Annotated in this window: 105 protein-coding genes, 7 tRNA genes and 1 pseudogene (2 of these 113 only partly in view); 49 read left to right on the top strand and 64 right to left on the bottom strand. The window is 55.6% G+C overall.

What is annotated here, in order from left to right; translation table 11 throughout:
• Positions 1-49: the beginning of a DNA-binding transcriptional repressor CitR gene (citR, locus tag FFS28_RS06595; protein ID WP_137849090.1), read on the bottom strand. It extends 851 nt beyond the left edge of the window; only the first 49 of its 900 coding nucleotides appear in the window; its start codon is at positions 47-49; its stop codon lies beyond the left edge, outside the window.
• Between the two features lie 667 nt (positions 50-716).
• Here citR and ahpC point away from each other — a divergent pair.
• The 6 genes from ahpC (at position 717) to FFS28_RS06565 (ending at position 7,451) form a co-directional block, all read left to right on the top strand.
• Positions 717-1,280: an alkyl hydroperoxide reductase subunit C gene (ahpC, locus tag FFS28_RS06590; protein ID WP_006177103.1), complete on the top strand. Its 564-nt coding sequence runs from the start codon at positions 717-719 to the stop codon at positions 1,278-1,280.
• A gap of 241 nt (positions 1,281-1,521) precedes the next feature.
• Positions 1,522-3,087 (top strand): alkyl hydroperoxide reductase subunit F, encoded by a 1,566-nt coding sequence (gene ahpF / locus FFS28_RS06585; RefSeq protein WP_137849089.1) that lies wholly within the window; start codon positions 1,522-1,524, stop codon positions 3,085-3,087.
• A gap of 293 nt (positions 3,088-3,380) precedes the next feature.
• On the top strand, positions 3,381-3,857 hold the full coding sequence (locus FFS28_RS06580) for a TorD/DmsD family molecular chaperone (protein WP_249357427.1): 477 nt from the start codon (positions 3,381-3,383) through the stop codon (positions 3,855-3,857).
• A complete protein-coding gene (locus tag FFS28_RS06575; protein WP_137849087.1) occupies positions 3,854-6,130 on the top strand; it encodes a molybdopterin-dependent oxidoreductase in 2,277 nt (758 codons plus the stop codon). The genes FFS28_RS06580 and FFS28_RS06575 overlap by 4 nt, the downstream gene beginning before the upstream one ends.
• The gene (locus tag FFS28_RS06570; RefSeq protein WP_042320954.1) at positions 6,127-6,684 is read left to right on the top strand and encodes a 4Fe-4S dicluster domain-containing protein; all 558 of its coding nucleotides are present in this window, start codon (positions 6,127-6,129) and stop codon (positions 6,682-6,684) included. The genes FFS28_RS06575 and FFS28_RS06570 overlap by 4 nt, the downstream gene beginning before the upstream one ends.
• Positions 6,684-7,451 carry a dimethyl sulfoxide reductase anchor subunit family protein gene (locus FFS28_RS06565; RefSeq protein ID WP_137849086.1) on the top strand — a complete coding sequence of 256 codons (768 nt, stop codon included), beginning with the start codon at positions 6,684-6,686 and terminating at the stop codon, positions 7,449-7,451. The genes FFS28_RS06570 and FFS28_RS06565 overlap by 1 nt, the downstream gene beginning before the upstream one ends.
• A gap of 39 nt (positions 7,452-7,490) precedes the next feature.
• Here FFS28_RS06565 and uspG read toward each other — a convergent pair whose 3' ends face one another.
• The gene (gene uspG, locus FFS28_RS06560) at positions 7,491-7,919 is read right to left on the bottom strand and encodes a universal stress protein UspG (protein WP_088207699.1); all 429 of its coding nucleotides are present in this window, start codon (positions 7,917-7,919) and stop codon (positions 7,491-7,493) included.
• A 181-nt stretch (positions 7,920-8,100) separates the two neighbouring features.
• Here uspG and FFS28_RS06555 point away from each other — a divergent pair, with 181 nt between their 5' ends.
• The gene (locus FFS28_RS06555; protein ID WP_006177110.1) at positions 8,101-9,339 is read left to right on the top strand and encodes a zinc-dependent alcohol dehydrogenase; all 1,239 of its coding nucleotides are present in this window, start codon (positions 8,101-8,103) and stop codon (positions 9,337-9,339) included.
• A gap of 10 nt (positions 9,340-9,349) precedes the next feature.
• Here FFS28_RS06555 and yldA read toward each other — a convergent pair whose 3' ends face one another.
• Complete coding sequence (gene yldA, locus FFS28_RS21945; RefSeq protein WP_502704963.1) at positions 9,350-9,439, bottom strand: small membrane protein YldA; 90 nt, start codon at positions 9,437-9,439, stop codon at positions 9,350-9,352.
• Positions 9,440-9,585: 146 nt separating this feature from the next.
• Complete coding sequence (gene rnk / locus FFS28_RS06550; RefSeq protein ID WP_137849085.1) at positions 9,586-9,996, bottom strand: nucleoside diphosphate kinase regulator; 411 nt, start codon at positions 9,994-9,996, stop codon at positions 9,586-9,588.
• Positions 9,997-10,250: 254 nt separating this feature from the next.
• On the opposite strand from rnk, the gene FFS28_RS06545 reads away from it, so the two are divergent.
• The 3 genes from FFS28_RS06545 (at position 10,251) to FFS28_RS06535 (ending at position 12,629) form a co-directional block, all read left to right on the top strand.
• A complete protein-coding gene (locus tag FFS28_RS06545) occupies positions 10,251-11,081 on the top strand; it encodes an alpha/beta fold hydrolase (protein WP_088207697.1) in 831 nt (276 codons plus the stop codon).
• 89 nt (positions 11,082-11,170) lie between these two features.
• The gene (locus FFS28_RS06540; protein ID WP_006177115.1) at positions 11,171-11,785 is read left to right on the top strand and encodes a flavin reductase family protein; all 615 of its coding nucleotides are present in this window, start codon (positions 11,171-11,173) and stop codon (positions 11,783-11,785) included.
• Positions 11,775-12,629, top strand: a complete 855-nt coding sequence (locus FFS28_RS06535; protein WP_058610648.1) for an AraC family transcriptional regulator — start codon at positions 11,775-11,777, stop codon at positions 12,627-12,629. The genes FFS28_RS06540 and FFS28_RS06535 overlap by 11 nt, the downstream gene beginning before the upstream one ends.
• Positions 12,630-12,632: 3 nt before the next feature.
• Here FFS28_RS06535 and ptsP read toward each other — a convergent pair whose 3' ends face one another.
• The 7 genes from ptsP to dcuC all read right to left on the bottom strand — a co-directional run bounded on the left by ptsP (position 12,633) and on the right by dcuC (position 21,328).
• On the bottom strand, positions 12,633-15,128 hold the full coding sequence (gene ptsP, locus FFS28_RS06530) for a phosphoenolpyruvate--protein phosphotransferase (protein ID WP_137849084.1): 2,496 nt from the start codon (positions 15,126-15,128) through the stop codon (positions 12,633-12,635).
• A gap of 22 nt (positions 15,129-15,150) precedes the next feature.
• Entirely contained in the window at positions 15,151-16,191 is a 1,041-nt protein-coding gene (ypdE, locus tag FFS28_RS06525) for an aminopeptidase (RefSeq protein ID WP_137271771.1), read from the bottom strand.
• Positions 16,191-17,276 carry an aminopeptidase gene (gene ypdF, locus FFS28_RS06520; RefSeq protein ID WP_137849083.1) on the bottom strand — a complete coding sequence of 362 codons (1,086 nt, stop codon included), beginning with the start codon at positions 17,274-17,276 and terminating at the stop codon, positions 16,191-16,193. The genes ypdE and ypdF overlap by 1 nt, the downstream gene beginning before the upstream one ends.
• A 12-nt stretch (positions 17,277-17,288) precedes the next feature.
• On the bottom strand, positions 17,289-18,533 hold the full coding sequence (locus FFS28_RS06515; protein ID WP_137849082.1) for a PTS fructose transporter subunit IIC: 1,245 nt from the start codon (positions 18,531-18,533) through the stop codon (positions 17,289-17,291).
• A 24-nt stretch (positions 18,534-18,557) separates the two neighbouring features.
• Entirely contained in the window at positions 18,558-18,884 is a 327-nt protein-coding gene (locus tag FFS28_RS06510) for a PTS fructose transporter subunit IIB (protein WP_137849081.1), read from the bottom strand.
• 173 nt (positions 18,885-19,057) lie between these two features.
• Positions 19,058-19,867, bottom strand: coding sequence for a ribonuclease I (rna, locus tag FFS28_RS06505; RefSeq protein WP_137849080.1), 810 nt, complete (start codon positions 19,865-19,867; stop codon positions 19,058-19,060).
• A 93-nt stretch (positions 19,868-19,960) separates the two neighbouring features.
• On the bottom strand, positions 19,961-21,328 hold the full coding sequence (dcuC, locus tag FFS28_RS06500; protein WP_137849079.1) for an anaerobic C4-dicarboxylate transporter DcuC: 1,368 nt from the start codon (positions 21,326-21,328) through the stop codon (positions 19,961-19,963).
• A gap of 738 nt (positions 21,329-22,066) precedes the next feature.
• Between dcuC and pagP the strand changes: the two genes are divergently transcribed.
• Together pagP and cspE are read left to right on the top strand one after the other, a co-directional pair.
• Complete coding sequence (gene pagP / locus FFS28_RS06495; protein WP_171007387.1) at positions 22,067-22,684, top strand: lipid IV(A) palmitoyltransferase PagP; 618 nt, start codon at positions 22,067-22,069, stop codon at positions 22,682-22,684.
• A 190-nt stretch (positions 22,685-22,874) separates the two neighbouring features.
• Positions 22,875-23,084 carry a transcription antiterminator/RNA stability regulator CspE gene (gene cspE / locus FFS28_RS06490; protein ID WP_006177128.1) on the top strand — a complete coding sequence of 70 codons (210 nt, stop codon included), beginning with the start codon at positions 22,875-22,877 and terminating at the stop codon, positions 23,082-23,084.
• Between the two features lie 216 nt (positions 23,085-23,300).
• On the opposite strand, the gene crcB is transcribed toward cspE, so the two are convergent.
• A complete protein-coding gene (gene crcB, locus FFS28_RS06485) occupies positions 23,301-23,687 on the bottom strand; it encodes a fluoride efflux transporter CrcB (RefSeq protein WP_137849077.1) in 387 nt (128 codons plus the stop codon).
• A gap of 67 nt (positions 23,688-23,754) precedes the next feature.
• Between crcB and FFS28_RS06480 the strand changes: the two genes are divergently transcribed.
• The 3 genes from FFS28_RS06480 to FFS28_RS06470 all read left to right on the top strand — a co-directional run bounded on the left by FFS28_RS06480 (position 23,755) and on the right by FFS28_RS06470 (position 26,325).
• Positions 23,755-24,543 carry a deaminated glutathione amidase gene (locus tag FFS28_RS06480; RefSeq protein WP_137849076.1) on the top strand — a complete coding sequence of 263 codons (789 nt, stop codon included), beginning with the start codon at positions 23,755-23,757 and terminating at the stop codon, positions 24,541-24,543.
• A gap of 128 nt (positions 24,544-24,671) precedes the next feature.
• Positions 24,672-24,875 (top strand): twin-arginine translocase subunit TatE, encoded by a 204-nt coding sequence (gene tatE / locus FFS28_RS06475; protein WP_006177131.1) that lies wholly within the window; start codon positions 24,672-24,674, stop codon positions 24,873-24,875.
• 127 nt (positions 24,876-25,002) lie between these two features.
• Entirely contained in the window at positions 25,003-26,325 is a 1,323-nt protein-coding gene (locus FFS28_RS06470; RefSeq protein ID WP_137849075.1) for an IS4 family transposase, read from the top strand.
• Between the two features lie 57 nt (positions 26,326-26,382).
• On the opposite strand, the gene lipA is transcribed toward FFS28_RS06470, so the two are convergent.
• The 14 genes from lipA to leuS form a co-directional block, all read right to left on the bottom strand.
• On the bottom strand, positions 26,383-27,348 hold the full coding sequence (lipA, locus tag FFS28_RS06465) for a lipoyl synthase (RefSeq protein WP_006177132.1): 966 nt from the start codon (positions 27,346-27,348) through the stop codon (positions 26,383-26,385).
• A 195-nt stretch (positions 27,349-27,543) separates the two neighbouring features.
• Positions 27,544-28,497, bottom strand: coding sequence for a YbeF family transcriptional regulator (locus FFS28_RS06460; RefSeq protein ID WP_058610656.1), 954 nt, complete (start codon positions 28,495-28,497; stop codon positions 27,544-27,546).
• 290 nt (positions 28,498-28,787) lie between these two features.
• Positions 28,788-29,429, bottom strand: a complete 642-nt coding sequence (lipB, locus tag FFS28_RS06455; protein WP_137849074.1) for a lipoyl(octanoyl) transferase LipB — start codon at positions 29,427-29,429, stop codon at positions 28,788-28,790.
• A 94-nt stretch (positions 29,430-29,523) separates the two neighbouring features.
• Positions 29,524-29,787: a DUF493 family protein YbeD gene (ybeD, locus tag FFS28_RS06450; protein ID WP_006177135.1), complete on the bottom strand. Its 264-nt coding sequence runs from the start codon at positions 29,785-29,787 to the stop codon at positions 29,524-29,526.
• A 106-nt stretch (positions 29,788-29,893) separates the two neighbouring features.
• Positions 29,894-31,105 (bottom strand): D-alanyl-D-alanine carboxypeptidase DacA, encoded by a 1,212-nt coding sequence (gene dacA, locus FFS28_RS06445; protein ID WP_006177136.1) that lies wholly within the window; start codon positions 31,103-31,105, stop codon positions 29,894-29,896.
• Positions 31,106-31,244: 139 nt separating this feature from the next.
• The gene (rlpA, locus tag FFS28_RS06440; protein ID WP_137849073.1) at positions 31,245-32,384 is read right to left on the bottom strand and encodes an endolytic peptidoglycan transglycosylase RlpA; all 1,140 of its coding nucleotides are present in this window, start codon (positions 32,382-32,384) and stop codon (positions 31,245-31,247) included.
• 16 nt (positions 32,385-32,400) lie between these two features.
• Entirely contained in the window at positions 32,401-33,513 is a 1,113-nt protein-coding gene (mrdB, locus tag FFS28_RS06435; RefSeq protein ID WP_006177138.1) for a peptidoglycan glycosyltransferase MrdB, read from the bottom strand.
• A gap of 3 nt (positions 33,514-33,516) precedes the next feature.
• The gene (mrdA, locus tag FFS28_RS06430) at positions 33,517-35,418 is read right to left on the bottom strand and encodes a peptidoglycan DD-transpeptidase MrdA (RefSeq protein WP_006177140.1); all 1,902 of its coding nucleotides are present in this window, start codon (positions 35,416-35,418) and stop codon (positions 33,517-33,519) included.
• A 28-nt stretch (positions 35,419-35,446) separates the two neighbouring features.
• The gene (gene rlmH, locus FFS28_RS06425) at positions 35,447-35,914 is read right to left on the bottom strand and encodes a 23S rRNA (pseudouridine(1915)-N(3))-methyltransferase RlmH (RefSeq protein WP_003858701.1); all 468 of its coding nucleotides are present in this window, start codon (positions 35,912-35,914) and stop codon (positions 35,447-35,449) included.
• 3 nt (positions 35,915-35,917) lie between these two features.
• Complete coding sequence (gene rsfS / locus FFS28_RS06420; RefSeq protein ID WP_006177142.1) at positions 35,918-36,235, bottom strand: ribosome silencing factor; 318 nt, start codon at positions 36,233-36,235, stop codon at positions 35,918-35,920.
• A gap of 269 nt (positions 36,236-36,504) precedes the next feature.
• A complete protein-coding gene (nadD, locus tag FFS28_RS06415) occupies positions 36,505-37,170 on the bottom strand; it encodes a nicotinate-nucleotide adenylyltransferase (protein WP_137849072.1) in 666 nt (221 codons plus the stop codon).
• Positions 37,163-38,194: a DNA polymerase III subunit delta gene (holA, locus tag FFS28_RS06410; protein ID WP_137849071.1), complete on the bottom strand. Its 1,032-nt coding sequence runs from the start codon at positions 38,192-38,194 to the stop codon at positions 37,163-37,165. The genes nadD and holA overlap by 8 nt, the downstream gene beginning before the upstream one ends.
• Positions 38,194-38,763 (bottom strand): LPS assembly lipoprotein LptE, encoded by a 570-nt coding sequence (gene lptE, locus FFS28_RS06405; protein ID WP_058610659.1) that lies wholly within the window; start codon positions 38,761-38,763, stop codon positions 38,194-38,196. Before lptE ends, holA begins: the two co-directional genes overlap by 1 nt.
• A gap of 14 nt (positions 38,764-38,777) precedes the next feature.
• A complete protein-coding gene (gene leuS, locus FFS28_RS06400) occupies positions 38,778-41,360 on the bottom strand; it encodes a leucine--tRNA ligase (RefSeq protein ID WP_171007386.1) in 2,583 nt (860 codons plus the stop codon).
• 214 nt (positions 41,361-41,574) lie between these two features.
• On the opposite strand from leuS, the gene FFS28_RS06395 reads away from it, so the two are divergent.
• Positions 41,575-42,057 (top strand): zinc ribbon-containing protein, encoded by a 483-nt coding sequence (locus tag FFS28_RS06395; protein WP_006177147.1) that lies wholly within the window; start codon positions 41,575-41,577, stop codon positions 42,055-42,057.
• Positions 42,058-42,109: 52 nt separating this feature from the next.
• Here the strand turns inward: FFS28_RS06395 and rihA are convergent, their stop codons facing one another.
• The 10 genes from rihA to miaB all read right to left on the bottom strand — a co-directional run bounded on the left by rihA (position 42,110) and on the right by miaB (position 52,381).
• On the bottom strand, positions 42,110-43,045 hold the full coding sequence (gene rihA, locus FFS28_RS06390; RefSeq protein ID WP_042320981.1) for a pyrimidine-specific ribonucleoside hydrolase RihA: 936 nt from the start codon (positions 43,043-43,045) through the stop codon (positions 42,110-42,112).
• Positions 43,046-43,164: 119 nt separating this feature from the next.
• Positions 43,165-43,890, bottom strand: coding sequence for an amino acid ABC transporter ATP-binding protein (locus tag FFS28_RS06385; RefSeq protein ID WP_006177149.1), 726 nt, complete (start codon positions 43,888-43,890; stop codon positions 43,165-43,167).
• Entirely contained in the window at positions 43,890-44,564 is a 675-nt protein-coding gene (gene gltK / locus FFS28_RS06380) for a glutamate/aspartate ABC transporter permease GltK (protein WP_006177150.1), read from the bottom strand. The genes FFS28_RS06385 and gltK overlap by 1 nt, the downstream gene beginning before the upstream one ends.
• Complete coding sequence (gene gltJ / locus FFS28_RS06375) at positions 44,564-45,304, bottom strand: glutamate/aspartate ABC transporter permease GltJ (RefSeq protein WP_058610663.1); 741 nt, start codon at positions 45,302-45,304, stop codon at positions 44,564-44,566. The genes gltK and gltJ overlap by 1 nt, the downstream gene beginning before the upstream one ends.
• A 156-nt stretch (positions 45,305-45,460) precedes the next feature.
• A complete protein-coding gene (locus tag FFS28_RS06370; RefSeq protein ID WP_137849069.1) occupies positions 45,461-46,366 on the bottom strand; it encodes an amino acid ABC transporter substrate-binding protein in 906 nt (301 codons plus the stop codon).
• Between the two features lie 396 nt (positions 46,367-46,762).
• Positions 46,763-48,301, bottom strand: coding sequence for an apolipoprotein N-acyltransferase (gene lnt / locus FFS28_RS06365; protein ID WP_058610664.1), 1,539 nt, complete (start codon positions 48,299-48,301; stop codon positions 46,763-46,765).
• A gap of 5 nt (positions 48,302-48,306) precedes the next feature.
• A complete protein-coding gene (corC, locus tag FFS28_RS06360; protein ID WP_006177155.1) occupies positions 48,307-49,185 on the bottom strand; it encodes a CNNM family magnesium/cobalt transport protein CorC in 879 nt (292 codons plus the stop codon).
• Positions 49,186-49,274: 89 nt separating this feature from the next.
• Positions 49,275-49,742: an rRNA maturation RNase YbeY gene (gene ybeY, locus FFS28_RS06355; RefSeq protein ID WP_006177156.1), complete on the bottom strand. Its 468-nt coding sequence runs from the start codon at positions 49,740-49,742 to the stop codon at positions 49,275-49,277.
• The gene (locus tag FFS28_RS06350) at positions 49,739-50,785 is read right to left on the bottom strand and encodes a PhoH family protein (protein WP_058610666.1); all 1,047 of its coding nucleotides are present in this window, start codon (positions 50,783-50,785) and stop codon (positions 49,739-49,741) included. Before FFS28_RS06350 ends, ybeY begins: the two co-directional genes overlap by 4 nt.
• A 171-nt stretch (positions 50,786-50,956) precedes the next feature.
• Positions 50,957-52,381 carry a tRNA (N6-isopentenyl adenosine(37)-C2)-methylthiotransferase MiaB gene (miaB, locus tag FFS28_RS06345; RefSeq protein WP_006177158.1) on the bottom strand — a complete coding sequence of 475 codons (1,425 nt, stop codon included), beginning with the start codon at positions 52,379-52,381 and terminating at the stop codon, positions 50,957-50,959.
• A gap of 135 nt (positions 52,382-52,516) precedes the next feature.
• On the opposite strand from miaB, the gene ubiF reads away from it, so the two are divergent.
• The gene (gene ubiF, locus FFS28_RS06340) at positions 52,517-53,692 is read left to right on the top strand and encodes a 3-demethoxyubiquinol 3-hydroxylase (protein ID WP_137849068.1); all 1,176 of its coding nucleotides are present in this window, start codon (positions 52,517-52,519) and stop codon (positions 53,690-53,692) included.
• 91 nt (positions 53,693-53,783) lie between these two features.
• Here ubiF and FFS28_RS06335 read toward each other — a convergent pair.
• The 12 genes from FFS28_RS06335 to nagB all read right to left on the bottom strand — a co-directional run bounded on the left by FFS28_RS06335 (position 53,784) and on the right by nagB (position 60,654).
• Positions 53,784-53,858, bottom strand: a tRNA-Gln gene (locus FFS28_RS06335).
• Between the two features lie 36 nt (positions 53,859-53,894).
• Positions 53,895-53,969, bottom strand: a tRNA-Gln gene (locus tag FFS28_RS06330).
• Positions 53,970-54,013: 44 nt separating this feature from the next.
• A tRNA-Met gene (locus FFS28_RS06325) sits at positions 54,014-54,090 on the bottom strand.
• 17 nt (positions 54,091-54,107) lie between these two features.
• Positions 54,108-54,182 (bottom strand) — tRNA-Gln (locus FFS28_RS06320).
• Positions 54,183-54,215: 33 nt separating this feature from the next.
• Positions 54,216-54,290, bottom strand: a tRNA-Gln gene (locus tag FFS28_RS06315).
• Positions 54,291-54,313: 23 nt separating this feature from the next.
• A tRNA-Leu gene (locus FFS28_RS06310) sits at positions 54,314-54,398 on the bottom strand.
• Between the two features lie 9 nt (positions 54,399-54,407).
• Positions 54,408-54,484 (bottom strand) — tRNA-Met (locus FFS28_RS06305).
• A 223-nt stretch (positions 54,485-54,707) separates the two neighbouring features.
• On the bottom strand, positions 54,708-56,372 hold the full coding sequence (gene asnB, locus FFS28_RS06295; RefSeq protein ID WP_137849067.1) for an asparagine synthase B: 1,665 nt from the start codon (positions 56,370-56,372) through the stop codon (positions 54,708-54,710).
• Positions 56,373-56,621: 249 nt separating this feature from the next.
• Positions 56,622-57,374 (bottom strand): ribonucleotide monophosphatase NagD, encoded by a 753-nt coding sequence (gene nagD / locus FFS28_RS06290; RefSeq protein WP_006177161.1) that lies wholly within the window; start codon positions 57,372-57,374, stop codon positions 56,622-56,624.
• A gap of 46 nt (positions 57,375-57,420) precedes the next feature.
• The gene (gene nagC, locus FFS28_RS06285; RefSeq protein ID WP_006177162.1) at positions 57,421-58,641 is read right to left on the bottom strand and encodes a DNA-binding transcriptional regulator NagC; all 1,221 of its coding nucleotides are present in this window, start codon (positions 58,639-58,641) and stop codon (positions 57,421-57,423) included.
• 8 nt (positions 58,642-58,649) lie between these two features.
• Positions 58,650-59,798 carry an N-acetylglucosamine-6-phosphate deacetylase gene (nagA, locus tag FFS28_RS06280; RefSeq protein WP_006177163.1) on the bottom strand — a complete coding sequence of 383 codons (1,149 nt, stop codon included), beginning with the start codon at positions 59,796-59,798 and terminating at the stop codon, positions 58,650-58,652.
• A gap of 55 nt (positions 59,799-59,853) precedes the next feature.
• On the bottom strand, positions 59,854-60,654 hold the full coding sequence (gene nagB, locus FFS28_RS06275; protein ID WP_006177164.1) for a glucosamine-6-phosphate deaminase: 801 nt from the start codon (positions 60,652-60,654) through the stop codon (positions 59,854-59,856).
• Positions 60,655-60,981: 327 nt separating this feature from the next.
• On the opposite strand from nagB, the gene nagE reads away from it, so the two are divergent.
• The 4 genes from nagE to chiQ all read left to right on the top strand — a co-directional run bounded on the left by nagE (position 60,982) and on the right by chiQ (position 66,993).
• Positions 60,982-62,931: a PTS N-acetyl glucosamine transporter subunit IIABC gene (gene nagE / locus FFS28_RS06270; RefSeq protein WP_006177165.1), complete on the top strand. Its 1,950-nt coding sequence runs from the start codon at positions 60,982-60,984 to the stop codon at positions 62,929-62,931.
• A 173-nt stretch (positions 62,932-63,104) separates the two neighbouring features.
• On the top strand, positions 63,105-64,772 hold the full coding sequence (gene glnS, locus FFS28_RS06265; protein WP_137849066.1) for a glutamine--tRNA ligase: 1,668 nt from the start codon (positions 63,105-63,107) through the stop codon (positions 64,770-64,772).
• Positions 64,773-65,219: 447 nt separating this feature from the next.
• The gene (gene chiP / locus FFS28_RS06255; RefSeq protein ID WP_137849065.1) at positions 65,220-66,617 is read left to right on the top strand and encodes a chitoporin ChiP; all 1,398 of its coding nucleotides are present in this window, start codon (positions 65,220-65,222) and stop codon (positions 66,615-66,617) included.
• A gap of 43 nt (positions 66,618-66,660) precedes the next feature.
• The gene (chiQ, locus tag FFS28_RS06250; protein ID WP_058610537.1) at positions 66,661-66,993 is read left to right on the top strand and encodes a ChiQ/YbfN family lipoprotein; all 333 of its coding nucleotides are present in this window, start codon (positions 66,661-66,663) and stop codon (positions 66,991-66,993) included.
• Positions 66,994-67,136: 143 nt separating this feature from the next.
• On the opposite strand, the gene fur is transcribed toward chiQ, so the two are convergent.
• From fur to ybfF, 4 genes are all read right to left on the bottom strand, one after another.
• The gene (gene fur, locus FFS28_RS06245; RefSeq protein WP_137849064.1) at positions 67,137-67,583 is read right to left on the bottom strand and encodes a ferric iron uptake transcriptional regulator; all 447 of its coding nucleotides are present in this window, start codon (positions 67,581-67,583) and stop codon (positions 67,137-67,139) included.
• Between the two features lie 291 nt (positions 67,584-67,874).
• Positions 67,875-68,405, bottom strand: coding sequence for a flavodoxin FldA (gene fldA / locus FFS28_RS06240; RefSeq protein WP_003858653.1), 531 nt, complete (start codon positions 68,403-68,405; stop codon positions 67,875-67,877).
• Between the two features lie 155 nt (positions 68,406-68,560).
• A complete protein-coding gene (gene ybfE / locus FFS28_RS06235; RefSeq protein ID WP_101738051.1) occupies positions 68,561-68,848 on the bottom strand; it encodes a LexA regulated protein in 288 nt (95 codons plus the stop codon).
• A 129-nt stretch (positions 68,849-68,977) separates the two neighbouring features.
• The gene (gene ybfF / locus FFS28_RS06230; protein ID WP_088207682.1) at positions 68,978-69,751 is read right to left on the bottom strand and encodes an esterase; all 774 of its coding nucleotides are present in this window, start codon (positions 69,749-69,751) and stop codon (positions 68,978-68,980) included.
• A gap of 183 nt (positions 69,752-69,934) precedes the next feature.
• On the opposite strand from ybfF, the gene seqA reads away from it, so the two are divergent.
• Together seqA and pgm are read left to right on the top strand one after the other, a co-directional pair.
• The gene (gene seqA / locus FFS28_RS06225) at positions 69,935-70,483 is read left to right on the top strand and encodes a replication initiation negative regulator SeqA (protein WP_006177173.1); all 549 of its coding nucleotides are present in this window, start codon (positions 69,935-69,937) and stop codon (positions 70,481-70,483) included.
• A 24-nt stretch (positions 70,484-70,507) separates the two neighbouring features.
• Positions 70,508-72,148 carry a phosphoglucomutase (alpha-D-glucose-1,6-bisphosphate-dependent) gene (gene pgm, locus FFS28_RS06220; RefSeq protein WP_006177174.1) on the top strand — a complete coding sequence of 547 codons (1,641 nt, stop codon included), beginning with the start codon at positions 70,508-70,510 and terminating at the stop codon, positions 72,146-72,148.
• 144 nt (positions 72,149-72,292) lie between these two features.
• Here pgm and potE read toward each other — a convergent pair whose 3' ends face one another.
• The 9 genes from potE to kdpF all read right to left on the bottom strand — a co-directional run bounded on the left by potE (position 72,293) and on the right by kdpF (position 84,222).
• The gene (gene potE / locus FFS28_RS06215) at positions 72,293-73,606 is read right to left on the bottom strand and encodes a putrescine-ornithine antiporter (RefSeq protein ID WP_137849063.1); all 1,314 of its coding nucleotides are present in this window, start codon (positions 73,604-73,606) and stop codon (positions 72,293-72,295) included.
• Positions 73,603-75,801 (bottom strand): ornithine decarboxylase SpeF, encoded by a 2,199-nt coding sequence (speF, locus tag FFS28_RS06210; RefSeq protein WP_137849062.1) that lies wholly within the window; start codon positions 75,799-75,801, stop codon positions 73,603-73,605. The genes potE and speF overlap by 4 nt, the downstream gene beginning before the upstream one ends.
• Positions 75,802-76,055: 254 nt before the next feature.
• Positions 76,056-76,160: a leader peptide SpeFL gene (gene speFL / locus FFS28_RS06205; protein ID WP_003858645.1), complete on the bottom strand. Its 105-nt coding sequence runs from the start codon at positions 76,158-76,160 to the stop codon at positions 76,056-76,058.
• Between the two features lie 278 nt (positions 76,161-76,438).
• The gene (gene kdpE, locus FFS28_RS06200; RefSeq protein ID WP_058610540.1) at positions 76,439-77,116 is read right to left on the bottom strand and encodes a two-component system response regulator KdpE; all 678 of its coding nucleotides are present in this window, start codon (positions 77,114-77,116) and stop codon (positions 76,439-76,441) included.
• A complete protein-coding gene (kdpD, locus tag FFS28_RS06195) occupies positions 77,113-79,800 on the bottom strand; it encodes a two-component system sensor histidine kinase KdpD (RefSeq protein WP_137849061.1) in 2,688 nt (895 codons plus the stop codon). Before kdpD ends, kdpE begins: the two co-directional genes overlap by 4 nt.
• Entirely contained in the window at positions 79,801-80,376 is a 576-nt protein-coding gene (gene kdpC / locus FFS28_RS06190) for a potassium-transporting ATPase subunit KdpC (protein WP_137849060.1), read from the bottom strand.
• 12 nt (positions 80,377-80,388) lie between these two features.
• On the bottom strand, positions 80,389-82,437 hold the full coding sequence (gene kdpB, locus FFS28_RS06185; RefSeq protein ID WP_137849059.1) for a potassium-transporting ATPase subunit KdpB: 2,049 nt from the start codon (positions 82,435-82,437) through the stop codon (positions 80,389-80,391).
• 16 nt (positions 82,438-82,453) lie between these two features.
• The gene (gene kdpA / locus FFS28_RS06180; protein ID WP_137849058.1) at positions 82,454-84,133 is read right to left on the bottom strand and encodes a potassium-transporting ATPase subunit KdpA; all 1,680 of its coding nucleotides are present in this window, start codon (positions 84,131-84,133) and stop codon (positions 82,454-82,456) included.
• On the bottom strand, positions 84,133-84,222 hold the full coding sequence (kdpF, locus tag FFS28_RS06175) for a K(+)-transporting ATPase subunit F (protein ID WP_015386886.1): 90 nt from the start codon (positions 84,220-84,222) through the stop codon (positions 84,133-84,135). Before kdpF ends, kdpA begins: the two co-directional genes overlap by 1 nt.
• A 308-nt stretch (positions 84,223-84,530) precedes the next feature.
• On the opposite strand from kdpF, the gene FFS28_RS06170 reads away from it, so the two are divergent.
• The 7 genes from FFS28_RS06170 to nei all read left to right on the top strand — a co-directional run bounded on the left by FFS28_RS06170 (position 84,531) and on the right by nei (position 90,647).
• On the top strand, positions 84,531-84,737 hold the full coding sequence (locus FFS28_RS06170) for a YbfA family protein (RefSeq protein WP_014069366.1): 207 nt from the start codon (positions 84,531-84,533) through the stop codon (positions 84,735-84,737).
• A gap of 609 nt (positions 84,738-85,346) precedes the next feature.
• Entirely contained in the window at positions 85,347-86,759 is a 1,413-nt protein-coding gene (phrB, locus tag FFS28_RS06165; protein WP_058610543.1) for a deoxyribodipyrimidine photo-lyase, read from the top strand.
• A 10-nt stretch (positions 86,760-86,769) separates the two neighbouring features.
• Complete coding sequence (locus tag FFS28_RS06160; protein WP_137849264.1) at positions 86,770-87,513, top strand: type 2 GTP cyclohydrolase I; 744 nt, start codon at positions 86,770-86,772, stop codon at positions 87,511-87,513.
• 14 nt (positions 87,514-87,527) lie between these two features.
• Positions 87,528-88,184, top strand: coding sequence for a 5-oxoprolinase subunit PxpB (gene pxpB, locus FFS28_RS06155; RefSeq protein WP_042321000.1), 657 nt, complete (start codon positions 87,528-87,530; stop codon positions 88,182-88,184).
• Positions 88,178-89,110, top strand: a complete 933-nt coding sequence (pxpC, locus tag FFS28_RS06150) for a 5-oxoprolinase subunit PxpC (protein ID WP_137849057.1) — start codon at positions 88,178-88,180, stop codon at positions 89,108-89,110. Before pxpB ends, pxpC begins: the two co-directional genes overlap by 7 nt.
• On the top strand, positions 89,097-89,834 hold the full coding sequence (pxpA, locus tag FFS28_RS06145) for a 5-oxoprolinase subunit PxpA (RefSeq protein ID WP_137849056.1): 738 nt from the start codon (positions 89,097-89,099) through the stop codon (positions 89,832-89,834). The genes pxpC and pxpA overlap by 14 nt, the downstream gene beginning before the upstream one ends.
• 21 nt (positions 89,835-89,855) lie before the next feature.
• Positions 89,856-90,647 (top strand): endonuclease VIII, encoded by a 792-nt coding sequence (gene nei, locus FFS28_RS06140; RefSeq protein ID WP_137849055.1) that lies wholly within the window; start codon positions 89,856-89,858, stop codon positions 90,645-90,647.
• Between the two features lie 96 nt (positions 90,648-90,743).
• Here nei and FFS28_RS06135 read toward each other — a convergent pair whose 3' ends face one another.
• Entirely contained in the window at positions 90,744-92,027 is a 1,284-nt protein-coding gene (locus FFS28_RS06135; protein WP_006177190.1) for a citrate synthase, read from the bottom strand.
• A gap of 204 nt (positions 92,028-92,231) precedes the next feature.
• Positions 92,232-92,294, bottom strand: a pseudogene (locus tag FFS28_RS21940) (hypothetical protein); the annotation flags it as partial.
• 372 nt (positions 92,295-92,666) lie between these two features.
• Here FFS28_RS21940 and sdhC point away from each other — a divergent pair.
• The 8 genes from sdhC (at position 92,667) to sucD (ending at position 102,369) form a co-directional block, all read left to right on the top strand.
• Entirely contained in the window at positions 92,667-93,071 is a 405-nt protein-coding gene (gene sdhC / locus FFS28_RS06130) for a succinate dehydrogenase cytochrome b556 subunit (RefSeq protein ID WP_006177191.1), read from the top strand.
• Positions 93,065-93,412: a succinate dehydrogenase membrane anchor subunit gene (sdhD, locus tag FFS28_RS06125; RefSeq protein ID WP_008501088.1), complete on the top strand. Its 348-nt coding sequence runs from the start codon at positions 93,065-93,067 to the stop codon at positions 93,410-93,412. Before sdhC ends, sdhD begins: the two co-directional genes overlap by 7 nt.
• The gene (sdhA, locus tag FFS28_RS06120) at positions 93,412-95,178 is read left to right on the top strand and encodes a succinate dehydrogenase flavoprotein subunit (protein WP_006177193.1); all 1,767 of its coding nucleotides are present in this window, start codon (positions 93,412-93,414) and stop codon (positions 95,176-95,178) included. Before sdhD ends, sdhA begins: the two co-directional genes overlap by 1 nt.
• 15 nt (positions 95,179-95,193) lie before the next feature.
• Positions 95,194-95,910 (top strand): succinate dehydrogenase iron-sulfur subunit SdhB, encoded by a 717-nt coding sequence (sdhB, locus tag FFS28_RS06115; RefSeq protein ID WP_010428707.1) that lies wholly within the window; start codon positions 95,194-95,196, stop codon positions 95,908-95,910.
• 260 nt (positions 95,911-96,170) lie between these two features.
• Positions 96,171-98,978 (top strand): 2-oxoglutarate dehydrogenase E1 component, encoded by a 2,808-nt coding sequence (gene sucA / locus FFS28_RS06110; protein ID WP_137849054.1) that lies wholly within the window; start codon positions 96,171-96,173, stop codon positions 98,976-98,978.
• Between the two features lie 14 nt (positions 98,979-98,992).
• The gene (gene odhB, locus FFS28_RS06105) at positions 98,993-100,219 is read left to right on the top strand and encodes a 2-oxoglutarate dehydrogenase complex dihydrolipoyllysine-residue succinyltransferase (protein ID WP_006177196.1); all 1,227 of its coding nucleotides are present in this window, start codon (positions 98,993-98,995) and stop codon (positions 100,217-100,219) included.
• A 114-nt stretch (positions 100,220-100,333) separates the two neighbouring features.
• Positions 100,334-101,500, top strand: coding sequence for an ADP-forming succinate--CoA ligase subunit beta (gene sucC, locus FFS28_RS06100; protein WP_058610549.1), 1,167 nt, complete (start codon positions 100,334-100,336; stop codon positions 101,498-101,500).
• A complete protein-coding gene (sucD, locus tag FFS28_RS06095; protein WP_006177198.1) occupies positions 101,500-102,369 on the top strand; it encodes a succinate--CoA ligase subunit alpha in 870 nt (289 codons plus the stop codon). Before sucC ends, sucD begins: the two co-directional genes overlap by 1 nt.
• Positions 102,370-102,451: 82 nt before the next feature.
• Here sucD and FFS28_RS06090 read toward each other — a convergent pair whose 3' ends face one another.
• On the bottom strand, positions 102,452-103,168 hold the full coding sequence (locus FFS28_RS06090; protein WP_137849053.1) for a GntR family transcriptional regulator: 717 nt from the start codon (positions 103,166-103,168) through the stop codon (positions 102,452-102,454).
• Positions 103,169-103,340: 172 nt separating this feature from the next.
• On the opposite strand from FFS28_RS06090, the gene mngA reads away from it, so the two are divergent.
• The 11 genes from mngA to tolB form a co-directional block, all read left to right on the top strand.
• Positions 103,341-105,248, top strand: coding sequence for a PTS 2-O-a-mannosyl-D-glycerate transporter subunit IIABC (gene mngA / locus FFS28_RS06085; RefSeq protein ID WP_137849052.1), 1,908 nt, complete (start codon positions 103,341-103,343; stop codon positions 105,246-105,248).
• Between the two features lie 23 nt (positions 105,249-105,271).
• Positions 105,272-107,905: a mannosylglycerate hydrolase gene (gene mngB / locus FFS28_RS06080; RefSeq protein WP_137849051.1), complete on the top strand. Its 2,634-nt coding sequence runs from the start codon at positions 105,272-105,274 to the stop codon at positions 107,903-107,905.
• 683 nt (positions 107,906-108,588) lie between these two features.
• Entirely contained in the window at positions 108,589-110,157 is a 1,569-nt protein-coding gene (gene cydA / locus FFS28_RS06075) for a cytochrome ubiquinol oxidase subunit I (protein ID WP_042321014.1), read from the top strand.
• A 15-nt stretch (positions 110,158-110,172) separates the two neighbouring features.
• Positions 110,173-111,312, top strand: coding sequence for a cytochrome d ubiquinol oxidase subunit II (cydB, locus tag FFS28_RS06070; RefSeq protein ID WP_137849050.1), 1,140 nt, complete (start codon positions 110,173-110,175; stop codon positions 111,310-111,312).
• Between the two features lie 14 nt (positions 111,313-111,326).
• Complete coding sequence (cydX, locus tag FFS28_RS06065; protein ID WP_006177208.1) at positions 111,327-111,440, top strand: cytochrome bd-I oxidase subunit CydX; 114 nt, start codon at positions 111,327-111,329, stop codon at positions 111,438-111,440.
• On the top strand, positions 111,440-111,730 hold the full coding sequence (gene ybgE / locus FFS28_RS06060) for a cyd operon protein YbgE (protein WP_006177209.1): 291 nt from the start codon (positions 111,440-111,442) through the stop codon (positions 111,728-111,730). Before cydX ends, ybgE begins: the two co-directional genes overlap by 1 nt.
• 149 nt (positions 111,731-111,879) lie before the next feature.
• Positions 111,880-112,284: a tol-pal system-associated acyl-CoA thioesterase gene (ybgC, locus tag FFS28_RS06055; RefSeq protein WP_042321018.1), complete on the top strand. Its 405-nt coding sequence runs from the start codon at positions 111,880-111,882 to the stop codon at positions 112,282-112,284.
• Positions 112,281-112,973, top strand: a complete 693-nt coding sequence (tolQ, locus tag FFS28_RS06050; RefSeq protein WP_137849049.1) for a Tol-Pal system protein TolQ — start codon at positions 112,281-112,283, stop codon at positions 112,971-112,973. Before ybgC ends, tolQ begins: the two co-directional genes overlap by 4 nt.
• Positions 112,974-112,976: 3 nt before the next feature.
• The gene (tolR, locus tag FFS28_RS06045) at positions 112,977-113,405 is read left to right on the top strand and encodes a colicin uptake protein TolR (protein ID WP_003858589.1); all 429 of its coding nucleotides are present in this window, start codon (positions 112,977-112,979) and stop codon (positions 113,403-113,405) included.
• A gap of 28 nt (positions 113,406-113,433) precedes the next feature.
• Positions 113,434-114,684: a cell envelope integrity protein TolA gene (tolA, locus tag FFS28_RS06040; protein ID WP_137849048.1), complete on the top strand. Its 1,251-nt coding sequence runs from the start codon at positions 113,434-113,436 to the stop codon at positions 114,682-114,684.
• Positions 114,685-114,813: 129 nt separating this feature from the next.
• Positions 114,814-115,343, top strand: the 5' end (the start) of a protein-coding gene (gene tolB / locus FFS28_RS06035) for a Tol-Pal system beta propeller repeat protein TolB (RefSeq protein WP_137849047.1). Its footprint extends 763 nt past the window's final position; 530 of the gene's 1,293 nt are visible here — the first part of the coding sequence; the start codon lies at positions 114,814-114,816; the stop codon falls past the right edge of the window.

The following is a 115,343-nucleotide window of genomic DNA, read 5'->3' as shown; positions in this document are numbered from 1 at the left end:
TAACTAAAAGATTTAAATCAAACTTTTTGAGATCGTAGAGATTAGCCATGTTTCATCCTGATGTTGCTTCGTTGTCATGTTGTTAGTGCATTTGTATTAACTATAGATTGAAGCGAACCATTTACAATCCTTGTGGTTAACTTACTTAATGCCACATTAAAACGTACTTAATATATCACGCCATCAGATAAATGAAATAGTTCTGAAACGGAAGTTAAGATATTATTATCTTTGAAAGGTTGACGTTTCGATTTAAAAAAGCTTGAACTATTTTTTTTACGCCTTCAACGTTTTTATTTGTTAAATTTCATGGGTGAAAATAGTAAACATTATTCACGCCATAAATAAAACTAACCGTCTCCTATTCGTTATTCGATCAAACCTATCGCAGCCATAGGCAGTAACGCGGCCAGACCGATTGCCCTCAGCAGGGGCGGGTGCTTTAATCACGTTGCTGTTACGACCTTGATATTACGGTTTGTAAAGCGCAACGCAACGCCAGCGTCTGCTGGCACTGAAAGTTCCTGTGGGAAGTTCAGGTATCAGGGCCGCCCAATGGGCGGCCTTTTTACTTTCAGGCTTAGCTTCTTTCAGGTCACTACGCTTTGAAGTGCGTTTGTAAGGTATCGCTGATTGATTTGATAAAGTAAACGCATTAGCCCCTTCAGCGAAAGTTCGATACCTTACATCTCAACGAAAACACGGAGGAAGTACAGATGTCCTTGATTAACACCAAAATTAAACCTTTCAAAAACCAGGCGTTCAAAAACGGCGAATTCGTAGAAATCACCGAGAAAGACACCGAAGGCCGCTGGAGCGTGTTCTTCTTCTATCCGGCTGACTTTACCTTCGTTTGCCCAACCGAACTGGGTGACGTGGCAGATCATTACGACGAACTGCAGAAGCTGGGCGTAGACGTTTACTCTGTTTCTACTGACACCCACTTCACCCACAAAGCGTGGCACGGCAGCTCTGAAACCATCGCAAAAATCAAATATGCGATGATCGGCGACCCAACCGGCGCCCTGACCCGTAACTTCGACAACATGCGTGAAGATGAAGGCCTGGCCGATCGTGCCACCTTCGTTGTTGACCCGCAGGGCATTATTCAGGCCATCGAAGTGACCGCTGAAGGCATCGGCCGCGACGCATCTGACCTGCTGCGTAAAGTGAAAGCAGCCCAGTACGTTGCTTCTCACCCAGGCGAAGTGTGCCCGGCGAAATGGAAAGAAGGCGAAGCGACCTTAGCGCCATCTTTGGATCTGGTCGGTAAAATCTAAATTTCCGTCGTCTTTCACGCCATTGCTGCGTTGGCGTCGCCTGCTCACCCCGGTCACTTACTTCAGTAAGCTCCCGGGGATTCACAGGCTAGCCGCCTTGCTCTGACGCGAAATACTTTGGAAATTGTTTCAGTTATGGGCGCACCCGCGCCCATTTTATCCCAGCACCATGATGCAAGTTGCATTCAGGTTGCCCGTTTAAGGCAATTTGCATGATGACGTTTTAAGAGAGGGAAGAACAATGCTCGACACCACAATGAAAAGCCAGCTCAAGGCGTACCTTGAGAAATTAACGAAGCCTGTTGAGCTGATTGCCACGCTGGACGACAGCGCAAAATCGGCAGAAATCAAAGAATTGCTGACTGAGATCGCTGAACTGTCGCCAAAGGTGACCTTCAGAGAAGATAACGCGCTGCCCGTTCGCAAGCCGTCATTCCTGATCGCTAACCCAGGCTCTGACCAGGGGCCGCGCTTTGCCGGTTCTCCGCTGGGGCACGAATTTACCTCACTGGTGCTGGCCCTGCTGTGGACCGGTGGTCATCCGTCGAAAGAGGCGCAGGCGCTGCTGGAGCAGATCCGCGATATCGACGGTGATTTTGAGTTTGAAACCTACTACTCGCTCTCCTGCCACAACTGCCCGGACGTGGTGCAGGCGCTGAACCTGATGGCAGTGCTGAACCCGCGCATTAAACACACGGCGATTGACGGTGGCACCTATCAGAACGAAATCACCGAACGTAACGTGATGGGCGTTCCGGCGGTCTTTATGAACGGTAAAGAGTTCGGTCAGGGCCGCATGACGCTGACGGAAATCGTTGCCAAAGTGGACACCGGTGCGGAAAAACGTGCGGCAGACGCGCTGAACAAACGCGATGCGTACGACGTGCTGATCGTCGGCTCCGGCCCTGCGGGCGCGGCGGCGGCGGTGTACTCCGCACGTAAAGGCATTCGTACCGGTCTGATAGGCGAACGTTTCGGCGGCCAGGTGCTGGATACGGTAGACATCGAAAACTATATCTCTGTGCCGAAAACCGAAGGCCAGAAGCTGGCCGGCGCACTGAAGGCGCACGTTAGCGATTACGACGTGGACGTCATCGACAGCCAGAGCGCCAGCAAGCTGGTCCCTGCGGCAGTGGAAGGCGGTTTACACCAGATTGAAACGGCCTCCGGCGCGGTACTGAAAGCGCGCAGCATTATCATTGCCACCGGCGCAAAATGGCGCAACATGAACGTGCCGGGTGAAGATCAGTACCGTACTAAGGGTGTGACCTACTGCCCGCACTGCGACGGCCCGCTGTTTAAGGGGAAACGCGTGGCGGTGATCGGTGGCGGTAACTCCGGTGTGGAAGCGGCTATTGACCTGGCGGGTATCGTTGAACACGTTACGCTGCTGGAGTTTGCCCCGGAAATGAAGGCCGACCAGGTGCTGCAGGACAAAGTGCGTAGCCTGAACAACGTGGACATTGTGCTGAACGCGCAGACGACGGAAGTGAAAGGCGACGGCAGCAAAGTGACGGGCCTGGAATACCGCGACCGCGTAAGCGGGGATGTGCACAGCGTTCCGCTTTCCGGGATCTTCGTTCAGATTGGTCTGCTGCCAAACACCACCTGGCTGGACGGGGCGATTGAGCGCAACCGCATGGGCGAAATCATCATCAATGCGAAATGCGAAACCAGCGTGAAGGGCGTGTTTGCGGCGGGCGACTGCACCACCGTTCCGTACAAACAGATCATCATCGCCACGGGCGAAGGTGCCAAAGCGTCGCTGAGTTCCTTCGACTACCTGATCCGCACCAAAACAGCATAATAAAAGAAAGTAAGACTACACCTGCATACCGCCTCATCACGAGGCGGTTTTTTTATTTCCACGCTTTTTTAAAATTATTTTCCGCGCAAAATATTTTGCATCCCGAAGCGACAGCCTGCCTTGATCAAAGAAATTGCCGAATATATTGATAATATCTGCCAGATTTTTATTGCAGATAATTATTTATATTTCCTATGAAAGATAAAAATACATTCGCAAATTCAATATATGACAATCTGTCATTATTTGAATTAACCGGGTTAGCCTTACGCGATTTTTTTAGCGCCTCAGAAATGACGGCACGACAGCGGGCGTTGCGTCAGCTTTATCCGCAGTGTAAAGCTTGGGACGACAGCGCCTGGCTGGAGATGGAGTACGATTTCAGCGCGCTGTTTGTCGGGCCGATGGCGCCGCTGGCCGCGCCCTACGCCTCGGTCTGGCTTGACGAGGAGCCGCTGGTTATGGGGCCGACAACCCTTAACGTACGCGAATTCTTAGACAGCGTGGGGCTGGTGGTGGGGGAGGACAGCGCGGCACCGGATGACCATATCAGCATTGAGCTGGAGCTGGTGGTTATGCTCTGTGTCCACGCTCGTCATTTACCGCAATATCATGACGCCCTGACCCGCTTTATAACGGGCCACCTGGCGCTGTGGCTGCCTGCGTTTATCGACAACATCAAAAACAATGCGAAAACATCTGCAATAAGAGAAGTCGCCCTGCAACTTACTAATTGGTTAGATGAATTAAAAACGAGAGTAATATTATGAGCATTGATAAAGGACAGCTAAACCGGCGCTCCTTTTTAAAAGGCCTGATTGCATTAGGTACCGTTGCGGCACTGCCTGGCGGGTTATTATCTTCCCGCTGCGCGATGGCCCAGCCGCCGATTCCGTTTAACCCTAAAACCTACAAAATTTTCCGCAACGCCTGCCCGCGTAACTGTTACGACACCTGCAGCCTGAAAACCTGGGTGAAGGACGATGTCATCACCTTCGTGGATGGCGCGAGTGAATCGACCTACACCCACGGCGCGCCGTGCGTGAAAGGCTTGACCTATCCGCGCCGCGTTTATTCCCCGGACCGCATTAAGTATCCGATGATTCAGGACGGACGCGGCAGCGGTAAGTGGCGACGCATCTCCTGGGACGAGGCGATGCAGCGCATTGCCAGCAAAATGCTGGAGATCAAAAAGAAAGATGGCTCCCTGCTGGGGCTGGCGCTGACCAAATACTCCGGCAACCTCGGCGTGATGAGTTACGCCGTGGAAGGGATGATGTCTTCTCTGGGATACACCACCCGCTTTGCCGGTACCCCGTGCTGGCCAGCGGGAATTGACGCCCAGCATTACGACATGGGCGACATGTGGTGTAACGACCCGGAAGATATGGTGAAGGCCAAATACATCATTCTCTGGGGTGCGAACCCGGCCTGGTGCTCCATGCACTCGATGAAATACATCTATCAGGCGCGGGAGAAAGGGGCGAAGGTCGTGGTTATCGATCCGCTGTTCTCGCAAACTGCCGCAAAAGCCGATCTCTATCTGCGCGTGCGGCCCGGCTCTGACGGCGCGCTGGCGCTGGGCATGGCGCGTCACCTGCTGGATTTAGGCCGCGTTGATCAGGAATTTGTGACCCAGTTCGCCCACGGCTACCCCGAGTTTGAGCAGTACCTGCGCAACAACATTACGGTGGAGTGGGCATCCGAAATCTGTGGGCTGGCCCCGGACGTTATCCGGCAGCTGGCGGACGAGTTTACCGCCGTTAAGCCCGCCACCGTCTGGATCGGCTACGGCATGCAGCGTCACGTCAACGGCGGGGCGAACGTGCGCGCCATCGATGCCTTCGTGGCGATGACGGGTAACATCGGGGTTGAAGGCGGCGGGGCGCGCTACGGCCATCTGCAAACCTGGGGCTATAACTACCATGCGATGGCACAAAAGCCACCGGCTGGCTCCGTCGGTATGACGGGTGCCGCGGGTCCGGTTGGCGAGTTTGTCAGCGACAGCGGCGAGAAAAGTCAGTATTCAGACCGCGCGCTGAACCTGAACCAGACCGCACAGAGCATTCTTGACGCTAACGATCCGCCGGTTCGCATGCTGTGGGTCGCCTGTAAGAACCCGTTCGCGCAGGATTTCGATCGCAACAAAATGGAAAAAGCGTTCGAGAAGCTGGAGATGGTAGTGTGCGTGGATCAGTTCTTTAACGAGACGGTACAGCACGCCGACATCGTTCTGCCTGTCACCACGACCTTTGAGCACTGGAGCGCCTCATCCTCTTACTGGCACTACTGGCTGACGGTGAACGAACCGGCAATCAAGCCGATGTACGAATGCAAGAGCGACCTGGATATTGCCGTGCTGCTCTCGCGCACCATCAACAAAATGGAGCCGGGCTCCTGCACCTTCCCGCAGGATGTTGATCAAAAAACATGGCTGGACCTCGAGTTTAACGACGGGCTGGCGAAACAGTTCGGCATCAGCTCGTGGGACGACCTGCTGGACGGCCCGGTGAAGGCCAAAATGCCGAGCAGCGCCGCCTGGTACGATCGCAAATTCAAAACGCCCTCCGGCAAGTACGAGTTCCTCTCTGAGCTGTGCGAGAAAAACGGCCACAAGGCGCTGCCGGAATATCTGCCTGCCGCCGAGGGTAAACTGCCGTTCCACCTCTTTACGCCGCATCTGCAGTACGGCCTGCACTCGCAGTTCGTCAACCTCGACTGGATGCAGGTCTTCTGGCCGGAGCCGTTCGTCTATATCCATCCCGTCGCCGCGAAGAAAAAAGGCATCCGCGATCTGGCTACCGTCCGGGTATTTAACGAGATCGGCGAAGTTGAACTGCGCGCGAAGGTCACCACCAACGTGCCGGAGGATTTCCTGGTGATGTATGAATCCTGGTTTAACAAGCTCAGTTACAACGTGCAAAACGTGGTGAAAGACACCCCGGCCGATATGGGCCTGATGGCAACCGGCGCGCCCGGTGCGGCCATACATGACCAGTTTGTTGACATTGTCCTCATTGCAAATGAAGGAGTAGAGGCATGAGACGCGCATTTTTAGTGAACAGTGATAAGTGCATTGGCTGCCGTGGGTGCGCTATGGCCTGTAAAAGCTTTAACCAGCTGGAGCCGGACCGCTTCTGGCGCTATGTCTATCCGCTGGATAAAGCCATTTACCCGCACGAAGAACGCGCGTTTTTCTCGCTGGCCTGTAACCACTGTGAAAATCCGGCCTGCCTGGCCGCCTGCCCGGTGGAAGCCTACACCAAACGTGATGACGGCGTGGTGGTGCATAATCCTGAGCGCTGCATTGGCTGTAAAAACTGCATTCGCAACTGTCCTTACGGCGCGCCGCGCTTTAACGAAGAGACGCAAAAAGCCGAGAAGTGCAGCATGTGCTACGAACGTCTGGATATCGGCATGAATCCGGCCTGCGTGAACGCCTGCCCGGTAGGAGCGCTGACGCTTATTGACCTGGACGCCGATCCGCTGCCGAACAACGCGGTGCAGTATCCGCCGGGCTTCCCGCATATGCCGCAGCTTAATCCGGGTACGCGCTTTATTCTTGCCCGTCAGCCAAAGCAGCCGGGGGATAAATAATGGAAAAGTATGAACTGCCGCTGGTGATTTTTACCGTGCTGAGCCAGATGTCGGTGGGGATGACGTTACTCCTCACCTGGCGGACGCTGCGCGGTGAGATCGAAGGTAACCGCCTGTACTGGCTTACCACCGGTGCGATCCTTGGGGTAGCGTCCGTTGCGGCGATCCTGCACCTGGCGCACCCGGAACACGCCTATAACGCGCTGATCAACCTGAAACACGCCTGGCTGAGCCGTGAAATTCTCGGCGCGACGATCTACGGGGGGACCATCGGCCTGGCTTTCCTCACCAAAGGCAATAAAGGCGCTGCGCTGCTGGCGTCCCTGTTTGGGGTGTTGCTGGTGGTTGTGCAGGGCATGACCTATGCCGCGCCCGCCATGCAGGCGATTGCCAATGGCATTACCATGATGCTGTTTTTCGCTACCGTCTGGGTGATGGGCTGCGCCGCCACGCCGCTGCTCGGGCTGCAATCCTCCCATCGCGCTCTGCAACAGGGTGTTATCGCCCTGATGGCACTGATGATCGCCGCGCCTGTTATCTGGCTGAGCGGCGGCACGGTGGTGAAGATGACGGCGCAGGCGTGGTTAAGCTCGCCGCTCTATCTGGGTAGCCTGGTCTGCTGCTTGCTGGGATGTGGATTAACGCTGAAGCGCCAGCCGAATCAGAAAGCGATCTTCGCGATTCTGCTGGTGGGGGTCGTGCTCAGCCGCCTGACCTTCTTCGGTGATACGGTCAGCACCATCGTGAACATCGGACACCTGTACTGATAAAACTAACCCCGCATCAGCGGGGTTTTTTATGGGCGTTTAGCGCACCACCATCACCGGGATATGGGTGTGGCGGATCACGCTTGAGGCGTTGGACCCCAGCAGGTGCGTGGTAATCGAAGGATTGCGTGAGCCGATCACTACTACGTCAGCCTTCAGTTCGTCGGCCAGCTCGTTAACCACATCACGCACGCTGCCAAACCTGACGTGGGTTTTGATGCGGGAGGGATCGATGCTGAAGTGCCCGACCATGGTCTGCAGCCGCGTTTCGGCCTCGTGCTGTAAGTGTTCCTCAAAGCGACGCACGTCGGCGGCAAAGCGGTGCAAACTCAGGCTCGCCGAGCCGGGCAATACGTGCAAAAGGTGAATAATTCCGTCCTGCTGCGCCAGGAACTCGGCGTGGCGAACGGCTTTGTCGCTTAGCTCCATCTCAAAAACATCAACCGGCATAATGATTGTCTGATACATACCCGTTTCTCCTTGTTTATTAACGCTGAAATCATTCAACCATAAAATAATTATGCTTTCTGTAACCTCAACAGCACTTTTTTATATCACCAGGATAAATCTCAAAAGGTGCGGATTTCGGGGGTACGCCCGAGAGGTAGCTACCCTTTTAGTAGCTTACCCACATCCTTTCGGAGGTCGTATGAAGGCATTGACGTATCACGGTCCGCACAATGTTCGCGTTGAGAATGTCCCCGATCCTGTCATTGAGCAGCCTGACGATATCATCCTGCGCGTGACGGCCACCGCCATCTGCGGCTCTGACCTGCATCTCTATCGCGGGAAGATCCCTAAGGTGGAACATGGCGATATCTTTGGTCATGAATTTATGGGCGAAGTGGTTGAAAGCGGGCGGGACGTGAAGAACCTTCAGAAGGGCGACCGCGTGGTGATCCCCTTTGTCATTGCCTGTGGCGACTGCTTCTTTTGCCAGATGCACCAGTACGCCGCCTGCGAAAAAACCAACGCCGGGCAGGGCGCTGCGCTGAACAAAAAGCAAATCCCCGCACCCGCCGCGCTGTTTGGCTACAGCCATCTTTATGGCGGTGTGCCGGGCGGGCAGGCGGAGTACGTGCGCGTGCCGAAAGGCAACGTGGGGCCGTTTAAAGTGCCGCAGCTGCTCTCCGACGACAAAGCGCTTTTCCTGTCTGACATTTTGCCTACCGCCTGGCAGGCGGTGAAAAACGCGCAGGTGGGTAAAGGTTCAAGCGTTGCCGTTTTCGGGGCGGGGCCGGTGGGGCTTCTCACCATTGCCTGCGCGCGGCTGGCTGGCGCTGAGCAAATCTTTGTGGTGGACCATCACCCGTACCGCCTGCGGTTTGCGCAAGAACGTTACGGTGCCATCCCGATCAACTTCGACGACGACAACGATGCGGCGGAGAAAATTATCGAACAGACAGCGGGCCAGCGCGGCGTGGATGCGGTGATTGATGCCGTTGGTTTTGAAGCGAAGGGCAGCACCACGGAAACTATCCTGAGCAACCTCAAAATTGAGGGAAGCAGTGGTAAAGCGTTGCGCCAGTGCATTGCCGCAGTGCGTCGTGGCGGCGTGGTGAGCGTACCCGGGGTATATGCCGGGTTTATTCACGGCTTCCTGTTTGGCGATGCCTTCGATAAAGGCATTACGTTCAAAATGGGCCAGACGCACGTCCATGCCTGGCTGGGCGAGCTACTGCCGCTTATTGAACAGGGGCTGCTTACCCCGGAAGAGATTGTGACGCACTATCTGCCGCTGACCGATGCCGAACGTGCCTACAAAATTTTCGAAAAACGCGAAGAGGAGTGCCGGAAGGTTATCCTGGTACCTGGCGCAGACACGCCGGAGGCGGCAGAGCAGAAGGTGAAAGGGCTGGTGAATGCCTTTCCCGGCGGGGTCGTGTAACCCGGCTCGCTTACCAGTGACGTTCCAGGTAAAGCACGGCCATGACGATGACCGCCAAAAAAACCAGATAAACCAGTGTGATGAACGCTATTTCACCCATAAGCGTTTCCGCGCGACGCAAACAGATTAAGCGTGGATGAAGGCGTTTTTCGGCGATATAGGACGTTTGGGTGAAATGCGTAAAAAGCGGAAAGAGGATGCCTGGCATCCTCTGTGCAAAGTGAACAGGCGCTTGTTCAGAAGGGATTAACGCAGGTATTCACCGGCGGCTTCTGGCTGGTAGAGCAGGGCGAGCACTTCCAGATGGGTAGACGCACCGCCCGGAAGATCCCAGTGAATGGTATCACCGGTACGCAGACCCAGCAGCGCCGCGCCGACGGGGGCCAGAACCGAAAGCTGCGTGGCGCTGTCGGTCATCTGCGCCGGGTAGACCAGCGTACGGGTCAGTTCTTCACCGGTGGTCAGGTTGCGGAACGTCACCTGGCTGTTCATCGTCACTACGTCATGCGGCATGGACTCTGGCGTACACATCTGCGCGCGATCAAGCTCCTCGTTGAGGGCGTCGGCAACCGGGAGTGAGGCGTAATCTGGTTTTTCCAGAAGGCGGTCGATACGTTCTGCGTCGAGCTCATTAATGATAATTTTAGGTCTGGACATTTCTTACTCCATGTCGTGAATGCTGCGTGTTACGCAGAAACCAATCCAAAAGAAAACCCTCGCCGTCTGGCAGCGAGGGTTTAACTCTCCTGATGATACTGGCTGAAGAGGCAAGTTTGAAGTGATGAAGGTCACATTCATACGCCATATGAATTTTTGGCGAAAAACGTGCTGCCTTGCCAATTTGCATTATTCTTTTTAAGCGCCCTTTGTGGGCGACTATCCGCCTTCCGTGTTTCCTGTCAGGAGATTTCATGAGCAATTACGACAAACTTACCCTGAAAGACGGCAGTTATTTGCATTTTAAGGACTGGGGCAGCGGGCAGCCGATTGTCTTCAGCCACGGCTGGCCGTTAACCGCCGATGCCTTTGAAGATCAAATGTTGTATCTGGGGTCGAAAGGATTTCGCGTTATTGCCCACGACCGCCGCGGTCACGGGCGCTCGGCGCAGCCGTGGGACGGGCATACGATGGATCAGTACGCGGACGATTTGGCCGAGCTGACCGCGCACCTTAACCTGAAAGAGGCGGTGCACGTTGGGCATTCAACGGGCGGCGGAGAAGTGGCGCGCTATATCGGCCGCCACGGCACCGATCGCGTCGCTAAAGCGGTGCTGATTGGGGCCGTGACGCCGATTATGATCAAAACCGATTTTAACCCGGACGGCGTGCCAAAAGAGGTCTTTGATGGTATTCGCGAAGGGGTGGTAAACGACCGGGCGGCCTTCTTCTACGAGCTGACCGCTGCGTTTTATGGCTACAATCGCCCGGGCGCAAAAGAGTCTAAAGCGGTACGTGAAAGTTTTGTGGAGCAGGGGCTTCAGGGGTCGATCAAGGCGCTGTACGACTGCGTGAAAGCCTTCTCGGAGACGGACCTGCGCGAAGATCTGAAGAAGATGACCATCCCTACGCTGGTGATCCACGGCGATGACGATCAAATTGTGCCGATCGACACCTGCGGGCGCGTGGCCGCAGAGATCCTGCCGAACGCGGAGCTTAAGGTGTACGCCGGCGGCTCTCACGGCATTTGCACCACCCATAAGCATCAGATTAATGACGATTTGCTGAAATTTATTCAGTCCTAATTTCGTGCGGATTGCGTTACGCTGAGTGTCCTGAATCAGGGCACTGAGCGAAGCGTCATTCGTATCTGCCCCACCAGTGAGAGAGCCTCATGTATTTTTATCAACCTTCTCAGGGGCACGGCCTGCCGCATGACCCGTTGAATGCCATTATTGGTCCGCGTCCGATCGGCTGGATCGCGTCGTGCGACCGCGCCGGTCAGCGAAACCTTGCCCCTTACAGCTTCTTTAACTGCTTTAACTATCGTCCGCCGATCATTGGTTTTTCCAGCAATGGCTGGAAAGACAGCGTTCGTAATATTACCGAAACGGGTGAGTTCGTCTGGAACCTGGCAACGCGCAGTCTGGCCGAAGCGATGAATGAAACGTCCGCGACGCTTTCGCCCGGCGAGGATGAATTTGCGTTTGCCGGGTTGACGCCAGCCGCCAGCCAGCTTGTCAGCGCGCCGCGCGTGGCGGAAAGTCCGGTCAACTTTGAGTGTCGCCTGTCGCAGTGTATACAGCTCACGGGGGCCGACGGTACGCCGATTGACACCTGGCTAGTGCTAGGCGAAGTGGTCGGGGTGCATATTGCCGAAACGCTGCTGGAGGAGGGAATTTACCAGACGGCGAAAGCGCAGCCGATCCTGCGCGCGGGCGGGCCAACGGCCTATTACGCAATCAGCGATACCCATCGCTTCGACCTGGTTCGCCCGGATGCGCGATAACAGCCTGCCTGCCGATCAACAGTTCTTTGCCGACCTGTTTAGCGGGCTGGTCCTCAATCCCCAGCAGCTTGGACGCGTCTGGTTTGCCCATCGCCCGTCATCCACCTCGTCCGGGACCGTAGCCCTCGAATGGCCGCGGCTCGATGTGGTGTTGCGCGGCGAGTACGGCAACCTGCTCATTGCCGAGCAAAAAGCGATTCGCCAGGGGGAGATGCTGTTTCTCCCGTCACGCACCGTCTGTTCGCCAACGTTTGCCCGGCCAGTTATGCTGCTGAGCATTATTTTTGCCCCGTCGTGGCTTGGGCTGGCATTTCAGGATGCCCGCAGCGGGCAGGCCGTTGAGCCGCAGCGAAAAGTGGAGCTTCCGCATCCGGAAAGGGGGGAGTGTGCGGCCATGCTGACGGCGCTGACCCATCTCAGTGCCTCCCCGCAGGACCAGGATATTATCCAGCCGCTGGTGCTGAGCCTGCTGAACTGGTGCCGTAAACGGGTCTCTTCTCTGCCCGAGCCGGGGATGTCGCGCGGCGATTTTCTCTATCAAAGCATCTGCAGCTGGATCCAGGTCAACTATGCGGGGGCGCTGACCCGTGAAAGCGTGGCCGCCCTGTTTAACATCTCGCCCAACCATCTCTCGCGCCTGTTTTCGCAGCAGGGCACCATGAGTTTTGTGGACTATGTTCGCTGGGTGCGTATGGGAAAAGCGCGGACGATCCTGCAAAAATATCACCTGCCGGTGGGGGAAGTGGCGAAGCGCTGCGGCTATCCCGACAGCGACTACTTTTGCCGTCTGTTCCGGCGTCAGTTTGGCCTGACGCCGGGGGAGTACCGCACGCGATTTCAGTAGCGGTCAGAAGGTGATTTCAGCATTGAGCAGGTCAAGCATGCTTTGCGGCGAGTCGGCCGCAAAAAGCGACGCGCGAAACGCCTTGTTGACCAGTTTTCTGGCCAGCTGAGAGAAGACCTTGACGTGGTTGTTTCCTTCCTGAGCACCCAGCGTCAGCATGATCACCAGCTCGACCTCTCCCATATCCGACTCCCAGTCAATCGGCTTCTCCAGACGGGCAATGCTAATGCTGGAGTGGCGTATCCACTGGGATTTGGTATGCGGGATCGCCACCCCAAACCCGACGGCAGTGGTGACAATCTCTTCCCGTTGCCAGAGATCTTCTTCAAGCTCGAGCGGGTGTTCTGTGCGTCCGTGGATCGCCAGATTGCCGCATAAAAATTGCAGCACCTGCTCTTTGGAAGCCAGCGGTTCGTTGAAGACGATTGTCTCCTGCGCCAGCAGTGGACGCGGCGGCTCTTCAGGGGTGAATTCCGCCAGAAGGGCTTCGATCTCCTCTGCGCTGCGGCACTCGCAGGCACGTTCTGCCAGGGTCTGACACGCGCTTAGCTCAAGCTGGCGGAGCAACGTTTTCACGTCAGGGATGCGCGGCCCGCTCATGCTAAATTCATCGATGCCCAACCCCAGGAGCAGAGGCAGATAACGACGTTCGCCGCCGAGTTCGCCGCAGATCCCGACCCATTTGCCGTGGCGATGGGCAGCGGTGACGATCTGGCGCACCATGCGTAAAAATGACGGTGTGATCGGGTTATACAGCGGCGAGACGCGCGGGTTATTACGGTCGACGGCGTAGAGGTACTGGGTCATGTCGTTTGAGCCAATACTGAAAAAATCCACCTCGTCGCAGAAGTGATCGATGATAAAGCAGACGGACGGGACTTCCACCATGATGCCCAGCGGCAGGTCCGGGGTGTGACGCAGCCCCTGTGACGTCAGCTCCTCGCGGACGTTTTGCAGCTCTTGTTTCACCCACAGAATTTGGTCGAGGCTGTGGACCATGGGGATCATCAGCAGGGCATTTCCGCTGGCGCCTGCGCGTAAAATCGCCCGCAGCTGGGTACGGAACAGGTGAGCGAATTCAGGGTAGATGCGTACCGCACGATAGCCGAGGAAGGGGTTCTCCTCCTGCGGGATATTGAGATACGGGATCTGTTTATCGCCGCCGATATCCATGGTGCGGAAGATCACCGGTTTACCCTGAGCCGAGAGCAGCACCTGCTGATAGGCTTCAAACTGTTCCTGCTCATCCGGGGCGGTATCGCGATCCATGTAGAGCATTTCGGTACGGAACAGCCCAACGCCCTGCGCGCCACAGGCGAACGCGCCGGGGGCTTCCAGGGCGCTGCCGATATTGGCGGCAATATCCACGGCAACATTATCCCGGGTCAGCGCAGGACGCCCGGCGTCTTTGAGCTGCTGCTGGTGGCGTTTATCGACAAGCCGCTGCGCCACGCTGTAGTAGTGATTCACCGCCTCATCAGGCTTCACCACCAGTACGCTGCACACGCCGTCAAGAATGACCTCGTCGCCGGTAAACGGTGCCAGGGAGGAAATGGTTACCCCGCTGAGTACCGGAATGGAAGCGGCGCGGGCCAGGATCAGGGTATGCGACGTTCGCCCGGTTTTTTCCAGCACCATGCCTTTCAGATAGCGGGTATCAAGGCTTAAAAACTGACTCGGGGTTAAATCTTCCGCCATCAGAATCGTGGGCGCATCCAGCGTAAATACGGACGCTTGCTGAAGCTCAGGCCAGGTAATGCTCAGCAGTTGTTCGCTGATATCACGGATGTCGCTGACGCGCTCGCGAAGGTAATCGCTGGCCGAATGGGAGAGCTTGTCGCAAATCTGCTCCATGTTGCCAATGATCGCCTCTGCAAGGCTCAGCCGTTCTTCGCCGATCAGACGGCGAATATTGCCACCAAACTCATCGTCCTGAATCAGCGACAGGTGCGCGCTGATAATGGTTTTACTTTCACCCCCCAGCCCGCGCAGGCGCTGGTTAAGCTGCTCCGCCAGCGTGGCGAGGCTGTGTTCCAGACGGGTGATATCCTCCGGCGAGGCCGGTATCTGACGATAGCGATGGAGATTATCGCTCTGCCAGGCCCGCAGCGTTCCGCTACCGATGCCGCTGGCAAGCGTAATGGCGTGCTGCAGCTGCGGATTAAGCCGCATCAGCGAACGGGGCAGAGGATGTGCGACGTGCGGCGCATCCCCTGACGGGATGCTGTCGCTGTCGATGAACGACGTATTTACATACTGTTCAAGCACGCGTCTGGCCTGCTCTTCGTCGCTGCCGCTGATTTCGAGCACGCAGCTGTCGTTAAACAGCGTGCCGGTGCTGATCAGCGCCAGCGAGCTTTTGGCATCCGCCTGGGTGTTAAGCCGGTTATTGATAAAACGGATATCGCTGCGCCAGACGCTGCACTGCTCTTTAAGCGCCCACGCCGGACGGGCGTGCAGGCCGTTGGGCAGCGGGCAGGAAAATTCAATAGAAATCATACGCTCTCCTTAACGCGTGAGATCAGCACCTGAAGTCCGTCAGGTGAGCCACGGTCTCACGATTCATACACGCCACCAGGGCGACAAGCAGTTGATGAGTTTGGTTAATGTCTTTTTCGTCGGCGATCGAGGCTGCGCAGTGCCCGTGTCGGGTTGGCGGGCCTAACACCACCGCGGGAACGCCCGTCCCGGACAGGTGAATGGCGCCGCCGTCGGTACCGCCGTTGCTGAACATATCCTTTTGCAGCGGGATCCCCAGCGGACGCGCTACCGATTCAATGAACGCGGTCAGTTTCGGTGGGGCGATAAGCGTTTTGTCGTACAGCACCAGCATCGGGCCGGCGCCGATTTGACGGTGGTTTGCGTTACCGTAATCAAAGTTTTTCGACCAGCAGGCGGTATCGAGGACCAGAGCAATATCAGGATGAATGGCCTGGGCTGCGGTGCGCCCTCCACGCAGCCCAACCTCTTCGCTGGAACTGGCTACCAGCCACAGTTCACAGTCGAGCGGGGCCTGATGCAACTCGCGCAGCAGGGTGATCAGCAGATAGCACCCGAGGCGATCGTCGAAGGCTTTTCCCATCACCCGGTTATGGGGAAGCGTCTGGAAAGGCGTATCGAACGTCACGCGGTCGCCCGCATCTATGCCCGCAGCGTAGACCTCCTCGGCTGAGGTTGCGCCAATATCCACGCGCAGGTTGTCTACGGTTTCACCTTTCAGATCGCCGTCCAGCAGGCCCGGGATTTTTAGCCCGTTGCGGGTGGTGATGCGTACGGGCTGAAGCGTGCGGGCCATCATGCGGACGTTGCCAATCGGCAGGACATCGATGGCTCCTTCACGCGAAATACTGCGTACGATAAAACCGACTTCGTCCATGTGGGCGCAAATCATCACCTTTGGCCCGTTGCTCTGATTCACACGAATGAGCACCGAGCCGAGACCGTCGAACTGAACGTCTTTGTGATAGCGATGTGCTTCGTTAATCAGGATGTCGCGCACCTCTTGCTCCGACGCGGCAATGGCATCGGCTTCGCTTAACGCGCGCAGTAATTCCTTGTCCATCAGTGTTCTCCCGTCATCAGTAGCGTTTTGTCCATGGTGTAGAGCACCTCGGCCCCGGTGTGCGTGACCAGCACCACGTCTTCAATCCGCACGCCGCCCACACCGTCAAGGTAGATGCCAGGCTCCACGGTCAGGAGCATGCCGGGTTTTAGCAGCGTGGCGTCCGTGGGGGAAAATCGCGGATTTTCATGGACATCAATGCCGATAGCGTGCCCGGTGTTGTGACCGAACTGCGCGCCGTAGCCTGCGCGCGCGATTGTCTCCCGGGCAGCAGCATCCACCGCATGGCAGGGGACGCCGGGACGAATGGCATTGATGGCCGCGAGTTGCGCCGCCAGCACGGTCTGGTAAACCGCGTAGAGCGGATGCGCCTCGGGTGTCTGGCCTTGTCTGGCGACAAGGAAGGTCCTCGTCATATCCGAACAATATCCCTGGTGTTGGGCGCCAAAATCGAGGGTGACCATTTCGCCCGCGTCGATGACCTTATCGGAGGCTTTGCCGTGCGGCATTGCGCCGCGTGGCCCGCTGGCAACGATAGTATCGAAGGAGGGCTTATCTGCGCCCTGCTGCTTCATAAACCACTCCAGCTCGGCGGCGACCTCGCGCTCGCGCATCCCCGGCTGGATGAAGCGGCGGATATGATGCGCGGCGTCGTCGGCGATGCGGCACGCCGCGCGGATCCGGGCGATTTCGTCCGCGGTTTTAATCTGTCGCAGGGCGTCGAGAGAGATCCCGCACAGCGTCGCATTCAGCGCGTCGCGCCACTGGCAGGCGGTGTGCCAGCTGACGTGTTCGCCTTCAAAGCCCAGCCGCGAAAGCCCTTCGTCGGCAATCAGCTGGTTCACCACCCCGGCAAACGAATGCTCTGCATCAAGCAAGTGCATCCGGTAGCCTTCCGCGCGTGAGGCGATGTCGTGGTAGTAGCGAAAATCCACCAGAATATGCGCGGCGGTTCGCGTAACCAGCACATAGCCCGAACCGGTGGACAGGCCCAGATGGGGCTGTTTGTTCTGCCGTGAGGCAATCAGCACGCCATCCAGCTTTTCGGTCTTTAGCCAGTGGCGAAGCGTTGTGAGTAAATCCATCTCGTTATCCCGTTACAGCGTATCGACGGAGAGTTTTCCGCGTTTATGCATGTGGTTACGGATAGTCACCACCAGCAGGGCCGTAATGACCGCGCCGACCAGAATACTGAGCATATACGCCCCCAGATTGGTCACCAGCGGCCATGCCCAGATGGCAGATTCCGGGAACCACTGCACAGCACCCAGGGCGGTGGCGGTCATCGCGCCCGCTATGGCACCGACCATGTACGCTGGCAGCGTCGCGAGCGGGTTTTCCAGCAGGAACGGGATTGCCCCTTCGCTGATCCCCATAAAAGCGAGGAACATGGCGGTTTTGCCCTGCGGATAAAGCTGTGGGCTAAACAGGCGTTTGCCGGTCAGGCGGCGGTCAATCAGCGTTGCCAACCCCAGACCAATCGGTGGGATAACGATCGCCACCGCGCGGGAGGTTATCGGCAAAATGTGATCGGTCGTCAGTCCCAGCCCGACGAACCCGGCCGCTTTGTTGATCGGACCGCCAAGGTCAATCGCCGTGGCCGCAGCCATGCCGATGGCATACATCATCGAGCCTGCTTCACCGGCGGCGAGAAGCAGGGTGCGCATCCCGGCGTTGAGCCAGCCGCCAATCGGGGTGATGACGTAATACATTGCCAGCATCACAAACAGGGCGGAGAGAATCGGGATCAGGAAGGTGCTTTTGAACGCCAGCAAATACTGCGGGAGATTGATGCGGGTATTCAGCCATTTCACCAGGTAGCCTGCGGCAATGGCGATAATCAGCGCGCCGATAAAGGTCGACGGCACCGGTTTGGTGGCAAGCCAGGTGAGTTTTTCAGGATCGAAATTCAGCACCAGCGTAGGCTGGGTGGCGACAAGACCGCCGATAAACCCGGCCGGGAAGGCCAGTTTGCCGCCGATGGAGTTGGCGACGAACGCGGCGAACATCGGGATGGCGAAGCTAAACAGCAGCCCGCCAAAGGACTCGGTCAGATAGCCGAATTTCAGCACCGACAGGTTAAACCCGGTGAATTTGCCTGAGTTAAGCGCGTCAAGAATACCGGTGTCTGGCGGGATCTCCAGCCAGACGTAGGCGATCAGTTGCGAAATGGCGAGGATCACCCCGCCCATGATGAGCGTTGGCACCATGCGGGAAATGCCCGACATAATGTGCTGAGGCAGCTCTTTCCAGAACGTATTGCCTGCCGCGACGGGTGCCGGCTTGATGGCGAGCGTATCGCCCTCTACCGGGCGCACCGCACTGCGTTTTTTAATTGCCATGACGAAAACCCCTGAGGTTGAGGATTATTGTTGTTCTGCAGCAATCAACTCTTCGATCTCTTTCAGGGTGCCAGCCGCATTTTTGATGGCGTCCTGAAGCGTAATTTCGTAAACGTCGCGCGTTTCAAAGCGTTCGTTGTCTTCCGGCGTAATGGCGATGGCGTGGATAATGATGTCAGCCCCGGCAATGTCCTGCGCCGTTAAGCGGTTCTGAATGCCGTCCGCGCCCTGCGTTTCAATTTTGACTTCATAGCCCGCTTCCACCGCCGCTTCTTCCAGCGCCTGAGCTGCCATAAAGGTGTGTGCCAGGCCCATTGGGCAGGCGCAAAGTGCAATCAATTTTTTAGCCATGTGTAATTCCTCCTGTAGGTAACGCCTTGATTATGGCGGGGAGGATCTGGCGCTGTTTACCGGATAAATAATGCAATGACTGGAAAAATGATGCGTATAGCCGGAAGTGTGACGCGGGTCGTCATATAAGGGAAAGGAATGAATTGCCGGGCAGAAGCTGCCCGGCCGGAGGGTCAGTAGCCGACTTTATCGATAATAAACTGTTTGCCGCAGTTACCGGGATGCGGGCGTGGCGCGAAGGAGGCCGCCGCGAGCGGATTGTTAATGGTGCTCGCGTTCAGCGAGATTTGCATTTCCGTCAGATAAGCCGGGTTGCCATTACAGGTGAGCTTGATCGCCTTCACGCTCTCTTTGCCCCAGCTTTTAGCCACTGCGTCATCAAAGGCGCTGCGGTTAACGGTTTTGCCGTAGTTCCCGGCGAGAAATGTCCCCAGGGTACTGCTTTTGACCTCCTGGGTCATACGGACCATAGTGCCGAAATAGGCGTCGGGATCGAAGCCAAAACAGACTCCATGTCGGGCGTACTCATACCGTTCGAGGCAGGACGTGCCGCTCGCGCCGGGCATCACGCTGTTCAGCTTTGCGGCAGCAGACAGTGAAAGCCCTGTCTCGGCTGCGGCACATTTGCGGCTGGCTTTTGCTTCCGGCATGTCTGGAATGGGGCGGGTGGCGCAGCCGAAACGTATCCAGCGGCGTTCGTCCACGCCACGCGCGGCGACAGACTTAGGCAAGCCGGGCCATAGCCCGTGAACGGTCAGGAAATCGGTTTTATTCGCGCTCTCTTTTTGCAGGCGGCACTCCTCCGGCTCGTTGCGGTTGCGCTCAGCCATGCTCTGACAAAAACCGGTTTGCCAGGAGAGTGCCAGAACGTAGCGATCGAAATCGCCATACTGTGTGGCCTTGAGCGGTTCTGCGTGTGCGCTGAGTGCGCAGAGTGCGAGCGCCATAGCGCCAGCCGGGATAACGATATCCTTCCTGAACATGTGATTTCCTGATCGGTGAGAGCGAAATATTTCTGGAAGTTATTAAAGCATAAAAAGCGCCCGCAGGCGCTTTTTTGGCAACAGGCAGGAGGCTCAGGCGGCGCCTGGCACCAGTACCTCCGTCGCAATAATCACGATGATAAGCCCAACCAGGACCGGCACCGACGTGCGTTTCACCACTTCGAAAGGCGAAATTTTTGCCATCCCGGCCACCGCAACCACGACGCCGGATACCGGGGAAATGGTGCGCCCCAGGTTGGATGCCTGCAGCATCGGAATGGAGAGGTACGCCGGGTTGATACCGGAGGAGTGCGCCAGTTTTGGGATCATCTCGACGAATGCATAGAACGGCGCGTTACCGGAGCCGGTGGTCATTGCCGCCAGCATGGTCAGGACGACCAGCACCAGCATCAGAATAATGCTCGCAGAGCCGAACGACGTTGCAATGGAGATAAGGCTCTGAATAAAGCCGATGGTGCTCAGCCCCTGCGCAAACACGCCTGCGGCCACCAACAGCATCACCACCCCGGCAAAGGCATCTGCCATTCCGCGATACGCCACTTCAAGGCCGGAGAACACTTTCTGTGTATTAAAGCCGCGCACGAACTCCAGCAGGGCGGCCAACAGCATGCAGATCACGAGGATGGTGATAATGTGCAGCTGCGGGCCCCATTTGCCGTCAAAAATCAGCACGCCAATAATCGGCGTGAACGGCAGAATGGAGTAAAACGCTGGGGCGGTTGTGGTGATTTCACTCACATCCAGCATTTCGTGATTAATGTTCTCTTTTTTATCGAGATAGCGCTGCCAGAAGAAATGTGCGATGCCCATGCCAACTATAGCCACAATTGAAATGGGCAGCGTTGTTTTAAAGGCAAAGTCAATGAGCGACATTTCCGCCGCTTTCGCCGCCAGCACAACGTCGCCAGAGGTTGGGGAGAGAATGATTGCCGCTGGCGAGGCGCAGATAGCTGCAGCTGCACCACGGCTGATCCCCACGTTGACCATAATGGGGAACAGCGTTGCCATCAGCAGCACGCCAAGCCCGGTCGCCGATGACACCGCGAGCGACATCAGGCATGCCAGGAAGTAGGCCGCCACCATCAGAAGGTAAGGGGAGTTAATGTACTGCAGGGGCTTAGAGGCCAGCTTGACCACCATATCGTTGGCACCGATATGGGTCATATAGGCAGCAAAGCCACACAGCATCATAATCATCATGCCCAGATCGCCGCCGCGGCTCATAAGCAGAATCTTAATATATTCCACGATATCGGTAGCGGTATAGCCGGTGCTGGCCTCGCTGGCGGGCAGAACCTGATGGCCCATCAACGCGCTGATAATCAACAGCGTCAGGCCACCGACAAACAGCACGCCCGTCGCTGAATACCCTTTAATGATGTAGCGCGCTACACCGACGATGACCACGACCCCGATAAGGAGCTCGATAAACGTAAGCATGATTTCCCCTGTATCCTTGCTGCCCAAAAGTGAAATAATCAATAAAAAAGAAGCATGAAATGTGCCGAATTAATGGTCTGCCCTTGCTGATTAAAATCAAAAAAGAGACGACTTAAGGCAGTATCGACGATTTTTTTGCCACCGCACTGGCATTTCAGTCGCGTCGTCATTGACCGAATGAATGCTTATTATATGCCCTGGCGCCCGGGAAATGGGTAGTTTTGTATTATCTTCGGGCGTTTCGCCCACGTATCCCGGTTCTTATCACCAGTGAAAGTTTGGCGCAGCAACGCAACAAATATTATTTATGCATCACAGCATTAACGTGAAACACGTCCGTAATCCCTGAATAAAAATGCGGGAATTATTTTTTTAGTTTATTAATTACGCCGCGCTTATGGAGTGCCGTGAATATGATTTTTCCATAACTTTTTGCCACGGGTATATTGTACGTGCATGCATCAGCGTTATAGCATTTTTCGCTTTTTACTCTGCGGAGGGCTGAGAGAGAAAGGCCAGATCTGGCGCGGCTCTTCGCGAGGTTAGGCTTATAACACTCCCGCGCTGGAATGAAGTGGAGGTTATTTATGATTACGGTAAGATGTTAAATTATCGTTAAAAATAATTACTATTTTGAGGTTATTCAGAAGAGTTGAGATATTTCTCAGAATATTCTCAGTAGGAAGAAAGATAATTAGGAACAGGGACGATTCTGTTAAGACTTCGTTCAACTATTCTATGGTAAGCTTCGCCTCGTATACTAAGAATGGTAATAGTATTGTGATTTTACGTAATAAGTTTTTTATCATATTAGCCTTTATTTTCGGCCAGTTAAGTTTCGCCTGCGTTGCGAGCGCAAGCGACAACGTAAGCGAGAAAGGGTGGTTCTCTACCCTTAAAGATAATGTAGCGCAGACGTGGAACGAGCCGGAGCATTACGATCTGTATATTCCGGCCATCACGTGGCATGCCCGCTTTGCCTATGACAAAGAGAAAACGGATCGCTACAACGAGCGCCCATGGGGTGCCGGCTTTGGTCAGTCCCGCTGGGATGAGAAAGGCAACTGGCACGGCCTGTATCTGATGGCGTTTAAAGACTCATACAACAAGTGGGAACCGATTGGCGGCTACGGGTGGGAGAAAACCTGGCGTCCGTTATCGGACGATAATTTCCGCCTCGGGCTGGGGTATACGGCAGGTTTCACCGCGCGTGATAACTGGAAGTACATTCCGGTGCCAGTTCTGCTGCCGCTGGCCTCCATCGGCTATGGTCCTGCGACGTTCCAGATGACCTATATCCCTGGGACCTATAACAACGGTAACGTTTACTTCGCCTGGATGCGTTTTCAGTTTTAACTAAAAATGCGCTTCCTTATGGCGAAAAAATGGGCAGCCCTTGTATCGCAAAGGATAAAAATCCGTCAGTTAAAATTAACGCGACTTTTGTCACTTTTTATCAAAGATCCGCTGGACAAAACGTCCCACAATTGATGTACTGATACCCGACACAGCATTTGTGTCGTTTTTTAATGTAAAGGTAATTTTGATGTCTAAGATTAAAGGTAACGTTAAGTGGTTTAATGAGTCCAAAGGATTCGGTTTCATTACTCCTGAAGATGGCAGCAAAGATGTGTTCGTACACTTCTCTGCAATCCAGTCTAATGGTTTCAAAACTCTGGCTGAAGGTCAGCGCGTAGAGTTCGAAATCACTAACGGTGCCAAAGGTCCATCTGCTGCTAACGTAATGGCTCTGTAATACAGACTCGTCAGCAAGAATTTCAAAACCCGCTCATCGAGCGGGTTTTTTTCGTCTGCAATCAGCCCATCAGATAGATTTTCAGGAAGCTGGCAACGATCGCGACGCTCAGCAAAACCATACCTGCGCTCATCAAACTCTCTTTCATGCTGTCACCCTCGTTCAGTATTGCGCTCAGAGTGACAGATAAAAATTAAGCTAACATTAACGCTGCGATCAGGAATGCGCGCTGGCAGAAGAAACGAGCCAAAATGCGAACCCGGTCATCGCAAATGAGCCGAGCATGTTAACCGCGATGTTGCCCAGCGCCCAGACGATGCGCCCTTCCTGAAACAGGAAAACCGTTTCGGCCGAGAAGGTAGAAAAGGTCGTTAATCCGCCGCAGAAGCCGGTGGTGATTAAGACTTTCCACATCGGGTCGATATCGGTCATGCGATTAAACCAGGCTAACCCCATCCCGATGATAAACGCCCCAATCATGTTTGCAGCCAGTGTTCCCAGGGGGATAGCCTGATGCACCGGGTTAAACCGCATGCTTAACAGCCACCGTGCAACGCTACCTGTTCCTCCACCAATAAAAACGGCTAAAAGTAGTTGTAACACTGTAGATTCCTGCTATTTGATAGTTAAGAACATCGAGTGTAACGCTGTTTATGAGCAGGGGACAATTATGTATGTGGCCGTAGGACAGTTTGCCGTCACGCCAGACTGGCAGGTGAATGCGCAAAAATGCGTGTCTCTGATGGCACAGGCGCAGCAGAAGGGCGCAGCGATGCTGGTGCTGCCAGAGGCGCTGCTGGCGCGTGATGATAATGACCCGGACCTGTCGGTAAAGTCCGCGCAGTCGCTTGAGGGGCCGTTCCTGAAACGTCTGCTGGCCGAAAGCGAGGGCAATGCGCTCACCACCATTCTGACGATCCACGTCCCGTCCACGTCGGGCAGGGCAGTGAATACCCTGGTGGCAATACGGGCAGGAGAGGTGATTGCCCGCTATGCCAAGCTCCATCTCTATGACGCGTTTAGTATCCAGGAGTCACGGCTGGTTGATCCGGGGGATCGCGTCCCGCCGCTGATTGATATTCAGGGTGTTAAGGTCGGGTTGATGACCTGCTATGATATCCGCTTCCCGGAGCTGGCGTTAAACCTGGCGCTGCAGGGGGCTGATGTGCTGGTGCTCCCCGCTGCATGGGTTAAAGGACCGCTTAAAGAGCACCACTGGGCCACGCTGCTGGCCGCCCGCGCGCTCGATACCACCTGCTATGTTGTGGCAGCAGGGGAGTGTGGGAATAAAAATATCGGGCAGAGCCGGGTTATCGATCCGTTGGGGGTGACCATCGCCGCAGCGGCAGAGGCACCCGCTTTGCTGTTGGCGGAAGTAAATTCAGAGCGAATAGCGCTTGCGCGGCAGCAATTACCTGTTCTACGCAACCGACGTTTTGCGCCACCGCAATTATTATGATGTTTTTTTCATCAGTGCTTGATTCACCTTGTTACAGATTGCTATTGTGTGCGCGCGCCAAATGACCGTTAATACCATCAGGTTTTTTCGGCGCTGAATGCAGCCTGTTTTATGTAAAGAAGGTATCTATGGGTGAGATTAGTATTACCAAACTGCTGGTGGTTGCCGCACTGGTCGTCCTGCTGTTTGGTACCAAGAAGTTACGCACACTGGGTGGCGATCTGGGTGCAGCCATCAAAGGCTTTAAGAAAGCGATGAACGATGATGACGCGGCGGCGAAGAAAAGCGCCGAAGATGGCGTTCCTGCAGAGAAGCTTTCTCACAAAGAGTAACGGCAATGCCTGTTGGCTTGCGAAAAAAAAACCGGCTCATGAGGTAATGCCGATCATTTAAGGATCAGTTGACCGATCCGGTGGCTGGTGTAAAAAGGGTTCATGTTTCTGCATGGACCCTTTTTAAATGGAACTTTCACAGGCACTCGGCATTATTAATGTCACCTCCCCTGAGCACGCACGCAGCCTCTCTGATCTCATTCCCGCTGAATTCATTCAGAAGGCGTTAACGCTGACTGATACTGTCACGCTCCGTAAACGCAAACTGCCTCTTGAATCCATGATCTGGCTTGTCGTTGGCATGTCCATCTTCTGCAATCGTCCCATGACCGAAATCGTGAATCTGATGGATATCACTGACAGGACCGGTGAACCCTTCACCGCCCGCAGCTCAGTCATTCAGCGCCGGAAAACGCTCGGGGAAGATGCCGTGCGGGAGCTGTTCAGCATTACGCAGCAGCACTGGAATGAACAGGCGGCCCATCCGAAATGGCACGGCCTGAACCTGTTTGCCGTGGATGGTGTCGTCTGGCGTACACCAGACACGCCGGAAAACAGCACAGCCTTCAGCAGACCTGCCGGGAGCAACGGTCCCGGCGGCTATCCGCAGGTCCGGATGGTCTGCCTGATGGAGCTCAGCAGTCATCTGATTAACGCCAGCGCCTTTGACAGCGAAAACGTCAGCGAAATGCGGCTGGCAGCGCAGCTGGCAGAGAAAGCACCGGATACAAGTATCACACTGTTTGATAAAGGATTTTACTCCCCGGGACTGCTTCATCACTGGCAGACGTCAGGAGAAAAACGCCACTGGCTTCTGCCGCTGAAAAAAAACACACAATATGAAGTCGTGCGCAAACTGGGACGTGGCGACGAACTTGTGGAACTGAAAACCAGCCCGCAGGCCCGGAAACAGTGGCCTGCGCTCCCCGAACGGTTCACGGCAAGGTTGCTGACCCGAACGGTTGACGGCAGGGAAAGACAGGTCCTGACATCCCTGACAGACCAGAATCGCTATCCGGGCAATGATATCAGTGAGTTATATCGCCACCGATGGGAAATTGAACTGGGTTACCGGGAAGCGAAACAGGGGATGCTGGACAGCCGCTGGACGTTACGCAGCAGGTTGCCGGAGCTGGTGCGGCAGGAGTTATGGGGTGTGCTGCTGACTTACAATCTGGTGAGGTACCAGATGGTAAGGATGGCGTTCGAACTGAAAGGCGATTATCTGCCTTATCAGCTGAGCTTTAGCGGCTCAGTAAGTGAAATCACCAGGCTGCTGATAACGTTACCCTGGGCTTCACCGGGTAAGATGCCGGGCGAGTTAAGGACGTTGTATGAAAAAGCAAAATGGCTGGTATTACCGGGAAGAAGAGACCGAAGTTACCCCCGGGAAATAAGAGCAAAAGCCCAGAAATATCCGGCGAGAAAAAATGCTGGTCACCTTAAGTGACCAGCATTAGCTCATGAGGCCGGTTTTTTTGTATTACTGTAACGGTTTATTACAGCATTATTTAACTTCTTCGCCTTTCGCCTGCATGTCGGCGTGGTAGGAAGAGCGAACAAATGGCCCGCACGCTGCGTGGGTAAAGCCCATCGCCATCGCTTCGGCTTTCATTTCATCGAACTCATCCGGGCTGACATAGCGCTGTACCGGCAAATGGTGACGGCTTGGCTGCAGGTACTGGCCCAGCGTCAGCATAGTCACGCCGTGGCGACGCAGATCGCGCATCACTTCAATGATTTCAGCGTTGGTTTCACCGAGACCCACCATCAGACCAGACTTGGTCGGGATATGCGGATGGGCTTCTTTAAAGCGCTCCAGCAGCTTCAGGGACCAGTTATAGTCGGCACCCGGGCGCACCTGGCGATAGATACGCGGCACGTTTTCCAGATTGTGGTTGAAGACGTCCGGCGGGGTCGCCGTCAGAATGTCCAGCGCGCGGTCCATACGACCACGGAAGTCAGGGACCAGCGTCTCAATCTTAATGCTTGGGCTTTTCTCGCGGATAGCCGTAATGCAGTCCGCAAAGTGCTGAGCACCGCCATCGCGCAGGTCGTCACGGTCAACGGAGGTGATAACAACGTAACGCAACGCCATGTCGGCAATGGTCTGCGCCAGTTTCTGTGGTTCGTTCGCATCTGGCGCAACAGGGCGGCCATGGGCAACGTCACAGAACGGACAGCGGCGGGTACAGATTGCACCCAGGATCATAAAGGTTGCGGTACCGTGATTGAAACATTCAGCAAGGTTAGGGCAAGAGGCTTCTTCACACACAGAGTGAAGACCGTTTTTGCGCATCGCTGCCTTGATCCCCTGAATACGTGAAGAGTCGGCCGGAAGTTTAATTTTCATCCATTCCGGTTTTCTTAACAGCGCTTCGCGCTCTGTAGCCACGTTTTTAACCGGGATAAGGGCCATTTTATCGGCATCGCGGTATTTAACACCGCGTTCCATCACAATGGGTTTACTCATAGCGTGCGTGTTCCAGTTGCGAATAACGAAGGAAAGCGTTTCAATTCAAGGGAATGTTGTATTTATCAACTATTTTTGAACGAACGACAGGCAGTATATCATTGATAAGGGCCATAAAGCAGCCTGTCAGGTCGCCAAATTGTAAAATAGTTGTTGTTTTGTGCGTTATGGCCTGCAGGCTGCTGGGTTCGTCTGTCAGAAGGCCTGACGGATGATATTGATGACATTTTCCAGTACCGGATCGCGCAGACTTAGCTTGTTGTAATGCAGCGAAATGTCGAGGGATTCGCCATTCAACTCGCTCAGGGCGAGACGCTCCAGCGGCCAGCATTTGCGCAGCAGGGTAAACAGCCGCGAAGGCATGACGCACAGCATGTCGCTCCCGCCAATCAGTGACGCTACGGTAAACATATTGTAACTGCTAAAGCTAATCTGGCGGTCCGGGAAGAGCTCATCAAGACGCTGACGTAGCGGGGCGGAGCCTTGCCCCTCGGCCATGAAAGAGGCATGTTCGTAAAGGCGCAGGTTCTCAAGCGTGGCGGGCTGGCTGAGTGCCGGGTGGTGCTGGCGACACACCAGTACCAGCGCATCGGAATAAAGCACGTTTTGCCCCAGGGCTCTGGCACTGAAACTGTTGATGTCGATAATCAGATCGGTCTGGAACTGCGCCAGCTGCGCTTCAGGTTCGTGAACGGGAACGTTGCGGATGAGTAACTGCGGCGCGTGCTGCCTGATGGCCTGATAAATTGCCGGCATCACCAGCACGCCAAGAGAGGCAGAGGCACCAATAGTGATGGTTCGCTGCTTGTCATAGCTTCCGGTTAAGTCCAGCGCGCCGAGTATCGATTCCAGCCCCTGGCTGATGTACTCATGCAGGTGCGTGGCGTAAGCGGTTGGCGTTACGCCCTGGCCTTTACGAATAAATAAGGGATCGGGAAATATGGCGCGCAGTTTTTGAATTGACTGGCTAATTGCGGAGGGCGTGAGATTAAGAATTTTCGCAGCATTAACGATACCCTTGTGGACATATACTGCCTCAAAAATAGTCAGCAAATTGAGATCAATATTACGTAAAGTCCGAAAAATTTGCGGCTTATCCTCGCCACCGGGTTCATTCAGGCGTTTAGCTGGTAAATTATTAGACTCCACGCGTTCACTCCGTATTCATTCACAATATGAATGATAGTTGAATTTATTTATTGTGCCTGTAGAGATTCGTAAAGTGTTACCCGCGCCTCACTTGTTTCGTGAAAACAAACAGTTGGGTGATTATCACGCCGGTAACATGCACTCTGCAGCAAAGACTATTAGGGAACAAAATAATATGTAACGCTAATATGCGGGCGCTTCGAAAATATAGAATATGGGGATTATTGTAAAGCGTAAAAGCGGGAAATAAGCAGTGGCTCGACAAATAGTGAGCCACCGGGCGAAATATATTAAGCAGTGATATATTCGTAAGGAGGATTGTTAAGCAGCGCTAAAAAGTTGTTTAGAAGTACAGGGCGAATTATTTCAGGCGTCGCGTTCTCGACCCACTGGCGCATTTGCGTCATTTCCATCCCGGCATAGCCGCACGGGTTGATACGCAGGAATGGGGTGAGATCCATATTAATATTCAGCGCCAGCCCGTGGAATGAACAGCCCTTGCGAATACGCAGCCCCAGCGAACAAATTTTCATCTCTCCCACGTACACACCGGGCGCATCAGCGCGGGGATGTGCATCGATATTGTATTCCGCCAGGGTACGCACCACCGTTTGTTCAAGCAGCGTGACCAGCTCGCGCACGCCCAGTTTTCTGCGTTTTAAATCCAGCAGAACGTACATCACCTGTTGTCCTGGACCGTGGTAGGTCACCTGCCCGCCGCGATCGCTTTGAATAACCGGAATATCACCGGTCATCAGCAGATGTTCAGCTTTTCCAGCCTGCCCCTGGGTAAACACGGGAAGGTGCTCTACCAGCCAGATTTCATCCGGGGTAGTTTCATCGCGTGAATCCGTGAAATCATGCATAGCCTGGGAGACAGGTTCGTAAGGTTGTAGCCCGAGATGGCGGACAAGAATGTTATCCTGGTACAAAACGACGACTCCGAAGAGGGACGAGAAACGATGCCAAGGAGTATATCACAGCGGGGAGGTGGGTTACCCGGCCAACCGGGTAACCGCGAGGGGACTACAGCACCATGCGAACGATTTCGATATTGCCAAGTTCTTCGTACAGCGTCTCAACCTGCTCAATGTGTGTCGCAGTGATGGTGATAGAAACCGAGTGGTAGTTGCCTTTGCTGCTTGGCTTAACCGACGGAGAGTAGTCGCCCGGCGCATGGCGCTGTACCACTTCAACCACCTGATCAACCAGCTCAGGTTTCGCCAGACCCATTACTTTGTAAGTAAATGAGGTAGGGAATTCAAGCAGTTCGTTAAGTTTGGTTTTCATGTCAGCTCCGGCGTAACGTCAAAAAAGAATAACTCCCACATCGGGTGGGAGTTATCAGGATACTTAATATATGGGGATCAAAATCACACTTTCAAGTGTTCAATTTTTAGCCGAACCAGTGATGGAACATCAATTTAATGTAATCAATGATTTTGCCGAAGAAGTTGCCTTCCGGGATTTCATCCAGAACCACAAGCGGGCGCTGATCGATGGTTTTACCATCGAGCTGGAAGTTGATAGTCCCCACAACCTGGTTTTTCTGCAGCGGTGCGTGCAGTTCGGAGGTGTTGAGCACGTAGCTGGCTTTCAGATCTTTCATGCGTCCGCGAGGAATGGTCAGATAGAGATCTTTGTCCACGCCCAGAGAAGCACGGTCGTTGTCGCCGAACCAGACCGGCTCGGAAGCAAACTCTTTGCCTGCTTTAAGCGGGTTCACCGTTTCGAAGAAGCGGAAGCCCCAGGTCAGCAGCTTTTTGCTTTCGGTTTCACGGCCCTTGAAGGTTCGTCCGCCCATCACGGCTGAGATCAGGCGCATCTGGCCTTCGGTAGCCGAAGCGACCAGGTTGTAGCCGGCTTTTTCGGTATGACCCGTTTTGATGCCGTCAACGTTCAGGCTGTTGTCCCACAGCAGGCCGTTACGGTTGGTCTGGCGAATACCGTTGAAGGTGAACTCTTTCTCTTTATAGATGGTGTACTCGTTCGGCACATCGCGGATCAGCGCCTGGCCGATCAGCGCCATGTCGCGCGCGGAGCTGTACTGACCTTCAGCATCCAGGCCGTGAACGGTCTGGAAGTGGCTGTTTTTGAGACCCAGCGCAGTAACGTAGCTGTTCATCAGGCCCACGAAAGCGTCCTGGCTGCCCGCCGCAAAATCGGCCATGGCGACGCAGGCGTCGTTTCCGGACTGCAGGTTGATACCACGGATCAGCTGAGAAACAGGCACCTGCATGCCAGGTTTCAGGAACATCAGCGATGAGCCTTTGAAGACCGGGTTACCGGTGGCCCAGGCATCGTTACCAATGGTCACCAGATCGGTTTCTTTGAACTTGCCTGCCTTCATTGCCTGACCGATAACGTAGCTGGTCATCATTTTGGTCAGGCTCGCCGGATCGCGGCGGGCATCGGCGTTCTGTTCTGCCAGAACCTTGCCAGAGTTGTAGTCGATCAGGATGTAGGATTCCGCGTCGATCTGCGGAACGCCAGGGATCATGGTCTTGATGTTCAGGTCATCGGCATGCGCCGCGGAGAGAGCCGCTGCACAAAGGGCCGTGGTCAGCGCCATGCGCTGCACAAAACGAGCAGAAAAAGTGGTCTTCATGGTCAGAACTACGACATCCGTGATGGAATTAAAAAAAGTGCCTTACTATAGCAAAAGCTATACAGGCAGGCATCCGACTTTAAGCATGAGTTTGTGAATGTGTTTTACACAAATTGACATTTCGGATACCGCCGAATCATTATTTTGCAACAACGATGAACGACTGCAACTGCGCTTCGCTTTGCAGACGCTGTTGCAGAGCCGCTGCCTGCGATTTGCTGGCAAACGGTCCCATCTGAATGCGCCACACCGCACCGTTTTGCTCAACGCGGCCCGGCACGCTGAACTGCTGGCTCAGGCGTTGCTGGTACTGCTTCGCGCGAGCCTGATCGCTTACGGCACCGACCTGAACCACAAAGCCACCGCTGGCAGCCGCGGGTGCAGCAACCGGCGCGCTTTGCGCTGTGCCCGGTGCGGTAACAGGCGCGGGCTGAGTGACGGGTGCAGTCACTACAGGTTCAGTCACCGCAGGCGCAGCGACAACAGGCGCTGGCGTTGGCTCGCTGCCTTCCAGCACGCCCGATGCTAAGGTCGTTGGTGCGCCAAGGAAACCGCTGCTTTTAACCGGGGCGCCCGTGCTGTCATCACTCTGTAAGGTATCGTTGCTGATAGCGCGTACTTCACCCTGCGGCTGAGCAGGTTCAGCTGGCGTGGATGCGCCACCCATACCGCCGCTCAGGTCTGGGCGAGCGGGAAGGGCGTAGGTCTGTTTGGCGACCGTCGTACAGGCGGTACCCGGGCCGGAGAGCGTACCATCCTGCGCCACAATGATAGGATCGATGCGTACTTTGGTATTGTTCGAGGTGTTCAGGCGGTCAGCTGCCGCGCGCGACAGGGAGATCACCCGGTCATTACCGTACGGGCCCCGATCGTTAATACGCACCACAATCATGCGCCCATTGGCCAGGTTGGTGACGCGGGCATAGCTCGGGATAGGCAGCGTGGGATGCGCCGCGGTAATTTGCATCGGATCGAACGTTTCACCAGACGCCGTCAGGTTACTGCCTGGTTCAGCGTCATAGATGGCCGCTAATCCCGCCTGGCTGAAGCGGGACGGGTCCTGAACGATTTTGTAGCCTTTACCGTCGCGCTGGTAATCCTGATTCGCGCTGGCGTTAAGCGGTTCATAAACAGGATCGGCACCGCTGATCTCAACTATCGGGCCATTACAGACCGCTGGCTGCGGCGGCGCGACAGTTGCCTGTTGCTGACCATCATCACTCGTACAGGCTGCAAGTAAACTTGCGGCGATACAGATCCCCAGCCACTGCTTACGCATTGCGATCCCCTTATTTTTATACGCTTTTGGACAACATTTTTCTGTGGGTATGGATCGACATGACGATACCAAACCCGGCCATCAACACGATCAGTGCCGAGCCCCCGTAACTGACCAGCGGGAGCGGGACGCCAACAACGGGCAGAATACCACTCACCATACCAATATTTACGAAGACATAAACGAATAAAATCAGCATCAATCCACCAGCCATGACGCGGCCAAAGGTGGTTTGCGCCCGTGCGGCAATCCACAGCCCGCGCATGATCAGCAGCACATAGAGCGCCAGCAGGATGAGGATGCCGACCAGTCCCAGCTCTTCGGCCAGGACGGCAAAGATAAAGTCAGTATGGCGCTCCGGCAAGAACTCCAGCTGTGACTGGGTCCCGTGAAGCCAGCCTTTACCGCGCAGACCGCCGGAACCGATGGCGATCTTGGACTGAATAATATGATAGCCCGCGCCCAGCGGATCGGTTTCCGGATCAAGCAGCATCATCACGCGCTGGCGTTGATAATCATGCATCAGGAAGAACCACAGGATCGGGATAAAGGCCGCCACCAGCACCACGGCAATGCCAATTAACCGCCAGCTCAGGCCAGACAAGAACAGCACAAACAGGCCGGACAGCGCGATAAGGATAGAGGTGCCGAGGTCAGGCTGCGCCGCCACCAGCAGCGTAGGCAGGAAAATCAACACCAGCGCAATCGCGGTATTTTTCAGTGAAGGCGGACAGACGTCGCGGTTGATAAAGCGCGCCACCATCAGCGGAACGGCGATTTTAGCGATTTCCGAAGGCTGGAAGCGGACGATCCCGAGGTCCAGCCAGCGCTGCGCCCCTTTGGAAATTGCCCCAAAGGCATCTACGGCCACCAACAGCACGATACAGAAGATATAGAGGTAGGGCGCCCAGCCTTCGTAAACACGCGGCGGGATTTGCGCCATCACCACCATAATGACCAGGCCCATCGCAATCTGGCCGACTTTACGTTCCATCATGCCAATGTCCTGGCCGCTGGCGCTCCAGATGACCAGCGCGCTGTAGACCAGCAGCGCCAGGAGAATCAGCAGCATAGCGGGGTCGATGTGAATCTTATCCCACAGCGATTTTTTGTTCGGATTATCCGTCATGATTTATTGGTCCTCCGCCGCAGCGGCTGCCGGGTTTTCAGCAGGCAGTTCGGTGTTGTTATCACCCAGCATGATATGGTCGAGGATCTGGCGCATGATTGTCCCCACAGCCGGACCCGCACCGCCGTTTTCCAGGATCATCGCGACCGCAACCTGCGGGTTATCGTAAGGGGCAAACGCCGTCATCAGCTTGTGGTCACGCAGGCGTTCGGCAATGCGGTGCGCGTTATAGGTCTCGTTCGCTTTCAGGCCAAATACCTGCGCCGTACCGGATTTCGCGGCGACTTTATAAGGCGCTCCGGCGAAATATTTGTGCGCGGTACCGTTGGCCCGGTTTGCTACGCCGTACATGCCGTCTTTGGCAATTTCCCAGAATCCGGAATGGATATCGCCCACCGGCGGTTCGTGCGGCTGGATCCACGGGACTTTTTTACCGTCCTCAACCGTACTTTGCAGCAGGTGCGGAACTTTCACCACGCCATCGTTGATGAGGATCATCATCGCTTTGTTCATCTGTATCGGCGTTGCCGTCCAGTAACCCTGACCGATACCGACCGGAATGGTATCACCCTGATACCAGGGTTTTTTAAAGCGTTTCTGCTTCCATTCACGGGTTGGCATGTTGCCCGAGCGTTCTTCGGAGAGGTCAATGCCGGTATAGTGCCCATAGCCGAACTTGCTCATCCACTCGGACAGGCGATCAATCCCCATATCATAGGCGACCTGGTAGAAGAAGGTATCCGCAGATTCTTCCAGCGATTTGGTGACGTTCAGATGACCGTGTCCCCACTTCTTCCAGTCACGGTAGCGTTTTTCAGAACCCGGCAGTTGCCACCAGCCGGGGTCGAACAGGCTGGTATTGCGGTTGATCACGCCCGCGCTCAGGGCAGAGACGGCGACATAAGGTTTAACCGTCGATGCAGGAGGGTAGACACCCTGCGTAGCGCGGTTAACCAGCGGCGTGTTCGGGTCATTCAGCAGGCCGGAATAATCTTTGCTGGAGATACCATCCACGAAAAGGTTCGGGTCGTAGCTGGGCATGGAAACCATTGCCAGGATCCCGCCGGTTCGCGGGTCGGTGACGACGACAGCGGCGCGGCTGCCGGTCAGCAAGGTTTCGATATACTGCTGCAGTTTGAGGTCGAGCGTCAGATAGACGTCGTGGCCCGCCTGAGGCGGTACCTCTTTCAGCTGGCGGATCACGCGGCCACGGTTGTTGACCTCAACCTCTTCATAACCGGTCTGGCCGTGCAGAACGTCCTCGTAATAGCGCTCTATCCCAAGCTTACCGATATCATGCGTCGCGGCGTAGTTAGCTAGCTTGCCGTCTTTATCGAGGCGGTCGACGTCTTTATCGTTAATTTTGGACACATAGCCGATTACGTGCGTCAGCGCAGAGCCATAAGGATAGTAGCGACGCTTATAGCCTTTGACCTCAACGCCGGGGAAGCGATACTGGTTCACGGCAAAACGGGCGACCTGCACTTCGGTGAGGTTCGTTTTGACCGGAATAGAGGTGAAGCGGTGCGAACGGGCGCGCTCTTTTTTAAAGGCAGCGATGTCATCGTCGGTGAGATCGACCACGTTTCGCAGCGCGTTCAGCGTGTCCTGCACATTGTCGACTTTCTCCGGCATCATCTCGATTTGATAGATGGTGCGGTTCAACGCCAGCGGCGTACCGTTACGGTCGTAAATGATGCCGCGGCTTGGCGCAATAGGGACAAGCTTGATGCGGTTTTCGTTTGAACGCGTCTGGTAATCGGTATAGCGGACAATTTGCAGATTATAGAGGTTGGCGATCAGCACGCCGGTCAGCAGCAAAATCCCCAAAAAGGCGACCACTGCCCGGCGCACAAACAGCGCGGACTCAGCCGTATAGTCGCGAAAAGAATTCTGTAGTTTCATCCGCTGCTTAATCTACCCTGGTCAGTCATTACTCGCGGTGATAGGGGTGGTTGGTAGTAATGCTCCACGCGCGATACAGGCTTTCGGCCACCAGCACCCGAACGAGGGGATGGGGAAGCGTCAGCGCGGAGAGAGACCAACTTTGTTCTGCCGCCGCTTTGCAGGCAGGGGAGAGACCTTCCGGGCCGCCAATCAACAGACTGACGTCGCGTCCATCCTGCTTCCAGCGCTCCAGTTCGTGCGCCAGCTGCGGCGTATCCCAGGGTTTACCCGGGATATCGAGGGTCACGATGCGGTTTTTGCCTGCGGCAGCCAGCATCAGCTCTCCCTCTTTATCGAGAATACGTTTGATATCGGCGTTCTTGCCGCGCTTTCCTGCCGGGATCTCCACCAGTTCGAACGGCATATCTTTTGGGAAACGACGCAGATACTCAGTAAAACCGGTTTGTACCCAGTCCGGCATTTTGGTGCCGACGGCGACCAGTTGCAACTTCACGCATTAACCCCAGAGTTTTTCCAGCTCATACAGGCGACGGCTCTCGTCCTGCATGACGTGGACAATCACATCGCCGAGATCGACAACCACCCAGTCAGCGGTCGCTTCACCTTCAACGCCAAGCGGATAAAGCCCTGCTGCGCGTGATTCCTGAACGACATGGTCGGCAATGGAAGCAACATGGCGAGTGGACGTGCCGGTGCAGATGATCATGCAGTCGGTGATGCTGGATTTACCCTTAACGTCGATAGCGATGATGTCCTGACCTTTCAGGTCATCAATTTTGTCGATAACAAAATCCTGGAGTGCTTTACCCTGCAAGTTTTCCCCCTGGGTGAATGAGATTGTACAACTGTGAATTCGTGGCCAGACAGTATACCTGAACTGACGCCAGTGTCGGGACAAATGTCACCGGCCGGGCTTTTGAAGGCGGGTATCATCCCACCCCCCGCCTGAGATTGCATCGCCATTTTTGTAAAACAATTTCTGTAAAGCAATGACTGGCGGGAAAGTCTGGCAGCGGAGGATAACAGTATGGCTTACCCTGTCAAGGCAGGATAATCAATAAGCCCGGTTTTCGTGTGCCAGCATTATGCGTCTGTACTTTTCTGATACAGCCCGTGCTGATGAATATAGTCCAGCACGGCGGCGGGCATCAGTTCGTCGCAGGATAATCCCTGCTGCAGGCGCTCGCGGATGAGGGTCGCCGAAATATCAAACCATGGCGTATCGGCAAGATAAATCTTCCCGGCAGGCAGGTTATGCAGATCCTCAACGTTGTTCGTCAGGTGGGTATCCAGCCACTGCTGATGCTGTTCTTCGCGCATGGTCAGGGGGTAGCCCGGACGGCGGGTTACGATCAGATGGCTGTTGTTCAGGATGGTTTCGTACTGATGCCAGCTCGGGAAATTCAGCAAGGAATCCTGCCCGATAATGAATGCCAGCGGCGCGTGCGGCCCTTGCTCATCGCGCCACTCCTGCAGCGTTTGCGATGTCCAGGAGGGGGCGTCGCGCTGCAGTTCACGCTCGTCGAGGGTAAAGAGCGGCTTATCAGCAATGGCCAGGGCGAGCATCGCTTTACGCTGTTCGCTGGTTGCCTCAGGCTGCGGGCGATGCGGTGGAACATTGTTGGGCATGATAATGACTCGCTGCAGGCCAATCAGGTTAGCCAGAATTTCTACCGGCTTGAGATGCCCGTAATGGACCGGATCGAAGGTGCCGCCATATAGCGCCTGAAGAGAATGCATATTATCCATCAATAAAAACGTCGGCGAGCGCCTTGTGGCAAAGCAGCAGAGAGAGGCTTTCCAGCTCCGCCCATATCGACTGCCCATAATCCTGCTTCAGCGTCAGCTCGGCGCGCATCAACAGTTGCACTGCCTGACGCAGTTGCTCATGGCTCAGGCGTTGTACCGCTTCGGTGGTCATCGCCCGGCGATTCTGCCAGACACGGTGTTTATCAAACAGCGATCGCAGGGGAGCGTGTGCGGACTGGCGCTTGAGCGTAATCAGCAGTAACAGTTCACGCTGAAGCGTACGCAGCAAGATGACCGGTTCACTGCCTTCCAGCCTGAGCTGCTGCAAAATATGCAGGGCGCGCTTGCTCTTTGCCGCAAGCAGGGCATCAACCCAGTGGAAGGGGGTGAAGTGGGCGGCATCGTTAACGGCTTGTTCAACGCGGGGCAGGGGCAGTTTGCCATCAGGCCACAGCAGGGCGAGGCGATCCAGCGCCTGGGCCAGGGCCAGCAGGTTGCCTTCATAGCAGTAGCACAGCAGCTGATTCGCGGCGTCATCCAGCTGGAGATTATGCTGCTTTGCCCGCGTGGCAACCCATTTTGGCAGATGCGCCTGTTCCGGCGTCTGGCAGGTAACCAGCACGGCGTTTGTCGCAAGCTGGGTAACCCATGCCGCGTTCTCCTGCGCTTTGGTGAGCTTATTGCCGCGCACGATCAGCAATAAATCGCTGTGCAGCAGGCTGACCAGCGTAGCGAGTTGCTCATTGATAGCCGCATTTGGGCCGTTTTCTGGCAGCAGAAGCTGGATGGTCTGACGTGACGCAAACAGGCTCATCGCCTGACACACTGAAAAGAGGGCGTTCCAGTCAGTGCTGTTATCAAGCTGGAAGGTGTGGTGTTCATCAAAACCCTGAGCCGCCGCGACGTGTCGAACGGCATCAAGGCTTTCCTGAAGTAAGAGCGGATCGTTGCCCAGTAACAGATACGCCGCGCGCAGCCCTTCATTGAGCTGCGCGCGGAGTTGTTCAGGATACAACCTGATCATCAGTTACCCATCGAGGTAGTCACCGGCGGCGAGTTTGCCTCCGGCTGGTCGATGATATCTGAGCCCGGTTTCGTCGACGCGGCAATGCTTGGCAGCTTACGGATCAGCTGCTCGGCTGCCTTGTCATACATTTCGTTGATGATAATCGCCTGCTCAGCATCTTTCGCCAGCGCAGTTTGCGGGTTATCAAAGAACGAACGGTAGACCTTGGTGCTGATCGGATAGATATCTTTACCCGGGATCAGCACGGCTGCGTTAACCGACATGACCATCTGATATTCCGCCGTACGCCCATCCTGGAAGATAGAGGCGGTATCTTTACTCAGCGTCGAGCCGGTGACGCGGAATGACGGTACATCCTGGCGCAGCGTGTCTTTTTCGATAATCTCAACGCCATTCAGACGCAGCTGGTTGCGGATCGCCCGGCTGAGTGGGCCATTCGGATCGGATGAATCAAAGATCATCGTTTTCATGTTAGCAGGCACTGCCGTAGTGTTGCGCAGATGCCAGCCACAGCCTGCGGTGACAAGCACCGCCAGGGATAAGAGTATTGTTGCCAGTTGTCGCACGTTTCCTCCCGCGCTTAGCCAACGACCAGATTGAGCAGTTTGCCCGGTACGTAGATCACTTTACGCACGGTAACGCCCTCAAGATATTTCGCCACCAGAGGTTCCTGGCCGGCACGCTCGCGAACCTGTTCTTCGGTGGCGTCGACAGCCACGGTAATTTTACCGCGCACTTTGCCGTTGACCTGCACAACCACCAGCGTGGTGTTTTCCACCATGGCTGATTCATCGGCTACCGGCCACGGTGCGTTATCGATATCACCTTCGCCTTTCAGCTCCTGCCACAGGGTGAAGCTGGCGTGCGGAGTGAACGGGTTCAGCATGCGAACCACAGCCAGCAGCGCTTCACGCATCAGGGCACGATCCTGCTCGCCTTCCTGCGGGGCTTTTGCCAGCTTGTTCATCAGTTCCATAATAGCCGCAATTGCGGTATTGAAGGTCTGACGACGACCAATATCATCGGTCACTTTCGCGATTGTTTTATGAACATCACGACGCAGTGCCTGCTGATCTTCAGTCAGTGCCGCTACGTTCAGCGACGGCGCATCGCCCTGTGAGGTGTGCTCGTAAACCAGTTTCCAGACGCGTTTCAGGAAGCGGTTTGCCCCTTCAACGCCGGACTCCTGCCATTCAAGCGTCATGTCTGCCGGAGAGGCAAACATCATGAACAGACGCACGGTATCCGCGCCGTAACGCTCAACCATCACCTGCGGGTCAATACCGTTGTTTTTCGACTTGGACATCTTGCTCATGCCGGTATAAACCAGTTCATGACCTTCGGCGTCTTTTGCCTTCACGATACGGCCTTTTTCGTCGCGCTCAACGATGGCATCAACCGGAGATACCCAGTTACGCTCGCCGTTAGCACCCACGTAGTAGAACGCATCCGCCAGCACCATACCCTGACACAGCAGCTGTTTCGCCGGTTCATCAGAGTTCACCATGCCTGCGTCGCGCATCAGCTTGTGGAAGAAGCGGAAGTAGAGCAGGTGCATGATGGCGTGCTCGATACCACCGATGTAGATATCCACCGGCAGCCAGTAGTTTGCCGCGTCAGCGTCCAGCATGCCTTCCTGATACTGCGGGCAGGTGTAGCGCGCGTAGTACCATGATGACTCCATAAAGGTGTCGAAGGTGTCGGTTTCACGCAGCGCAGGCTGACCGTTAACGGTGGTTTTTGCCCACTCAGGATCGGCTTTGATCGGGCTGGTGATGCCGTCCATGACCACATCTTCTGGCAGGATCACCGGCAGCTGATCTTCTGGGGTGGGCAGCACGGTGCCATCTTCCAGCGTCACCATTGGGATTGGCGCACCCCAGTAACGCTGACGGGAAACGCCCCAGTCGCGCAGACGGAAGTTCACTTTACGTTCGCCAACGCCCAGAGAGGCCAGTTTATCGGCAATGGCGTTAAAACCGTCTTCGAAGCTCAGGCCGCTAAACTCGCCGGAGTTGAACAGCGTGCCTTTTTCGGTCAGCGCATGTTCGGACAAGTCCGGTTCAGAACCGTCAGCAGCCAGGATAACAGGCTTGATGTCCAGACCGTATTTGGTGGCAAACTCGTAGTCGCGCTGATCGTGACCCGGAACGGCCATCACGGCACCCGTGCCGTACTCCATCAGCACGAAGTTTGCGGCCCACACCGGGATCGCATCGCCAGTCAGCGGATGCTTAGCGTAGTAACCGGTCGCAACGCCTTTCTTCTCCATCGTCGCCATGTCGGCTTCGGCCACTTTGGTGTTGCGGCATTCGTCGATGAAGGTCGCCAGTTCCGGATTGTTTTCTGCCGCTTTCTGCGCCAGCGGGTGACCTGCGGCCACGGCCAGGTAGGTCGCGCCCATGAAGGTATCCGGACGGGTGGTGTAAACGGTCAGCGGCTGATCGTAGTTGTCCACGTTGAAGGTGATCTCTACCCCTTCAGAACGGCCAATCCAGTTGCGCTGCATGGTTTTAACGGTGTCTGGCCAGTGGTCAAGCTTGTCCAGATCGTTCAGCAGCTCGTCAGCGTAGGCGGTGATTTTGATAAACCACTGCGGGATCTCTTTACGCTCAACTTTGGTATCGCAGCGCCAGCAGCAACCGTCGATAACCTGTTCGTTCGCCAGAACGGTCTGATCGTTCGGGCACCAGTTAACGGCGGAGGTTTTTTTGTAGACCAGCCCTTTTTTATAGAGCTCGGTGAAGAATTTCTGCTCCCAGCGGTAGTATTCCGGGGTACAGGTCGCCAGCTCGCGGCTCCAGTCGTAGCCGAAGCCCAGCATTTTGAGCTGGTTTTTCATGTACGCAATGTTGTCGTACGTCCACGGCGCAGGTGCCGTGTTGTTTTTAACCGCCGCACCCTCAGCAGGCAGGCCGAACGCATCCCAGCCGATCGGCTGAAGAACGTTTTTGCCAAGCATTCGCTGGTAGCGAGCAATCACATCGCCAATGGTGTAGTTACGCACGTGGCCCATGTGTAGTCGACCAGAAGGATAGGGAAGCATCGACAGGCAGTAATACTTCTCTTTGCTCTCGTCTTCGGTTACTTCAAAGGTACGCTTCTCGTCCCAGTGTTGCTGGACTTTTGATTCTATCTCTTCCGGGCGGTATTGCTCTTGCATGGCAGCCAGTGGTCCTGTTTTCAATACAGCTACAAATGTAGCCAATGGATGTGGTAATTCAGATCCGCATAGCATAGCCCAAACGCCCGCGTCAAAACAGCCTTTCGCACAAATGCACTTTGCAGGAATTTACCGGGTCTGTGGCGCGCCTGACAAAGCGGCGGCGAAATAAGGTCTATTATTAGAGTTAGTTACTTACCCGGGAGGCAAAAGGATGAACAAGGTTGCTCAATTTTACCGCGAACTGGTGGCAACACTGACGGAGCGGCTGCGTAATGGCGAGCGTGATATCGATGCGCTGGTCGAACAGGCGCGCGCAAAGGTGACGCAAACGGGTGAGCTAACGCGAACCGAAGTTGAAGAGGTGACTCGCGCAGTGCGCCGCGATCTGGAAGAGTTTGCGCGCAGCTACGAAGAGAGCCAGGACGAGGTGGTCGACAGCGTCTTTATGCGGGTGATCAAAGAGAGCCTGTGGCAGGAACTGGCGGACATCACCGATAAAACCCAACTGGAGTGGCGCGAGGTATTTCAGGATCTCAACCACCACGGCGTGTACCACAGCGGCGAAGTGGTGGGGTTGGGCAATCTGGTTTGCGAGAAGTGTCATCATCACATTGCGGTCTATACCCCCGACGTGCTGCCGCTGTGCCCGAAATGCGGGCACGATCAGTTCCAGCGCCGGCCCTTTGAACCCTAGGTAAAAGCGAAGTAACATTCCCTCTCCCAGTGGGAGAGGGAGAATCGCGGGCCTACCTGTAATAAGCCAGTCTCTCTGCCAGCAAATCCACAAACGCTTCCCGGTCGATATCTACCATCACCGTCGTATTCGGCGCATTTCCCGTCAGCGAATAGTAGTCCACCACCGTCATCCCCTGCGTGTATTTCCCCTGCGTCTCCACGCCGACCCAGCGGTCCACCGTGGTAAACATCTCCGGCTTCAGCAGCCAGGCGATGGTACAAGGGTCATGCAGCGGCGCGCCGCTAAAGCCCCATTTTTCGGCTTTGTGATACTCCATAAAGAAGTCGAGCAGCTCCGCCACCGTCGTCGCAACCGGGTTCCCCACAGAACGGAACCGTTCGATGTCCTGGGCCATAATTTGCGCCCGGTGAGTCACGTCAAGCCCCGCCATGACGATCGGCAGGCCAGACTGGAAGACAATCTCCGCTGCTTCCGGATCAACAAAGATGTTGAATTCGGCCGCAGGCGTCCAGTTTCCCAGCCCCATCGCGCCGCCCATAATCACGATTTGGGCAATGTTGCGGTGCAGCTCAGGGTGGCTGTTGAGCAGCAGTGCGACGTTGGTCTGCGGACCGGTTGCCACCAGCGTCACGGGCTCTGCGCTTTCACGCAGTACCTTCGCCATCAGCTCAACGGCGGTGCAGGGTTGCGGCGCGAATGCTGGCTCTGGTAATGCCGGGCCGTCCAGCCCACTTTCGCCGTGAACGTTGTCGGCAATGATCAGTTCGCGCATCAGCGGTTTTAGCGCGCCGCCAGCGACCGGGATATCGGTGCGCTTTAACAGCGTCAGCATCCGCAGGACGTTGCGCAGGGTTTTCTCTGGCGTCTGGTTCCCCGCAGACGAGGTGACGGCTTTGACGTCAAGCTCGGGGGAGGCGAGGGCAAGGACGAGGGCGATCGCGTCATCATGACCCGGATCGCAATCGAGAATAATGGGCTGTGCCATAGGGTTCTCCATTACTGGCGTTATTGTGTGACAAGGTTAACGCTGCACTGTCGCGCCGACGAGAAGAAGAGAGGCAAAGCGTGAAGCGGAGCGCAATCCGCAGATTGCGCTCCGGAAAATTAATGCAGGATTTTGGCGAGGAAGTCTTTTGCGCGTTCAGATTTCGGATCAGCGAAGAACGCCTCTTTCGGGGAGTCTTCCACGATTTTGCCTTCGTCCATGAAGATCACGCGGTTAGCCACTTTGCGGGCGAAGCCCATTTCATGGGTAACAACCATCATGGTCATCCCTTCGTGCGCCAGTTCGACCATCACGTCCAGCACTTCGTTGATCATCTCCGGATCGAGCGCGGAAGTCGGTTCATCGAACAGCATCGCCACCGGGTCCATGCACAAGGCGCGGGCAATCGCTACGCGCTGTTGCTGTCCGCCGGACAGCTGTGCCGGGAATTTATCGGCATGGGCCGTCAACCCCACGCGCTCCAGTAACTTCAGCCCTTTCTCACGCGCCGCTTTTTTATCACGCTTAAGCACTTTCACCTGCGCCAGGGTCAGGTTCTCAATAATCGAGAGATGCGGGAACAGCTCAAAATGCTGGAACACCATGCCGACGTGAGAACGCAACTGAGCAAGGTTCGTTTTCTTGTCATTGACCTTCGTGCCGTTGACCACAATTTCACCCTGCTGCACCGGCTCCAGGCCGTTGACGGTTTTAATAAGCGTCGATTTACCGGACCCGGACGGCCCGCACACGACCACCACATCGCCTTTTTTCACTTCGGTGGAGCAGTCGGTCAGCACCTGAAAGTGCCCATACCATTTAGAAACATTTTTCAGGGAAATCATTATACCGTCCTTTTCTTCAGCCAGCTGACCAACAGCGACGCGCTTAAACTAATCACAAAATAGACCCCGCCCGCGAAGAGGACCATCTCAACCTGCGTACCGTCACGTTCGCCGATAGTGGATGCGGTACGGAAGAAGTCCGCCAGGCTCAGAACGTAGACCAGCGACGTATCCTGGAACAGGACGATGCCCTGCGTCAGCAGGAGCGGAACCATGGCGCGAAACGCCTGCGGCAGAATAATCAGCTTCATGGACTGCCAGTGCGTCATGCCCAGCGCCAGCGCCGCGCTGGATTGTCCGCGGGAGATGCTCTGAATACCGGCGCGAATAATCTCGGAGTAGTACGCGGCCTCGAACATGGAGAACGCCACCATGGCGGAGATCAGCCGGATATCGGTTTTTGGCGACAGCCCCAGTACGTTTTGCAGAAAACCGGGAACGATCAGGTAAAACCACAGCAGCACCATCACCAGCGGGATAGAGCGGAAGACGTTAACGTAGGCCGTTGCAAACCAGGCGAGCGGCTTAAAGCTCGACAGGCGCATCACTGCCAGCAGGGTGCCCCAGACAATCCCGACGATAATGGCAATCACGGTGATCTTTAACGTGATCGCCAGGCCATCAAGCAGGTAAGGCAGGGAAGGAACGATAGAACTCCAGTCAAACTCGTACATTATTTACCCCCCAGATTGCCCGGCAGGCGAGTTTTGCGTTCAACCAGGTTCATCACCAGCATGATGAAAGCGTTTATCAGAACATAGGCGAGCGTAATGGCCGTAAAGGATTCCCACGCATGGGCGGAATAATCCAGCAGCTTGCCCGCCTGCGCGGCCATATCCACCAGGCCGATGGTCGAGGCGATGGCCGAGTTTTTCACCAGGTTCATCATCTCTGAGGTCATCGGTGGCACGATGACGCGATAGGCGTTAGGCAGCAACACGTAGCGGTAGGCCTGCGGCAGGGTCAGCCCCATTGCCAGGGCCGCATTCTTTTGCCCGCGTGGCAGCGACTGAATGGCGGCACGCACCTGTTCGCACACGCGCGCAGCGGTGAACAGGCCCAGACACAGCATTGAAGAGACGAAGAACTGCACGTTCGGATCCAGCTCTGCCTTGAACCACATGCCGATGTTTTCCGGCAGCAGTTCCGGGATAACCAGATACCAGGTAAAGAACTGCACAATCAGCGGAACGTTACGGAACAGTTCCACATAGAGCGTGCCAAGAGAAGAGAGGAAACGGTTGGGGACGGTGCGCAGAATACCGAACAGCGAACCGATAAGAAACGCGATGATCCACGCCGTTATCGATAGCGCCACGGTGACCTGAAAGCCGCTCCACAGCCAGCCAAGGTAGGTGGTGTTGCCGAACGGGGCTTGCTGTAGAAAGATGCCCCAGTTCCAGTCAATTGACATAATAAACTCCAGAAAAAAAAGGGTAGCAGCGCTACCCTCGAAGATTGGTGAGAAGCTCATTTTTCGCGCTGAGTGGGGAACGAGCCACTCAGCGTAGAGTCTGTCCATGCTTCCCGACAATCGAGAGGGCAGGAGATCCCGCCCCTGTATTTCTAATTAGTTAAGAGCTTTGTCGTTTGGTGATTTGAACAGCGCTTTCATGTCGTCAGACAGTTCAAAGTTCATGTTCAGGTTTTTCGGTGGAATCGGGTTCTTGAACCACTTGTCGAACCATTTTGCCGCTTCGCCGGAGGTCTGCGCCTGCGCGATGGTGTCATCGATCAGCTTTTTGAAGTCCGCATCGTCTTTACGCAGCATACAGCCGTAGGCTTCTTTTGACTGCGCGGTACCGACGATCTCCCAGTTGTCTGGTTTCTTCGCCTTCGCACGTTCACCCGCCAGCAGAGCGTCATCCATCATAAACGCGACGGCACGACCGCTTTCCAGCGTACGGAAGGAGTCACCGTGGTCTTTCGCGCTGATGATGCGCATATCCATTTTCTTGTCGTCATTCAGCTTGTGGAGCAGCACTTCTGAAGTGGTACCGGAGGTCACGACAACCGCTTTACCTTTCAGATCCGCGAAATCTTTAATATCGCCGCCTTTCTTGGTCAGCAGACGGGTGCCCACGACGAAGATGGTATCGGAGAAGGCGGCCTGTTTCTGGCGTTCCAGGTTGTTGGTGGTGGAACCGCATTCAAAATCAAAGGTGCCGTTTTGCAGCAGTGGGATACGGTTCTGCGAGGTGATTGGAATCAGCTTCACCTGCAGGTCTGGTTTGTTCAGCTTTTTCTTCACAGCTTCAACGATGGCGTTGGAGTAGTCCTGTGAATAGCCCACGACTTTTTGCGTGTTATCGTAGTAAGAGAACGGGACGGAAGATTCACGGTGGCCGACCACGATCACGCCGTTTTTGGCAATCTTGGCGAGGGTGCTTCCGGCAGCCGGCGCGTCTTCAGCGTGAACGACGCCTGCGGACATTCCCATAACCAGCAGTGCTGTGGCCAGTTTACGTAATTGCATACCCAACTCCTTTCTTATCAGCGCCAGTGACGCATTGATACCCATTGTGATGTTGTTATATCTCGCGCAACGCGAGTGCAGTGTTATGCAAGCTTGTTAACATTTAGTCTGGCTTAATGTAAAGATTTTGCTGCGTTATTGTTTATTTTTGCGAAGCGCGCCGCACCATTCAGAGGCAAAAATCTCTCATTGCACCGTTTCGGTGCCAGGGACGCTCAGTGCTGGTGCGGTCAGGTGCACGTTAAGCCAGATTGCGTTTGCGGGAATAAACAAAGCAATAGATGTGCCAGAGTTGGAAAGATGACGGGATTGTCGGGTGGCGGCTACGCCTTCGGAAGCGAAATGGAGAAAGTAGGCCGGGTAAGCGTCAGCGCCACCCGGCAGGAAGAGGTGAGATTATCGACGACGCTGACGAAGGCCCATCAGCACGGCGCCAAAACCAAACAGCGCGGTCAAAATCCACAGCGGCCAGTTGCCGGTGCGGGCGTATGGCGTCAGGCCGGTGGCTGGCGTCACGGTCGTGGTCAGCACGTCGCGGGTAAACTGCGGGATCATAGCCTGAATATCCCCCTGCGGACCAATCACGGCGGTAATGCCGTTGTTGGTGCTGCGTAGCAGCGGACGCGCCAGCTCCAGGGAACGCATACGCGCCATCTGGAAGTGCTGCCACGGGCCAATCGACTTACCAAACCACGCATCATTCGAGATGGTCAGCAGATAGTCGGTATCCGGGCGGAAGTTATCGCGTACCTGCTCGCCGAGGATGATCTCATAGCAAATGGCCGCCGTGAGGGCAAAACCGTGCGCGTGCAGCTGCGGCTGAACGTACGGACCGCGGCTGAACGAAGACATCGGCAGATCGAAGAACGGTGCCAGCGGGCGCAGAATTGACTCCAGCGGAACAAATTCGCCAAACGGCACAAGGTGGTTCTTGTTGTAGCGATCGGTCGAGGTGTAGCTGTACTCGCTGTCTTTGCCAAGCGTGATGATGGTGTTGTAGGTGTCATAACGGTTTTGCGTGTTCAGACGCGCGTCTACAATCCCGGTGATCAGCGTACTGCCGTGTGCGCGCAGCAGGGCGTCCATCATCTTCAGGAACGGTTGCTGGTTGATTTCCAGATCGGGAATCGCGGATTCCGGCCAGATAATCAGCTGAGATTTCCCCATCACCTTTTCGGTGGCACCGGCGTAAATTTTCAGGGTGTTGATCAGCTGGTTCTCATCCCACTTCATCGACTGCGGGATATCCCCCTGCACCAGAGAAACCTGCGTCGCGCGCTCGGGCACGAGGTTATACCACTGGATATAGCGCAGCGGGAAAGGCAGGGCGAACAGTACGAGGGCAGCGACCAGCGCTTTCCAGTTGCGGGTTACCAGCGCCAGCACCAGCAGGCCGCTCACCACCATCAGCAGGAAGTTTATCGCCTCAACGCCCATTACCGGTGCCAGCCCTTTTAGCGGGCCGTCGATCTGGCTATAGCCGAACTGCAGCCACGGGAAGCCAGTCAGCACCCAACCGCGCAGGAACTCGGTAATTTGCCAGACAACCGGTGCGGCGATGGCAACGCGCAGCCAGCTCGTTTTCGGCCACAGGCGAGAGAGAATGCCGGCAAACAGGCCGGTATACAGCGAAAGGTAGGCGGCGAGCAGGACCACCAGGAAGACGTTTACCGGGCCCGGCATTCCGCCAAACTGAGCGATGCTGACATACACCCAGTTAATGCCGGAACCGAACAGCCCAAGCCCCCAGAAATAGCCGATAGCAGCGGCTTGCACCGGGCGGCGATTCAGGGTTAACCCCTGTAATCCCATCAGGGAGAGGAGGGCAGCAGGCCAGATGTCGTAAGGAGAAAAAGCCAGCGTACCGCTGGCTCCGAGCAACAGCGCCAGCAGCAAACGGACGCGCTGGCGTTCAAGCAATGGGGCAAATGCCATTTACATTAATCTTCCAGTTTTGGCACCGGTGAGTCGTCCGGCGTTCTGACGTGAACCTGAATAATACGTCGGCTGTCGGCCATGGCGACTTTGAATTGGTAACCGTCGATGTCAACGGTCTCGCCGCGCGCCGGAAGATGACCAAAGGCCTGCATCACCAGCCCGCCAATGGTGTCCACCTCTTCATCGCTGAAGTGCGTGCCGAATGCATCGTTGAAGTCTTCAATCGAGGCCAGCGCGCGCACCGTCCAGGTGTGGCGGCTGAGCTGACGGAAGTCGATATCTTCTTCTTCGTCATACTCGTCTTCGATTTCGCCCACGATAAGCTCAAGGATATCTTCGATAGTGACCAGACCGGACACGCCGCCAAACTCATCAATTACAATCGCCATGTGGTAACGCTGAGAGCGAAACTCTTTCAGCATCCGATCCACACGTTTACTTTCCGGCACAACCACGGCCTGGCGTAACACTTTTTCCATGCTGAAGGCTTCGGCATCGCTGCGCATAAACGGCAGCAGATCTTTCGCCATCAGGATCCCTTCGATGTGATCTTTATCTTCGCTGATGACCGGGAAACGCGAGTGGGCAGATTCGATGATCACATCGAGGCACTCGTCCAGCGTCTGGTTGCGTTTCAGGGTGATCATCTGCGAGCGGGGGATCATGATATCGCGGACGCGCTGGTCGGCAATGTCCATGACGCCTTCGAGCATTTCGCGCGTATCGTCGTCGATAAGGTCGTTTTGCCCGGAATCACGGATCAGCTCCAGCAGTTCATCACGGTTTTTTGGTTCACCGTGGAAAAGCTGGCTCAGGATGAGGGAGAAAAATCCCTTTTTAGTGTTGGTGTTGTCGCTACTGTGTGAATTGTCGTCGCTCATGGCGTTTGTTAAGGGTTCTCTTGTTAGTTCAACGTTTACCGCCGCGCTATATCCCTGCGCGGCAGCATGTGAGTCGGTCAACGGACTGACTATTCTTTCTCGGCAATGTACGGATCCTCATAGCCCAGAGCAAGCATTATCTCTGTCTCGAGGGACTCCATCTCTTCCGCTTCGTCATCGTCGATGTGGTCGTAGCCCAACAGATGCAGGCTGCCGTGCACCACCATATGCGCCCAGTGGGCGTCGAGCGGCTTCTGCTGCTCTTTCGCTTCCTGCTCAACCACCTGACGGCAGATGATCAGATCGCCCAGCAGCGGCATTTCCATGCCCGGTGGCGCTTCAAACGGGAAAGAGAGTACGTTGGTCGGCTTATCTTTCCCACGGTAGGTCAGGTTAAGTTCGTGGCTTTCCGCTTCGTCCACCAGGCGAATCGTAACTTCTGATTCTTCCTGAAACTGGGGGATAACGGCGTCCAGCCACGTCTGAAACTGTGCCTCATCTGGCATGCCGGAATTATCTTCACAGGCCAGCTGTAAATCGAGGATCACCTGACTCATTTATGTTCTTGCTCCTGCGCGTCGCGCTTACGTTCTGCGGCCAGTTCGGCCCTGCGCTTCTGATCGGCCTCTTCCCAGGCCTCATAAGCGTTTACAATGCGTGCCACGACAGGGTGGCGCACAACATCTTCACTGTGGAAGAAGTTAAAGCTGATTTCATCGACCTCTGCCAGCACTTCAATTGCGTGGCGCAGGCCAGATTTGGTGCTGCGCGGCAGGTCAATCTGCGTGACGTCACCGGTAATCACCGCTTTTGAGTTGAAGCCGATACGCGTCAGGAACATCTTCATCTGTTCGATGGTGGTGTTCTGGCTTTCATCAAGAATGATGAACGCATCGTTGAGCGTACGGCCACGCATGTAGGCCAGGGGTGCCACTTCAATCACGTTGCGCTCAATGAGCTTTTCGACTTTCTCAAAGCCCAGCATCTCGAACAGCGCGTCGTACAGCGGGCGCAGATACGGGTCAACCTTCTGGCTCAAATCGCCCGGCAGGAAGCCCAGCTTTTCACCCGCTTCCACGGCAGGGCGCGTCAGCAGAATGCGGCGAACGTCCTGGCGCTCCAGGGCATCGACCGCCGCGGCGACGGCAAGATAGGTTTTACCCGTACCCGCCGGGCCGACGCCGAAAGTAATATCATGGTCGAGGATATTGGCGATGTACTGCGCCTGGTTCGGCGTGCGTGGTTTGATGACGCCGCGCTTGGTCTTGATGTTGATCGCCTTGCCGTAGTCCGGCACGCTTTCCGCGCTTTGTTCAAGCACGCGCGCCTCTTTGATGGCGAGGTGGATCTGTTCCGGTTCGATGTCCTGCGTTTCGCCGCGCATCGGGGCGGTATCAACATACAGACTACGCAGAATATCCGCCGCCGCGTTAACGCAGATGGGGCGGCCGGTGAGTTTGAAATGATTATCGCGACGATTGATTTCGATACCCAGACGTCGCTCCAGTTGTTTGATGTTGTCATCAAACGGCCCGCACAGGCTCAGCAGGCGAGCGTTGTCTGCGGGCTCAAGGCTAATTTCACGCGTGTCTATATTCAAACCGTTCCTCTTTGATTGTTCAGAAGGCCCGTTAGCTCATCACCGAGGGGCATCATAAAACCGTCATTAATGAAATTATTCACGCCATAGAATAAAGGCGCAAGCAATGCTATGCATATTGGGGGTGAAGAAAGGAATTACAAGGCCTGCCGGAAAGGCAGGCCAGAAGGATTAGGGCTGGTAAATGCCCACGCCAGAATCGTTTACTTTGCGGGTACGCGAGATAACAGACTCAGGCGTCTCGGCAATGCGCAGACCCATTTCGTCCTCGGTACGCACCACCTTCGCACGCAGGGAGTTTGTCAGCACGTCGACAATTTCGACATCCACAAATTTACCGATCATGTCCGGCGTGCCTTCAAAGTTCACCACGCGGTTATTTTCGGTACGACCGGACAGCTCCATGATGCTCTTGCGCGAGGTGCCTTCCACCAGAATACGCTGAACGGTGCCGAGCATACGACGGCTCCAGGCGTTAGCCTGCTGGTTGATACGCTCCTGCAGAATGTACAGACGCTGTTTTTTCTCTTCTTCCGGCACATCGTCAACCATATCGGCTGCAGGCGTGCCAGGACGCGCGGAGAAGATGAAGCTGTAGCTGACGTCAAAATTCACTTCGCCGATGAGCTTCATGGTGCGCTCGAAATCATCAGCCGTTTCGCCAGGGAAGCCAACAATAAAGTCGGAGCTGATCTGAATATCCGGGCGCGCTTCGCGCAGCTTACGGATGGTGGATTTGTACTCCAGCACCGTATGCGGACGGCCCATCAGGTTCAGCACGCGGTCAGAGCCACACTGAATCGGCAGGTGCAGGAAGCTCACCAGCTCCGGCGTATCGCGATAGACATCAATGATGTCATCGGTAAATTCCATCGGATGGCTGGTGGTAAAGCGAATACGGTCGATGCCGTCAATCGCGGCCACCAGACGCAGCAGTTCAGCAAAGCTGCCGGTGGTGCCGTCGTAGTTCTCACCGCGCCAGGCGTTAACGTTCTGGCCAAGCAGGTTGACTTCGCGTACACCCTGGGCGGCAAGCTGCGCGATTTCAAATAAGATATCGTCTGCCGGGCGGCTGACCTCTTCACCGCGCGTATAAGGCACCACGCAGTAAGTACAGTATTTGTTGCAACCTTCCATGATAGAGACGAAAGCGGTCGGGCCATCCGCACGCGGCTCTGGCAGACGGTCAAATTTCTCGATCTCCGGGAAGCTCACGTCGACAACCGGGCTACGATTGCCGCGAACCTGGTTGATCATCTCTGGCAGGCGGTGCAGGGTCTGAGGGCCAAAGACGATATCCACATAAGGGGCTCTCTGGCGGATCAGCTTACCTTCCTGCGAGGCTACGCAGCCACCGACGCCGATAATCAGGTCCGGATTTTTTCGTTTGAGAAGTTTCCAGCGGCCTAATACGTGAAAGACTTTCTCCTGCGCTTTTTCACGAATTGAACAGGTGTTAAGCAGCAACACGTCGGCTTCTTTCGGATTTTCAGTCAGCTGGTATCCGTGGGTGGTATCCAGCAGATCGGCCATCTTCGATGAATCGTATTCGTTCATCTGACAGCCCCAGGTTTTTATATGGAGTTTTTTAGTCATCGACTTGCTCAGCTCAGGATTGCAAGCCGCGTATTGTAATGCTTTGGTGCGGTTGTGACCAGTATGAAGGTTGTCACCCTCACGCGCCCAAAAATCCGGTAAACTTAAGATATTCTCCAACAAGGACAATTGACCATGACACTCCAACAAACCGAAGTTGCCGTTGTCGGCGGCGGTATGGTCGGCGCCGCGCTGGCGCTGGGGCTGGCGCAGCAGGGATTTGAAGTAACGGTAATCGAGCAGGCTGCGCCTCCGGCATTTGACCCGACCGCCAAACCGGACGTGCGCATTTCAGCCATCAGCGCCGCGTCCGTTGACCTGCTTCGCGGGCTGGGCGTGTGGGATGCCGTGCTGGCGATGCGCGCTCATCCGTATAACCGGCTGGAAACCTGGGAGTGGGAAAATGCCCATGTGACATTTGACGCCGCCGAGCTGAAGCTGCCGCGCCTGGGGTATATGGTGGAAAACAGTGTGCTCCAGCAGGCACTCTGGCAGGCGCTGGAGGGGCACCCTAATGTGACGCTGCGTTTGCCCGCCTCTCTCAAGGCGCTACGCCGCCACGATAGCGGCTATGTGCTGACCCTGGATAATGATGACGAGCTGGCCGTGAAGCTGGTGGTCGGCGCGGACGGTGCGAATTCGCAGGTCCGGCAGATGGCGGGGATCGGGATCCATGCCTGGCAATACCCGCAGTCCTGCATGTTGATCACCGTTCAGTCAGAGAATGCACCCGGCGAGAGCACCTGGCAGCACTTTACCCCGAATGGCCCCCATGCGTTCTTGCCCCTGTTCGATAACTGGGCATCGCTGGTGTGGTACGACAAACCGGCGCGCATTCGCCAGCTTCAGGGGCTTTCGATGGAGCAGTTGCAGCGTGAAATCAAGCAACACTTCCCGAGTCGTCTGGGCAACGTGACGCCGGTTGCCGCGGGGGCCTTCCCACTCACGCGCCGCCATGCGTTGCAGTATGCCCTCGAAGGGCTGGTGCTGGTGGGCGATGCGGCCCACACCATTCATCCGCTGGCGGGGCAGGGTGTGAATCTGGGCTACCGCGACGTGGATGCTCTGCTGGACGTGCTGGGCAATGCCCGCGCGCACGCTGAACCCTGGTCGGGTCTGCAGGTGCTGAAGCGCTACCAGACGCAACGGATGGCGGATAACTTTATCATGCAGTCGGGGATGGATCTGTTCTATGCCGGTTTCAGCAATGAGCTGGGTCCGGTGCGTATTTTGCGCAATATTGGATTGATGGCCGCGGAGCGTGCCGGTGGGCTGAAACGTCAGGCCCTGAAATATGCCCTGGGACTGTAATCTTTTTTCCCTCTCCCCGTGGGAGAGGGCATCAGGCTGTACAGACAACAAAAACAAAAAAGCCCGCATAGCGGGCTTATTTGTTTTTAAATGGCTGGGGTGCAGGGATTCGAACCCCGGAATGCTGGTATCAGAAACCAGTGCCTTACCGCTTGGCGACACCCCAATTGCGTTAAACATGCTGCTTAACAACTTTTCAAATTGGCTGGGGTACGAGGATTCGAACCTCGGAATGCTGGTATCAGAAACCAGAGCCTTACCGCTTGGCGATACCCCAACAATTTTTTCTAGTCTACCGAATAAATCGACAGATGACTAATATGGTGGCTACGACGGGATTCGAACCTGTGACCCCATCATTATGAGTGATGTGCTCTAACCAACTGAGCTACGTAGCCAGTACTGCAATCTTCGATGGCTGGGGTACCTGGATTCGAACCAGGGAATGCCGGTATCAAAAACCGGTGCCTTACCGCTTGGCGATACCCCAATAACCGCGGAGAACCGCAAAATCGAAGAAATATGGCTGGGGTACCTGGATTCGAACCAGGGAATGCCGGTATCAAAAACCGGTGCCTTACCGCTTGGCGATACCCCATCCGCGCAACGCTTATCTGGAAATGGTGCGGGAGGCGAGACTTGAACTCGCACACCTTGCGGCGCCAGAACCTAAATCTGGTGCGTCTACCAATTTCGCCACTCCCGCAAAAAAAGATGGTGGCTACGACGGGATTCGAACCTGTGACCCCATCATTATGAGTGATGTGCTCTAACCAACTGAGCTACGTAGCCATCTTTTTTTCGCGTTACCTTATCGGCGTTGCGGGGCGCATTATGCGTATAGACCCTTGCAGCGTCAACACCTTTTTCAACGAAAATGTCCTGAATGTGACTGTTTGGTTAGGTTGCGAACAGCGTGGCCGAATAATCGGCAATTATTGGTTATTAATCGATTTTGCACCGTTAAATTCAGGGAAAAAAAAAGACCCCGCAGGGTCTTTTTTGGTGCAGGGGATCATTTATAGGCAGACTGGTGAACGCCTACCGCACGCCCTGACGGATCGTTCATCGATTTGAACGATTCATCCCACTCGATGGCTTTCGCCGACGAGCAGGCCACGGACGGGCCGCCTGGTACGCATTCAGCAGCGCTCGGTACCGGGAACAGCTCTTCGAAGATCTCACGATACAGATACGCTTCTTTCGAACCCGGCGTGTTGTACGGGAAACGGAAGCTCGCGGTTTCCAGTTGCTGATCGGAAACCTGTTTCGCCGCCACCTCTTTCAGGGTGTCGATCCAGCTGTAACCCACGCCATCGGAGAACTGCTCTTTCTGACGCCATGCCACGCTTGCCGGCAGGTAAGATTCAAAACATTCGCGCAGGATATGTTTTTCCATTTTACCGTTGCCGCACATTTTATCCTGCGGGTTAATACGCATCGCGACGTCGAGGAATTTTTTATCGAGGAACGGGACGCGGGCTTCAACGCCCCAGGCCGACATCGCTTTGTTGGCGCGGGCGCAGTCAAACATGTGCAGTGCCTGCAGCTTGCGCACGGTCTCTTCATGCAGCTCTCTGGCGTTCGGCGCTTTGTGGAAGTACAGGTAGCCGCCAAACACTTCGTCAGATCCTTCCCCGGACAGCACCATCTTAATGCCCATCGCTTTGATCTTACGGGACATCAGGTACATCGGCGTGGAGGCGCGAATCGTCGTCACATCATAGGTTTCAATGTGATAGATCACATCGCGGATCGCATCCAGACCTTCCTGCACGGTGAAGTGAATTTCGTGATGCACGGTGCCAAGATGATTTGCCACTTCCTGCGCGGCTTTCAGATCCGGTGCCCCTTCCAGGCCGACGGCAAAGGAGTGCAGCTGCGGCCACCAGGCTTCCGAGCGCTCCTGATCCTCGACGCGACGTGCGGCGAACTTCTTGGTGATCGCGGAGATCACGGAGGAGTCCAGACCGCCGGAAAGCAGTACGCCATACGGCACGTCTGACATCAGGTGGCTTTTCACGGACTCTTCCAGCGCCTGACGCAGTTCGGCTTTATCAGTGACGTTGTCTTTAACCGCGTCATAGTCAAACCAGTCGCGATGATAATACGGGCGGATCTCGCCGTCCTGGCTCCACAGGTAGCTGCCCGCCGGGAACTCTTTGATGGTGCGGCAAACCGGCACCAGGGCTTTCATTTCAGAGGCGACATAGAAGTTACCGTGTTCATCGTGCCCCATGTACAGCGGGATAATGCCGAGATGGTCACGGCCAATCAGGTAAGCCTCTTTTTCGCTGTCGTACAGGGCAAAAGCAAACATGCCCTGCAGCTCGTCGAGGAATTCAGGACCTTTCTCCTGATACAGCGCCAGGATCACTTCGCAGTCAGAACCGGTCTGGAAGGCGTAGCGGTCGCTATATTCAGCGCGCAGGGCCTGATGGTTGTAGATTTCACCGTTCACCGCCAGCGCGTGCGTTTTTTTCTCGTTATACAGCGGCTGTGCTCCGGCATTGACGTCAACAATGGACAGACGTTCGTGCGCAAGGATGGCTTTATCGCTGGCGTAAACGCCGGACCAGTCCGGGCCGCGATGGCGCATCAGGCGGGACAGTTCGAGTGCTTTTTTACGCAGTTCACCCGCGTCAGTTTTAATATCCAGTACGCCAAAAATTGAACACATAACCTTCTCCGTTAACCCTGTTGCATTGTGATGTTGCTTGCTTATGAAAATGCCGCAAAGGGGCAGGGCGCGCAAGGGTTTTACGGGCTAAAACGCAAATAGTGCAATGACAATTGCAGAATGTTGAAAAACGCGTATCTCGATCGTGCTTTTATTGAGGATTTCTCAATGAATTGCGCTTTTTATTAGTTGGGGTGAGGTTTTCAGGCGCTATAAATGAAAAACCACGCCTTGAGGCGTGGTCCGACGTCAGATAATGTCGATTTCATTAACCGAAGGGTAAATCCAGCTTGGCCGGAACGGCATACTGTCGATGTCATCAATGGTCGACACGCCGGAAAGCACCAGGATGGTCTCAAGGCCTGCCTGAAAACCGGCCAGGATATCGGTGCGCAGGTTGTCGCCGACGATGACGGTCTCTTCAGAGTGCGCCTGCATGGTGTTCAGCGCCGCACGGATAATCCACGGGCTAGGCTTGCCAACATAGAACGGTTTACGGCCCGAGATTTTTTCGATACCGGCGCACAGCGCGCCGCAGGCCGGGTAAAACCCACGACCATGCGTATCCGGATTGGTGGCGATAAACCGCGCGCCGTTGGCGACGAAGTAGGAAGCCTTGTGCATCATTTCCCAGTTGTAGGAACGGGTTTCACCGACGATCACAAAATCCGGATTCACATCGGTGATGGTAAAGCCCGCCTTGTACAGCTCGTGGATCAACGCCCCTTCGCCCACGACGTAGGCTTTTTTCCCTTCCTGACGCTTCAGAAAGTCAGCCGTTGCCATCGCAGAGGTGTAAAACACGCTGTCCGGCACGTTAACGCCCGCGGTAGCAAAGCGGTTCGCCAGGTCCTGACCAGTTTGAGAAGGGTAGTTCGTGAGGAGAACCAGTGGCATTCCTTTGTCGATGATACGGCCAAGAAACTCCGCAGCACCCGGCACGGCAACGTTGTCGTGCATCAGCACGCCGTCAATATCACAAATTACGTTCTTAATGGTCATGGACAATCCGACATCACAAAAGAGAGGGCATTACTATAAGGTCCGATCAGCTTTCCAGCAAATGCTGGAGCAGAATACCGTTGAGCATGGCGCGCTTCACCAGCGCAAACGCGCCGATCGCTGAGCGGTGATCCAGCGTGGAACGCACGACCGGCAGGTTCTGACGAAATGCCTTCAGCGCCTGGGTGTTAATGCAGCCTTCAATCGCGGGCAGCAGCACTTTTTCGGCTTCGACGATTTCACCGGCGATGACCACTTTTTGCGGGTTAAACAGGTTGATGGCAATGGCAATGGTTTTGCCCAGATGACGACCGACCTGCTCAATCACCTCGCAGGCCAGCGCATCGCCTTTATTCGCGGCTTTGCAAATCGCCCCGATTTTACAGTCATCCAGCGTGACGCGGCTTTGATAGCCCTGCTCAAGCAGATGGCGAACGCGGTGTTCAATCGCAGCGTTGGCGGCAACGGTCTCAAGGCAGCCAAAGTTACCGCAGTGGCAGCGTTCGCCAAGGGGTTCCACCTGGATATGACCGATTTCACCCACGTTGCCGTTGCGGCCAATAAAGATACGGCCATTGGAAATAATGCCTGCCCCGGTTCCACGGTGAACGCGCACCAGAATAGAGTCTTCGCAGTCCTGACTCGCACCAAAATAGTGCTCTGCCAGCGCCAGAGAACGGATGTCGTGGCCGACAAAGCAGGTCACGTTGAACCGTTTTTCAAGCGCATCGACCAGCCCCCAGTTCTCCACCTGAATGTGCGGCATATACCGGATCACTCCGCTTTCGGGGTCGACGAGGCCGGGTAAAATCACAGAGATGGCAATGAGTTCACGGATCTTGCGCTGGCAGCTTTCCATAAACAGCGCAATGGTGTTCAGCAGCGCATGTTCCAGCGTCTCCTGCGTGCGCTCGGGCAGCGGATAGTGCTCTTCAGCAATCGCTTTGCTGCTCAGATCGTAAAGGGTCAGCGTGGTGTCATGGCGGCCAAGACGGACGCCGATGGCCTGAAAGTTGCGGGTTTCGGTGACGATAGAGATAGCGCGGCGCCCCCCGGTGGAGGCCTGCTGATCGACTTCTTTGATCAGACCGCGCTCAATAAGCTGACGCGTGATTTTTGTCACGCTGGCAGGCGCAAGCTGGCTTTGTTCGGCTATCTGAATTCGAGAGATTGGCCCGTGCTGGTCAATCAGGCGATAAACTGCCGCGCTGTTAAGTTGTTTAACGAGATCGACATTACCGATTTGAGCTTGTCCGCCTGTTGTCATACTTTTACTTACTCAGTGACGACCTCGTTACCATTAACGATGGTCTTAATAATTTTATAATCGTGTGTGAAGGCCGTCAGGTTTGCCACCATACCCGGTGCAATCCCGCCCAGTTGTTTATCCACGCCGATTGCACGCGCCGGATAAAGCGTGGCCATCCGCAGCACTTCATCAAGTGCAATGCCGCAATGCTCGACGAGGTTACGGACCCCTTCAATCATTGTCAGGGAAGACCCGCTCAGCGTGCCGTTTTCATCCACACACAGTCCATTACGGTAGTATATTGTTTTACCAGCAAAAATGAACTGTTCAATATTTGCCCCTGCCGGTGCGGTAGCATCGGTGACCAGGCACAGCTTATCGCCCTTCAGGCGTTTCGCATTACGGATATTGGTGTAATCAACGTGCAGGCCGTCGGCAATAATGCCGCAGTAAACGTCTGGCTCGTCCAGAATTGCCCCGACGAGACCCGGTTCGCGACCGGTAATATACGGCATGGCGTTATAGAGGTGCGTCGCAAAGGTAATGCCCGCGCGGAAACCGGCTTTCGCCTCTTTCAGCGTGGCGTTGGAGTGACCTGCGGACACCACAATCCCGGCGGCGGCCAGTTTGCTGATGACCTCAGTACCGGTCATTTCAGGCGCCAGCGTCACTTTGGTGATCACATCGGCGTTCGCGCACATGTAGTCAACCAGTTCGGCATCCGGCTTGCGGACATAATCCGGGTTATGCGTGCCTTTCTTGACCATGTTCAGCCATGGCCCTTCCAGGTGCAGACCCAGCGCCTGGTTAGGGTGTTTCGCCAGGTAGTCGCGCATCACGCGGATACCCTGCTTCATCAGGTCATCGCTGCTGGTAATCAGCGTAGGCAGATAGCTGGTGCAGCCCGATTTCTCGTTGGCTTTCTGCATGATTTCCAGCGTCTCGACCGTAACGGCCTCTGGCGTGTCGTTAAACTGCACGCCGCCGCAGCCGTTGAGCTGTACATCAATGAAACCGGGGGAGATTATTGCTCCATTGAGTGAGCGCTGTTCTATCTCCGGCGGCAACTCGGCCAGCGGGCAAACACGTTCAATCAGGCCATTAGCGATCACAATCGCATGGTCATCCAGAATTTCATGGCCGGTATAAATCCGACCGTGGGTTAAAGCGTACATATCGACCCCCGGTTTAAAAAAACGACCGCCCCTGCGTAACGGGGCGGTGATAAAATTACAGACCTTTGATGTTTTCTGCTTCTAGCTCGTTGAAGTATTTCAGCGTTTTGACCTTCAGTTCCATCGTAGACGGTTCGTCACACACGATCACTGATTTCGGGTGCAGCTGCAGGCAGCTGATGGTCCACATATGGTTAACGTTGCCTTCAACGGCTGCCTGGAGCGCCTGCGCTTTCACGCCGCCCAGCACCAGAATCATGACCTCCTCGGCATCCAGCAGGGTACCTACGCCCACGGTCAGGGCGAATTTTGGTACCTGGTTAACGTCGCCATCAAAGAAGCGAGAGTTTGCCACGCGGGTGTCATGGGTCAGGGTTTTAATACGAGTACGGGAAGCCAGAGAAGAGGCTGGCTCGTTAAACGCGATGTGACCATCGTTACCCACGCCACCCATAAACAGGTGAATTTTGCCGTAAGAGCGGATTTTTTCTTCGTACTGGCGGCATTCTGCGTCAATATCGGGCGCGTTACCATTCAGCAGATTAATGTTTTCTGCTGGGATATCAACGTGGTCAAAGAAGTTACGGTGCATGAAGCTGTGGTAGCTTTCCGGATGCTCCTTCGGCAGGCCCACATATTCGTCCATATTAAAGGTCACAACATGCTTGAAGCTAACCTGGCCCGCTTTGTGCATTTCAACCAGCGCTTTGTATGCCGTCAGCGGGGTGCCGCCGGTAGGCAGGCCCAGAACGAAAGGACGATCTGCCGTTGGTTTGAACGCGTTAATGCGGTTAACGATATGACGTGCAGCCCATTTACCGACCTGTTCAGCTGTTGCCAGGGGAATCAGTCTCATTGTTCACCTCTAAAGTTAAAGTAATAAAGTGGGCGGATGATTACGGGAGCCTGAACTAAGCGTAACCTGGAAACTTCAGGCCGGATCAATCCGTCTTGATTTTTTGAATGATAAAATAAGTTTTCGCTGTTAGCCAGTGAAAGGGAGGGTGATTAACGATATTTGGTGACAAAACTCACAAAAAATAGGTGTTTAATTTGCGATACGAATTAATTTTTCACACACTCACCATGCCAGTGAATCATCAACGGTATCTATCGTTGTCGACACAATAAAAAACATAGTTTACGTGCGAGTCTTCACAAAGGGTCTCGTAGGGGGAATAGGATGAATATTTTAGGTTTTTTCCAGCGCCTCGGTAGGGCTTTGCAGCTCCCTATCGCCGTGCTACCGGTTGCAGCGCTGCTGCTGCGATTCGGGCAACCCGATCTTCTTAACGTGCCGTTTATTGCCCAGGCTGGCGGCGCAATTTTTGACAACCTGGCGCTGATTTTCGCCATCGGTGTGGCGTCAAGCTGGTCAAAAGATAGTGCTGGTGCTGCGGCACTGGCAGGGGCTGTAGGTTACTTCATCCTCACCAAAGCGATGGTAACCATCAACCCTGAAATCAACATGGGTGTCCTGGCGGGTATCATTACTGGTCTGGTCGGTGGTGCTGTTTATAACCGCTGGGCTGGTATCAAGCTGCCTGACTTCCTGAGCTTCTTTGGCGGTAAACGCTTTGTACCGATTGCGACGGGCTTCTTCTGTCTGATCCTCGCCGCCATTTTCGGCTACGTATGGCCACCTGTTCAACACGCTATCCATGCGGGTGGCGAGTGGATCGTTTCTGCGGGCGCACTGGGTGCGGGTATCTTCGGTTTCATCAACCGTCTGCTGATCCCAACAGGTCTGCATCAGGTACTGAACACTATCGCCTGGTTCCAGATTGGTGAATTCACTAACGCCGCTGGCGCGGTATTCCACGGTGATATTAACCGCTTCTACGCAGGCGACGGCACCGCGGGCATGTTCATGTCTGGCTTCTTCCCAATCATGATGTTTGGTCTGCCTGGTGCTGCGCTGGCAATGTACCTGGCTGCGCCGAAAGCGCGTCGCCCAATGGTTGGCGGTATGCTGTTGTCCGTTGCGATTACGGCCTTCCTGACCGGCGTGACAGAGCCACTGGAATTCCTGTTCATGTTCCTGGCTCCGCTGCTGTATCTCATGCACGCCATCCTGACCGGTATCAGCCTGTTCGTTGCCACCCTTCTGGGTATCCACGCTGGCTTCTCCTTCTCAGCAGGCGCCATCGACTATGTGTTGATGTACAACCTGCCGGCGGCAAGCAGCAACGTCTGGATGCTGGTGGTGATGGGCCTGATCTTCTTCGTTATCTACTTCGTTCTGTTCAGCGCGGTTATTCGTATGTTTAACCTGAAGACGCCGGGCCGCGAAGATACCAAAGACGACGTTGTGACCAGTGAAGCAAACAGCAATACCGAAGAAGGTTTAACCCAGCTGGCAACCAACTACATTGCCGCTGTGGGTGGTACCGATAACCTGAAAGCCATTGATGCCTGTATTACCCGTCTGCGCCTGACCGTGGCCGACTCCGCGCGCGTCAGCGATGCAATGTGCAAACGTCTGGGTGCGTCTGGTGTGGTAAAACTGAACAAACAAACCATCCAGGTTATCGTGGGTGCGAAAGCCGAATCTATCGGCGATGAAATGAAAAAAGTGGTTGCCCGTGGGCCGGTAGCTGCCGCCTCAACGGATAGCGCGCCAGTGGCTGACGCTCCGGTGGTGAAACCGCAGGCTGTGCCAAATGCGGTAACCATCGCTGCCCTGGTCTCTCCGGTGACCGGTGAAGTGGTAGCGATTGAGCAGGTGCCAGACGAAGCGTTCGCCAGCAAAGCGGTCGGTGACGGTGTCGCTGTTAAACCAACGGAAAAAACCGTGGTGTCTCCGGCAGCCGGTACCATCGTGAAAATCTTCAACACCAACCACGCGTTCTGTCTTGAGACCGAAAACGGCGCGGAGATCGTTGTCCACATGGGTATCGATACCGTGGCGCTGAACGGCCAGGGCTTTACTCGCCTGGTGGAAGAGGGTGCTGAAGTGGTTGCAGGCCAACCGATTCTGGAAATGGATCTGGACTACCTGAACGCCAATGCGCGCTCGATGATTAGCCCGGTGGTTTGCAGCAACATCGACGACTTCAGCGGCCTGGTCATTCAGGCGAAAGGTCAGGTCGTTGCGGGCCAAACCCCACTGTATGAGATTAAAGGCAAGTAATCGCTCCTGAGTAGAGTCATGCCTTAAGCGGCGGGGGGATAACCTCCGCCGCTTTTTTTTGCGGTTATTGTCCCCATTATTTTATTCTGAATAGACGTTTTAAAGGTTGTCACTACGTCCGGCTTATAAGATCATATGCCGTTATACGTTGTTTATGCTTTGAGGAATCCACGATGAGTGAGGCAGAAGCCCGCCCGAGTAACTTTATTCGTCAGATCATTGATGAAGATCTGGCCAGTGGTAAGCACACCACGGTTCATACGCGTTTCCCGCCGGAGCCAAATGGCTACCTGCACATCGGCCACGCGAAATCTATCTGCCTGAACTTTGGTATCGCACAAGACTACCAGGGGCAGTGCAATCTGCGTTTCGATGACACTAACCCTGCAAAAGAAGACATCGAATACGTTGAGTCCATCAAGAACGACGTGCAATGGCTGGGCTTCAACTGGTCGGGCGATATCTGCTACTCCTCTAACTATTTTGATCAGCTGTTCGCCTATGCGGTTGAGCTGATCAATAAAGGTCTGGCGTATGTGGATGAGCTCTCTGCTGATGAAATCCGTGAATACCGCGGTTCGCTCACCGCGCCGGGTAAAAACAGCCCGTACCGCGACCGCAGCGTAGAAGAGAACCTGGCGCTGTTTGAAAAAATGCGTGCCGGTGGCTTCGAAGAAGGCAAGGCCTGTCTGCGTGCCAAAATCGATATGGCCTCGCCATTCATCGTCATGCGCGACCCGGTGCTGTACCGCATTAAGTTTGCGGAACACCACCAGACCGGGAACAAGTGGTGCATCTACCCGATGTACGACTTCACCCACTGCATCAGCGATGCGCTGGAAGGCATTACGCACTCCCTGTGTACTCTGGAGTTCCAGGACAACCGTCGTCTGTACGACTGGGTGCTGGATAACATCACCATCCCTGTGCACCCGCGTCAGTACGAGTTCTCTCGTCTGAATCTGGAATACACGGTGATGTCCAAGCGTAAGCTGAACCTGCTGGTGACCGACAAGCATGTAGAAGGCTGGGATGACCCGCGTATGCCGACCATCTCTGGTCTGCGCCGCCGGGGTTACACCTCTGCCTCTATCCGCGAGTTCTGCAAACGTATTGGCGTGACCAAACAGGACAACACCATTGAGATTGCCTCTCTGGAATCCTGCATCCGTGAAGATCTGAACGAAAACGCTCCGCGCGCGATGGCGGTGATCGACCCGGTTAAGCTGGTTATCGAAAACTACCCTCAGGGCGAGAGCGAGATGGTGACGATGCCGAATCATCCGAGCAAGCCTGAAATGGGCACCCGTGACGTGCCGTTTAGCGGTGAGATTTGGATCGATCGCGCGGATTTCCGCGAAGAAGCCAACAAGCAGTACAAGCGTCTGGTGCTGGGCAAAGAAGTTCGTCTGCGTAATGCGTACGTAATTAAAGCCGAGCGCGTCGAAAAAGACGCGGAAGGCAACATCACCACCATTTTCTGCTCTTACGATGCCGAAACGCTGAGTAAAGACCCGGCAGATGGCCGTAAAGTGAAGGGCGTTATCCACTGGGTGAGCGCCTCGCATGCACTGCCGGTTGAGATCCGCCTGTATGACCGTCTGTTCAGCGTGCCTAACCCAGGCGCTGCGGAAGACTTCCTGGCTACGATTAACCCGGAATCTCTGGTAATCAAGCAGGGCTTTGCCGAGCCGTCGCTGAAAGCCGCAGAAATCAGCAAAGCGTTCCAGTTTGAACGTGAAGGTTACTTCTGCCTGGACAGCCGCTACAGCACTGCGGAAAAACCGGTATTTAACCGTACTGTCGGTCTGCGCGATACCTGGGCCAAAATCGGCGAATAATATCGCTGCACTGGTCAATGAGAAACAAACGCCGCTTATTGCGGCGTTTTTTTATATAACGATCATGCCGTTAAAGAACGTTTGTATTAGCGGAAGTCAAAATAACTGGTCAATGCGGTGCTACTTATTTTTTTTAATAAAGTTTGTATAAACCCGAAAACAGTAAAGCGGAATTAACAGACAGGTTTTTTAACCTTTAATCATTGAAAAATAGCGCTTACCCCCGCCATTACTCGCTTCCGCGTAAATGTTACAAAGCACTACTAATTATGTGCACTTCGTCATAATCCTGAGTTTTGCCCACGAAAAAGCATTGATAATTCGCGTCGCGAAAAATAACCTAAAGACGGTAGTTAATTCGAGGGTATTTCTAACTACCCCTGACCATTAGGTCTTTTATATTTTTCGCCGTTCAGGCGTTTTTAATTCGTCAAAGAGGAATAATCTATGCGTACGTTCAGTGGCAAACGTAGTGCGCTGGCGCTGGCTATTGCCGGTGTGACAGCAATGTCGGGCCTGGTGATTACGCCAGAGGCTAAAGCAGAAGGTTTCATTGATGATTCAACCCTCACGGGCGGAATTTATTACTGGCAGCGTGAGCGTGACCGTAAAGACGTCACTGAAGACAAATACAAAACCAACCTTTCTCACTCCACCTGGAACGCCAACCTGGACTTCCAGTCGGGTTATGCCGCGGATATGTTTGGCCTGGATATTGCGGCGTTTACCGCAATTGAAATGGCGGAAAACGGCGACAGTGGTCACCCGAACGAAATCGCATTCTCCTCCAGCAATAAAGCCTATGACGAAGACTGGTCCGGGGATAAGAGCGGCATCAGCCTGTATAAGGCCGCGGCGAAATTCAAATACGGCCCGGTATGGGCGCGCGCAGGTTATATTCAGCCAACCGGACAGACGCTGTTAGCCCCACACTGGAGCTTCATGCCGGGTACCTATCAGGGCGCAGAAGCGGGGGCCAATTTTGACTACGGCGATGCCGGGGCGCTGAGCTTCTCCTATATGTGGACCAACGAGTACAAAGCGCCGTGGCACATTGAGATGGATAAGTTCTACCAGAACGATAAAACCACCAAAGTGGACTACCTCCACTCCCTGGGTGCGAAGTATGACTTCAAAAACGACCTGGTACTGGAAGCCGCCTTCGGACAGGCTGAAGGCTATATCGATCAGTATTTCGCGAAAGCCAGCTACAAATTCGACGTTGTGGACAGCCCGCTGAGCACCAGCTATCAGTTCTATGGCACGCGTGATAAAGCCAGCAACGGCACCGTTAACGATATCTACGACGGTACCGCATGGCTGCAGGCGCTGACCTTCGGTTACAAGGTGGGCCAGGTTGACCTGCGTCTGGAAGGGACGTGGGTGAAGGCGGAAGGGCAGCAGGGTTACTTCCTGCAGCGTATGACCCCAACTTACGCCTCATCAAACGGTCGTCTGGATATCTGGTGGGATAACCGCTCTGACTTCAACGCCGACGGTGAAAAAGCCGTCTTCTTCGGTGCAATGTATGACCTGAAAAACTGGAATCTGCCAGGCTGGGCGGTCGGTGCTTCTTATGCTTACGCGTGGGACGCGAAGCCTGCTGATATGGCAACCCCGGATGCGTACTACGATCCTAATTACCGCCTGAAAGAGTCCGCCTACAGTCTGGATGCGAGCTACACCCTGCAGGACGGGCGTGCCAAGGGCACCATGTTCAAACTGCACTTCACGCAGTATGACAACCACTCCGATATCCCAAGCTATGCGGGCGGTTACGGCAACATCTTCCAGGATGAACGTGACGTGAAATTCATGGTCATCGCGCCATTCACTATTTTCTGATGAAGACCCCGGCGGGCGTGGCCCGCCGAAACGGAGACGGCAGATGAAAAGAAAAGTAGTCATGGTCGCGATGCTGGCAACAGGGCTGGTGGCCTGTGCGCAGCCTCAGGCCCCGAAAGAAGATTCGCGTCTGAAAGAGGCCTACAGCGCCTGTATCAATACCGCGCAAGGCTCGCCGGAGAAAGTTGAAGCCTGCCAGAGCGTGCTGAATGTGCTGAAGAAAGAGAAAGCGCATGAGCAGTTCGCGACGCAGGAGAATGTCCGCGTGATGGATTACCAGGCCTGTATTCAGGCGCGTCAAACCGGTAACGATCAGGAAGTCGAGAAGCGTTGCGATAAGATCTGGCAGGAAATTCGTAATAATAATAACCAATAGCGCTGTTTGACGCCCGGTGGCGCTGCGTTTACCGAACCTACAGAGGTGTCATCGCCCGTAGGCCCGGTAAGCGCAGCGCCACCGGGCTTTTTAAGGCAAAAAAAAAGCCAACCTTGCGGCTGGCTCAGAGTATGAAAGTTTGCTTATTTCGCGTCGTGCGCGTGCTCATCTTCGCGGCAATCGTCTTCCGCACAGTGTCCATACAGGTACAGGCTGTGGTTAGTCAGACGGATACCGTGGCGCGCGGCAATTTCACGCTGGCGTGATTCAATAGAATCATCGCTGAACTCAATGACCTTGCCGCAGTCGAGGCAGATCAGATGATCGTGGTGGTGTTGCTGGGTCAGCTCGAAAACAGATTTACCGCCTTCGAAATTATGACGGGTAACAATGCCCGCGTCATCAAACTGGTTCAGCACACGATAAACGGTTGCCAGCCCAATTTCTTCGCCCATGTCGATAAGACGCTTGTAAAGGTCTTCCGCACTGACATGGTGATTGTCTGGCCCCTGAAGCACTTCAAGGATTTTTAACCGAGGAAGCGTTACTTTCAGGCCAGCCTTCTTTAATGCGGTATTGTTGTCGGTCATGCGGAATCTGTCCTGTTGCTAAACGTTTCACTTCAAAAGAAGAAGTGACAGAAAATGCACCTGGGATAATGCGTCTCATTATAGAACTGCCATGGCTAAATGAAAACTGCAAGTCTCAGGCAAAGTATGCTTATAAAAACGTGGTATCACCAACAAACTTGTTCGATGGAGCCCACTTTTTATCAGGGGGATATTGTACAGGTCTGAGCGAAAAAGTTAAAAGTTTGTAGCAATTAATTTAATCGGTTTTACCTGGCATGCGGGCGCAACCGCAGTTGCGCCGCAGGAAAATCAGGCGTTAAGAATGTCGTCGAGGTTCAGTTCTTCACGAACCTGCTTCACCCATTTTTCGACACGCTCAGCGGTCAGTTCTGGCTGGCGATCTTCGTCGATAGCCAGACCCACGAAGTGATCGTCGTCTGCCAGGCCTTTGGACGCTTCAAAGTGGTAGCCCGCCGTTGGCCAGTGGCCGACAATCGCCGCGCCGCGTGGCTCAATGATGTCGCGGATGGTGCCCAGCGCATCACAGAAGTATTCCGCGTAGTCTTCCTGGTCGCCGCAGCCAAACAGGGCGACCAGCTTGCCGTTGAAGTCCACTTCTTCGAGCGTCGGGAAGAAATCGTCCCAGTCGCACTGCGCCTCGCCGTAGTACCAGGTCGGGATACCCAGCAGCAGGATGTCATAACCTTCGAGGTCTTCTTTGCTGCTTTTGGCGATGTCATGTACATCGGCAACGTCTTTACCGAGCTGTTTTTGAATGTTTTTTGCGATATTTTCGGTATTGCCGGTATCACTGCCGAAGAAAATGCCGATGATTGCCATGAGTAAAATAACCTCTTGAAACTTAATGGTATGGTGGCGCAATTTGTCCACGGATAAGGGCAATAATAGCAGAACTGGCAACCCTGCGGAAACAGCTATCGCGCAGGACTGCACTCTGTGCTACATGAAAAGGGAAATACGGGGGTTTTTCAGACTTATGCCTTGCTGCGTAACGCGTTGAGCTGAGCGATCAGCATCTCTTCAATCAACTCGCTGCGGCTGATATCACGGGCGGAGGCCAGCTCGTTTAGCGCATCGACAGCGTCAGCGTTGAGCTTCAGTTCGACACGCTTAAGCCCACGATTTTTATCGCGTTTAAGCTGGTTGCGTTTATTGATACGCAGCTGTTCATCACGCGAAAGCGGATTCGTCTTGGGTCGTCCCGGGCGACGCTCATTCGCGAACAGGTCTAGTGTCGTACGGTCCGTTTGTTCTTTGGCCATGATTCAGAGACTTCGGGGGAAAACAAGCCGCCCTGTTAATGCCCGGGCGATAAGCGCGCCATCATACATCACCGAAAACGACACGCCAACGACTGGAAGCCCTCTGTCTTCCAGTCGCTCTCTTTTTAATCAATTCGCTGTATCAGTAAGATAGCGGCGGATAGCGCGCAGGACCGCCTCCGGTTTTTCTGCATGAACCCAGTGGCCCGCCCCGGCGATGACGTGCGCGCGAGCCTGTGGGAACTGCGCCAGCAGAGCGTCGCGGTACGCCTCGGTCACGTAGGGTGAATTGCCGCCGGTAATAAAGAGGGCAGGGTGCTGCCAGGCGGGAACCGGCTGCCAGCCGACAATGTGAGTATACTGATCCCAAAGTACCGGGACGTTAAAACGCCACTGACCGTCGACAAAGGATTTAAGCAGGAACTGCACCACGCCTTCCTCATCGAGGTGTTCACGCATGACGGCTGCGGCCTGCTGACGGGTAGACACGCCAGACTCCGTGACCGCATTGATCGCCGCGAAAATCTCGTCGTGGCGACGCACGTCGTAATCCACGGGGGCCACGTCAACCACCACCAGGCCAGCAATACGTTCCGGTGCCAGCGCCGTCAGCGCCATCACCGCTTTACCACCCATGGAATGCCCGACTAAAGTGACCTTCTCAAGTTGATGTGCGTCCAGCGTATCCAGCAAATCCTGCGCCATCGCCGCGTAAGTCATGTCAGGCGAACGCCCGGAAAGGCCATGATTACGCATATCGACCTGCAAAATGTCATGATCGGCAACCAGATCGCGCGCCAGTATGCCCAGGTTATCCAGGCTACCAAACAGGCCGTGAACCAGTACGATGGGAGAATTATTGTTCGGCGATTGTGCAGATTGCGCTCGGGTATTCAATTTCATGGCAAAGTTCTTTTTTTACGTATGTCAGGTTAGGGTATCATGTTGTCCATTCTGCCGCCCGGCTGCAAGGATCCAGTTTAATCCGACTTTTGCCGCCAACCTGGTTTGACGCTATCCGCTGTTGGGATTTGCTCCTATAATCCCAACGACTTGTATTCAGATAAGATATCGCACTGGATTAAGATGAAAACAATCGAAGTTGATGACGAACTCTATCAGTATATTGCCAGCCAGACGCGGCATATCGGGGAGAGCGCGTCCGACATTTTACGGCGTATGCTCAAAATTTCCGCCGCCGCACAGCCTGCTACCCCAGCCACTAAAGATGTCGTCTCTCAGCCGAGTGTTACCGCACAAGCAAAACCTGCCGTCGCGCCGGTGAAAGACAAAGTGCGCGCGATGCGCGAGCTGCTGCTGTCAGATGAATATGCAGAACAGAAAAAGGCGGTTAACCGCTTTATGCTGGTGCTGACTACACTTTATTCACTGGATAACACCGCGTTTGCTGAAGCGACCGAGTCGCTGCATGGTCGTACCCGCGTTTACTTCGCGGGCGATGAGCAGACGCTGCTGCAAAATGGCAATCAAACCAAACCTAAACACGTCCCGGGCACACCGTACTGGGTGATCACCAATACCAATACGGGCCGCAAGTGCAGCATGATTGAACACATCATGCAGTCCATGCAGTTCCCGGCGGAATTGATTGAAAAGGTTTGCGGTACAATTTAACCCTTGCATCAGAAGGACCAGGCAATGGCAAATCACAGCCGTGCAGGCCAACCTGCACAACAAAGCGATTTGATTAACGTCGCTCAACTGACCGCCCAGTACTACGTGCTGAAGCCGGTGGTGGGCAACGCAGAACACGCAGTGAAGTTTGGTACATCTGGCCACCGCGGCAGCGCGGCGCGCCACAGCTTTAACGAGCCGCACATTCTGGCCATTGCCCAGGCCATCGCGGAAGAGCGCGCCAAAAATGGCGTCACCGGTCCGTGCTATGTTGGGAAAGATACGCACGCCCTGTCTGAACCGGCCTTCATTTCCGTACTGGAAGTGCTGGCGGCAAACGGCGTCGACGTGATTGTTCAGGAGAACAACGGCTTTACGCCAACGCCTGCGGTGTCCAACGCCATTCTGGTGCACAACCAGAAAGGGGGCGCGCTGGCAGACGGGATTGTGATTACGCCATCCCACAACCCGCCGGATGACGGTGGTATCAAATACAACCCGCCTAACGGTGGCCCGGCAGACACCAACGTCACCAAAGTGGTGGAAGACCGCGCCAACGCGCTGCTCGCAGACGATCTGAAAGGCGTTAAGCGTATCTCTCTGGATGCGGCCATGGCCTCCGGTCACGTGAAAGAGCAGGATCTGGTGCAGCCATTCGTGGAAGGGCTGGCGGAGATCGTCGACATGGCGGCGATTCAGAAAGCGGGCCTGACGCTGGGCGTTGACCCGCTTGGCGGTTCCGGTATCGAATACTGGAAACGTATTGCCGAGCACTACAAGCTGAACCTGACCATCGTGAACGATCACGTCGATCAGACCTTCCGCTTTATGCACCTGGATAAAGACGGCGCTATCCGTATGGACTGCTCGTCAGAGTGCGCAATGGCCGGCCTGCTGGCGCTGCGCGATAAATTCGATCTGGCGTTTGCTAACGACCCGGATTATGACCGTCACGGTATCGTCACGCCTGCTGGCCTGATGAACCCGAACCACTATCTGGCGGTGGCGATTAATTATCTGTTCCAGCATCGTCCACAGTGGGGCAATGAGGTGGCTGTCGGTAAAACGCTGGTCTCTTCTGCGATGATCGACCGCGTGGTCGACGCGCTGGGCCGCAAGCTGGTGGAAGTGCCGGTAGGCTTCAAATGGTTTGTTGACGGTCTGCACGACGGCAGCTTCGGCTTCGGCGGCGAAGAGAGCGCGGGCGCTTCCTTCCTGCGTTTCGACGGCACGCCGTGGTCAACCGATAAAGACGGCATCATCATGTGTCTGCTGGCGGCTGAAATCACCGCGGTCACTGGTAAAAACCCGCAGGAGCACTATAACGAGCTGGCGGAGCGTTTTGGCGCGCCAAGCTACAACCGTCTCCAGGCGAGCGCGACCTCTGCGCAGAAAGCGGCGCTGTCTAAGCTTTCGCCAGAAATGGTCAGCGCCAGCACTCTGGCCGGTGATCCGATCACGGCTCGCCTGACGGCCGCTCCGGGTAACGGCGCGTCTATCGGCGGTCTGAAGGTGATGACCGAAAACGGCTGGTTCGCCGCGCGTCCGTCCGGCACGGAAGATGCGTACAAAATTTACTGTGAAAGCTTCCTCGGCGCTGAGCACCGTCAGCAGATTGAGAAAGAAGCGGTAGAGATTGTTAGCGAAGTGCTGAAAAACGCGTAAGTGCTGGTGTGTTGCGGGCTGATGCCCTCACCCCGACCCTCTCCCACAGGGAGAGGGAGAAAACACTAAAAACGGCAACCCCGGGGTTGCCGTTTTACATTGATTTTGTAGGCCCGGTAAGCGCTAGCGCCACCGGGCTTTTTTTTAGCTGTGTTTGTTCGTCAACTCAAAACGCGGTGAAACCAGCCCGTACAGCGTCCAGCCCATAAATGTGACCATTGCGCCGTAGAGCATCGCTTCCTGACCGGAGGAGTAGAGCGCATAGAAGCTGTAGATGGCCCCAATCAGCGCCACGATATTCGCCGCTTTTGCTTTGCGCGGTTCGACCTTCGCCACCTTCTGAATGATCACCAGCGCTGCCATCGACAGGATATACGGAATGATATTGGTCACCACCGCCAGGTTGACCAGCACGTTGAACTGGCTGTTCAGCGACGGGCTGATGGTCATCAACGACAGGCCGCTCTGGAAAATCACAATCGCCAGCATTCCCTGCACGGGCGCATCGGCTTTGGTCACGCGGGAGAAGATTTTCGGAAAGTAGCCTTCATCCGCCGAGGATTTAAACACCTGCGCGATGGTGAACTGCCAGCCGAGCAGCGAACCACAGCAGGACATCACCATCAGCCCCATAATCACTTTCCCGACTTCCGGTGTGAACATTTGCGCGAAGGCCAGACCGAACGGCGCGGTAGAGCTGGCAAGATCCCTATTTGGGACGATCCCGGCAATCACGTTGGTCGAGACGATGTAAATCACCGCCGCCCCCAGCGTACCGCCCAGCACCGCAATCGGCACGTTCTTCTCCGGGTTTTCCACCACGTCGGCGTTGGCACAGGCTGATTCCAGGCCCAGGAAAGCCCACAGCGTCATGGCGATGGACGAACCTACCGCGGTAAAGAACGGCACATGGTGCGGGTTCCACGAGTTGGCATACAGCGTCGGGCTAAACCAGAACCAGCCGATAACGCACAGCCCGACTACCGGGATAATCACCCCCCAGACGGTAATGCTGCTGAGCTGTCCGGTGATGCGCGCGCCGCCGAAGTTGGCGACGGTGCAGATCCACAGCACGCCGATGGTCGCCAGCCCAATTTGCACCGGACTCAGCGTGGCGCCAAACAGCTCCGTGCCGTAACCCACCGCTGAAATGGCAATCGCCACGTTAGCGATGAGCAGCGACACGCCGTAAGTGTAGTTCGCCATAAAGTTGCCGGACTTGCCGAACGCGTATTCCGCATAGCCTCCCATGCCGCCTGACTTGCGGCTAAACATCCCACACTTGGCAAACGCCCAGGCCAGCGCCATCGAGCCAATGGCGGTCACCAGCCAGGAGATGATAGAGATGGTTCCGACCTCGGCAAGCTTGGTGGGCAGCATGATAATCCCGGACCCCATCATGTTCACCATGGTGAGGATGGTCAGCTGCACCACGCCCATCTTGTTCGACTTGCTCATAATGTTTCTCCTTTCAGCAGCGCGGGCTGGTCAGCAGACCGTTTGATGACGTAGCAGCGAACCTGCTTACGACCGTCACACTCCTCGACGTACACACCCTGGAGTTCCGGTGCGAAGCCCGGTAACAGGTTGATCCCTTCTTCCAGCGCCGCAAAGTAACGCAGTACCGAACCGCCCCAGACTTCACCGGGAACCACGCACAGCACGCCCGGTGGATAGGGGAGCGCGCCTTCTGCGGCGATACGTCCTTCAGCATCGCGCAGCGAAACCAGCTCAACCTCGCCGCGCAGATAGGCGTAGTTCGCCTCCTGCGGGCTCATCATCACGCGCGGGAAGTGAGATTTACGGAACATCTCTTTTTGCAGCTGTTTAACGTTATTGCGGGCGTATAGGTCATGCATCTCCTGGCAGATTTGCCGCAGGCTGTAATCTGCATAGCGATCCGGATGCTGTCTATAGAGTGACGGCAACACCTCTTTTAAAGGTGCATCGCGCTGGAGCAGCTTTTCGAAGCGCACCAGTTGGGCGACCAGCTGCTGCAATTTGCCCATATCTTCCGCAGGCGTCAGCAGGAACAGGATCGAGTTGAGGTCGCATTTCTCCGGGATGATGCCGTTTTCGCGCAGGAAGTTGGCGAGAATGGTGGCGGGTACGCCAAAATCCTCATACTCACCGCTGCTGGCGTTGATCCCCGGCGTGGTCAGCAGCAGTTTGCAGGGGTCGATGAAGTACTGGTGCTCGGCGTAGCCGTCAAAGGCGTGCCAGCGTTCGCCCGGCACGAAGTGGAAGAAGCGCAGGTCGGTGGCTATCTCCGCCGTATCCCAGCTCTCCCAGGGGCGTCCATCGACCTGTTCAGGCACGAACGGGCGGATAAACCGGCAGTTTTCCAGAATGAGCTTGCGCGCTTCAATGCCGTTTACCACGCAGTCCATCCACATATTGCGTCCGCTCTGGCCTTCGTGCATGCGGGCGTTAATATCCAGCGCGGCGAACAGCGGGTAAAACGGGCTGGTGGAGGCGTGCATCATGAAGGCGTTGTTGAGGCGCTTGTGGGGCACATAACGCGGCTGGCCTTTAATGTGGCTGTCCTTCTTGTGGATCTGCGAGGTTTGCGAGAAGCCGGCCTGCTGTTTATGCACGGATTGGGTGACCAGAATACCCGGGTCGTTTTCGTTCAGCTCCAGAAGCAGCGGCGAGCAGTCAGCCATCATCGGAATAAACTGTTCGTAGCCCACCCAGGCGGAGTCAAACAGGATGTAGTCGCACAGATGACCGATCTTATCCACGACCTGACGGGCGTTATAAATGGTGCCGTCATAAGTACCAAGCTGGATCACCGCCAGGCGAAACGGGCGCGGTGCGTGTGCGCGATCGGGTGCCACGTCGGATATTAACTCGCGCAGATAGCGCTCTTCGAAGCAGTGCGCATCAATCCCGCCGATAAAGCCATACGGATTACGCGCGGTCTCCAGATAGACCGGCGTTGCGCCCGCCTGTAGCAGGGCACCGTGATGATTAGATTTGTGGTTGTTGCGATCGAACAGCACCAGGTCGCCCGGCGTGAGCAGGGCATTGAGCACCACTTTGTTTGACGATGAGGTACCATTCAGCACGAAGTAGGTCTTATCGGCGTTAAAGACCTTAGCCGCATGCTGTTGGGCGATGCACGGCGCGCCTTCGTGGATCAGCAGATCCCCCATCGCCACGTCAGCGTTGCACAGGTCGGCGCGGAACAGGGTCTCACCAAAGAAATCCACGAACTGATTTCCGGCAGGATGACGGCGGAAGAACTGGCCCCCCTGATGCCCCGGGCAATCAAATGCGCTGTTGCCCTGCTCAACGTAGTCCACCAGGGCGCGGAAGAACGGCGGGCGCAGGTGGGTTTCGTACTTCTGTGCCGCCGCTTCCAGCTGGCGTCCGTAAAAATCATTGCTGGTGTCTGAACATTCAAAAACGCCATGAATGCGCGACAAATAGTCTGCCGGGACAATCTCGTCTTTCTGGGTGGCAATAAAGACAGGAATGCCAAAGCCTGTCGCCTCAATTTCTTCTATCGCGCCTGTATATATATCCTGGGTGGCCAGAACCACGGCGGCGATGTCAATATAATCGGTTGTGCTGACATCTACCGTCTCGCGATGTGTGGTAAAACAGTCGGGGCAGGTACGGCTGGTGGCAATTTTTAAACTTTTCATCTTTCACTCTTTATTTTAGGTAATAGCAGTCCCTCGATTTCTTTAAAAAAGAAATCGAACGTTATCCGGAAAAAAAGCAAACGGTGGCCGCTGATTGAAAATCAGTTAATTGCTTTTTGCAGAATACGATTTAGTCCGCCCGGTAGCGGATGAGTCTGAATCAGGAGAAATGAACGCAGGTGTTCACAGGCAAACGCCTGTAAGAGAAGGTGTTTTAAAACAACCTGTCAACAGATGCGCCAGAAGTCGAAGGACTACCGGGCGTTAAAGAGATGAAAGTCGAAGCAGTTACGATGCGCAAACATCATAATATGGGTTGTCCGCCTTATATGCGGCATTAAACGGTTGTTGTTTTCCATGCTTATTTTCCTTTCAGTAATTGAAAGCACGGCCATTTTATCCTGGGAAATGGGTTTAACTGTGAAGCAGATCACCGTTAAAGGATCATTTCAGAAATAAATATGCGCTTTTGATGAATATGGCAGATCAAAATGCTGTTTTGTAGGTTTTATGTTATTTTTGTGTTTTGGGAATGTGTTTTGATGGCGGAAAATAAGTAAGGCACTGCCTCTTGGTTTATTTTCTCTTTATTACCGGCGGGTTTTTGTTTTTATTTGAAATTAATGTGAATAACTATTCAAAGCATAAACCGATAACCGATACCGGTTTCAGTTAATAAATGGCGGGGGCGTGCGGGATCAACTTCAAGTTTTTGACGCAGATGGCCCATATAAATGCGTAAATAGTGACTATGTTCGACGGCATTAGGTCCCCAGACCTGACTTAACAGCTGGCGCTGTGTCAGAACTTTGCCGTGATTGTTGAGCAGCACCGCCAGCAGGCGGAACTCGATCGGCGTGAGGTGGATCTCCTCGTCACCGCGAAGGATGCGCCGCGCGGCGAGATCGACCTGGATCTCGCCAAAAGTATATACCGGATCGCTGGGGGAGGGGGCACTGTGCCGACGCAGCGCCACGCGTAGCCGCGCCTGCAGCTCGCCAATACCAAAGGGCTTGACCAGGTAATCATCCGCTCCGGCATCGAGAGCGGCAATTTTATCCGTCTCTTCGGTGCGGGCAGAGAGCACCAGAATGGGCATCTGGCTCCACTGGCGCACCTCGCGAATAAAATCGATGCCGTCGCCATCCGGTAGCCCCAAATCGAGGATCACCAGGTCCGGCTTGCGGGTCGCGGCCTCGATCAGCCCGCGCTGTAGCGTACCGGCTTCGTGGACGCGTAAGCCGTCGCCTTCCAGCGCGGCGCGCAGAAAACGGCTAATGGCGAGCTCATCTTCAACAATCAGGACGTTAATCACAAATCCTCTGGTAATTCATCAAGTTCGGGCGGGACATCAAGAGGAAGTGTAACACAAAAACGTGCGCCACCTTCCGGGCGGTTGGCTGCCGAAAGGGTACCGCCATGCACCTCAACGATGGCCTCGCAAATCGCCAGCCCAAGCCCGACGCCGGGAATGGCTGACTCTTTATTGCCGCGCGCAAACTTCTCAAAAATGGCCTGCTCCTGGCCCTGCGGAATGCCCGGCCCCGTGTCCCACACCTCCAGGCGCAGCGCCTGTTCTTCCACGGAAGCATTCATGCCAATCTGCGCCTTCGGCCCCGCATATTTACCGGCATTTTCCAGCAGGTTGATCAGTACACGTTCGAACAGCGGGCCGTCCACATGGATAAGCGTAAGCGGCTCCGGCATATTCAGCGCGATATGGCGGCCGCCGAGACCCGGCTCCAGCATCTTCAGCGCGCTGCCAACCACTTCTTCCAGCGTCAGCCACTCTTTTTTAAGGTTAAACCCGCCGGACTGGATGCGCGCCATATCGAGCAGGTTGTTCACCAGGCGCGTCGTGTTCAGCACGTGCTCGCGGATCTCGCTGGCCTGCATCGCGTGTTTAGACCCTTCAGCAGCAAGATCCAGCGTCAGGATCTCAGACTGCCCAAACAGGACGGTAAGGGGCGTGCGCAGGTCGTGCGAGAGCGCCGCCAGCAGCGAATTACGAATGCTTTCCCGCTCGCTCGCCAGCCGTGCCTGCTCCTCGCTGGCGGTGAGGGCCAGCCGCTCAAGCGCGCTGGCAACCAGCAGCGTGAAGGTCTCCAGCAGCCGCTGCTGCTCGGGGATCATCAGCTGGCGCAGGTTGGATGGCTCGACAATGACCAGCCCGTGATTTTTATCCGCGCTGCACAGCGGCAGGATCTGATACGGCACCCCCGGCAGGGTATCCGTGCCCGCACCTGCCGGTAAGCCCTTGTCAAAACTCCAGCGCGCGATGGCTTCATCCCAGGGCGTCATGCCCGAGGTCGATGTCAGCGGGCGCAGTTTGCCGTGCTCATCAGGAAGCAGGATCAGGCTGCTGGCGTGAAAGGTCGAACGGATAAACTGCTCGCTGGTCTGGACGATATCTCGCGGCGTGCGGCCGACCGCCAGCGATTTGGACATCTCGTATAAATGCCGCGTGCGTTGTTCGCGGTAGCGGGCAATACGCGCCTGATAGCGCACGCCTGCCGTCAGGTTCCCGATCACCAGCCCGACGGTAAGCATCACCCCAAAGGTGAGAATGTACTGCACATCCGAGACGGCGAGCGTGCCGCGAGGGGCAATAAAAAACAGATCGAAGCTGACCACGTTGAGAACCGTTGCCAGCACCGACGGCCAGCGTCCGTAAAACAGCGCCACGACAACCACGCCGAGCAGGTAAATCATCACCAGGTTGGCGGCATCGAAGGCAATCAGCCACTGGCTGGCAATCAGGGTGATCAGGGCGCAAAGTACCGCGGCCACCAGACAACCGCGAAGCTGGATGCGCCACTTTTCACTAAACGTGCGGGCGTCTGGCGTTCGGCCAGGAAGGGGGGTGGGTTTATCATCCAGCGCGACGATCACCAGGTCCAGATCCGGCGCGCGGCGCGCCAGCCTGTCGGCGAAGGACTCCCGGCTCAACCAGCGACGCTGCTGACGGCGGCCAATCACAATCTTGCCGAGGTTGTGCTCGCGGGCGTAGCGCAGGATGGCTTTATCTTCCTGCGGGTCGGAGAGGGTGGCCGTTTCCGCCCCCAGCTCCTGTGCCAGCCTGAGCGCGCTTAAAATCGCGCGCCGCTGCTGTTCAGGCAGGACGTGAAGCTGCGGCGTTTCAACGTACACCGCGTGCCAGACGCTGCCGAACTTCGCGGCGAGGCGGGCGGCGGTGCGGATGAGCTTCTCATTCCCGCTGCTGTGACCAATGCACAGCAGAATGGCGTCCCGGGTATGCCAGACCCGCTCCTGTCCCTGCAGATCGCGCCAGGCACGCATCTGGTCATCAACGCGATCCGCCGTGCGCCGCAGGGCCAGCTCGCGCAGGGCGATTAAATTGCCTTTGCGGAAGAAATGTTCGATGGCACGCTCGGCCTGCCCGGCAATATACACTTTGCCCTCGTGCAGGCGCTGGCGCAGATCGTCCGGCGGCAGGTCGACCAGCACCACTTCGTCGGCGGCGTCAAAAAACGGATCGGGAACCGTTTCCCGTACCTGTATGCCGGTCACACCGCTGACGACGTCGTTGAGGCTCTCCAGATGCTGAACGTTGACCGTGGTGAACACGTCGATGCCGGCTTCCAGCAGCTCTTCCACGTCCTGCCAGCGTTTAGGGTGGCGGGAGCCTGGCGCATTGCTGTGCGCCAGTTCATCCATCAGAATCAGAGCAGGACGGCGGGCGAGGGCCGCGTCAAGGTCGAACTCGGTGACCAGCCGCCCACGGTGGTTGATGCGCCTCGCCGGCTGCACGGCAAGCCCCTCCAGCAGCGCCGCCGTCTCTTTACGACCGTGCGTTTCGACAACACCGATAAGAATATCAAGCCCCTGCGCCCGCAGCCGCTGCGCTTCAGTGAGCATCGCGAAGGTTTTTCCGACCCCCGCGCAGGCCCCGAAGAAAATTTTCAGTTTGCCGCGATGGGCTTCCGCCGTCTGTTCGAGCAGCCTGTCCGGATCCGGGCGCATCGGCTCGTCGGTCATTTAGTTTTTCCTTAGCGCGTCCAGCGCAAGATTGAGCTCAACAATGTTTACGACAGGCATGCCGATAAAACTGACCAGCGGTGTATGAGTATGTTCTGCGACCAGCTGACTCACCTGTTCCACCGTCAGGCGACGCGCGGCAGCGACGCGCGGAATTTGCCAGGCGACGGCCTCCGGCGTCAGGCTGTAATCCAGCCCGCTGGCGGACGCGGTGACCAGCTCCACCGGCACCTCACGGCTTGCCTGCGGGTTCGCGGCTCGCAGCGCGGCAACGCGTTCGGCGATGGCGGTATCCAGCGCCGGGTTGCTGCCCGCGAGGTTGCTCCCCCCGGATGCCATGGGATTATACGGGCTTTCGGCGGTGGCGGAAGGGCGTCCCTGGAAGTAGCCAGCGGCGGTAAAGTTTTGGCCGATCAGCCGTGAGCCGCGGGTTTCGCCATCTTGCATGATCAGCGAGCCGTTGGCCTGGTCAGCAAACCACCACTGGCCCAGTGCGGTCGTCATCAGGGGATAAAGCCCGCCGGTTATCAGCGCCAGCAGAATAAACAGAAGTATAGCGGGGCGTAACATCATCATGAGATTCACCTTTTAAACCAGCCCGAACAGGGTTAACAGCAGGTCGATCGCCTTGATCCCGATAAAGGGAACGATCAGCCCGCCGAGACCGTAAATCCACAGATTGCGGCGCAGCATCGCGGCAGCGGTCAGCGGCTTATAGCTCACCCCTTTTAGCGCCAGCGGGATCAGAAAGACAATAATCAGCGCGTTGAAGATCACCGCGCTGAGAATGGCCGACGCCGGGGAGTGCAGGTGCATCACGTTTAGCGCATCCAGCTGCGGATAGGTGGCGGCAAAGGCCGCCGGAATAATGGCGAAGTATTTCGCCACATCGTTGGCGATACTGAATGTTGTCAGCGAGCCGCGTGTCATCAGCATCTGCTTCCCGATGTGTACCACTTCAATCAGCTTGGTCGGGTTAGAGTCGAGATCGACCATGTTGCCCGCCTCTTTTGCCGCCTGCGTACCGGAGTTCATCGCAACCGCCACGTCGGCCTGCGCGAGGGCCGGTGCGTCGTTGGTGCCGTCTCCGGTCATCGCCACCAGCCGACCTTCGGCCTGATACTGGCGGATCAGCGCCAGCTTGGCTTCCGGCGTCGCTTCGGACAGGAAATCGTCGACGCCCGCTTCGGCCGCAATGGCGGCTGCGGTAAGACGGTTATCGCCAGTGATCATCACCGTTTTGATGCCCATCTGGCGCAGCTGAGCGAAGCGCTCTTTGATCCCGCCTTTGACAATATCTTTCAGGGCAATCACCCCGAGGACGTGCGAACCTTCAGCCACCACCAGCGGCGTGGCCCCCTGACGGGCGACGCTCTCGACCAGCGCGTCGACTTCTGGCGGGAAGTGGCCACTGTTGGCTTCAATATGGCGACGGATGGCGTCGACGGAGCCTTTACGGATCATCCGGTCCTGAATGTTGATCCCGCTCATGCGGGTCTGAGCGGTGAAGGGGACAAAGGTGGCGTGCAGGCTCTGGACGTCACGCTGGCGCAGGTTAAAACGCTGCTTGGCAAGAATGACGATACTGCGGCCTTCCGGCGTTTCATCTGCCAGAGACGAGAGTTGCGCCGCGTCGGCCAGCGTTTTTTCATCCACGCCGGGGGCCGGTAAAAATTCGGAGGCCTGACGGTTACCGAGCGTGATCGTCCCGGTTTTGTCCAGCAGCAGGACGTCAACATCCCCGGCGGCCTCTACGGCGCGCCCGCTGGTGGCGATCACGTTCGCACCAAGCATGCGGCTCATCCCGGCCACGCCGATGGCCGACAGCAGGCCGCCGATGGTGGTCGGGATCAGGCACACCAGCAGGGCGACCAGCACGGTAATGCTCACCGCTGTTCCGGCGTAGGCAGAGAACGGCCACAGGGTGGCGGTGGCGAGTAAAAAGACTATCGTCAGCGCAATCAGCAGAATGGTCAGGGCGATCTCGTTCGGCGTTTTGCGACGCTGGGCACCTTCCACCATGGCGATCATCCGGTCGAGGAAGGTCTCGCCCGGGTTGACGCTGCACTGGATCACCAGCCAGTCCGAAAGAATGCGCGTTCCGCCGGTCACAGACGCGAAGTCGCCGCCCGACTCGCGGATAACCGGCGCTGACTCCCCGGTAATGGCGCTTTCGTCTACCGATGCGCCCCCTTCAATCACTTCGCCATCACAGGGGATAATGTCCCCGGCTTCGACCAGCACCACGTCGCCTTTGCGTAGCTCGTCTGCCGGCACCTGGTCCATCTGCGCACCGTATTTCGGCTCACGCAGTTTGCGCGCAAAGGCGGTCTTTTTCACCCCTTTCAGGCTGTTGGCCTGCGCCTTACTGCGGCCTTCCGCCAGCGCTTCGGCAACGTTGGCGAAGAGCACGGTAAACCACAGCCACAGGCTGATGGCCCCGGTGAACAGGGCGTTCCCCGGGAGATGCCCCGTTCCCATGGCAATCGCCAGAGCGGTGGTCAGCACGCTGCCGATCCAGACGATAAACATCACCGGGTTGTGCCACTGCACGCGTGGGCTCAACTTTTTCACCGCATCCATGAGGGCCTGGCGAACTAACGACGGTTCAAACAGGGCCAGTTGTTTACGACTCATGACAATTCTCCGCAAATCAGCGTAAAGAGAGGGTTTCCGCGACCGGGCCTAACGCGAGGGCGGGGATAAAGGTCAGGGCACCGACAAGCAGGACGGTGCCAATCAATAGCCCGGTAAACAGCGCGCCGTGGGTAGGCAACGTACCGGTGGTCGTGGGTTGGATTTTTTTATTCACCAGCGAACCCGCAATCGCCATCACCGGCACAATTACGCCGAAACGCCCAACGAACATGCAGAAGGCCAGCAGGCAGTTCCAGAACGGCGAGTTGGCGCTCAGGCCCGCAAAGGCGCTGCCGTTGTTATTGGCGGCAGACGAGACGGCGTACAGCACTTCGCTAAAGCCGTGGATACCCGGATTAAAAATGCCACTGCGTCCGGCATCGGTCATCAGCGCCAGCGCGGTGCCGAGCAGCACGAGGGCGGGCGTAACCAGAATGGCCAGCGCGGTCAGCTTCATCTCGCGCACGTCGATTTTTTTACCCAGATATTCCGGTGTGCGGCCAATCATCAGACCGGCGATAAACACCGCCAGCAGCACGAAAAGCAGCATGCCGTACAGCCCCGAGCCAACGCCGCCAAACACCACTTCACCGATCTGCATCAGCCACATCGGGATCATGCCGCCGAGCGCCGTAAAGGAGTCATGCATCGCATTCACCGCCCCGCACGAGGCCGCCGTGGTGACCACGGCATACAGACTACTGGCGAGAATACCGAAGCGGCTCTCTTTGCCTTCCATGTTGATATTGCTGTTGGCGCCTAATGGCATAAGGTGGCCATTGCCGTGCCATTCGGCCCACATCACCAGCGCAACGCAGACCACAAAGATTAATGACATGGCCCACAGCAACGTCCGGCCCTGACGGCGGTCATTAACCACCTCGCCAAACGCAAAGCACAGCGCCGCAGGAATCAGGAAGATGGCCAGCATCTGGACCAGGTTGGTCAGCGCCGTTGGGTTTTCAAATGGATGGGATGAGTTAGCGTTGAAGAACCCACCGCCGTTGGTCCCGAGCATCTTGATGGCCTCCTGCGACGCGACAGGTCCCATCGGCAGAAGCTGCTGTGCCCCTTCAAGCGAGGTATAAGGGGTGTAAGGGTGCAGGTTTTGCAGGGTGCCCTGCTGGATAAAGAACAGGGCAATGATCAGTGCGATGGGAAGCAGGATCCACAGGGTAATCCGGGTCAGGTCGACCCAGGCGTTGCCCAGCGTGCTGACATTCTGACGCGCAAACGCCCGCGTCAGGGCAAAAATCACCGCGATACCGCTCGCCGCAGAGAGAAAGTTTTGTACCGTCAGTCCCGCCATCTGGCTGAAGTAACTGAGCGTGGTTTCACCCGCATAGGATTGCCAGTTGGTGTTACTGACGAAGCTGACCGCCGTGTTCAGGGCCAGGTGCCAGGACAGGCCGGGCAGCTGCTGTGGATTCAGCGGCAGGCTTCCCTGCAGCATCAGCATGGCAAACAGGACCGCCAGGCCGATAATATTCAGCAGCAAAATGGCCAGCAGATACTGCCGCCAGGTCATCTCCCGATCGTGTGTTCCCAGAAGCCGCCACAGCGCGTTTTCAACGCCTGCGGTGCCCGGTAACGCCACGTTGTTGATCATCCGCGCGAGTAAGGAACCCAACGGCCTTGCCAGTATGAACAGCACCAGCAGGAAGCTGGCGATAAGCAAAAACGCCTGAGCAGCCATCAGAATGCCTCCGCATTAATCAGGGCATAAACCAGATAACCCAATAACAGGAACACCAGCACGATGCCGGTAATCAGACCTGCACTCACAATTCACCTCCGGGTGACAGTTGTACTGGTGCTAACGGTAGGATTTACGGCGCAAAGATTTCGCAAAAATCAGAAGGGAAGGTGTAAAAAAAGTATAAAAATGGCAAAGCCACAATTTAACTATTGGTAAGTAAATCGTTAACTTTTTTGTAACTTAGTTACGGCGTGAATGTAAATATTCCCTAAATGGCGAGAAATAAGTGGTCGGATGAGTAGTAAAATTACAAACAAAACGATATTATTTTATCCAGGTCACAGATTTCACATTTTCCGGATGACGTTTCCGGCCAACTACAGGGGAGAAAAATATGGATCTTTATAAAGAGTATCCGGCTCATATCGTTTTCATGCGTCGCACTTTCGCCGTAGTGGCTGGCGTGCTGGCACTGCCGGTGATGCTTTTCTGGAAAGACCGCGCACGTTTTTACAGCTATCTGCATCGCGTCTGGGCGAAAACCAGCGAGAAGCCGGTGTGGATGGATCAGGCCGAAAAAGCGACCTGCGATTTCTACTAAAAAAGAAAGATGACGCACAGTGATAAAAAAACCGCCAACAGCAATGTGGCGGTTTTTTGTCCCTCGGGATTCGCGGTCCGTTGGGATAGATGGTTTTTCAAGCTCTCACCAGAGGTCTGCGATCTTACTGCTCAGCACTGAAGAATCAAACGTTGTTTCTCTAAATATAATCTTAAAAGGCTGTTGAGCGGATTCCAGTCCACATCAATGCCGACTACCATGCGTCGTCCCTTTCCGCCATCTCGCACATGGGCACCGGTCCCGGGAAAGGTGTAACCACAACCGTGAGTCAGGCTCTCACCAGAGCTTGTGTCCATCGACTTATCACCGGTGGTGAACGGTGGAGCGGTTAGCTGCAGGGACCGCATAATGAAACGCTATTTTTGCATTGCGTTCATTGTCGCCAGCGTACTCGTCGTTAAGAGTGATGAACCTTCCGCGTTCATTGCGTTAACCACGATAGCGCAGGACAAGTAGCGTTAAGGCCGCCCCGGGCGGCCTTTTTTATTTCATCGCGTCTACACTTCATGGCAAAGTACATAAAAGCCTGCCCCTTTTTCCTTTGGTGGCATGCCCTTACGGACATAATGGACAATTGCCTGGAGTTTTATGCCCACCCATCTGGTTTGGTTTCGCGCGGATCTACGCGTTCACGACAACATCGCCCTGGCGGCAGCCTGCCGCGCCAAAGACGCCCGCGTGCTGGCACTGTTTATTGCGACTCCCGAGCAGTGGCAGCAGCATGATATGGCACCCCGACAGGCGGCCTACCTCTGCGCGCATCTGAACGAACTGCAGCGCTCGCTGGGCGAAAAAGGTATTCCGCTGATCTATAAAGAGGTGAGTGATTTCTCTGCGCAACTGCAGGCGGTGCAGGCGATATGTGACGAGCATGATGTCACGCACCTTTTTTATAACTACCAGTACGAATTCAACGAGCAACAGCGGGACCGTCAGCTGGAAAACCGGTTAGACACCGTGGTGTGTCAGGGATTTGATGACAGCGTTATGTTGCCGCCGGGCAGCGTGATGACCGGCAACCACGAGATGTATAAAGTGTTTACCCCGTTCAAAAACGCTTTTATCAAACGCCTGAAAGAGGCGCTGCCGGAGTGCGTCGCCGCGCCCGCCGCAAGGGGCGAACCCTTAACGGATCTCCCCGCGCTGACGTTTGATTATCCTCAACAGGCGTTTGATGAAACCCTGTTCCCCGCCGATGAAAAAGCGGCCATCACGCAGCTGCGCCACTTCTGCAAACAGGGGGCGGCTGAGTATGAAAGTCAGCGGGATTTTCCCGCCGTCGAGGGAACCAGTCGGTTGTCGGCCTGTTTAGCACTGGGCGTGCTCTCTCCACGCCAGTGTCTGCATCGTCTGCTGGCTGAGCAGCCGCAGGCGCTGGACGGTGCGGCAGGCGCCGTGTGGCTCAACGAGCTTATCTGGCGCGAGTTCTATCGCCATCTGATGACTTATCATCCTGATTTATGTAAACATCGACCTTTCATCCGCTGGACTGAAAACGTCAAGTGGCAGCAAAACGACGATCGGCTCCGCGCCTGGCAAAACGGCACGACGGGCTACCCGATTGTCGATGCCGCGATGCGCCAGCTCAATGCAACCGGGTGGATGCATAACCGCCTGCGCATGATTACTGCCAGCTTTCTGGTAAAAGATCTGCTTATCGACTGGCGCGTCGGGGAGCGGTATTTTATTTCTCAGCTGATCGATGGCGATCTGGCTGCCAATAACGGCGGCTGGCAGTGGGCGGCCTCTACCGGTACCGATGCGGCACCGTATTTCCGCATCTTTAACCCGACAACCCAGGGGCAACGGTTTGACGCCGACGGCGAGTTTATCCGCCACTGGCTTCCGGAGCTTAACGAGGTGCCGGCTAAAGCAATCCATGAACCCTGGACGTGGGCGGATAAGCAGGGCGTAACGCTCGATTATCCTCGCCCCCTCGTCGATCATAAACAGGCGCGCGTCGCCACGCTGGCGGCGTACGAAGCGGCCCGTAACGCGTAAGAGAATGATGATGAACAACCACGAACTTGAACGACTGATTAACGAGAAGCTCAACACTGCCGCCTTCAGCGACTACGGCCCGAACGGCCTGCAGGTTGAAGGGCGCGATAAGGTGCAAAAAATTATCACCGGCGTGACGGCAAGCCAGGCGCTGCTGGATGAGGCGGTACGCCAGCAGGCGGACGCCGTGATCGTCCATCATGGTTACTTCTGGAAAAACGAAGCGCCGGTTATTCGCGGTATGAAGCGTAACCGGCTGAAAACGCTGCTGGCGAACGACATCAACCTCTACGGCTATCATCTGCCGCTGGACGCGCACCCGGAACTGGGAAATAACGTGCAGCTGGCGCAGCTGCTGGGGATCACCGTGAAGGGTGAAATCGAGCCGCTGGTGCCGTGGGGCGAGCTGGCGATGCCGGTTCCGGGGCTGGAGCTGGCCTCGTGGATTGAAGCGCGTCTGGGGCGTCGTCCGCTGTGGTGCGGTGACACGGGGCCGGATCTGGTGACGCGCGTCGCCTGGTGTACCGGCGGTGGTCAGGGCTTTATTGATAGCGCGGCACGTTTTGGCGTTGATGCCTTCATTACCGGCGAAGTCTCCGAGCAAACCATCCACTCCGCCCGCGAGCAGGGGCTGCATTTCTATGCGGCCGGACATCATGCAACGGAACGCGGCGGCATTCGCGCGCTCGGGGAGTGGTTGACGGAAAATACCGATCTGGATGTGACCTTTATAGATATCCCTAATCCGGCCTGATGAGAGGTAGTTAAGTGCAGCGAGCGCGTTGTTATCTTCTGGGCGAAACCGCCGTGGTTCTGGAACTTGAACCACCGGTGACGCTTGCCACGCAAAAGCGTATCTGGCGGCTGGCCCAGCGTCTACCGGAGATGCCGGGGGTGGTTGAAGCCATTCCGGGTATGAATAATATCACCGTGGTGCTGCGTCACCCGCACACGGGGGCGCTGGATGCCATTGAACGATTGCAGCGCTGGTGGGAGGAGAGCGAGGCGCTGGAGCCGGAGTCCAGATCCATTGAAATCCCGGTGGTTTATGGCAGGGAAGGCGGGCCGGATCTTGGCGTCGTGGCGCAACACAGTGGTTTAACCGAGAAGCAGGTGGTTGAAATGCATGCTTCGGTAAATTACGTGGTCTGGTTCGTTGGCTTCCAGCCAGGTTTTCCGTATCTGGGCGGGCTGCCGTCAGAGCTGCATACCCCCCGTCGCGCCGAGCCGCGCCTGAGCGTACCCGCGGGGACGGTGGCGATCGGCGGTGAGCAGACCGGCATCTACCCCCTTGCCTCGCCCGGCGGCTGGCAGCTTATCGGGCACACGTCCACCCCATTATTTGAACCACGCCAGGATGCGCCAATACTTCTGCGTCCCGGCGACACCCTTCGCTTTATCCCGCAGAAGGAGGGGGTATGTTAACGCTTATTCGCGCCGGGCTTTACACCTCGGTACAGGATGCCGGGCGCTTTGGCATGCGCCAGTCCGGCGTGAGCTATTGCGGCGCGCTCGACCGCCCTGCGCTTGAAATTGCAAACGTGCTGGTGGGCAACCCCGGCAGCACGGCGGCGCTGGAGATTACGCTCGGACAGTGCGTGATTGAATTCGGCCAGGAGACCTGGTTTGCGCTTACCGGGGCAGGCTGCGATGCAACGCTTGACGGTAAAGCGGTCTGGACGGGCTGGCGTCTCAGGGCGCAAGCGGGCCAGCGACTGACCCTCAACCGTCCTTCGCACGGCGTACGCAGTTACCTTGCCGTCGCCGGAGGTTTTGACGTGCCGGATGTCCTTGGCTCGTGCAGTACCGACGCAAAAGCGGGCATTGGCGGGCATGAAGGACGCTTGCTGCGCGACGGCGATCGCCTGAATATCAAGCCTGCGGATCGGCATTTTTCCACCGCCCAGGGCGTGAAGCAGCTGCTGTGGGGTAATCAGATCCGCGCTTTGCCGGGGCCGGAGTATCAGGAGTTCGACGCGGCGTCTCAGGCATCCTTCTGGCGCTCGCCGTGGAAGATCAGCCCGCAAAGTAACCGCATGGGCTATCGCCTGCAGGGGCAGCCGCTAACCCGCACAACCGACCGCGAGCTGCTTTCGCACGGCCTGCTGCCGGGCGTGATTCAGGTTCCACCGAACGGGCAGCCTATCGTGCTGATGAACGATGCGCAAACTACCGGCGGATACCCGAGAATTGCCTGCATTATTGAAGCCGATCGCTACCATCTGGCGCAGATCCCGCTTGGTCAGCCGATCCATTTTGTACAATGCACGCTGGAAGAGGCGCTCAAAGCCCGGCAGGATCAGCAGCGCTACCTGGATCAACTGGCCTGGAGGCTGGATGGCAAAGATTGATTTAAACGCCGATCTGGGCGAGGGCGGCAGCGCGGACGATGCGCTGATGACGCTGGTCTCTTCGGTCAATATCGCCTGCGGTTTTCATGCGGGCGACGCGCAAACCATGCTGACAAGCGTGCGCAATGCCATCAAACACGGCGTGGCGATCGGAGCGCACCCGGGTTTTCCTGACAGGGCCAATTTTGGCCGAACGGCGATGGATCTGCCGCCGGAGACGGTCTACGCCCAGACGCTCTATCAGATTGGCGCGCTGGACGCGATTGTCCGTGCGCAGCAGGGTGTGCTGTGCCACGTGAAGCCGCACGGCATGCTTTACAACCAGGCGGCAAAAGAGCCTGCTCTGGCCGATGCCATCGCGCGGGCGGTGCGGGACTATAATCCGCATTGCATTCTGGTCGGTCTGGCCGGCAGTGAGCTTATCCGTGCCGGCGCGCGTCTGGGCTTAACCACCCGCCAGGAAGTCTTTGCCGACCGGGGATACCAGGCTGACGGCAGCCTCGTCCCCCGCACGCAGCCGGACGCGCTTATCACCTCTGAACCGCAGGCGCTGGCGCAGACGCTGGAGATGGTACGCCTGGGGCAGGTCACGACGATTGACGGCACAACGGCAAAGGTCCAGGCTGATACGGTCTGTTTACACGGCGATGGTGAGCATGCGCTGGCATTTGCGCGCCGCCTGCGGGCGGCCTTTGCAGAGCAGGGCATTCTCGTCAGCGCCTGACATCGCAATAAGGACAACACCATGCCAGAAGGTCCGGAGATCCGCCGCGCGGCGGATAACCTGGAGGCGGCGATAAAAGGCAAACCCCTGACCCGTGTCTGGTTTGCTTTTCCGCAACTCAAAAAATATGAATCAATGCTGGTGGGCCAGACGGTGACCCACATCGACACGCGCGGCAAAGCATTGCTGACGCATTTCTCCCATAACCTGACGTTATATAGCCATAACCAGCTATACGGCGTATGGCGCGTGGTGAATGCCGACGAACAGCCTGAAACCACCCGCGTGCTGCGCGTCAGGCTGCAAACGGCAGATAAAGCCGTTCTGCTTTACAGCGCGTCGGATATCGACATGTTAACGCCGGAGCAGTTGCTTACGCACCCGTTCCTGCAACGCGTGGGGCCGGACGTGCTGGATATGCGCCTGACGGCCAGCGACGTGAAAGCCCGGCTGTTATCGCCCAAATTCCGCAACCGGCAGTTCTCCGGCTTATTCCTCGATCAGGCGTTTCTGGCGGGGTTAGGAAATTATCTGCGGGTGGAAATTCTGTGGGACGTTGGGCTGGCGGCGCAGCATAAAGCCTCACAGCTGAGCGACGCGCAGTTGGACGCCCTGTCCCACGCGCTGCTGGAGATACCGCGCCTGTCCTACAACACGCGTGGCATTGTGGATGATAAAAAGCACCACGGGGCGCTGTTCCGGTTCAGGGTGTTTCATCGGGCGGGGAAAAAGTGCGAACGCTGCGGCGGGATAATTGAAAAGACAACGCTCTCGTCCAGACCGTTTTACTGGTGTCCGGGATGCCAGAGATAAAAGCAAAACGGCAACGAGAGTTGCCGTTTTTAATGTTTTCACCCTCTCCCTGTGGGAGAGGGCCGGGGTGAGGGCATCAGGCCGCACCCAACGTTGTTAGCGCTTAATATCAGACTTAAAATCACGCTGCTCGTAGCCGGTATACAGCTGACGAGGACGGGCGATTTTCATGCCTTCGCTGTGCATTTCGTTCCAGTGCGCAATCCAGCCTACGGTACGCGCCATCGCGAAGATCACGGTGAACATGGAAGACGGAATACCCATCGCTTTCAGGATGATACCGGAGTAGAAGTCGACGTTCGGGTAGAGTTTCTTCTCGATGAAGTACGGGTCGTTCAGCGCGATGTGTTCCAGCTCCATCGCCACTTCCAGCAGGTCATCTTTGGTACCCAGCTCTTTCAGCACTTCGTGGCAGGTTTCACGCATCACGGTGGCGCGCGGGTCGTAGTTTTTGTACACACGGTGACCGAAGCCCATCAGACGGAAGGAGTCATTCTTGTCTTTCGCGCGACGCACGAACTCAGGAATGTGCTCAACGGAGCTGATCTCTTCCAGCATCTTGAGCGCCGCTTCGTTCGCGCCGCCGTGCGCCGGTCCCCACAGGGAAGCGATACCCGCTGCGATACAGGCGAACGGGTTCGCGCCTGAAGAGCCTGCGGTACGGACGGTAGAGGTAGAGGCGTTCTGTTCGTGGTCAGCGTGCAGGATCAGAATACGGTCCATGGCGCGTTCCAGCACCGGGTTCACTTCGTACTCTTCGCACGGCGTGGAGAACATCATGCGCAGGAAGTTACCGGCGTAGGAGAGGTCGTTACGCGGATAAACAAACGGCTGGCCGATAGAATATTTGTAGCACATCGCCGCCATGGTCGGCATTTTGGACAGCAGGCGGAACGCGGCGATATCACGGTGACGTGGGTTATTCACGTCGAGGGAATCGTGATAGAACGCGGCCAGCGCACCGGTGATCCCGCACATCACCGCCATCGGGTGAGAGTCACGACGGAACGCATGGAACAGACGGGTAATCTGCTCGTGGATCATGGTGTGACGGGTAACGGTGGTCCGGAATTCATCGTATTCCGCCTGGGTCGGCTTTTCGCCGTTCAGCAGGATGTAGCACACTTCCAGATAGTTGGATTCGGTGGCTAACTGATCGATGGGGAAGCCGCGATGGAGCAGGATGCCTTCGTCACCGTCAATGAAGGTGATTTTGGATTCGCAAGATGCGGTAGAGGTAAATCCAGGGTCAAAGGTGAAAACACCTTTCGAACCCAGCGTACGGATATCAATAACATCCTGACCGAGCGTGCCTTTTAGCACATCCAGTTCAATAGCAGTATCACCCCCGAGGGTGAGCTTTGCCTTTGTATCAGCCATTTACGGTCTCCTTAGCGCCTTATGCTTAAGACTGCTGTTCACCGGATTTGCCTTCAGCTGTTAATCACCGTTACCAGATTGTTATTTGGCTTACCGCTCAGCTCACGAGGCATAACCAGGGTACAGAGCTATGGCGCCTTGCAGGTAAACGAATGAAATATCAGTGAAATAACAGCAAATCAGTGTTTCAGCGGTCCGAATTATTCAAACCTGTATACCACTAATAACTGTCCTGATAACTTCGGTCAATACCATCACACTGTTACATAACTATTTGTCAGGTGAAAGAGAGACCTCATAACTTTTGCGCATTATATGCCTTTTCTGATGACGTTTGTAACAATATTGTTTAACATTTGTCAAATCAGATGATTAAAAATTAAAAAGATGTTGTTATCGTGACCCGGATCACTGTTCCAGAGAAAACCCGACAAACTGTATGTAGGTTAATTGTAATGATTTTGTGAACGGCCTATACTGCCGCCAGGTCTCCGGAACACCCTGCAATCCCGAGCCACCCAGCGTTGTAACGTGTCGTTTTAGCATTTGGAAGCAATGTTTTGCATGACGCGCAGTTATAGAAAAGGAACGCTGTCTGACCCGCATCGCAGTCCGGAGGAAGGAAACAATAAGAACAGCATGTGGGCGTTATTCATGATAAGAAACGTGAAAAAACAAAGACCTGTCAATCTGGATCTCAAAACGATCCGATTCCCTGTAACAGCAATAGCGTCCATTCTGCACCGCGTATCCGGTGTGATTACGTTTGTGGCGGTCGGTATTTTGCTGTGGCTACTGGGAACCAGCCTCTCGTCTCCTGAAGGATTCCTCCAGGCCTCTGCCATTATGAACAGCTTCTTCGTGAAATTTATCATGTGGGGCATTCTGACCGCGCTGGCATACCACGTCGTAGGCGGCGTACGCCATATGCTGATGGATTTCGGCTATCTGGAAGAGACCTTCGAGGCCGGGAAACGCTCCGCTAACATTTCATTTGTATTGACTGTCGTGCTTTCAATTCTTGCAGGAGTTCTCGTATGGTAAGCAACGCCTCCGCATTAGGACGCAACGGCGTACATGACTTCATTCTGGTCCGCGCTACCGCCATCGTCCTCACGCTTTACATCATCTATATGATCGGTTTCTTCGCGACCAGCGGCACGCTGACGTGGGAGATCTGGAGTGGTTTCTTCGGATCGGCCTTCACCAAAGTGTTTACCCTGCTGGCGCTGTTCTCCATCCTTATCCATGCCTGGATTGGCATGTGGCAGGTGTTGACCGATTACGTTAAACCTCTGGCCATTCGCCTCCCTCTGCAGCTGGCAATTGTCGTTGCACTGGTGGTTTACGTTATTTATGGATTCGTTGTGGTGTGGGGTGTGTAATGAAACTGCCAGTCAGAGAATTTGATGCTGTCGTGATTGGTGCTGGTGGCGCAGGTATGCGCGCAGCGCTGCAAATTTCCCAGAGCGGCCAGACCTGTGCGCTGCTCTCTAAAGTGTTCCCGACCCGTTCCCATACCGTATCAGCCCAGGGTGGTATCACCGTGGCGCTCGGTAATACCCATGAAGATAACTGGGAATGGCACATGTACGACACGGTAAAAGGTTCCGACTACATCGGTGACCAGGATGCCATCGAATATATGTGTAAAACCGGCCCGGAAGCGATTCTGGAGCTGGACCACATGGGCCTGCCGTTCTCCCGTCTGGAAAATGGCACCATCTATCAACGTCCGTTTGGCGGCCAGTCGAAAGATTTCGGCGGCGAGCAGGCGGCACGTACCGCAGCGGCGGCGGACCGTACCGGCCACGCGCTGCTGCACACTCTGTATCAGCAAAACCTGAAAAACCACACCACCATCTTCTCTGAGTGGTATGCGCTGGATCTGGTGAAAAACGCCGATGGCGCAGTCGTGGGCTGTACCGCACTGTGCATCGAGACCGGTGAGGTCGTCTACTTCAAAGCGCGTGCAACCGTGCTGGCTACCGGTGGTGCAGGGCGTATTTATCAGTCAACCACCAACGCCCACATCAACACCGGTGACGGCGTGGGGATGGCTATCCGCGCGGGCGTGCCGGTGCAGGATATGGAGATGTGGCAGTTCCACCCAACCGGTATCGCCGGCGCGGGGGTTCTGGTGACGGAAGGCTGCCGTGGTGAAGGTGGCTACCTGCTGAACAAACACGGCGAGCGCTTCATGGAGCGTTATGCCCCGAATGCGAAAGACCTGGCGGGTCGTGACGTGGTGGCGCGTTCCATCATGATCGAAATCCGCGAAGGCCGCGGCTGCGATGGCCCATGGGGTCCACACGCGAAGCTGAAGCTCGACCACCTGGGTAAAGAGGTACTGGAATCCCGCCTGCCGGGCATTCTGGAGCTGTCCCGCACCTTCGCCCACGTTGACCCGGTTAAAGAACCTATCCCGGTTATCCCAACCTGCCACTACATGATGGGCGGCATTCCGACCAAAGTGACCGGTCAGGCGCTGACCGTGAACGAGCAGGGCGAAGACGTGGTGATCCCTGGCCTGTTTGCCGTCGGCGAAATCGCCTGCGTATCGGTACACGGCGCTAACCGTCTGGGCGGCAACTCCCTGCTGGACCTGGTGGTGTTTGGCCGTGCGGTGGGTCTGCATCTGCAGGAATCCATTGCCGAGCAGGGCGACCTGCTTGACGCCACCGACGCTGAAATCGATGCCTCCCTCGAGCGCCTCAACCGCTGGAACGGCAACCGTAACGGCGAAGATCCGGTGGAAATCCGTAAAGCGCTGCAGGAATGTATGCAGCACAACTTCTCGGTATTCCGTGAAGGCGACGCGATGGCGAAAGGCCTTGAGCAGCTGAAAGCGATCCGCGAGCGTCTGAAAAATGCCCGTCTGGATGATACCTCCAGCGAGTTCAATACCCAGCGCGTTGAGTGTCTGGAGCTGGATAACCTGATGGAAACGGCCTACGCCACTGCGGTGTCGGCAAACTTCCGTACCGAAAGCCGTGGCGCGCATAGCCGCTTCGACTTCCCGGATCGTGATGACGAAAACTGGCTGTGCCATTCCCTGTATCTGCCAGAGTCGGAAACCATGACGCGTCGTAGCGTTAACATGGAACCGAAACTGCGTCCGGCGTTCCCGCCGAAGATTCGTACTTATTAATGCGGAGACAGGACAATGAAACTCGAATTCTCAGTTTATCGTTATAACCCGGATGTAGACGATGCGCCGCGTATGCAGGATTACACCCTGGAAGCGGAAGAAGGTCGTGACATGATGCTGCTGGATGCCTTAATGCAGCTGAAAGAAAAAGATCCGACACTGTCATTCCGCCGTTCCTGCCGTGAGGGGGTGTGTGGCTCTGATGGCGTGAACATGAACGGAAAAAATGGCCTGGCCTGTATTACGCCAATTTCAGCGTTGCAGCGTCCTGGTCAGAAAATTGTTATCCGTCCTCTGCCAGGCCTGCCGGTCGTGCGCGATTTGGTGGTAGACATGGGGCAATTCTATGCACAATATGAGAAGATTAAGCCTTACTTGTTGAATAATGGGCAAAATCCTCCTGCTCGTGAGCACTTACAGTCACCCGAGCAGCGTGAAAAACTCGATGGATTGTATGAGTGTATTCTCTGTGCATGTTGCTCAACGTCGTGCCCATCGTTCTGGTGGAACCCGGACAAATTTATCGGCCCGGCCGGTCTGCTGGCTGCCTATCGCTTCCTGATCGATAGCCGCGACACCGAAACCGACAACCGTCTGGAAGGATTAAGTGACGCTTTCAGCGTATTCCGCTGCCATAGCATCATGAACTGCGTCAGTGTGTGTCCTAAGGGGCTGAACCCGACGCGCGCCATCGGCCATATTAAGTCGATGCTGCTGCAGCGCAGTGCGTAAGTCATAAGAGGGGGCGCTGTTCCCCTCACCCTAACCCTCTCCCCAAGGGAGAGGGAATAGATTGCAGGAAATCTTTAAAAACTGCCGACGACATTCCCCCTCTCCTGTGGGAGAGGGGCGGGGTGAGGGGAAACCCTTAAGACAGTTTCTAAAGGTTCCTTCGCGGGCCAGAAAGAGCTCGCAGGTGAACCCCGGCACGTACGTGTTGTACGTGGTAGTTTCTACGGCGAAAGTAAGCATAAAATGCTTAAGGGATCACGATGCAGAACGGCGCAATGAAAGCCTGGCTGGACTCTTCTTACCTCTCTGGTGCAAACCAGAGCTGGATAGAACAGCTCTATGAAGACTTCTTAACCGATCCTGACTCAGTGGACGCAAACTGGCGTTCCATGTTCCAGCAGTTGCCTGGTACAGGGGTCAAACCGGATCAATTCCATTCCAAAACACGTGATTATTTCCGTCGTCTGGCGAAGGATGCCTCACGTTACTCTTCTGCGATTTCCGACCCTGACACCAATGCGAAGCAGGTTAAAGTCCTGCAGCTTATTAACGCTTATCGCTTCCGTGGTCACCAGCATGCGAATCTCGATCCGCTGGGACTGTGGCAGCAAGAACGTGTGGCGGATCTCGATCCGGCCTTCCACGATCTGACCGAGGCCGATTTCCAGGAAACCTTTAACGTAGGTTCGTTTGCCATCGGCAAAGACACGATGAAGCTGGGCGAGTTGATTGACGCGCTCAAGCAGACTTACTGCGGCTCCATCGGCGCGGAATATATGCACATTACCTCCACCGAAGAGAAGCGCTGGATCCAGCAGCGTATCGAATCCGTGGCGGGGCACGCCACCTTCTCTCATGAAGAGAAAAAGCGCTTCCTGGGTGAGTTGACCGCAGCAGAAGGGCTTGAGCGCTATCTGGGCGCGAAATTCCCGGGCGCAAAACGCTTCTCGCTGGAAGGCGGCGATGCGTTAGTCCCGATGCTCAAAGAGCTGATCCGCCATGCGGGCAAGAGCGGCACCCGTGAAGTGGTGCTGGGCATGGCGCACCGTGGTCGTCTGAACGTGCTGGTCAACGTGCTGGGCAAAAAGCCTCAGGACCTGTTCGACGAATTTGCGGGTAAACACAAAGAACATCTCGGCACCGGTGACGTGAAGTACCACATGGGCTTCTCGTCAGATATCGAAACCGAAGGCGGTCAGGTTCACCTGGCGCTGGCGTTTAACCCGTCGCACCTCGAAATCGTAAGCCCGGTCGTCATTGGTTCAGTGCGCGCGCGTCTGGATCGTCTTGACGAGCCGAGCAGCAATAAAGTGCTGCCGATTACCATTCACGGTGATGCGGCGATTACCGGTCAGGGCGTGGTGCAGGAGACCCTGAACATGTCCAAAGCGCGGGGTTACGAAGTGGGCGGTACCGTTCGCATCGTGATCAATAACCAGGTGGGCTTCACTACCTCTAACCCGCTGGATGCGCGTTCTACGCCGTACTGTACCGACATCGGTAAGATGGTGCAGGCGCCAATCTTCCACGTCAACGCGGACGATCCGGAAGCAGTGGCCTTCGTCACCCGTCTGGCGCTGGATTACCGTAATACCTTCAAACGCGACGTGCTGATCGACCTGTTCTGCTATCGCCGTCACGGCCACAACGAAGCTGACGAGCCAAGCGCAACCCAGCCGTTGATGTACCAGAAAATCAAAAAACACCCGACGCCGCGCAAAATCTATGCCGACCGGCTTGAAGCCGAAAAAGTGGCGACGCTGGAAGATGCGACCGAGCTGGTCAATCTTTACCGTGACGCGCTGGATGCGGGTGAATGCGTTGTGAAAGAGCTGCGTCCGATGAACATGCACTCCTTTACCTGGTCGCCGTACCTCAACCACGAGTGGGATGAGAGCTACCCGAACAAGGTCGAGATGAAGCGCCTGCAGGAGCTGGCTAAACGCATCAGCACCGTGCCTGACGCTATCGAGATGCAGTCTCGCGTGGCAAAAATCTATGGCGATCGCCAGTCTATGGCGGCAGGTGAGAAGCTGTTCGACTGGGGCGGGGCGGAAACGCTGGCCTATGCCACGCTGGTTGACGAGGGGATCCCTGTTCGTCTCTCCGGTGAGGATGCGGGTCGCGGTACCTTCTTCCACCGTCATGCGGTTGTGCATAACCAGACCAACGGTTCAACCTATACCCCGCTGCAGCACGTGCATAACGGTCAGGGCCCGTTCCGGGTCTGGGACTCCGTGCTGTCTGAAGAAGCGGTTCTGGCATTCGAGTACGGTTACGCGACCGCAGAACCTCGCACCCTGACCATCTGGGAAGCGCAGTTCGGTGACTTCGCCAACGGTGCGCAGGTGGTTATCGACCAGTTCATCTCTTCTGGCGAACAGAAGTGGGGCCGTATGTGTGGCCTGGTGATGCTGCTGCCACACGGTTACGAAGGGCAGGGACCGGAGCACTCCTCCGCGCGTCTGGAGCGTTATCTGCAGCTCTGCGCCGAGCAGAACATGCAGGTCTGCGTACCATCGACCCCGGCTCAGGTTTACCACATGCTGCGTCGTCAGGCGCTGCGCGGTATGCGCCGTCCACTGGTGGTGATGTCGCCGAAATCGCTGCTGCGTCATCCGCTGGCGGTGTCCAGCCTCGACGAACTGGCGAACGGCACCTTCCTGCCGGCCATCGGTGAAATTGACGAACTGGATCCGAAGGGCGTGAAGCGCGTTGTGATGTGTTCTGGTAAGGTTTATTACGACCTGCTGGAACAGCGCCGCAAGAACGATCAGAAAGATGTCGCCATCGTGCGTATCGAACAGCTTTATCCGTTCCCGCATCAGGCGATGCAGGAAGTGCTGAAACAGTATGCTCACGTCCATGATTTTGTCTGGTGCCAGGAAGAGCCGCTCAACCAGGGCGCATGGTACTGCAGCCAGCATCATTTCCGTGAAGTGATTCCATTTGGGTCTGCCCTGCGTTACGCAGGTCGCCCGGCCTCCGCCTCTCCGGCGGTAGGGTATATGTCCGTTCACCAGAAGCAGCAACAAGATCTGGTCAATGACGCGCTGAACGTCGATTAATTAAAGGATACATAATGAGTAGCGTAGATATTCTTGTTCCCGACCTGCCTGAATCCGTAGCAGATGCGACTGTTGCCACCTGGCATAAAAAACCGGGCGATAGCGTTAAGCGTGATGAAGTGCTGGTAGAAATCGAAACTGACAAAGTGGTACTGGAAGTACCGGCATCGGCGGATGGCATCCTGGACGCAGTGCTGGAAGATGAAGGTACAACCGTCACCTCTCGCCAGATCCTCGGTCGCCTGCGTGAAGGCAACAGCGCGGGCAAAGAGTCGAGCGCCAAAACGGAAGAGAAAGCCTCTACCCCGGCGCAGCGTCAGCAGGCTTCTCTGGAAGAGCAGTCTAACGACGCGCTCAGCCCGGCGATCCGTCGTCTGCTGGCCGAGCACACTCTCGACGCGTCCGCCATCAAAGGCACCGGCGTGGGTGGTCGACTGACCCGTGAAGACGTTGAGAAGCATCTGGCGAAAGCGCCTTCTGAAGCGAAAGCAGAAGCGAAAGCGCCTGCGGCTGCACCAGCAGCACAGCCTGCTCTGGGTGCCCGTAGTGAAAAACGCGTGCCGATGACCCGCCTGCGTAAGCGTGTGGCCGAGCGTCTGCTGGAAGCGAAAAACTCTACCGCGATGCTGACCACCTTCAACGAAGTGAACATGAAGCCCATCATGGACCTGCGTAAGCAGTACGGTGACGCGTTTGAAAAACGTCACGGTATCCGTCTGGGCTTTATGTCCTTCTACGTGAAGGCGGTGGTTGAAGCGCTGAAACGCTACCCGGAAGTGAATGCCTCCATCGACGGCGACGACGTGGTTTACCACAACTACTTCGACGTCAGCATGGCGGTATCGACCCCGCGTGGTCTGGTCACGCCGGTTCTGCGCGACGTAGACACCCTGGGCATGGCAGACATCGAAAAGAAAATCAAAGAGCTGGCAGTGAAAGGTCGTGACGGCAAGCTGACCGTCGACGACCTGACCGGCGGTAACTTCACCATTACCAACGGCGGCGTATTTGGTTCGCTGATGTCCACTCCAATCATTAACCCGCCACAGAGCGCGATCCTCGGCATGCATGCCATCAAAGATCGTCCTATGGCGGTAGACGGTAAAGTTGAGATCCTGCCGATGATGTACCTGGCACTCTCTTACGATCACCGTCTGATCGACGGTCGCGAGTCCGTGGGCTTCCTGGTCGCCATTAAAGAGCTGCTGGAAGACCCAACGCGTCTGCTGCTGGACGTGTAGTAGTTTTGCATCACCTGCCCTGTAGGCCGGATAAGCGTAGCGCCATGTGGCGCTCAGAACGCGCCGGTCTACAGGTTAAAAGATAACGATTACCCTGAAGGATGGATAGAACACATGAACTTACATGAATATCAGGCCAAACAGCTGTTTGCCCGGTATGGCTTACCGGCTCCGGTGGGTTATGCCTGTACTACTCCGCGTGAAGCAGAAGAAGCCGCTTCCAAAATTGGCGCTGGCCCGTGGGTAGTTAAATGTCAGGTTCACGCTGGTGGCCGTGGTAAAGCGGGCGGTGTGAAGGTTGTTAAGAGCAAAGAAGAGATCCGCGCGTTCGCTGAACACTGGCTGGGCAAGCGTCTGGTGACGTACCAAACGGATGCCAACGGCCAGCCGGTAAACCAGATCCTGGTTGAAGCTGCGACCGATATCGCAAAAGAGCTGTACCTGGGCGCGGTTGTTGACCGTAGCTCCCGTCGCGTGGTGTTCATGGCGTCTACCGAAGGCGGCGTGGAAATCGAAAAAGTGGCGGAAGAGACTCCGCACCTGATCCACAAAGTGGCTATCGATCCGCTGGCAGGCCCTATGCCTTACCAGGGACGTGAGCTGGCGTTCAAACTGGGTCTGGAAGGCAAGCTGGTTCAGCAGTTCACCAAGATCTTCATGGGTCTGGCGAATATCTTCCTCGAGCGCGACCTGGCGCTGATCGAAATCAACCCGCTGGTGATCACCACGCAGGGCGATCTGATCTGCCTCGACGGCAAGCTGGGTGCAGACGGCAACGCGCTGTTCCGCCAGGCCGATCTGCGCGAAATGCGCGACCAGTCTCAGGAAGATCCGCGTGAAGCGCAGGCTGCACAGTGGGAACTGAACTACGTGGCGCTGGATGGCAACATCGGCTGCATGGTTAACGGTGCGGGCCTGGCAATGGGCACCATGGACATCGTTAAGCTGCACGGTGGCGAACCGGCAAACTTCCTCGACGTGGGCGGTGGCGCAACCAAAGAGCGCGTGACCGAAGCGTTCAAAATCATCCTCTCTGACGACAACGTGAAGGCCGTTCTGGTGAACATCTTCGGCGGTATTGTTCGCTGCGACCTGATTGCCGACGGCATTATCGGTGCGGTGGAAGAAGTGGGTGTTAACGTGCCAGTGGTTGTGCGTCTGGAAGGTAACAACGCTGAACTCGGCGCGAAAAAACTGGCTGACAGCGGCCTGAATATTATTGCAGCGAAAAGTCTGACGGATGCAGCTCAGCAGGTTGTTGCCGCAGTGGAGGGGAAATAATGTCAGTTTTAATTAATAAAGATACCAAGGTTATCTGCCAGGGCTTCACCGGTAGCCAGGGGACTTTCCACTCCGAACAGGCGATTGCCTACGGTACGCAGATGGTTGGCGGCGTGACGCCAGGTAAAGGCGGCACCACGCACCTGGGCCTGCCGGTATTTAATACCGTGCGCGAAGCGGTAGAAGCGACGGGCGCGACCGCGACCGTGATCTACGTTCCGGCACCGTTCTGCAAAGACTCCATCCTGGAAGCGATCGATGCGGGTATCAAGCTGATTATCACCATCACCGAAGGTATCCCGACGCTGGATATGCTGACCGTGAAGGTCAAGCTGGATGAAGCGGGCGTGCGTATGATTGGCCCGAACTGCCCAGGCGTCATCACCCCGGGCGAGTGCAAAATCGGCATCATGCCAGGCCACATTCACAAGCCGGGCAAAGTGGGCATCGTTTCCCGCTCTGGTACCCTGACTTATGAAGCCGTTAAGCAGACCACCGACTACGGTTTCGGCCAGTCCACCTGCGTGGGCATCGGCGGTGACCCGATCCCTGGCTCTAACTTCATCGACATCCTGAAGCTGTTCCAGGAAGATCCGCAGACCGAAGCGATCGTGATGATCGGCGAGATCGGCGGAAGCGCGGAAGAAGAAGCGGCTGCTTACATTAAAGAAAACGTGACCAAACCGGTTGTGGGCTATATCGCGGGTGTGACTGCGCCGAAAGGCAAGCGTATGGGTCACGCAGGGGCGATTATCGCCGGCGGTAAAGGGACCGCAGACGAGAAATTCGCAGCACTGGAAGCCGCAGGCGTGAAGACCGTTCGCAGCCTGGCGGATATCGGTGAAGCACTGAAATCCATCATTAAGTAAATCCTCTCTGCTCTCTGAATGGGGAGCTTGATATAACAAAATGTCCGTTTCGACATGGTTGGCCGCTGAAAAGCGGCCTTTTTTATTGCCTGCGTTTTGCTACCAGGGTGAATTTGTAGTCATCGCTGTTGAATACGTTGCGGCTGTACTCAAAGACCCTGCCGTCTTTAAGAAATCCGCGAGACACTTTTTCAAGTATTGGTTTTGCCGGATCGAGCGCCAGGGCGGCGATTGCCTCCTGAGATGGCATTATCGGAACAAGTTCCTGCTCGCTGCGATCGATCACCATCTTTTTGACCTGCTCGATATAGTGGTATTTGGAGTTTTCCATCACCTCCCAGGTCAGATCGGCAAACAGCGCCAGCGGCATCCAGGTTTCTTCGAGATTCACCGGTTTATGTTTGATAAAGCGCACGCGTTTGACGTGCCAGACTTTCTCTTCAGGCATCAGATCCAGTTTCTGGGCCAGCAACGCATCGGCTTTTATCACCTCAAAAATTTTGACGTCGCTGTGCGTGGCAATGTTTCTGTCGGCCAGTTTCTCGTAAAAGCCCGTGAGCTGGTAGATATCGTAATTGACGCGCTCCTCTTTCACATACGAACCGCTGCCCTGAATGCTTTCGATGATGTGCTCTTCGGTGAGGAGCTTCAGGGCCTGCCGGACCGTAACCCGGCTGACGCCAAAGGTCTGCTGGAGAGCTGACTCCGTCGGTAGCGCATCGCCTGGCTTCAGCTCACCGCTGGCGATTTTTTCACGCAGCGCGTCCGCTATCTGCCGGTACATCGGTTTAGTGCCCATTCTGATTGATCCAATCAATACCTTTTCAAGGAATTATGCCTTCCGGCAAAAAATTGTAAATAATACAACTTAAATACAAATTATCAGGGTTAGTGAAAATGATCACATAAATGTATTGTTATGTCTGCCACAATCGATCCTCAACAATGACAACATGAGTGTGAGGATCTTTATGGACCTGACGACCCTGACCCATCCCGAGGCAATCTGCGTGCAAAAGCGCTTTGCCAGCCGCGATGAAGCCATACACCAGCTCACGGTGCAGCTGGTGGCGCTGGGCAAGATCACCGATGGCGATGCCTTTTTAGCGGAAGTTTTCCACCGTGAATCGCTTGGCCCCACCGCCCTGGGCGAAGGGCTGGCCGTTCCCCACGGTAAATCGTCCGCGGTGAAAGAGGCCGCTTTTGCCGTCGCAACGTTAAGTGAACCGCTGGAGTGGGAAGGGGTGGACGGCCCTGAACAGGTTGAGCTGGTTTTCCTGCTCGCCATCCCGCCTGCGCAGGCAGGATCCACGCATATACAGCTTTTAACCGAGCTCACCTCCCGCCTCGCGGATGATGCCCTTCGGGAACGGGTGATGGCAGCAAAGACGGCGGTCGCGGTGATTGCCGCCCTCGAAGATGCGCCGCAGGACGATGAGCGCGCCGCGCCGGTGAATGCGCCGACCATCGTGTGCGTAACTGCATGCCCGGCAGGCATCGCGCATACCTATATGGCCGCGGAATATCTTGAAAAAGCAGGGCGTAAGCTCGGCATTAATGTGGTGGTAGAGAAGCAGGGGGCGAACGGCATAGAGGGGCGGATTACCGCGCAGCAACTGCGGGAAGCGCAAGCCTGTATTTTTGCGACGGAAGTGGCGGTCAAGGAGAGCGAACGATTCAACGGCATTCCGGCTATTTCCGTGCCGGTGGCAGAACCGCTGCGCCATGCCGAAGCGTTAATCGAGCGCGCGCTGGCCTTGTCATCTTCGTCTGCTGCGCAGGCTGTCCAGGCAGAAAAAAAGAGCGTTAAGACCGAGCTGAAGCAGGCGCTTCTCAGCGGTATCTCGTTTGCTGTGCCTCTGATTGTTGCCGGAGGAACGGTGCTGGCCGTGGCGGTGCTGCTGGCACAAATGCTTGGCTTGCAGCATCTGTTCGATCAGGAAAACTCATGGCTGTGGATGTATCGCAAGCTCGGCGGCGGCATGCTCGGGATTTTGATGGTCCCGGTGCTTGCCGCCTACACCGCCTTTTCGCTGGCCGATAAACCAGCTCTGGCACCGGGGTTTGCTGCCGGTCTTGCCGCCAACATGATCGGCTCCGGCTTTCTGGGGGCCGTCGCGGGCGGTCTGATCGCCGGCTACCTGATGCGCTGGGTGAAACAGCACATTCGCCTTGGTAACCGCTACAACGGTTTTTTAACCTATTACCTCTATCCGGTTATCGGCGTGCTGGGCGCGGGCAGCCTGATGCTGTTTGTGATTGGCGAGCCGGTGGCGTGGATCAACAACTCGCTGACGGCCTGGCTTAACGGCCTGTCCGGGGCAAATGCCCTGTTGCTGGGCACGCTTCTCGGCTTTATGTGTTCCTTTGATTTAGGCGGCCCGGTCAATAAAGCAGCCTATGCGTTCTGTCTCGGGGCGATGGCTAACGGCGTCTATGGGCCTTACGCCATTTTTGCCTCGGTCAAAATGGTCTCGGCTTTCACCGTGACGGCTTCCACGGTGTTAGCTCCCTCACTCTTTAAACCCTTTGAAATTGAAACCGGTAAATCCACCTGGCTGCTCGGGCTGGCGGGGATTACCGAAGGGGCTATCCCGATGGCGATAGAAGATCCGCTGCGGGTGATTGGCTCGTTTGTTCTTGGCTCAATGGCAACGGGGGCCATTGTCGGGGCGATGGGTGTGGGGTTATCTACGCCGGGAGCGGGCATTTTCTCCCTCTTTCTACTGCACCCTGCCGGACTGGGCGGCGTGATGGCTGCGGCAGGCTGGTTTGGCGCAGCGCTGGTGGGCACCGCTATCTCGACCGTTGTGTTGCTGCTCTGGCGACGCCAGGCAGTGAAAAAGGGTCACTACACCGTTGAAGACGTCACGTCATAACCACGCATAAACAGGAAACGAAGATGAAAGCTGTATCTCGTGTTCACATCACGCCGCACATGCACTGGGACCGTGAGTGGTACTTCACCACGGAAGAGTCACGCATTCTTCTGGTCAATAATATGGAGGAGATCCTGACGCGTCTCGAGCAGGACGATGCCTGGAAATATTACGTCCTCGACGGCCAGACCGCGGTACTGGAAGACTACTTCGCGGTGAAGCCGGAAAACCGCCCTCGGGTAAGGGCGCTGGTACAGGCGGGTAAGCTGATTATCGGCCCGTGGTATACCCAAACGGATACCACCCTCGTCTCTGCCGAGTCGATTGTGCGTAACCTGATGTACGGCATTCGCGACTGCATGGCCTTTGGTGAGCCGATGAAAATTGGCTATCTGCCGGATTCGTTTGGGATGTCAGCGCAACTGCCGCACATTTATAACGGATTTGGTATCACCCGGACCCTGTTCTGGCGAGGGTGCTCGGAACGTCACGGCACCGATAAAACCGAATTTCTCTGGCAGAGCACGGACGGCAGCGAAGTCACGGCGCAGGTGCTGCCGCTGGGCTACGCGATTGGTAAGTACTTACCGGAGGACGAAGCCGGACTGCGAAAACGTCTCGACAGCTACTTCGACGTGCTGGAGAAGGCCTCGGTCACCAAAGAGATTTTACTGCCTAACGGCCACGACCAGATGCCGCTCCAGCAGAATATTTTTGCGGTGATGGATAAACTGCGTGAGATCTACCCGCAGCGTGAATTTGTGATGAGCCGGTTTGAGGAAGTTTTCGATCGCATTGATGCCCATCGTGACCAACTGGCAACCCTGAAGGGTGAGTTTATCGACGGGAAATACATGCGCGTACACCGGACTATCGGCTCCACGCGGATGGACATCAAAATCGCCCATGCCCGGATTGAGAATAAAATCATTAATATTCTTGAGCCGCTGGCGACGCTCGCCTGGAGCCTGGGATTTGAGTATCACCACGGCTTGCTGGAGAAAATGTGGAAGGAGATCCTCAAAAACCATGCTCATGACAGCATCGGGTGCTGCTGTAGCGATAAGGTCCATCGCGAAATTGTCGCCCGGTTCGCGCTGGCCGAAGACATGGCCGACAACCTGACGCGGTTTTATATGCGCAAAATCGTCGATAACATGCCGCAACGCGATCAGGACAAGCTGGTGATGTTCAATCTGATGCCCTGGCCGCGAGAGGAGGTCATTAACACCACTATCCGCTTGCGCGCCCGTCAGTTCCGTATTGTGGATGATAAAGGCAACGACATCCCTTATTTCCTTCGCAGCGCACGCGAAATCGATCCGGGTCTCATCGACCGGCAAATCGTCCATTACGGCAACTACGACCCGTTTATGGAGTTTGACATCCAGCTCAGCCAGATCCTCCCGTCAATGGGGTATCGCACGTTCTTTATTGAACCCCATGTTGCCGGGAGCGTGCGCCCTGCGCAGAACGCGACCCAGGCGCTGCTGGAAAATGCGTTCTGGCAGATCGATATCAATGACGACGGGACGCTGCGCCTGCGGGATAAAGAATCCGGGCTGGTTTATGATCGCGCGCTGGAGATCGAAGAGAGTTCCGATGACGGGGATGAGTACGATTACTCTCCCTCTCGTGAAGAGTGGCGACTCACATCGGCGCAGGGCAAGCATGACGTTGAGGTGACGCATGAGGGCTGGCAGAGCAGGGCGGTGATCCGGCATCAACTGTCGGTACCGGCAAACCTGGCCGAGCGCTCTGCACGCCAGCGAAGCGGCTCGCTCACGGCTGAAGTTGAGATCACGCTCAGCCACAACAGCAGGCGGATTGATGTGGCGGTTCGCCTGGATAACCAGGCTGACGATCACCGTGTCCGCGTACTGATCCCCACGCCGTTTACCACGCAAGAGGTGCTGGCTGACACGCAGTTTGGCTCGCTGACCCGCCCTGTGCAGGATGCCGCTATGGCCAACTGGCAGGCGGAGGGATGGAAAGAGGCGCCGCTGCCGGTCTGGAATATGCTGCATTACGCCGTCCTTCAGGCGCAGCGTAATGGCATGGCGCTCTTTACCGAGGGGCTACGGGAATTCGAAATCGTGGGTGACGATACCAAAGCCTTCGCCCTGACGCTGCTGCGCGGCGTAGGGGTACTCGGCAAGGAGGATTTACTGCTGCGCCCGGGACGGCCTTCTGGGATCAAGATGCCGGTGCCGGACTCACAGGTGCGGGGCAAACTGGACTGCCGCTTTAGCCTCTTCAGTTTTAGCGGCACACCGGAAAGCGCCGGCGTCGCTCAGCAGGCGAAGGCATGGCTTACGCCGGTGCATTGCTACAATAAAATCCCCTGGGATGCGATGAAACTTAACCGTGCGGCGTTCACCACGCCGGAGGGCTACAGCTTGTTGACCCTGTCGCCCACAGGTTGCGTCCTGAGTGCGCTGAAAAAGGCAGAAGACCGCGAGTCACTCATTCTCCGCCTGTTCAACCCCTCAGAAACCACCTCTTGCGACGTGACGTTATCGATGAGTAGGCCGATAGCGGCATGTAACGAAACGGACATGAAGGAGTGTCTCCAGAAAGGTGAGGGGAATACGAACGGGATCACAGGCGCTTTCAGACCGGGTCAGTCACGAACGTTTGACCTTAGCTTAGCCTGACATCACATCCTCCAATAACCAAGGCCGCAGACTGTGCGGCCTTTTGCTTCATAGAATAGTCACAACGTGGTGTTAATTTTGTGACCATTAAAAGTAAAATTAATGTAATTATCAGGCTTAACAGATCCCGCGTAAAATACTGTGAGGTGGATAGCATTATATGTTTGCCGTTAAATCACAGGTTGCGATCCGCACTGGTTAAATAAAATCACGTCTGTTTATATTATTATCTGTGGCTGATAACTATTACCTTCCCGCAATGCACATATCGTTAACATGGGTTTTACCATTCTCACCACAATTAAACATGTTTAACAATGCAGTCTGTTTTTGATTTAAATCAATGTTTAATCCTTGGAAAAAGACGTCAAAAGGCGTTAAATTGTCCGCGATCAAAATGGTCGAAAACCGGTAGATTTGCTATAAATTGATCACCGTCGAAAAACGTAAAAGTGATTCATTAAAAACCTGTTTATTGTAAGGGTTTTGCAGCGTATTATATTTGCGGGATCAATTTGGGTTTTTTATTAACGTATTTGTAACCTTTCATCACTGCTTTTTCCCGTCGAGGAGAAAAAGCAGCGAAGAAGGGGAGCAGATTACTTTGTATTGGGGCATGCGTGTGAATCCGTTTATGACGGGCTTCACTCTCGGAGTCTTCATGCGATGAGCAAGGAGTCATGATGTTAGATATAGTCGAACTGTCGCGCTTACAGTTTGCCTTGACCGCGATGTACCACTTTCTGTTTGTGCCACTGACGCTCGGTATGGCGTTCCTGTTGGCCATTATGGAAACGGTCTACGTCCTCTCCGGCAAACAGATTTATAAAGATATGACCAAGTTCTGGGGCAAGTTGTTTGGTATCAACTTTGCACTGGGCGTGGCAACCGGCCTGACCATGGAGTTCCAGTTCGGGACTAACTGGTCTTACTATTCCCACTATGTAGGGGATATCTTCGGTGCGCCGCTGGCCATTGAAGGTCTGATGGCCTTCTTCCTCGAATCCACCTTTGTAGGTCTGTTCTTCTTCGGTTGGGACCGTCTCGGTAAGGTTCAGCACATGGCCGTGACCTGGCTTGTCGCATTAGGGTCTAACCTGTCTGCACTGTGGATCCTGGTGGCGAACGGCTGGATGCAGAACCCTATCGCCTCTGATTTCAACTTCGAAACCATGCGTATGGAGATGGTCAGCTTCTCTGAGCTGGTCCTGAACCCGGTGGCACAGGTTAAATTCGTTCACACTGTGGCCTCTGGCTACGTATGCGGCGCGATGTTTGTACTGGGCATCAGCTCTTACTATATGCTGCGCGGTCGTGACTTTGCCTTCGCAAAACGCTCCTTTGCTATCGCAGCCAGCTTCGGTATGGCGGCGATTCTCTCCGTTATTGTTCTGGGTGATGAATCCGGCTACGAAATGGGCGACGTACAGAAAACCAAACTGGCGGCAATTGAAGCCGAGTGGGAAACGCAACCGGCGCCGGCTGCCTTTACCCTGTTTGGTATTCCTGACCAGGATGCGCAGGAAAACCGCTTCGCGATTCAGATCCCTTATGCACTGGGTATCATCGCTACGCGTTCCGTCGATAAGCAGGTTACCGGCCTGAAAGATCTGATGGAGCAGCATGAAGAGCGTATCCGTAACGGTATGAAAGCCTACTCGCTGCTGGAACAGCTGCGCGGTGGTTCGACCGACCAGAGCGTTCGCGACAGCTTTAACGACGTGAAGAAAGACCTGGGCTACGGTCTGCTGCTGAAACGCTATACCCCGAACGTCTCCGACGCGACGGAAGCGCAGATTCAGATGGCGACTAAAGACTCGATTCCACGCGTTGCGCCACTGTACTTCGCGTTCCGCATCATGGTGGGCTGCGGCATTATCATGCTGCTGATCATCGCGGCCTCCTTCTGGAGCGTGATTCGTAACCGCATCGGTGAGAAAAAATGGCTGCTGCGCACCGCACTGTACGGTATTCCGCTGCCGTGGATTGCCATTGAATCCGGCTGGTTCGTCGCAGAATATGGCCGTCAGCCGTGGGCGATTGGTGAGGTACTGCCAACTGCAGTAGCGAACTCCTCCCTGACAGCGGGCGACCTGATCTTCTCCATGCTGCTGATCTGTGGTCTGTACACCCTGTTCCTGGTGGCTGAACTGTTCCTGATGTTCAAGTTCGCGCGCCTTGGCCCAAGCAGCCTGAAAACCGGTCGCTATCACTACGAGCAGTCCACTGCGACTACTCAGCCGGCACGCTAAGACAGGAGTCATCAAATGATCGATTATGAAGTATTGCGTTTTATCTGGTGGCTGCTGGTCGGTGTTCTGCTGATCGGTTTTGCGGTCACCGACGGGTTCGACATGGGGGTGGGCATGCTCACCCGTTTCCTCGGTCGTAATGACACCGAGCGTCGTATCATGATCAACTCCATCGCCCCGCACTGGGACGGTAACCAGGTGTGGCTGATCACCGCAGGCGGCGCGCTGTTCGCTGCCTGGCCGATGGTCTACGCGGCGGCCTTCTCCGGTTTCTACGTGGCGATGATTTTAGTGCTGGCCTCTTTATTCTTCCGTCCGGTCGGTTTCGATTACCGTTCCAAGATTGAAGACACCCGCTGGCGCAACATGTGGGACTGGGGCATCTTCATCGGTAGCTTCGTTCCACCGCTGGTGATTGGCGTGGCGTTCGGTAACCTGCTGCAGGGCGTGCCGTTCCACATCGACGAGTACATGCGTCTTTACTACACCGGTAACTTCTTCCAGCTGCTGAATCCGTTTGGTCTGCTGGCGGGCGTGGTCAGCGTGGCGATGATCATTACTCAGGGCGCAACCTATCTGCAGATGCGTACCGTGGGTGAATTGCACCTGCGCTCCCGCGCAACGGCGCAGGTTGCTGCGCTGGTAACGCTGGTTTGCTTCGCACTGGGTGGTGTTTGGGTGGTTTACGGCATCGATGGTTACGTGGTGACCTCGGCTATTAACCATGCCGCACCGTCTAACCCGCTGACCAAAGAAGTGGCGCGTCAGGCAGGAGCATGGCTGGTTAACTTCAACAACATGCCTGCGCTGTGGGCTATTCCGGCTCTGGGTGTACTGCTGCCGCTGCTGACCGTGTTGACCTCTCGTCTGGAAAAAGGCGCACTGGCGTTCGTGTTCTCTTCCCTGACCCTGGCGTGCATTATCCTGACGGCGGGTATCGCGATGTTCCCGTTCGTGATGCCATCCAGCACGATGATGAATGCGAGCCTGACCATGTGGGATGCGACCTCCAGCCAGCTGACGCTGAACCTAATGACGTATGTGGCCTGCGTGTTCGTTCCGATCATCCTCCTCTACACCTCCTGGTGTTACTGGAAAATGTTCGGTCGTATCACCAAAGAGCATATCGAAAGCAACACCCACTCTATGTATTAAGTTAGGAGCTGAATATGTGGTATTTCGCATGGATTTTAGGGACGCTTCTTGCTTGTGCATTTGGTGTCATCACTGCCCTGGCGCTTGAGCACGTCGAAGCGTCAAAAGCAGGTGAAGAGAAGCACTGATGAATATCATTGCGACACTTTACCGTGTCATGGATAAGCGCCCGTTACGGGCGCTTTCTTTAGTGATGGCATTACTGCTGGCAGGCTGCATCTTCTGGGACCCGTCGCGCTTTGCGGCAAAAACCAGCGAGCTGGAGATCTGGCACGGCTTCCTGATGATGTGGGCCGTCTGTACGGGCGTGATCCACGGCGTAGGCTTTCGTCCGAAAGCGCTGCACTGGCAGGGGATCTTCTGCCCGCTCATTGCCGATCTGGTGCTTCTTGCAGGCCTGATTTTCTTCTTCTTCTGAATAAGAAATGTCCGTTAACCTTATGGGCTTACCCGAGCCCATAAAAATTTACTCTCCGTTTACTTTCTCCCATTCCAAACCATCATTCCCGCGCGTATAGTAGCGAAGTTTAAAAGCTCTCTCTATTTGTTGCATTACTGGGATGTAAAGTGAATACAACGCTGTTTCGATGGCCGGTACGTGTCTACTATGAAGACACCGACGCCGGTGGTGTGGTCTACCATGCCAGCTACGTTGCTTTTTATGAACGGGCACGCACAGAGATGCTGCGACATCATCACTTTAGTCAACAGGTGCTGTTGGCTGAGCGAGTTGCCTTCGTGGTACGCAAGATGACGCTTGAGTATTTTGCGCCTGCCAGACTCGACGATATGCTCGAAGTCCAAACTGAAATTACATCTATGCGCGGGACCTCGCTGGTGTTCACGCAGCGGATAGTTAATGCCGACAACACCGTACTGAACTCAGCTGAAGTACTGATTGTCTGTGTTGATCCAACCATAATGAAGCCTCGTGCGCTTCCTAAGTCTATTGTCGCGGAGTTTAAGCAGTGACTGACATGAATATCCTTGATTTGTTCCTGAAGGCTAGCCTTCTGGTTAAACTTATCATGTTGATTTTGATTGGTTTTTCAATCGCATCCTGGGCCATCATCATCCAGAGAACCCGTATCCTCAATGCTGCCAGCCGCGAAGCTGAAGCCTTTGAAGATAAGTTCTGGTCGGGTATCGAACTGTCTCGCCTGTATCAGGAAAGCCAGGGGCGTCGTGATAACCTTTCTGGCTCCGAACAGATTTTTTACAGCGGTTTTAAGGAGTTTGCGCGTTTACATCGTGCTAACAACCATGCGCCGGAAGCGGTCGTTGAAGGGGCGTCGCGTGCGATGCGCATTTCCATGAATCGCGAACTGGAAACGCTGGAAACGCATATTCCGTTCCTCGGTACCGTCGGTTCCATCAGCCCGTATATCGGTCTGTTTGGTACGGTGTGGGGGATCATGCACGCCTTTATCGCCCTGGGCGCGGTGAAGCAGGCGACGTTGCAGATGGTAGCACCGGGTATCGCAGAAGCGCTGATCGCAACCGCGATTGGTCTGTTCGCGGCTATCCCGGCGGTTATGGCGTATAACCGTCTGAACCAGCGCGTGAACAAACTGGAGCTGAACTACGACAACTTTATGGAAGAGTTCACTGCGATTCTGCACCGTCAGGCGTTTACCAGCACCGAGAGTAACAAGGGGTAAACCATGGCCAGATCGCGTGGACGAGGTCGTCGCGAACTCAAGTCCGAAATCAATATCGTTCCACTGCTGGACGTACTGCTGGTACTGCTGCTGATCTTTATGGCAACGGCACCCATCATTACGCAGAGCGTGGAGGTTGATCTGCCGGATGCGACAGAATCGCAAGCGGTGAGCACCAATGACGATCCTCCGGTCATCATTGAGGTTTCCGGAGTAGGGCAGTACAGCGTGGTGGTTGAGAAAGATCGTATGGATCAGTTGCCGCCGGAGCAGGTGATTGCCGAAGCGCAACGGCGTCTGGAGTCAAATCCGAAAACGGTCTTCTTGATCGGAGGCGCTAAGGATGTGCCCTATGATGAAATTATTAAGGCGCTGAACTTGCTACATAGTGCGGGCGTTAAGTCAGTTGGCTTAATGACTCAGCCTATTTGATCATCTGCGTAGTTTTTGGGAACCGATAGTGTCAAAGGCAACCGAACAGAACGACAAGCTTAAACGAGCGATAATCGTCTCCGCCGTGCTGCACGTGATTCTTTTTGCAGCGCTGATCTGGAGTTCGTTCGACGAGCATATTGATGCATCAGGCGGCGGTGGGGGATCCTCCATCGACGCCGTTATGGTGGATCCCGGTGCGGTCGTTCAGAACTATAATCGCCAGCAACAGCAGCAGGCGAGTGCGAAACGTGCTGAAGAACAGCGTGAAAAACAGGCGCAACAGCAGGCTGAGGAGCTGCGTGAAAAGCAGGCCGCAGAGCAGGAGCGTCTGAAACAGCTGGAGAAAGAGCGTTTGCAGGCGCAGGAAGTGGCGAAAGAGCAGGCGGAACAGCAGAAACAAGCGGAAGCGGCAGCGAAAAAAGCGCAGGAACAGCAGAAGCAGGCGGAAGAGGCTGCAGCCAAAGCGGCCGCAGACGCGAAAGCACAGGCTGATGCTCAGGCAAAACAGGCGGCCGACGCCGCGAAGAAAGCCGCTGCGGATGCTCAGAAAAAAGCGGAAGCAGAAGCTGCGAAGAAAGCCGCTGCCGATGCTCAGAAAAAAGCGGAAGCGGAAGCTGCGAAGAAAGCCGCTCAGGAAGCCGAGAAAAAAGCGGCGGCTGACGCTGCGAAGAAAGCGGCTGCTGCCGAGAAGGCCGCGGCTGAAAAAGCGGCTGCCGCTGAAAAAGCTGCGGCTGATAAAAAAGCGGCTGCCGAGAAAGCTGCCGCAGATAAAAAAGCTGCAGCCGAAAAAGCTGCTGCCGATAAGAAAGCTGCTGCTGAAAAAGCTGCTGCTGAAAAAGCCGCTGCTAAAAAGGCCGCTGCTGAAAAAGCTGCTGCGGCTGCCGGCGTCGACGATCTGCTGGGCGACCTGAGTTCAGGTAAGAATGCACCGAAAGCGGGCGGCGGAGCGAAAGGAAACGGTCAGCCGTCTAAAGACAGCGGGACTTCCGGCGCCAACGGCGGTGCAACGGGTGCAGATATCAGCGCTTATGCGAAGCAGATTCAGGTGGCGATCCAAAGCCGTCTGTTTGATGCGGGCCTGTATCAGGGCAAACAGTGCGTGCTGCATATCAATCTTGCCCCGGATGGACGGTTAAAAAGCGTCACTTCTGAAGGGGGCGATCCTGCGCTTTGTCAGGCAGCGTTAGCCGCAGCAAGATCGGCGAACATTCCTAAACCGCCGAGTGAGGCTGTTTACGATAAGATAAAAGATGCCAAACTAGACTTTAAGCTGTGATCGTCTTTCCTTTGGGAAGTATGGAAAACCGACTATTGTCATAGCCAGGACCGTGTCGTTTTTATATTTGGGTTTGTTAACATTCTGCTAAATTATCATGGGTAAGGTTACCCGGATAAGGGAGATATGATGAAGCAGGCATTACGTGTAGCATTTGGTTTTTTAATGCTGTGGGCAGCTGTGCTGCACGCAGAAGTACGTATCGAGATCACCCAGGGGGTGGACTCGGCGCGCCCGATCGGCGTTGTTCCGTTCCAGTGGGCGGGGCCGGGTGCCGCGCCTGAAGATATCGGTGGCATCGTTGCGGCTGACCTGCGTAACAGCGGAAAATTCAACCCGTTAGATCGCTCTCGTCTGCCACAGCAGCCGGGCACCGCGCAGGAAGTACAGCCTGCCGCATGGTCTGCGCTGGGCATTGATGCCGTTGTTGTCGGTCAGGTAACGCCTGCTCCGGACGGTGGCTATAACGTCGCTTACCAGCTGGTGGATACCGGCGGTGCGCCGGGTACCGTTCTGGCTCAGAACACTTATAAAGTGAACAAGCAGTGGCTGCGCTACGCGGGTCACACGGCAAGTGACGAAGTGTTCGAAAAGCTGACCGGGATTAAAGGTGCATTCCGTACGCGTATCGCTTACGTCGTTCAGACCAACGGCGGTCA

The sequence above is a fragment of the Enterobacter sp. 2VL genome, assembly GCF_005503595.1.
Classification (GTDB): domain Bacteria; phylum Pseudomonadota; class Gammaproteobacteria; order Enterobacterales; family Enterobacteriaceae; genus Enterobacter; species Enterobacter cancerogenus.
The sequence above is the reverse complement of the archived record's forward strand: the minus strand, read 5'-3'. Positions and strand labels throughout refer to the sequence as shown.

Coding starts and splice junctions, on each gene's coding strand:
- ahpC (WP_006177103.1), top strand. CDS start 717: ATGTCCTTGATTAACACCAAAATTAAACCTTTCAAAAACCAGGCGTTC.
- ahpF (WP_137849089.1), top strand. CDS start 1,522: ATGCTCGACACCACAATGAAAAGCCAGCTCAAGGCGTACCTTGAGAAA.
- FFS28_RS06580 (WP_249357427.1), top strand. CDS start 3,381: ATGACGGCACGACAGCGGGCGTTGCGTCAGCTTTATCCGCAGTGTAAA.
- FFS28_RS06575 (WP_137849087.1), top strand. CDS start 3,854: ATGAGCATTGATAAAGGACAGCTAAACCGGCGCTCCTTTTTAAAAGGC.
- FFS28_RS06570 (WP_042320954.1), top strand. CDS start 6,127: ATGAGACGCGCATTTTTAGTGAACAGTGATAAGTGCATTGGCTGCCGT.
- FFS28_RS06565 (WP_137849086.1), top strand. CDS start 6,684: ATGGAAAAGTATGAACTGCCGCTGGTGATTTTTACCGTGCTGAGCCAG.
- uspG (WP_088207699.1), bottom strand. CDS start 7,919: ATGTATCAGACAATCATTATGCCGGTTGATGTTTTTGAGATGGAGCTA.
- FFS28_RS06555 (WP_006177110.1), top strand. CDS start 8,101: ATGAAGGCATTGACGTATCACGGTCCGCACAATGTTCGCGTTGAGAAT.
- yldA (WP_502704963.1), bottom strand. CDS start 9,439: ATGGGTGAAATAGCGTTCATCACACTGGTTTATCTGGTTTTTTTGGCG.
- rnk (WP_137849085.1), bottom strand. CDS start 9,996: ATGTCCAGACCTAAAATTATCATTAATGAGCTCGACGCAGAACGTATC.
- FFS28_RS06545 (WP_088207697.1), top strand. CDS start 10,251: ATGAGCAATTACGACAAACTTACCCTGAAAGACGGCAGTTATTTGCAT.
- FFS28_RS06540 (WP_006177115.1), top strand. CDS start 11,171: ATGTATTTTTATCAACCTTCTCAGGGGCACGGCCTGCCGCATGACCCG.
- FFS28_RS06535 (WP_058610648.1), top strand. CDS start 11,775: ATGCGCGATAACAGCCTGCCTGCCGATCAACAGTTCTTTGCCGACCTG.
- ptsP (WP_137849084.1), bottom strand. CDS start 15,128: ATGATTTCTATTGAATTTTCCTGCCCGCTGCCCAACGGCCTGCACGCC.
- ypdE (WP_137271771.1), bottom strand. CDS start 16,191: ATGGACAAGGAATTACTGCGCGCGTTAAGCGAAGCCGATGCCATTGCC.
- ypdF (WP_137849083.1), bottom strand. CDS start 17,276: ATGGATTTACTCACAACGCTTCGCCACTGGCTAAAGACCGAAAAGCTG.
- FFS28_RS06515 (WP_137849082.1), bottom strand. CDS start 18,533: ATGGCAATTAAAAAACGCAGTGCGGTGCGCCCGGTAGAGGGCGATACG.
- FFS28_RS06510 (WP_137849081.1), bottom strand. CDS start 18,884: ATGGCTAAAAAATTGATTGCACTTTGCGCCTGCCCAATGGGCCTGGCA.
- rna (WP_137849080.1), bottom strand. CDS start 19,867: ATGTTCAGGAAGGATATCGTTATCCCGGCTGGCGCTATGGCGCTCGCA.
- dcuC (WP_137849079.1), bottom strand. CDS start 21,328: ATGCTTACGTTTATCGAGCTCCTTATCGGGGTCGTGGTCATCGTCGGT.
- pagP (WP_171007387.1), top strand. CDS start 22,067: ATGGTAAGCTTCGCCTCGTATACTAAGAATGGTAATAGTATTGTGATT.
- cspE (WP_006177128.1), top strand. CDS start 22,875: ATGTCTAAGATTAAAGGTAACGTTAAGTGGTTTAATGAGTCCAAAGGA.
- FFS28_RS06480 (WP_137849076.1), top strand. CDS start 23,755: ATGTATGTGGCCGTAGGACAGTTTGCCGTCACGCCAGACTGGCAGGTG.
- tatE (WP_006177131.1), top strand. CDS start 24,672: ATGGGTGAGATTAGTATTACCAAACTGCTGGTGGTTGCCGCACTGGTC.
- FFS28_RS06470 (WP_137849075.1), top strand. CDS start 25,003: ATGGAACTTTCACAGGCACTCGGCATTATTAATGTCACCTCCCCTGAG.
- lipA (WP_006177132.1), bottom strand. CDS start 27,348: ATGAGTAAACCCATTGTGATGGAACGCGGTGTTAAATACCGCGATGCC.
- ybeD (WP_006177135.1), bottom strand. CDS start 29,787: ATGAAAACCAAACTTAACGAACTGCTTGAATTCCCTACCTCATTTACT.
- dacA (WP_006177136.1), bottom strand. CDS start 31,105: ATGAAGACCACTTTTTCTGCTCGTTTTGTGCAGCGCATGGCGCTGACC.
- rlpA (WP_137849073.1), bottom strand. CDS start 32,384: ATGCGTAAGCAGTGGCTGGGGATCTGTATCGCCGCAAGTTTACTTGCA.
- mrdB (WP_006177138.1), bottom strand. CDS start 33,513: ATGACGGATAATCCGAACAAAAAATCGCTGTGGGATAAGATTCACATC.
- mrdA (WP_006177140.1), bottom strand. CDS start 35,418: ATGAAACTACAGAATTCTTTTCGCGACTATACGGCTGAGTCCGCGCTG.
- nadD (WP_137849072.1), bottom strand. CDS start 37,170: ATGGATAATATGCATTCTCTTCAGGCGCTATATGGCGGCACCTTCGAT.
- holA (WP_137849071.1), bottom strand. CDS start 38,194: ATGATCAGGTTGTATCCTGAACAACTCCGCGCGCAGCTCAATGAAGGG.
- leuS (WP_171007386.1), bottom strand. CDS start 41,360: ATGCAAGAGCAATACCGCCCGGAAGAGATAGAATCAAAAGTCCAGCAA.
- FFS28_RS06395 (WP_006177147.1), top strand. CDS start 41,575: ATGAACAAGGTTGCTCAATTTTACCGCGAACTGGTGGCAACACTGACG.
- rihA (WP_042320981.1), bottom strand. CDS start 43,045: ATGGCACAGCCCATTATTCTCGATTGCGATCCGGGTCATGATGACGCG.
- FFS28_RS06385 (WP_006177149.1), bottom strand. CDS start 43,890: ATGATTTCCCTGAAAAATGTTTCTAAATGGTATGGGCACTTTCAGGTG.
- gltK (WP_006177150.1), bottom strand. CDS start 44,564: ATGTACGAGTTTGACTGGAGTTCTATCGTTCCTTCCCTGCCTTACCTG.
- gltJ (WP_058610663.1), bottom strand. CDS start 45,304: ATGTCAATTGACTGGAACTGGGGCATCTTTCTACAGCAAGCCCCGTTC.
- FFS28_RS06370 (WP_137849069.1), bottom strand. CDS start 46,366: ATGCAATTACGTAAACTGGCCACAGCACTGCTGGTTATGGGAATGTCC.
- lnt (WP_058610664.1), bottom strand. CDS start 48,301: ATGGCATTTGCCCCATTGCTTGAACGCCAGCGCGTCCGTTTGCTGCTG.
- corC (WP_006177155.1), bottom strand. CDS start 49,185: ATGAGCGACGACAATTCACACAGTAGCGACAACACCAACACTAAAAAG.
- ybeY (WP_006177156.1), bottom strand. CDS start 49,742: ATGAGTCAGGTGATCCTCGATTTACAGCTGGCCTGTGAAGATAATTCC.
- miaB (WP_006177158.1), bottom strand. CDS start 52,381: ATGACTAAAAAACTCCATATAAAAACCTGGGGCTGTCAGATGAACGAA.
- ubiF (WP_137849068.1), top strand. CDS start 52,517: ATGACACTCCAACAAACCGAAGTTGCCGTTGTCGGCGGCGGTATGGTC.
- asnB (WP_137849067.1), bottom strand. CDS start 56,372: ATGTGTTCAATTTTTGGCGTACTGGATATTAAAACTGACGCGGGTGAA.
- nagD (WP_006177161.1), bottom strand. CDS start 57,374: ATGACCATTAAGAACGTAATTTGTGATATTGACGGCGTGCTGATGCAC.
- nagC (WP_006177162.1), bottom strand. CDS start 58,641: ATGACAACAGGCGGACAAGCTCAAATCGGTAATGTCGATCTCGTTAAA.
- nagA (WP_006177163.1), bottom strand. CDS start 59,798: ATGTACGCTTTAACCCACGGTCGGATTTATACCGGCCATGAAATTCTG.
- nagB (WP_006177164.1), bottom strand. CDS start 60,654: ATGAGACTGATTCCCCTGGCAACAGCTGAACAGGTCGGTAAATGGGCT.
- nagE (WP_006177165.1), top strand. CDS start 60,982: ATGAATATTTTAGGTTTTTTCCAGCGCCTCGGTAGGGCTTTGCAGCTC.
- glnS (WP_137849066.1), top strand. CDS start 63,105: ATGAGTGAGGCAGAAGCCCGCCCGAGTAACTTTATTCGTCAGATCATT.
- chiP (WP_137849065.1), top strand. CDS start 65,220: ATGCGTACGTTCAGTGGCAAACGTAGTGCGCTGGCGCTGGCTATTGCC.
- chiQ (WP_058610537.1), top strand. CDS start 66,661: ATGAAAAGAAAAGTAGTCATGGTCGCGATGCTGGCAACAGGGCTGGTG.
- fur (WP_137849064.1), bottom strand. CDS start 67,583: ATGACCGACAACAATACCGCATTAAAGAAGGCTGGCCTGAAAGTAACG.
- fldA (WP_003858653.1), bottom strand. CDS start 68,405: ATGGCAATCATCGGCATTTTCTTCGGCAGTGATACCGGCAATACCGAA.
- ybfE (WP_101738051.1), bottom strand. CDS start 68,848: ATGGCCAAAGAACAAACGGACCGTACGACACTAGACCTGTTCGCGAAT.
- ybfF (WP_088207682.1), bottom strand. CDS start 69,751: ATGAAATTGAATACCCGAGCGCAATCTGCACAATCGCCGAACAATAAT.
- seqA (WP_006177173.1), top strand. CDS start 69,935: ATGAAAACAATCGAAGTTGATGACGAACTCTATCAGTATATTGCCAGC.
- pgm (WP_006177174.1), top strand. CDS start 70,508: ATGGCAAATCACAGCCGTGCAGGCCAACCTGCACAACAAAGCGATTTG.
- potE (WP_137849063.1), bottom strand. CDS start 73,606: ATGAGCAAGTCGAACAAGATGGGCGTGGTGCAGCTGACCATCCTCACC.
- speF (WP_137849062.1), bottom strand. CDS start 75,801: ATGAAAAGTTTAAAAATTGCCACCAGCCGTACCTGCCCCGACTGTTTT.
- speFL (WP_003858645.1), bottom strand. CDS start 76,160: ATGGAAAACAACAACCGTTTAATGCCGCATATAAGGCGGACAACCCAT.
- kdpD (WP_137849061.1), bottom strand. CDS start 79,800: ATGACCGACGAGCCGATGCGCCCGGATCCGGACAGGCTGCTCGAACAG.
- kdpC (WP_137849060.1), bottom strand. CDS start 80,376: ATGATGATGTTACGCCCCGCTATACTTCTGTTTATTCTGCTGGCGCTG.
- kdpB (WP_137849059.1), bottom strand. CDS start 82,437: ATGAGTCGTAAACAACTGGCCCTGTTTGAACCGTCGTTAGTTCGCCAG.
- kdpA (WP_137849058.1), bottom strand. CDS start 84,133: ATGGCTGCTCAGGCGTTTTTGCTTATCGCCAGCTTCCTGCTGGTGCTG.
- FFS28_RS06170 (WP_014069366.1), top strand. CDS start 84,531: ATGGATCTTTATAAAGAGTATCCGGCTCATATCGTTTTCATGCGTCGC.
- phrB (WP_058610543.1), top strand. CDS start 85,347: ATGCCCACCCATCTGGTTTGGTTTCGCGCGGATCTACGCGTTCACGAC.
- FFS28_RS06160 (WP_137849264.1), top strand. CDS start 86,770: ATGAACAACCACGAACTTGAACGACTGATTAACGAGAAGCTCAACACT.
- pxpC (WP_137849057.1), top strand. CDS start 88,178: ATGTTAACGCTTATTCGCGCCGGGCTTTACACCTCGGTACAGGATGCC.
- pxpA (WP_137849056.1), top strand. CDS start 89,097: ATGGCAAAGATTGATTTAAACGCCGATCTGGGCGAGGGCGGCAGCGCG.
- nei (WP_137849055.1), top strand. CDS start 89,856: ATGCCAGAAGGTCCGGAGATCCGCCGCGCGGCGGATAACCTGGAGGCG.
- FFS28_RS06135 (WP_006177190.1), bottom strand. CDS start 92,027: ATGGCTGATACAAAGGCAAAGCTCACCCTCGGGGGTGATACTGCTATT.
- sdhC (WP_006177191.1), top strand. CDS start 92,667: ATGTGGGCGTTATTCATGATAAGAAACGTGAAAAAACAAAGACCTGTC.
- sdhD (WP_008501088.1), top strand. CDS start 93,065: ATGGTAAGCAACGCCTCCGCATTAGGACGCAACGGCGTACATGACTTC.
- sdhA (WP_006177193.1), top strand. CDS start 93,412: ATGAAACTGCCAGTCAGAGAATTTGATGCTGTCGTGATTGGTGCTGGT.
- sdhB (WP_010428707.1), top strand. CDS start 95,194: ATGAAACTCGAATTCTCAGTTTATCGTTATAACCCGGATGTAGACGAT.
- sucA (WP_137849054.1), top strand. CDS start 96,171: ATGCAGAACGGCGCAATGAAAGCCTGGCTGGACTCTTCTTACCTCTCT.
- odhB (WP_006177196.1), top strand. CDS start 98,993: ATGAGTAGCGTAGATATTCTTGTTCCCGACCTGCCTGAATCCGTAGCA.
- sucC (WP_058610549.1), top strand. CDS start 100,334: ATGAACTTACATGAATATCAGGCCAAACAGCTGTTTGCCCGGTATGGC.
- sucD (WP_006177198.1), top strand. CDS start 101,500: ATGTCAGTTTTAATTAATAAAGATACCAAGGTTATCTGCCAGGGCTTC.
- FFS28_RS06090 (WP_137849053.1), bottom strand. CDS start 103,168: ATGGGCACTAAACCGATGTACCGGCAGATAGCGGACGCGCTGCGTGAA.
- mngA (WP_137849052.1), top strand. CDS start 103,341: ATGGACCTGACGACCCTGACCCATCCCGAGGCAATCTGCGTGCAAAAG.
- mngB (WP_137849051.1), top strand. CDS start 105,272: ATGAAAGCTGTATCTCGTGTTCACATCACGCCGCACATGCACTGGGAC.
- cydA (WP_042321014.1), top strand. CDS start 108,589: ATGTTAGATATAGTCGAACTGTCGCGCTTACAGTTTGCCTTGACCGCG.
- cydB (WP_137849050.1), top strand. CDS start 110,173: ATGATCGATTATGAAGTATTGCGTTTTATCTGGTGGCTGCTGGTCGGT.
- cydX (WP_006177208.1), top strand. CDS start 111,327: ATGTGGTATTTCGCATGGATTTTAGGGACGCTTCTTGCTTGTGCATTT.
- ybgE (WP_006177209.1), top strand. CDS start 111,440: ATGAATATCATTGCGACACTTTACCGTGTCATGGATAAGCGCCCGTTA.
- tolR (WP_003858589.1), top strand. CDS start 112,977: ATGGCCAGATCGCGTGGACGAGGTCGTCGCGAACTCAAGTCCGAAATC.